A 111,127-nucleotide genomic window follows, 5' to 3' on the forward strand; every position below is an offset into this window, starting at 1 on the left:
GTCCGGCTACCGCGACGCCGGCCGACTGGCCTCCCACGCCGGCCTGGCCCCAGTCGCCCGGGACTCCGGCCGACGAACCGGCAACTACCACCGGCCCAAGCGCTACAACCGGCGCCTGCGGCACATCTTCTACCTGGCCGCCCAGACTGCGATGATGCGGCCCGGTCCCTCCCGGGACTACTACCTCAGGAAGCGATCCGAGGGCTTGCTGCACACCCAAGCCCTGCTCGCCCTCGCCCGCCGACGAGTCGACGTGCTCTGGGCGATGCTGCGCGACAAGAGGCAATTCACCTCCGTCCCACCGGCCACGCAGGCGGCTTGACACGCTCATTGAGATTCTCCTCGCTCTGTGGGGCTGTGGGGCTGTGGCTCTGCAGGGGCCGGGCCGGGGCGTCTACCGGACGGCCGCCGCCCGGTCCGGCGTCGTGCCTCGTGCACCTGCCGTGGGCCTGGCCTGTTCCGTCTGGGCCGCTTCCGGCGGCCCGGCCGCGTCCGTGCGCGCCGCGATCATCAACTGGCCCAGGGCGAGGCCCCCGTCGTTGGGCGGCACGAGGCGGTGCCGCAGCACGGTGAACCCGTCCTCGCTCAGCAGGCGCGCACAGGCCGCGGACAGCAGGGAGTTGGCGAAGACGCCGCCGCTGAGCGCGACCGTCTCCAGCCGGTGCCGCTCCCGGGCCGCACGGCAGACGCGGAGGACGAGTGCCGCGACCGACCGGTGGAAACGCGCGGCCGTCACACCGGAGGGCACCCCGGCCCGTACGTCCGCGACGATCCCCGCGAGTACCGGTGCCGGATCGCAGGCCAGGGTCTCCGCCGCCGTGGTCCGCAGCGCGAACGCCCACTCGCGGCCGCCCTGTCCGCCGTGGTGGGGGACGGCGGCCGCCTCGAGTTCCATGGCGGCCTGGGCCTCGTACCCGGCGTCGTGGCACACACCCGCGAGCGAGGCCGCCGCGTCGAACAGGCGCCCCATGCTGGAGGTCGGCACACATCCCAGTCCGCGCTCCAACTGGACGGCGAGGGCTTTGAGTTCGTCGTCCGGGCAGGCGGCTGTGCACGGCAGGTCGCGCTCCCAGGGCAGGCCCGCCGCGTACAGATGCGCCAGCGCCATCCGGTAGGGGCGCCGCACCGCCGCGTCACCGCCGGGCATCGGCACGGGACTGAGATGAGCCAGCCGTCTGTACCCGTCGTAGTCGGCGAGCAGGAACTCACCGCCCCACACCGTCGCGTCGTCGCCGTAACCGGTGCCGTCGAACGCGACACCGATGACGGGGGACGTGCCGTCCAGCCCGTGTTCCGCCATGACCGAGGCGACGTGCGCGTGGTGGTGCTGCACGCGGCGCAGCGGCCGCCCGCGGGCGTTGCGCTCGGCCCAACCGGCGGACCGGTAGCCGGGGTGCCGGTCCGCGGCCAGCAGGGCCGGACGCACCCCGGTGATCTCCTCCAACTGCCGCTCCGCGCCGTCGAAGGCGGTGAGTGTGGCGAGGTCGTCCATGTCGCCGATGTGTGCGGAGAGCCAGGCGTGGTGTCCCTCGCCGACGCAGAAGGTGTTCTTCAGGTCGCCGCCCACGGCGAGTGCGGCCGTCACGGGTCTCGGCAGGTTGACGGGGAACGGGGCGTACCCCCGGGAGCGGCGCACGGGCAGCTGTTCCCCGGCCGCCACCCTCACAACGGAGTCGTCGCAGGGCACATGGATCGGCCGGTCGTGCATCAGCCAGGCGTCGGCGAGCGGGGCGAGCCGCTCGAGCGCCTCCTCGTCGGAGGTGACGATCGGTTCGCCGCCGAGGTTGCCGCTGGTCATCACCAGCAGCCGTGGCCCGGGAGGGTCACCGGGCAGTCCGAGAAGCAGGTGGTGCAGCGGTGTGTACGGAAGCATGATGCCCAAGTCGGCGCTGCGGGGCGCCACTTCGTCCGCCACGGGCGGCGCGGGGCGATCCGGGCCGTCCGTGCGTCTGCGCAGCAGCACGATGGGACGGCGGCCCCCGCCGAGCAGACCGCGCGCCACGGCGTCCAGGTGCACGAGCCGCCCGGCGTCCTCCAGGTCGCGCGCCATCAGTGCGAACGGCTTGTCACCGCGGGCCTTGCGGCGGCGCAGCAGGCGCACGGCCGCGGAGTCGGACGCGTCGCACGCGAGGTGGTAGCCCCCCAGGCCCTTGACCGCCACGACAGCGCCCTCGGCGAGCAACTTCCGTGCGGCGGCGACCGGTTCACCGCCCCCCGCGCGGGCCGCACCGTTCGTTCCCGGCACATGCAGCCGCAGCCGCGGCCCGCAGTCGTGGCACGAGACGGGCTGCGCGTGGAAGCGGCGGTCGCCGGGGTCCCGGTACTCACGGGCGCACCGCTCGCACATCGGGAAGCGTTCCATCGTGGTGTGGGCGCGGTCGTACGGGAGGCCGGTGACGATCGTGAAGCGGGGTCCGCAGTGCGTGCACGTGATGAAGGGGTGCCGGTAGCGCCGGTCGCCCGGGTCGTTCATCTCGGCGAGACAGTCCGCGCAGGTAGCGGTGTCCGGCGCGACGAGGGTGCGTACGGTGCCTCCGCTGCCGCGGGACTCCGCGATGCTGAATCCGCGTCCGCCGGCCGGGTCCATCGGTTCGTGCGTCACGGACTGGACCACGGCCAGCGGCGGGGCGTCCGAACTGATGCGGCCGCAGAAGGCCGCGAGCGCGTCCGCCCCGCCCTCGACCTCGGCGACGACGCCGTCCCCGGTGTTGGCCACGTGTCCGGAGAGTCCGAGCTCACCGGCGAGCGCGTAGACGAAGGGCCGGAAGCCGACGCCCTGGACCACGCCCCGCACAGTGACCTTGCGGCGCTGCGCCTCGCCGGAGTCCTCCGTACCGGTGCGTGCCGCGGTGGCCGTGCCGTGCTGCGGGTTCACGAGTGGCTGCGGGCCGGCACCCCGGCGGTCGGTGCATGCGGGTGGGTGTGCGTGTGGCCGTCGTGAGCATGCGCATGTGCGTGCGTGTGCCCGAACGCGGTGGCGACGCCGGAGGCGGAGGCGGTACGGGCCATGACCGGCCGGTGCGCCCGCTCGCCGCCGGCGACGGCCAGCGCCCGCTCCAGCATCAGGCCGACCCCTGTCCCCCGCCGCGCCGACGTCAGCACCACCTCGACACCCGGGTTGACCTGGCGGACGTTCGCCCGGAACACGTCCTCGTCGAAGCCCGCCGCCTCCGCGATGTCGTCCTTCGTGACGACCACGAGTTGCGCCAGACCGAACGCCGTGGGGTACTTCAGCGGCTTGTCCTCGCCCTCCGTCACGGAGGCGAGGACGACGCGCAGCGACTCCCCCAGGTCGTAGGAGGCCGGACAGACGAGGTTGCCCACGTTCTCCACGAACAGCAGGCGGGTCTCGTCGGGCAGCCAGCCCTCCAGCTGAGCCCGGAGCATGTCGGCCTCCAGATGGCACAGCCCGTCGGTGAGCACCTGCTTGACCGGGACGCCCGCCCGGGAGAGGCGCTCCGCGTCGTGCTCCGTGGCCAGGTCCGCCGTCAGCGCCGCCACGGGCACGCCGCGCGAGGCGGCGAGGGCGAGTTCCGCCTCGAGCAGTGCCGTCTTGCCGCTGCCGGGGCTGGAGAGGAGGTTGACGACCGTCGTTCCACGGGCGGCCAGTTCCGTGCGTAGTGTCCCGGCGCACTCGTCGTTCTTCACGAGCACCGCCTGCTGCAGATCGACGACTCGGCACATGCGTCTCAGCTCTCCTTGACCTGTACGGGGGCGGGGTGTGCGGCGCCGGCAGCGGTACCGCTGCCGGTGTGGCGGAGGCCGACGACCTGCAGTTCACGTCCCTGCACCAGCTCGGCCCTGCCGCCGTCGCACTGCGGGCAGCACAGCTGGGGCGGCATGCCGGTGGCCCACTCCGCTCCGCAGGGGGCGCACCGGGCTCTGCCCGGTACGTGGTCGATGAGGAGTTCGGCGCCGTCGAGAACGGTCCCGGCGCAGGCGAGCGAGAAGCAGAAGCGCAGGGAGTCGGCCACCACACCGGCGAGTTCGCCGAGGCGCAGCCGTACGGCGGACACCGTCCCGTACCCGTCAGCGGCGGGGCTCTCGGTCACCTGCTCCACCATCGCCACAGCGATGGACATCTCGTGCATCTCATCCCTCCGCGTCGCGGTTCATTACAGGCCCGGCCCAGCGGGGCTCTTCCCTGACACGCCGCCCCCCGTCGGGAAGGTGATCCGTTCGGCTCACGGGTCCGGCGCGGTTACGTTGTGGCGTATCTACCTATATGTCAGATTTTTAAATCGGCATTGACCTGAGAGCTGTACGAGCGGTCGGCGACGGTGCGAAGGGATCGGTCCCCATGGGCGACGAGACGGCAACGGCAGCGACAGCGACAGCACCGGGAGCGGCGCTCGACGAGATCCATATCCTCTGGACCTCGGAGGGTCTGAGCTGCGACGGCGACACGGTCTCGGTGACCGCGGCCTCGCTGCCCAGCCTGGAGGACGTGGTACTCGGCGCCATCCCCGGACTTCCCAAGGTCCACCTGCACAACAAGGTGCTGGCCTACGAGACCGGCGAGGACTTCCTGGCGGCCTTCCGGAAGGGAGCAAGCGGTGAGCTGGGGCCGTTCATCCTCGTCGTCGAGGGGTCCATCCCGAACGAGAACATCAACGGCGACGGCTACTGGACCGCCATGGGCAACGACCCGGACACGGGGGAACCGGTCACTCTCAACACCTGGCTCGACCGGCTGGCCCCGCAGGCCTGGGCCGTCGTCGCGATCGGAACCTGTGCCACGTACGGCGGCATTCACGCGATGGCGGGCAACCCGACCGGCTGCATGGGGCTGGCCGACTATCTCGGCCGGGACTACCGCTCCAAGGCCGGTCTGCCGATCGTCAACGTCCCCGGGTGTCCCGTGCAGCCGGACAACTTCATGGAGACGCTGCTGTGGGTCCTCCACCAGGCGGCCGGGCTGGCACCCACCATCCCGCTCGACGAGAACCTGCGGCCCACCTGGCTGTTCGGCAAGACCGTCCACGAGGGGTGCGACCGGGGCTCGTACTACGAGCAGGGCGACTTCGCCAAGGACTACAACTCCCCCAAGTGCCAGGTGAAGATCGGCTGTTGGGGGCCGGTCGTCAACTGCAACGTCACCAAGCGCGGATGGATGGACGGCGTCGGCGGCTGCCCCAACGTGGGCGGCATCTGCATCGGCTGCACCATGCCCGGGTTTCCCGACAAGTTCATGCCGTTCATGGACGAGCCGCCCGGGGGCTCGCTCTCCTCGTCGCTGATGGGCCTGTACGGGCCGTTCATCCGCAGCCTCCGGTCGATCACCAACCGTTCGGCGAACCGCGAACCCAAGTGGCGGCACGACGAGCCCGCGCTGACCTCCGGCTACCAGCCCCGCTGGACCGGCCGCAACTAATCCGTCAAGCGACCTGCGAGAGGAACGAGAAGTGGCGACCGCCCAGCAGACCACCAAGGCCCCGGGTACCGGTGAGCGCGAACTGACCGAAGTGGCCTTCGACCCCATCACCCGGATCGTCGGCAACCTCGGGATCTACACGAAGATCAACTTTCCGGGCCGTGAGGTGGTCGAGTGCCGCAGCACCTCGTCCATCTTCCGCGGCTACAGCGTCTTCATGAAGGGCAAGGACCCCCGCGACTCGCACTTCATCACCAGCCGGATCTGCGGCATCTGCGGCGACAACCACGCCACATGCTCGGTCTACGCCCAGAACATGGCGTACGGCGTGAAGCCCCCGCCGCTGGCCGACTGGATCATCAATCTCGGCGAGGCGGCCGAGTTCATGTTCGACCACACGATCTTCCAGGACAACATGGTCTTCGTCGACTACTGCGAGCGCATGGTCAAGGAGACGAACCCCGGAGTCCTCGACCGCGCCGAGCGGACCGCCGCGCCCCGTGCCGAGTCCCACGGCCACCGCACCATCGCCGACATCATGCGCTCCTTCAACCCGTTCGAGGGTGAGACGTACAAACAGGCGCTGGTGATGAGCAGGCTGACGCGCGAGATGTGCTGCCTGATGGAGGGCCGCCACGTGCACCCGTCGACGCTCTACCCGGGCGGCGTCGGCACCGTCGCGACGCCGCAGCTCTTCACCGACTACCTGGTGCGGCTGATGCGCTGCATGGACTTCGTCAAGCGCGCGGTCGCCATGAACGACGACGTCTTCGACTTCTTCTACGAGGCGCTGCCGGGATACGAGGAGGTCGGCCGCAGACGCACGATGCTCGGCTGCTGGGGCAGCTTCCAGGACCCCGACGTCGTCGACTACGACTACCGGACGATGAACACCTGGGGCAATTCCATGTTCGTCACCCCCGGCATCGTCGTCGACAACGAACTGGTCACCACGGACCTCGTCGACATCAACCTCGGCATGCGCATCCTGCTCGGCAGCAGCTACTACGAGGACTGGACCTCCGAGGAGACGTACGTCGACCGGGATCCGCTGGGCAACCCCGTCGACCGGCGGCACCCCTGGAACCAGACGACGCTCCCGCAGCCGCAGAAGCGCGACCTCGACGGCGGCAAGTACAGCTGGGTCATGAGCCCGCGCTGGTACGACAAGCGGACGGGGGACCATCTGGCTCTCGACACCGGCGGCGGTCCGATCGCCCGGCTGTGGGCGACCTCGCTGGCAGGAAAGGTCAGCACCCCCTATGTGCGCTCCACCGGCCGCAGCGTCCAGATCGATCTGCCCAAGACGCCGATGACGCCGGAGACGCGGCTGGAGTGGAAGCCGCCGGCCTTCCCCAACACCATCGAGCGCAACCGCGCGCGGATGTACTTCGTCGCGTACGCCGCCGGCATGGCGCTGTACTTCGTCGACCGTGCGCTGGAGGAGGTGCGCGCGGGGCGCACGAAGGTCTTCGAGGACTTCAAGGTCCCGGAGGAGGCCATCGGCGTCGGCTTCCACGAGGCGGTGCGCGGCGTGCTCTCCCACCACCTCGTCATCCGCGACCGCAAGATCGCCAACTATCACCCCTACCCCCCGACCCCCTGGAACGCGAGTCCCCGCGACCACTACGGCACGCCCGGCCCGTACGAAGACGCCGTCCAGGGCATGCCGATCTTCGAGGAGAACACCAAGGAGAACTTCAAGGGCATCGACATCATGCGCACGGTCCGCAGTTTCGACCCCTGTCTGCCCTGCGGGGTGCACATGTACCTCGGCGGCGGGCGGACCGTGCGGGAGAGCCACTCGCCCACCTTCGGCGCTCTCGCGTGAGGCGGCGGGGATGACGTGGAACGAGCGCGAGGCGCGTGAACACGTGACCCGGACCGAGCAGTTGCTCTCCGGGCTGGACGGCATCACCGACACCGCCGTCCGCGAGCAGGCCCTCGATGCACTGCACGCGCTGGCCGCGATGTACGGCGAGTGCCTCGCCCGGGTGATGGGCGGAGCCGACGACGCGACGCGGGCGGCGATCGCGGGCGACGAACTGGTCGGTCACCTGCTGCTGGTCCACGGGCTCCACCCCGAGGCGGCCGGGCAGCGGGTGCGCCGTGCCCTGGAGGACATGCGCGGTGTCACGGTGCTCTCCGCCGACGAGGCCGGGGTGCGCGTGCGCATCGCCCCGCAGGGCTGCGGCGCCCCGTCCCCGGAGGAGCTGGCGCGGACGGTCCGCGAGACGGTCGCCTGGGCGGCGCCCGAGGTCGCCCGGGTGGAGACCGAGGACGCCGCGCCCGAGTCGGCGCTGATCCCCGTGGACTCCCTCTTCCGGGACGCCGCCGCGCAGCCCGCCGGGAACCGGTGAGCGGCGTGGGCCCCGCGGCGCCGTCGCAATCGGTGAGCGGTGCGGCGCCGGGCGTGCCGGGCGGCCGGCTGCGGGCGCTGCTGGAGCGGCCGCGGGCCGGCGGGACCCCGGGAAGTGCCGGAGCGTCCGCAGCCGCCGGCGCGGAGCGGTGCGACCTGTGTGCCGAGCAGGTGCCGGAGAGTCACCGGCACCTGCTGGACGTCCAGGAGAGTTCGGTGCTGTGCGCATGCGGGCCCTGTGCTCTGCTCTTCGGGCAGAGCACGGCGGGCGGCAGGCACTACAAGCTGCTGCCCGACCGCCGGGCCCGGCTGGACGGATTCCGGATCGACGCCATGCTCTGGGCCCGGCTCCGGGTGCCGGTGGGCCTGGCGTTCTTCGTACGCGACGGCGCGAGCGGCGAGGTGGGCGTGGGGTACCCCAGCCCCCTGGGCGTGACACGCTCCGCCGTCGAACCGGAGGTCTGGGAAGAGCTCACACGGGGGTACCCGGAGCTGGCAGAACTCGCGGACGACGTGGAGGCGCTGCTGGTGCACCGCTCGGACGGCGCGGACGAGCACTGGATCGTCCCGCTCGACGACTGCTACCGGCTCGCGGCTGTCGTACGCACCCACTGGCGGGGGCTGTCCGGCGGCCCCGAAGTGCGCGAGCACCTGGACGCGTTCTTCGCGGGACTCGCCGGGCGCTCCGCGAAGTCACGCACGAGCGGAACCGCCGTGCTGCCGAGCACAGCGGACGAACCGAGGAGTCAGCATGGCTGAGATCAAGGTCGGCAGGCCGCATGCCAGGCCCGACAAGACCGCACACGTCACCGGAGTACGCCAGGGCAATCACGAGGGCCTCCACAAGCGCCAGCCGGGACACCTGCCCGACGACACATCCACCGCCCGCAGGTCCACGGGCATCGGCGCGAAGTCGAAGGACCCGATCCTGCCCGGCATGCCGAACCTCTCCCCCGCGTGAAGGCGCACACCGCCCCGAGCGCGACCGAAACCCCGCCCGGCACCGGCGCCGGGCGGCGCACCGACCTGCCCGACCTGGACTTCACCGTCACGGGTGCACGTCCCATGGCCGACGCCGCCGTACCGACCCTGGTCTTCCGGCTCGCCCTCGCACGCAGCGGCGGCGGCAGGGTCCGCTCCGTCTCGCTCAACACGGACGTGCGGATCGCGGTGGCCCGGCGGCGCTACGACAGGGCCGACCGGCTCGTCATGGCCAGGCTCTTCGGCCAGCCCGAACAGTGGGCCACCAGCATGCACCCGCTGACCTGGGCCAGGATCAGCACGGTCGTCCCGCCCTTCGACGAACGCGCGGAGAGCGACCTGCCGGTGCCCTGCAGCCGGGACATGGAGCTAGCCGTCACGTCGTACTTCCACGGGGTGCGCGACGGGGAGATCCCGCTGGAGTTTCTCTTCAGCGGGACCGTCTTCCACGACGGCCCCGACGGGCGGCTGCGCACCGCGCAGATCTCCTGGACCAAGGACGCCGCCTTCCGGCTGCCCGCCGCCCTCTGGCACGAGGTGACCGGCCGATACGACGGCGGCACGAATTGGCTGCCGCTCTCTCCCGGCACCTACGGCGAACTCACGGCCCACCGGGACCGCCACGCACTGACGAGCTGGGACGAGACGGTCTCCGACCTGCTCTCCCGTGCAGGGAACACCGCAGGAGGTACGGCGTGGACGCCGTAGAGAAGATCGCCCGCGCCTGTCTCTACGAGGGGTACCTGCTGTGGCCGTACCGCAGGGGCGCGCTGAAGAACGCACAGCGCTGGACCTTCGGCGGGGTCTACCCGCAGCGCTGCGGCGAGCTGATCGGTGAACCCTCGCGGATGCGCACGGAGGTGCTGCTGCGGGGCAGCCCCGCGGCGAAACTTACGGTGCACGTACGGTTTCTGCAGGTCATCGACCGGCAGGTGTACCGCAACGGGCCCACGGGTCCGGTTCCCGTCGACGAGTTGCGCGTGGCCGGCCACAACCATCTGACGTGGCAGGAAGCGACCGAGCGGCGCTGGGTGTGCCCCCCGTGGTCACCGCGCCGCGGTCCGCGCACCAGCACGGTCGACATCGCGGCGGGCTCGGACCGCGAGGCGCTGCGCTCCGAGTCGGGCAGCGTCGCCGGGACGCTGGTGCGCAGCTGGCAGCGGCTGACGGGAAAGGTCCGGCTGTCTTCCGTGCCCGTCACGGACACGGTGATGCGGGTGACGGTGGACGTCCGGAACACTTCGCCGTGCCCGCTTCCCGCCCCCGGTGCCCGGGGGGCACGGGATGCGATGGCGCCGTACTCCTTCGTCTCCACACACGCAGTGCTGAACACCGACGCGGGCCGGTTCGTCTCGCTGACCGATCCGCCGGCCGGGCTGCGGGAGGCCGCGGCGGCCTGCGAGAACGTCGGTGTGTGGCCGGTGCTCGTCTCGGAGGACCCGCAGGCCGCGCAGAGCAGCCCGCACTACTCGTCCGCAGTGCTCTCCTCGCCCATCACCCTCTACGACTATCCGGCCGTCGCGCCCGAGAGTCCCGGTGACCTCTTCGACGGGGGCGAGATCGACCAGCTGCTCATCCTCAGCGTCCTCAGCCTCACACCCCGCGAGCAGGACGAGGCGCGGGCCACCGATCCGCGCGCACGGGAGATCCTGGACCGCTGCGCATCCCTGGAACCGGAGGAGCTGGCCGCCCTGCACGGGACGATCCGCGCCTTCCGGCCGGCACTGGAGGCACGATGACCACGGCTTCCGGACGGACCGTCCAGGTGGGGGACGTACGGCTGGGCCGCGGAAGCCGCGTGCGGCTGCGGCCGCGGCAGTCGGCGGACGTGCTCGACCTGGCGCTCACTGGACGCACGGCGGAGGTCGACGCCGTCGAGGAGGACCTGGAGGGCCGCGTCCACGTCGTCGTGACGCTCGACGGCGACGACGGACGGGACTTCCGGACCGGCCTGGGCCACCGCTTCTTCTTCACCCCGGAAGAGGTGGAGCCCGTCGGGCCCGGCCCCGCGGGCCCGCGCATCCTCGTCGCCGGCGTCGGCAACATCTTCATGGCCGACGACGCCTTCGGCCCGGAGGTCGTGAGCGCCATGCGCGGGCGGGCCCTCCCGGAGGGCGTGCACGTCGCGGACTTCGGCATCCGCGGGATGGATCTGGCCTACCGGCTGACGGAGGGCTACGACGTCGCCGTGCTCGTCGACGCGGCCCCCAGGGGCAAGGAGCCCGGCACGGTCCACCTGATCGACCCCGGGCCGCCCGGCACCCCGGACACCGCCGAGTGCGCCCTTCCGCAGGCGCACGGCATGAACCCCGTGCAGGTGCTCGCGCTCGCGCGGCAGCTGGCGGACGGGACTCAGGACCTGCCCCGTGTGCTCGTCCTGGGATGTGAACCGTCGGTGCGGATGCGCGGCGACGAACCCGATGTGGTCGTCGGGCTGAGCGATCCGGTGCGGGCCGCGGTGCCGGTGGCCGCGGACATGCTGGAGTCGCTCACCGGCGAGCTGCTGCGCGATCCGCACCGCGACCTGAGCAGACCGGCAGTTGGGAGGTGAGGACATGAGGAAAGGCATCTTCATCCCGGCGGTCGCCGTCCGCGTCGCCGTCGGCACCGCCGTGGTGGCGGTGGCCGCGATGACCGCGATCAGCGCACCGGGAATGGTGCGCTACATCAAGATGAAGTCGATGTAGGGGACGGGCAGGCGTGCGCGTCGGCCCGGGGCGGCTCGTCACCTCTCACGGGAGTGCACGGTGAACAGGCCGCCCTCGGGGTCGACCAGGCGGGCCGAACGCCCGAAGTGATCGTCGCCGGGGCCGGTCGCGACGGCACCGCCGGCGGCGACCGTGGTCTTCGCGGCGTCGTCGACGTCGTCCACGGAGAAGGAGACGTGCCAGCGCGGCCGGATGTGCGGATCGGGCGCGGACTCGACCGCTCCGCCGCGCACCGTGGCCACGGCGCGGCCGTCGACCCGTACCACGACCGCCTCGTACTGGTAGTCGACCTCGCAGCGCCCCCATTCGGACGCCCAGCCGAAGACTTCGGCATAGAAGATCGCGGCGGCGAAGGCGTCCCGGGTGCGCAGCTCCAGCCGGGCCGGCAGGTCGCGGCGGTCGGCGTCCCAGCTGGAGAGCACCGCGCCCTCCCAGAAGCCGAACGTGGCGCCGGCGAGGTCGGCCGCCAGGGCCGTGCGTCCCTCGCCCATGCGGAGCGGGCCGACCGCCACCGTCGCGCTCCGCTCACGCACACGCGCTGCCGTGGCGTTGGCGTCGGGAACGGCGAAGAACGGTGTCCACTGCACGGCCACGCCCATCGTGCGGGCGATGGCGCCCAGGCCCACCACGGGCACGTCGTCGAAGTAGGCGACGCTGAACTCCTCGCCGAGGGTGGCCCGCCGGAAGGACCAGCCCAGCACCTGGCCGTAGAAGCGCTGGGCGTTCTCGAGATCGCCCGTCGCCAGGCTCACCCAGCAGGGCGCTCCGTACACGGGTGACACCTCGGAGGCCATGCCGGCTCTCCTCGCCGCTCCTGCGTAGCCGATCAGCGGCCCAGTGCTTTCTGGAGCTGGCGCTTGTTCATCGAGGAGCGGCCCTCGATGCCGCGCTGCCGGGCCTCGTTGTAGAGCTGGTCCCGGGTGGGGCCGCCCTTGGGGCCCATGCCGCGGCCCGAGCGGGTGCCGCCGCGCGCGGATGCGGACCTGCCCTTGGTGGAGGTCCGGCTGGCGCGCTCCGCCTCACCCGTACGGGCCCGTTCCTTGTTGACCGTCCGGGCTGCGATCTCCTTGGCGCGGCCCTTGGAGGTGCCGCGCTTCTCGGCGCCCTCCTTGATGTGCTCGTACTGCCGTTCACGCTTCGCGTTCGACCCTGCAGGCATGGCGCCTCCTGTCTCACGTTCGGACCAGTGCCCCGGCTACCCGTCGGCAGCGATTGCTAACAAGGACACGCAAAACGGAAGCGGCGGGCGCCTTCCCGCCCCCGGAGGTTGAATGTGCGACGGTCCAGCGGCGGGAGCCGCGGGGCAGGGCAGGGGCCCTCGCGTCAGGGCTTGCGGGCCACCGCGCCGTAGCACGTCGCCTCCGCGTCGGTGACGTGGGAGAGGTCGTGCTCGGGATCGGGCCGCCAGCGGTGGGTGACGGTGATGCCCGGGTCGAGCAGTTCCCAGCCGTCGAAGAACCGGGTGAACTCCTCGCGGGTGCGGGCCTGTACGGGGGTGCCGGCCGCGTCGTAGGCGGCGAGCGCCCGCGCCAGTGGCTCCGGGTCGAAGTCCGGCGTGACGTGGCTGATCGTCAGCGTGCTGCCGGAGGGCAGGGCCTCGCGGAAGTACTCGACGACGTCGTGGGCGGTGCGCTCCCCCGGTACGAAGTGGAGCAGCGCGATCAGGCTCAGGGCGACGGGGCGGCCCAGGTCGAGGGTCTCGCGCACCTCGGGGGACTTCAGCAGGGCCTCGGGGTCGCGGGCGTCGCACTGCACGTAGGCGGTGCGGCCCTCGGGGCTGCTGCGCAGCAGGGCGTGCGCGTGGGTGAGGACGACGGGGTCGTTGTCGGTGTAGACGACGCGCGCGTCAGGGGCGGCCTCCTGCGCGATCTCGTGCAGGTTGGGCGAGGTGGGGATTCCGGTGCCCACGTCCAGGAACTGGCGCATCCCCGTCTGCGCCAGGTGCCGCACCGAACGGTGCATGAACTGCCGGTTGGCGCGGGCGGCGACCAGCAGCGCGGGGAAGACGGCCATGGCTTTGCCGGCGCTCTCGCGGTCGGCGGGGAAGTTCGTCGTGCCGCCGAGGAAGTAGTCGTACATCCTCGCCGAGTGGGCCCGGTCGAGCTCCAGGTCCACCGCGCCCTCGTCAACGGCCACAGATTCCGCCTTTCTCGATTTCCGTGTCACGCACGGCTGCCGGGGCCGCTATCGTGCGCCACTCCGGTGAACTTGCCCAAGGCACATGGGAGTCGGCGACCGGGACCGGTCGCAGCGTGGCGCGAAAGCAGCACCTCCGCACGGGCGCAGTAGCGGGTCATTCACTCTGTGTAGTATTTTGGCCGGACTTCCGCGGACACGTGTGTTTCCGGCTGTTCGCGTCTTCTTGACCAACTCTTTCCGACCGACGTTCTCCCATGGGAGGGCTCCTCCATGACGGCCGAGGACCACCAGCCGCCCGCCCGCGCCGCCCCGGCGGCGACCGCGACGGACGTGGCACACGACGGCCTGGAGCGCCGGAGGCTGATGCTCTCCTTCGACGCGTTCGACACCTCCCACCACCGGCTCTGGCTGCGCTACGCGCACACCCAGGCCGGCAGCCGCGAGGCGGCGCAGCGCATCGTCGAGGACGCGTGCCGTCATCTGCTCGCCCACTGGGAACACGCCCTGCGGCGGCAGTCGCTCACCGGGTACGCCTGGACCGTGCTCAAGGAGCACGTGGCCGCATGGCTGGCCGAGCGCGGGCTGCGGCCGCAGCTCGCCGAGACCGCGGCGTTCCACACGGCGGTGCGCAGGGTGCTGCTGGACGAACTGCGCGACGAATTCGCCGTACTGGAAGGCGAGATGGGACTGTACGCGGCGATCGTGCGGCTCCCGGAGCGGCAGTACGACGTCGTGGTGCTGCGCTACGTCCTCGGCTGTTCGGAGGAGGAAGTGGCCGACTGTCTCGGTTTTGAGACAGCGACAGTGCGCTCCCACATACGCTATGCGAAACGGAGGCTCGCCCGGGAGCTGCGTACGGCACCGGGGCCCGGCACAGGGGAAGGCTGATGCGGGGGACGTACGAACACCGCACCATCGACGCGCTGTTGAGCGGTGCGGAGGTGCTCGCCGACGACTACGACGAGAGCGACGTGGCCACGGTGAGGGAGCGGGTGCTCGCCGGCACGGAGCGCCGGGGTACCGGCGGCTCAACGGGTTCAGCGGCTGCCGCCACCGCCGCGGCGGCTTCGACGGCAGGGGCGGACCGGGCGGCAGTTCGCGCGCGTCATTACCCAACCGAGTGCGAACAGGCAGCGCACGACCTGGACTTGGCGGTGAGCCTCGTCCTCAACGCCCCCGAGGCGGCGGCGAGTCTGACACGTCTGGTCGACGACCAGGAGTCCATCGCGCCGGAGGGCGCGCTTGTCTTCGGGTGCCTGCTGCATCTGGCGCACTACCGCGAAGCGGCCCAGTTCTGGTGGCAGTTCGCGGCCGGCGGCGGTTCCGGGACCGCCGCCTTCTGTCTGTGTCTGCACCACCGGCGGCACGGAGAGTTCCGCGACGCCGAGTACTGGCGGGCGCAGTCGACCGGGCTGACGCGGCGCGCCCGTACGGCCGCGGTGCCGGCGCCCCGCCCGACTCAGCGGCCGGCGGCACGTCCCCTCCTGCCGGACGGGGTGCGGCACGGGCTGCTGAGCGAATGCCACGAGGGCGGGCACCCCCGCCTGCCGAACGCCCTGGAAGCGGTGATTCACCGGCTTCCCGTGCTGGACGACGACGAGGACTTCGGGGAAATCCCCCAGCCCGCCGCGGACTTGGCGGGGCACCTGACCGCTGTCTGAGAGCGGCCGGACGGCGCCCGCATGCGGCGGGACCTTCTTTCGGTATCCCCCACCCGGCACCCGGCAGGCGCCCGCCTGCCCTGCCGGGCGCCTGCCGGGTGAGCTGCTGGTCGCTGCTGGTCGCTGCTGCTCAGCCGTGAGGCGTTCTGCGAGCGGTGTTACAGCCGCCCGCCGGTGAACCGCGTGAACGGGCCGGTCCGGCGCCTGACCGAGTAACGGCCGGCCGCGAACGTCGCGGCGAACGCGGTGAGCGCTCCGGTGCCGAGACCGGCGGCGACGGCCTTGCGGTTCTTCACCACGGTCCATGTCGCGGAAGCGGCGGTCGCGGCGGTGCTGGAGACCGTGACGAGCTTCTGGCGTCCCGCCTCGGCACTCCTGCTCGCGACGTGTCCGGCGCGCCTGGTGGCGTCGCCGAAGTTCCGGCCGCTGCCCTCGACGGCTTCGCCGGCGGACCGGGTGGCCGAACTCGTCTTCTCCGCGGCCTTGGTGATGCCGCGGTCCGCCTTCTCCCCTGCCTCGGCGGGCTTCTTGGTACTGGCTGCAGCCTTTCCTGCGGTGCTTGAGGTCTTGCCGTTCTGAGTCATGGTCAACGGGTTGCCGTGCGTGGGGGCTTGAAACATTCGATGTGGAGGGATTGTGTGCAACCTCTCGGGGAATACGCACTCGCCCCCGTACGCGCTGCGCCGGCGCCCCGGACGGGTCTATCCGTCCTGGCGCGGCAGCAGCGAACCGAGCGGCCCCAGATCGAGGTTGAGGTCCTCCATGGTGAGCCCGTAGCGATCGCACAGCTCCGTCATACGCTCGTGGAGGATCATCAGCGTCATGCCGATCCGCTCCTCCTGGTCCTCGCTCAGGTCGCCCTGGTCGACTCTGTTCAGGGCCGTGCGTTCCATGAGCTGACGCAGCAACTCCACGATCGTCAGGACGAGTTTCATCAGATCGCGCTCGACGGAGTCGGGGTCCGTGCGCAGCCTCTGGGCCAGCCTGCCGTCGCCGCGCGAGCCGCCGCCGTCGTCGTCGGGTCCGGCGGGCAGCAACTCGAAGGCGCGGGCCGCCGAGCGTGCCACGTCGTCCAGGCGGACGCCGTCCGGCAGCCGCTCCGGCAGCCCGCCGGACTCCGGCCACGCCGGCTCGTTTCCGGCGTCGTGCCCCGCGTTCTTCCGCGGTTCCTGCTCACTGGTCATGCCTGGCTGTCCGTCCGTTCCGTCGGTCGGTCCCTGCCCTGCGCCACCGGACCGGCCGGCGCGGCCGCGCTCACCACGGCGCCGGGTCGTCGGCGGTGACCGAGTGGATCACGGCACGCAGGTTGATGCGCACCAGGTCGACGTCCGCGATGGACAGCACGAGGTCACCGGTCAGCACCGCACCGCCGGAGAGCAGCCGGTCCAGGAGGTCGATGAGGGCGACCTGGCGGCCGGCCAGCCCGTTCTCCTCGGCGATCCCCTCCGCGAAGCCGTCGCACGCGGACCGGGTGCCCGCCGCCACGGTGTCGGCGAAGCCATGGCCGGGCAGTTCAGGCTCCATCGTCGGTGGTTCCATCGGGGGTGGTTCCCGCGTGCCGGGACTGCTGCGTGGAGGGCGGGGTCGCGAACGAATACGGCGCCCACGGCCCCGTCAGCACGACGCGGACACCCGGCACGTCCTCGGCGAGGCCGCCGATCGCGGCCCTGAAGTCCTCGCTGCGCGCCTCGGGGACCAGATAGGCGTCGTTGGCGATGTTCTCGCCCGGCTCGGAGGCCAGTTCGCCCTGCTGCGGCCGGTGCGAGACCTTGGCCGTGGCGATGCCGTCCGCGAGCTCCGCCACGCGTTCGCTCACCGCGCCCGCTGCCCGGTAGGTGTCACGGTGTGTGCTGCGCTGCTGCCTGCGCTGCTGGAGGTACGCGCGTCCGGGACTGCCCGACGCCGGCGACGACGCCTCACCGGACGAGGATGCAGAAGCAGCACCGGCCGCCGCCTCGCGGGGGTCGGCGTAGACCTTCACGCCCCACTCGACGTGGCCCTCCAGCCGGGAGAGCAGGGCGTCGAACTCGCCTTCCCGCTCGGCCAGCATCTCCGCGACCCGCCCGTCGTCGAGGTACACCGTCGCCAGGCGCATGGGCAGCACTGTGGTGTGCTCGTACGCCGCGCCGACGACCGCGTGGTGGGAGCGGGCCATTGCCTCCAGCCGCTCCATGTCCTCCAGTTGGGCCTTCAGCCCTGCCTCGTCGTAGAGACCCGCCGGGACGTCCGAGACGAGCGCGCTCAGCCCGGCCGCGTCCACGGTGCGCACCGGGGAACCGGACGGGCCGGAGAGGCCCCCGGCCGCGGATTCGAGCCGGCCGCCGCTGCGGCCGACCGCGAAGACATAGCGGACCCGGGCCCGTTCGTCCTCCTGGCCGTGCTGCGGCACCGAGGGCTCTCCCTCCGGGATCGGCATCCTGATCGTCACCTTCCGCGTTTGCGCGTGCCGTCGCCGTCGTCCTGCCGTGCGGCGGACCGCTTCCGGGCGGGCTCCTCGCCGGCTGCTGCGCTCTCGTCCGTCCCGTCGCCGGCGGGGAGTTCGGCGGCCGAGCGCAGCCGTTCGATCTCCTTGCGGAGCCGGTCGTTCTCCTCCGCCAGGGCACTGCTGTTCCCACTGCCGCCCACGACGGTGCCGGACTGCTGCGAGCGGACAGGCGCGCGGGAGGAGAGCGACGGGTCGTTCTCCCACCAGTCGATCCCCATCTCCTTCGCCTTGTCGACGGAGACCACGAGCAGCCGCAGTTTGATCGTCAGCAGCTCGATGTCGAGCAGATTGATCTGGATGTCGCCGGCGATGACGACGCCCTTGTCGAGCACCCGCTCGAGAATGTCCGCCAGGTTGGCGGAGGAGCCCTGCTGGCCGTATGGGCCCGCCCTGTTGGGGGACGGGCCCATACGGCCGGCCAGTGAATCGGACACGTGGTATCAGCCTTGCCTGCTCAGTCGGAGTGTCACTTCGGACGGTCAGCGGCCGGCGGAGACAGTGCGGCGGCCACGCTCGTCTTCCTCTTCAGCGTCGTCCGCATCGTCCTCGTACTCCTCCTCGGGCTCGTACTCGTCGTCGTACTCGCCCTCGGATTCCGCCTCCGCGTCTTCCTCTTCCTCTTCGTCTTCCTCTTGGTCGTCGTAGTCGCCTTCGGGCTCGTAGTCCTCGTCGTACTCGCCCTCGGGGTCTTCGTCCTCGACGTCCTCGTCCTCGTACTCCTCGCCGGACTCGTCCTCGTCGGAGGGGCGGTCCTCGTCGTCGTACTCGCCCTCGGGGGCCTCGGACCCCTCGGTCCCGGAGCTCCCGGACTCGGAGCTCTCGGACTCCTCCCCGGCGCGCTCTTCCTCCTCGACGGCGTCGTCGTGCTCGACCACGACCTCGCCGTCCCGGATCTCACCGCGCCAGCCGTCCGTGGCCTCGCCCCGCATCATGATGAACTTGCGGTACAGCTTCAGGTCCAGCCGAGCACGGCGGCCCTGCGCCCGCCAGATGTTGCCGGTCTTCTCGAAGAAGCCGCCGGGGAAGTACTCCAGGACCAGCAGCACCCTGGTCAGGTTGTCGGTGATCTTGTGGAAGGTCACCACACCCTTGACACTGCCCTTGGCGCCGTCGGTTGTCCAGGAGATGCGCTCGTCAGGGATCTGCTCGGTGACACTGGCCTTCAGGCTGCGCGTGGACTTGGCGACCTTCACCTTCCAGTTGCTGGAGGTGTCGTCGGCCTTCTCGACGCTGACGACGCCCTTGGCGAACGTGCTGAACTCCTGGAACTGCGTCCACTGGTCGTACGCCTCGCGCACCGGCACGCCCACGTCGATGTCCTCGACGATGGTCACGCTCTTCGACTTCCCGCCGCCGCTCTTCCTGCCCTTGCCGAACAAACCCTTGACCTTGTCCTTGACCATTTCCTTCACGTGCGAGGTGCCCACCGCCATGGCGGCCTGCGCCGGGGACTTGCCCTCGCTCAGCGCCTGGCCGCCCTTCGCGAGGCTGCCCACGAGGGCGCCCGGGCCGCCGCTGCCGGGATCGGCCAGCTTGCCGACGCCCTCGCCCAGCTTGCTGCCCAGGCCCGACACGGCCTTGAAGGCGCGGGCCTGCAGGTACGACTGGAGCTCCTGCTTGAGACGGTCGGTGGCCGGGTCGTTCGCCACTTCTTCCCTGAAGTTTCTCAGTGCGGACTCAGCCATTGCCGCCTCCCCGGTTGGCGGCCTTGCGTGCGCCGCCCGAAGCGGTCTTCGCGGCGGTCTTGCGCGCGCCGCCGGTGGTCTTGCGCGCGCCGGACGAGGCCGGCTTGCGGGCGCCGTCCCCGGATCCGCCGGTGCGGCGGCCGGACGCCGCCTTGCCGTTGGAGGAGGCGGCGCTCCCGCCGGCCTTGGCGGTCTTGGCGGTCTTGGCGGCCCTGCCGCCCGCCGAGGTGGACTTGCGCGCCCTGGGCCGCTCCTCGCGCTCGTCACGTCCGGCACGCTCATCGGCCTCGTCGCGGCCGGCTTCGGCGCGCTCCGCGCCGTCCTCGGCGGCCTCGCCGTCCTCGGCCTCCTCGGCGCGCCTGGCGCGCCGCGTGGGGTCGTTCATGTCGAGCGTGCGCTCGTGGAGGGAGTCGGCGAGACTGCCGGCCCGCTTGGTGACGGCAGAGGTCAGCGCGGACTTCGTGTTGTCGAAGAGGTCCTTGCGGACCTGGTCGCTCAGCTGGCCGACCACGGGCGAGTTCGCCACCATCCTGGCCAGCTGCTGCGGATTGATGTTCAGCTTCTTGCCGGCGAGGGCCATGCCCAGGCCGATGGCCAGTTTGGCCTTCTTGGTGCGCCCCAGGAGGTAACCCCCCACGAGCGCCATCCCTATCTTGCTGTTGTCCGTCATCTTCCGGTCACCTTCCGTCTCCCCGCTCTTCCGGACGGGGGTCTGGGCGCAGTCATGAGCGCTCCTGTTGCTGTCGCTGCCAGGCCTGGCGCCACTCCAGTTCGTCCAGGAGCTGGTCCTCGACCCGGTCGAACTCCTCTTCCGTGATGCGTCCGTCGAGCAGTTCCTGCTCGAGTTCGGCGAGCTGCCGGACCACCGGCTCCGGGTCGTAGTACTGCTGCTCCGCGGTCAGCACGAGCTGGTCCATGACCCACAGCGCACCGCGTACAGGAGCGAGCGGCAGGGCCAGGAGCTCGGTGATGAGGCCCATGAACAGGCCCTCCGATCACGTGTCAGACGAAGCTGTAAGGGGGCAGCGGCCCGTGGAGGTTGAGCGAGTAGGCGTCGCCCTTGCGCTCGGCCTCCTCGTGCACGGCCTGTGCGAAGTCCGCGGCGTCCTCCCGCCGTACCAGGAACGAGGCGTTGAGGAAGTGCGACTGCGTCGGCTCCGCGACGGTGTGGCGCTGTGCGCCGCCCGACAACCGCTGCAGCAGTTCTCCGCCCTCGGCCTCGTGACGGGCCTGGACCTCGTTCGAGACCAGCTCGCCCAGCCGGATCTTCTCGTCCTGGGCCTCGGGGCGGTCCCTGGTGACCTCGCGCAGACGCTGGATCTCCTCGGAGCCGGCGACGATCTCGCGCAGCAGGTCGTCCTCTTCCCGGCCCGCCTTGAGGTTGTACTCGACGCAGCCGTCGAGCTCCGAGAGCCGCTCGGCATAGACGTCCTGGTTCTCTTCCAGCACCGTCTCGACGGCTCCGTCGTCGGGGCCGACCAGGCCGAAGCGCATCGGCAGCGTCGCGCCGTCCGCCATCAGCCTCTCCAGGACGGCCTGGTGAGCGGCAAGGTCGCGGCGCTTGGCACGCAGGTCCCCGGGTGCGTCGCTGACCACGGCGCCCAGGGACCCGGACTTGACCGTACGCAGCGTTCCTGCCGGTTCGCCGACGCCGTTCAGCCCTTCGAGGTTCTGCGGGTGGTCGGCGGCCGTGATCGCGTAGATGTAGGTGGACAACCGGATCAGTCCTCCTTGCGGCGGGTCGTGCGGCGGCTGCCGGCGGAGGCGGACTTCCTCGGTTCGCGCTCGCGCTCTTCGTCGTCGGCGTCGCGTCCCCTCTGGAAGGACTCGCTGAAGGCCTCGACCGCTCCGGTCAGTGCGCCTTTCGACTTGCCTTTCGCACCGCTCTCGGTCGCGTCGCCCACGATGTCGGTGAGCTGGCTCGGCGCCTTGCGCCCGGCCTCGAGGTCCAGCCTGTTGCAGGCCTCGGCGAAGCGCAGATAGGTGTCCACGCTGGCGACGACCACACGGACGTCGATCTTGAGTATCTCGATTCCGACGAGGGAGACCCGCACGAAGGCATCAATGACGAGACCACGGTCCAGGATCAGTTCGAGGATGTCGTAGAGATTCCCACCACCCGCGCCGCTGCTCGGCTGGGAGTTGCTCGTCTGTGGGACAACCGTCACCTTCATCATCCTTTCGGGAGGGCATTGCAGGCGGAGACCGCCTTTGCGTGATCAGTGCTGCGGGCAGCGCGGCTGCTTACTTCCGCTGATCGATTACTTCCGCTGATCGATCTGGCCGCGCGCGTACCGGCGGGTGCGCTCGTAACCGAGCAGATTTCCCTGGCCGTCGAGCTCCACGTGGTAGGTGCCCATCACGCTGGTCGTCTCGGGAACGCGCTCCACCTCGACGACCTCGACGTCGGCCTTCCAGCCCTGGTCGGTGGCCTTGACCGACGAGACGGACGCGGGCTCGCACTGAAGGAGCTCGGCGAGCTGTCCGGCCGCGAGACGCATGGCCTCCGCGATCGGGACCCGCCCGCTCTGCGAACTGCCGCTGCGCCCCTGATTCCGGTCGGCGCCGCTGCTGCGGTCCTGCTTCCGGTCTGCGTTCTCCGGCGCCCGACTTGGCCGTTGCTGGCCCGTCTGTTGCGCTTTGTTGTCTTTGCTCTCTTTGTCACCAGTTGTCGCCATGCTCTCACCCCTTTCCGTGAAGCCGGGCCGCAGTCCTGTGTTCCAGGTCTCACCGCGCAATCAGCGGAGGGTCTGTTGGGTGCCCCGGTCGTGAAGACCTATGCGTCGGGTTTTACGGAACGATCACAACTGCCCTGCGAGAGCGGGATGTTGGTGGCTCAATTCATGCGGAGGCGGTCTCGCGCACGATCAGCCGGTGCGGGACGGTGACCCGGCGCGCGGGCAGGTGACCGAGGCGTCCGTACACGCGGTCCGCGAGGCACTGGTCCTCACGCGAAGCGCCGGTTCCTGGTCTACGCGCTGACGAACGCGGCCTGCTGGATCTTCGTGCTTCGCCGGGTTCCGGAGACACGCGGACGCACGCCGGAGGAGATCGAGCAGGCGCTGCGCCACCTCGCGGGCAGGAAGAGCACCGCGAAGGAGCCGACGAACGCCTGACGGTCCTCACAAAAGCGCCGGGCCGCGTGAGGTGACGCGGCCCGGCGCTTCACTCCTTCACGGCGCCCGTCAGCATTCCCTCGATGAAGCGGCGCTGCAGCGCCACGTACACCACGACGACCGGCAGGGCGATGAGCACCGAGGCGGCCGCGAGCAGCGCCGTGTCCGAGCTGTGCTGCCCCTGGAAGAAGGCCAGCCCGAGCGGGACCGTGCGGTGGGCCTCGTCGCTGACCATCACCAGCGCCATCAGGAACTCGTTCCACGTCCACATGAAGACGATGACGACCATCGTGGACAGCGCCGGACGCCCCATCGGAACGAGTACGCGCCACAGCGTCGTCCAGCTGGACGCCCCGTCGAGGCGGGTGGCCTCGATGACCGAGCGCGGACTGCTGCGGAAGTACGTGCGCATCCAGAACACGCCGAAGGCGAGCGACTGCGCCGTCTGCGGCAGGATCAACGCCCAGTAGGTGTCGGTGAGTTGCCAGTACCGCAGGTCGAAGTACAGCGGTACGACGAGAGCTTCCTGGGGCAGCGTCAGTCCGAGGACGAAGAGGTAGAAGAGCACGCCCGAGCCGGGGAAGCGCATCACGCCGAAGGCGTAGGCGGCGACAGTGGCCAGCACGGCGGTGGCTGTGACCACGGCGACCGCGACGAGTACCGAGTTCGTCAGGTACGAGCCGAAGTGCCCGCGGGTCCAGGCCTCGGCGAAATTGGCCCAGTTGAGGCCGTCCGGCAGCGAGAAGCCCGCCGCTTGCGAGGAGGAGCGCCCGAACGCCGTGGAGAGGATGCCGATCACGGGGGTGAGGCTGATGACGGCGAACAGGGCGAGAATCCCGTAGGTTGCGCTGCGTTCCAGGCGGCCGGTCATCGGTTGCGTCCTTCTGCGAGCCGTGCGACGGAGACCGTCAGCACGAAGATCAGCACGGTCAGCCCGACGCCCATCGCGGCCGCCGACCCGACCTCGTTCGTCTCGAACGCGCGGTGGTACACCTCGTAGGCGGGCACGGAGGTGGCGTTGCCCGGCCCGCCGGCCGTCGTGATGTAGATCAGGTCGAAGTTGCGCAGCCCGGCGACGATGGTCAGGGTCAGCGCTACGGCGATCTCCGCGCGCAGCGCCGGGAGGGTGACGGCGAGGAACTCCCGCACCGGGCCGGCTCCGTCCATGCGTGCGGCCTCGTACAGCTCGCGCGGGATGCGCTGTACGCCGGCGAGGAAGAGCACCACGCACAGCCCCGTCTCCACCCAGGTCCCGATCGTGCCGACCGCGGGCAGCGCCCATGTGTAGTCGCCCAGCCAGGAGCGTGCGAGGGAGCCGAGGCCGACCGCGCGGAGCGAGTCGTTGAGCAGTCCGTCCGGGCCGAGGATGGAGCGCCAGGCGACGCCGACGACGACCATCGCCAGGACCTGCGGCAGGAAGAAGACCGTGCGGAAGAAGGCCGTTCCCCGCACCCGGAAGCGCGAGAGCGCCGAAGCCAGGAGCAGGCCCAGCGCCACGGGCAGGACGGCGTAGAACAGCAGCAGCACGAGGGCGTGCAGGAAGGGCCCGCGCAGCGACGGATCGGTCAGCAGGGCCTGGTAGTTGGCGGCGCCCGCCCAGGTGGCGACGGTCAGTCCGTCCCAGTGCAGCAGCGAGAGCCACACGGTCTGTCCGAGCGGGAAGAGCAGGAAGGCGCCGTACAGCACGAGGGCCGGGAGGACGTAGAGGTAGCCGACCGCGCGCGGCTCGCCGGGGGCTCCGCCCCGGCGGCGGCCCACGGTGCGGCGCAGCGGCCCGGAACCTCCGTCCGCCGCAGCGCTCCCGGGGCCGCGGGAAGCGCCGTCGCGGGGTTCGGCGGCCGGCGCCGCGGGGGCGGAGCTCACTGCTCCGCCTTCGCTTCGGCGCGCTTCTTGTCCTGGAAGGCCTCGTAGGAGCGCTGCATCTTCGACGACAGCTCCTCCGGGGAGACCGAGCCGTCGATGACACCCTGGAGGTCGGCGGAGAGCGAGTCGTAGAAGTCGGGCGTGGTGTAGTCGAGGTACGGCACGAGCCCGTCGGCGGCGTTGAGCTGCTCCCAGCCCTTCACCATCTGCGCCTCGGCGCTGCCTTCGGGGATGTCGCGGGCGGCCTTGCCCGGAAGCGCGGGCAGCACTCCCTCCTCGGTCATCACGTCCGCCGCGTGCGGGCTGGTGATGAAGTCCAGGTAGGCGGCGGCGACTTCGGGGTGGCGGGACTTGGACGTGACGGACCACGCCAGGCCCTGACCGCCGGTGGTGACGGGCGCGGCGTCCTTCTTCACGGGAGGCGGAGGCATGAATCCGAGGCGGTCGCCCATGGTCTTCTTCAGATCCGGCAGTTGCCAGGTGCCGGTGATGAGGAAGGCTCCCTCGCCGCCGGCGAACTTCTTGGCCGCGTCGTCGTATCCGGTGCCGTTGGCCCCCTCGGGGATGAAGCCCCGCTTCTTCCAGTCGGCGAGAGTCCCGGCTGCTTGTTCCGTCGGTTCGTTGTCGAAGCCCTTGCCGCGGCCGAAGACGCTCTCGCGGGTCTCTTCCGCGCCGCCGGCCTGGTTCTGGAGAACGCCGAAGGTGTGGATCGCCGGGTACTTGTCCAAGTTGCCGAACTGGACGGGCAGTTCACCCTCGTCCTTGATGCGGGGCAGTGCGTCCGTCAGCTCGGCCCAGGTCTTCGGGGGCTTCACCCCGGCCTTCTTCAGGACGTCCTTGTTGTAGTAGACGCCGATGTACTCGCCCGTCTGGGAGATGCCGTAGAGCCGTCCGGTGCCAAAGTCCCGGCCGTCGAAGGAGACCCGGTTGAGGTTCAGCAGCGTCGAGGGGTAGCGGGTGTTCCAGGCGTAGATGCCCGCGTAGTTGTCGAGCGGCATGAGCAGCCCCGCCTTCACGAAGGCCACCATGTCGGAGTAGCCCTGGTTGGCCTGGACGACGTCCGGGGGCTTGTTCCCCGAAATGGCCAGCTTCAGCGTCGTCTTGAGGTCGGAGAAGCTGCGCGCGACGCGCTTGATGCGGATGTGCGGGTACTTCTTCTCGAACTCGGCGTTGAGCCGCTCCAGTTCGTCGTTCTGCCCGCCGCGGACCTCCTGGTCCCACACGGTCAGAGTTGCCCTGCCCGCCTTCGACGGGTCGGGCTTGGACGTGGCGGCGGCACCGGGCACGCCCGCTCCGGCCGCCCCGGAGCCGTCGGTCCCCGGCACACAGGCCGCGGCCAGCAGCGCGCCGCCGAGGGCCAGCGCGAGAGCCGCCGTACGCCGCCGGGTGCGTCCCGTGTCACTGAACGGGCCTTGCCGGAACGGGTGTCGGCGGCGCGGCAGCCGGAGCACCGGGCCCGCGCCCCTCAGTCGCTCGGCACGCATGGAGTCTCCTCTCGGCGCCCCTGCCGCGGTGGCCGCGGTCACGGGGGCGGGCCCGCCCCCGTGACGGCGGCACCTGTCAGGTCGCACGGAATCCGATGGTGGGCGTGGCACGGCGCAGTGCCGAGCCCCGGTTCGCCCCGGGCAGGAGGTCGGACAGGAAGGCGTAGCGCCGCATCACGTCCTCGCTCTGTCCTCCGCAGCGGGTCGCGTACTGCCACCACGCGGCGACCTCGGGCCAGCCCGGCGCGGAGAGCGAACCGCCGAAGTGCTGCACGGACAGTGCGGCGGTGAGGTTGGCGAAGGCGAGCCGGTCGGCGAGCGGCCAGCCGGCGAGCGTGCCGGTGATGAAGCCGGCGACGAAGACGTCACCGGCACCGGTCGGGTCCAGCGCTTCGACGGGCAGCGCGGGAAGGTCGGCACTCTCGCCGCTCAGCGAGTCGACGGCGACGGCCCCGCCGGAGCCCTTGGTGACGACGGCGATCGGCACGAGTTCGGCCAGGGCGCGCACCGCTTCCTCGGGGCTTCCGGTGCGCGTGTAGTGCTGCGCCTCGGCCGCGTTGGGCAGGAACGCGTGGCAGTAGGCGAGGTCGGCCAGGGTGTCCGGGTCCCAGGCCCCGGTGTCGTCCCAGCCGACGTCGGCGAAGATCTTGCTGCCCTCGTCGTGGGCCTCGCGCACCCAGCTCTCCAGCCGCCCGGGGGCCAGGTCGGTGAAGCAGGCGCGGGAGCGCGGGCGGGAGGCGGACCGCACGCAGGGGGCGGGGGCCTCGTGCCCGTGGGAGACCATCGTCCGCTCGCCCTCGTAGGCCATGGAGACGGTGACGGGCGAGTGCCAGCCCTGGGCGCGGTGGGACGGTCGCAGGTCGATGCCTTCGCTGTCGGCCAGCGACTCCCAGCAGTAGTCCCCGTAGACGTCGTCCCCGAAAGCGGCAGCGAGGGAGGTGCGAAGGCCGAGGCGGCGCAGGGCGGTTGCCATGTTGGCCACGCCGCCGGGCGACGAACCCATGCCGCGGGCCCAGGACTCGGTGCCGCGTACGGGAGCGTGGTCGAGCCCGGTGAAGATGATGTCGAGGAAGACGGTGCCGGTGAGGAACACGTCCTGCTCCGGGCCGCCGTCGCCGCGCAGGGCCGACAGCGGGTCCAGGGCCGCCGAAGTCGGCGCCGGATGTGCGCTCCCGGTCGTGCTCACTGCTCCTCCCGCCCCCTCCGGCCCAGTCCTGCGGCATGCTCTGCGGCCTGTGAAGACCCGTCCTCCGGTGCACCGGCGGCGTCGCGCTGTGACGGCGTCGCACTGAGCCCCCCGAGGAGCCCGCGAGCCGTGAACGGCCGTGGGCGGCCGGAAGCTTCTCGATTCTTTGAGCGATACCTTGCACGTCAGCAGCCATGAGTGCAAGACCCCGGTCACACTCGCGCAAAGACGCTCAGGCACGCTACATTGCCTGACATGTTGCGCGAGACCCGTCATGAGCGGCTGCTGAAGCTGCTCCGCGAAGAGGGCGTGCTGCCCGTCGGGCAGATCGCGCAGCACCTCTGCGTCAGCGAGGCCACCGCGCGGCGCGACCTGAACGACCTGGCCGACGCGGGCCGGCTGACGAGGGTCTACGGCGGCGCGGTGGCGCGGGGCCCGGTCGAGCGGCCCTTCGCAGAAGAGGAGGTCGACGACCGCGCGGACAAGGACGCCGTCGCCAGGAGCGCCGCCGCCACGGTCGAGGACGGAGAGGTTCTGCTGCTCGACATCGGCACCACGGTGCTTCAGCTGGCGCGCAGGCTCCACGGCCGCAACATCACCGTGGCGACGAGCAACCTCGCCGTCTACGAGGAGCTGAAGGACGACACCGAGGTCACGCTGGTACTCCTCGGCGGCCAGGTGCGCCGCAACTACCGCTCCCTCGTGGGCCACTTGACGGAGTCGAGCCTCAGTCACCTCTACGCCGACCGGCTCTTCCTCGGCACCAGCGGCGTACTGCCCGACGGGCGCGTGCTCGACACCACGGACGTCGAAGTGCCCGTCAAACAGGCCATGCTGGCCTCGGCCCGGCACGTGGTGCTGCTCGCCGCGGCACGGAAGTTCCCCGGGAAGGGCACCGCCCGCGTCTGCGGGCCGCAGGACATCGACGCCCTGATCACCAATCAGACGTCGGACCCGAAAACCCTCGCCGTCTTCCGCGAGGCCGGGGTGAAGGTGCAGACAGCCATGGACGCGGAGGTGGAGGGCCGATGAGGCTGACGGTGCTGGGCGGCGGCGGATTCCGGGTGCCGCTGGTGCACCGGGCGTTGCTGGAGGACCAGGGCGACGACGCCGGACGCATCACCGAACTCGTGCTCCACGACACCGACTCGGACCGCCTGGGCGCGATCACATCGGTCCTCTCCCACCAGGCGGAACAGGCGCGACAGGCCCCGGACCGGGTCGGCAGGGGCCCGGCACCCGCCGTACGCGCCACCACTGACCTCGACGAGGCGCTGCGCGGCGCCGACTTCGTCTTCTCCGCCATCCGCGTCGGCGGCCTCGAGGGACGCGCCCGCGACGAGCGCACCCCCCTCGCCGAAGGGGTCCTGGGCCAGGAGACGGTGGGCGCCGGCGGTGTGCTCTACGGACTGCGCACGCTGCCCGTCGCCGTGCACATCGCAGAACGCGTCGCCGAAGTCGCCCCCGACGCCTGGGTCATCAACTTCACCAACCCCGCCGGCATGGTCACGGAGGCCATGGGCCGCGTCTTCCGCCGACGGGGCCTGGGCGAGCGGGTGATCGGCATCTGCGACTCCCCGGTGGGCCTGTGCCGGCGCGCGGCCCGCGCCCTGGGAGCGGACCCCGACCGCGCCGACTACGACTACGTGGGGCTCAACCATCTGGGCTGGCTGCGCCGCGTCGTCGTCGACGGCAAGGACCGGCTGCCCGGCCTTCTCTCGGACGACGCGCTCCTGGAGTCCTTCGAGGAGGGCAAGCTCTTCGGCGCCGGCTGGCTGCGGGCCCTGGGCGCGCTGCCCAACGAGTACCTGCACTACTACTACTTCAACCGCGAGGCCGTCGCCTCGATCCGGGGGGCGCAGACCACCCGTGGGGAGTTCCTGCGCGAGCAGCAGTCCCGCTTCTACGAGGAGTCACGTCCGGGGCGTGCGGCCGGCCCGTCCGAGGCGTATGCGGCCTGGGCCCGCACGCGCCGGGAGCGCGAGGAGACGTACATGGCCGAGAGCCGCGAGGCGTCCGGCGGCTGGGAACGCGACAGCTGCGACCTCGAAGGCGGCGGCTACGACCGCGTCGCCCTCGCACTCATGCGTGCGGTCTCCCGCAACGAGCGCACCACGCTGATCCTCAACGTGCCCAACCGCACCGCCGTTCCTGGTCTGGACGCGGAGGCGGTGGTGGAGGTGCCGTGCCTGGTCGACGCCGGTGGGGCCCGGCCCCTCTCCGCCGGCCCCGTCGCCGCGGACCAGCTGGGCCTGATGCTTCAGCTCAAGGCGGTGGAGCGCTCGGCGATCGAGGCTGCGGAGAGCGGCTCACGGGCGGCGGCCCTGCGGGCGCTGGCCCTTCATCCGCTGGTGGATTCGGTACGGGTCGCGGAGCGCATCCTCGACACGGCGGGCGGGTTCTGAACCGCCGCACCCAATTCGCCCGTCCTCAGCGGCTGTTGCGGAAGACGAGCAGATAGCGCCAGAAGAGCAGCCTGCGGATGCGGGAGCCGGGCAGCAGGACGGCCGCCTCCGAGTGGATCCGGGACAGCGTCATCCCTGGCTGCTTCACCGGGGGATCCGTGCGTGCCCAGCCTGCCGGGGCGGAGGCAGGACGCAGCCGGTCTGCTGCCCGAGCCGCAAGCCTGGCAACGGCGTTGACGGGAACAGCGGCCAGGCTCCAGAGAAGGTCGAGCCGGCCCTTTTCCCGGTAGCAGCCAAGGATCACCAGGACACCACCCGGTGCGAGCGCCGCCCGCAGCGCCGAGACGGTCTCGAACGGCACATGGTGGATGCTCGCCAGGCACGAGATGAAGTCGTAGTGGTTCCGGGGCAGTTCGAGGTCGGTGACATCCGCCTGCCGGAAGCGCGGACTGCGGGCGCCCTCTTCGCGCGGGCACAGGGCCCGTGCCTGCGCGATCATCTCCCCGGACGGGTCGATCGCGTCGACGTCCATCCCGAGCCGCGTGAGCCGCAGCGCGAACCGTCCGGAACCGCAGCCCACGTCCAGCGCCCTGCCGCCGTGCCGCGGCACATGGCGCGACAGCAGCCGGTGGTAGTGATCGTTGTGGTCGAAGGGCACCCGCACGATCGTGTCACGGAACGGAGCCCGCCAGGCGCGTTCCCCCGGGCGTTCGCCCGCGCTCCACGGCCGCACGGACGGCCTCCGCTCACCGGCCGCCGGTCGCACCCACCGGCGGGACCGGCGGGACCGGCGTCCGGCCGACGGAGGGCGATGCGGCGGGGGCTCCCGGTGAGTCCGGCGGAGCCGCGCGATCACGCGAACGCGGGCGCGGGGCACGGCCGTTGGCGAGCCCCCGGACACCGAGGGTGCCGGGTCAGGCTCGCCCGTCGCGGCACGCACAGTGGACCGCCCGGCCCCCGGCCCCTTTCCTGCTGTCCCGGCGCGGTTCAGGGACGCGGGAAGGCGTTGACGAGGGGCTCCCCTGCTGCGTAGCGGCGGACCTGTTCCACGATCAGCCGCTCGGCGCGCGGACGGAACGTGGCGGAACCGCCCGCGACGTGCGGCGTGATCAGCACCCCGGGCTGCTTCCGCAGCGGATGGTCACCCGGCAGCGGTTCGGGGTCGGTGACGTCGAGCGCGGCGCGCAGCCGTCCGCTCCGGGTCTCGTCGAGCAGCGCACCCGTCTTCAGCGTGCGGCCCCGTCCCACGTTGACCACGAGCGCCCCGTCGGGCATCGCGGCGAGTTCGTCGGGGCCGAACATGCCTGTCGTGGCGGGGGTTTCGGGCAGTACGAGCACCGCGATGTCCACGTCCGGCAGAAGTTGCGGAAGTTCGGTCACCGCGTGCACGTCCTCCTCGGGCCTGGGCCGCCGGGCGATGCGCACGACCTCCGCCTCGCAGGCCAGCAGCCTCCGCTCCAGGGCCTGCCCGATCGATCCGTATCCGATGACGGCGACGCGCGCCCCGGCAAGGGAGCGGGTGAAGTGCGGCTCCCAGCGTCCGGCCTGCTGATCGGCGACCCAGCGCGGAAGGTCGCGCTGCGCGGCGAGGATCAGTCCGAGCGCGTGTTCGGCGGTGCTGGCGTCGTGCAGGCCCCGGCCGTTGTACAGCTTCGCGCCCTCGGGCATGACCGGCAGCAGCTTCTCGACGCCGGCGCTGAGGGACTGCACGGCACGTACGGCGGGGAGCCGCGGCAGCAGCCGCTCCGCGTCGGGCACGGCGTAGGGCATCACCCACAGGCCGGTCGACTCCAGTGCTTCGGCGGGCAGTTCGTCCTCGGGTGTGCGTCCGTCCCATATGTGCACGCGGACGTTCGAGGGCCACGGCCCGTGCCGCTCGTCGAGGCCTTTCCAGGGCAGGAGCACGTGGACTGCGGGGTCGGTGGTCTCGGGCATCGGCGTGTGCCTCTCCTCGTCGCGTACGGCGGATGACGGGCGGACGGCCGGAACGAACCGACGGACGGACCGGCGCCAGAGCGCCAGACCGCCAGACCGGACCGGCAAACCGGCAGACCGGCAGACCGGCAGACCGGACAGTCGCACCCGGCTGACCCACGGGCCGGGCCGGCCGGCCGGGACGTCCCGGAACGCCCGCGGCGTGCGGACCGTGACGGGTCCTGACCGGCCGCAGCCATTGACCCGGCCCGCACACACTCGTAACGTCCTTCCCGCCCAGTGAAACACTTTCCATCCGACGGAAAAAGGGGAGGTCCGGGAATGACGGCAGCGTCTCCCTCCCGCACCGGCAGCGGCGGCTTCTGGTCATCGACCCGCGCCCGGTATCTGATACCGATCGCGTTCGTCACGTACTCGCTCGCCTATCTCGACAGGTCGAACTACGCGATCGCCTCGGCGGGCGGCATGGCCGACGAACTGAACCTGTCGGCCGGGACCGACTCCCTCATCGCGGCCTCGTTCTTCCTCGGCTACTTCTTCTTCCAGATCCCGGGCACGATCTACGCCGAGCAGCGCAGCGTGCGCCTGCTGGTCGCCGGCTCAACGATCGCCTGGGGCGTGCTGGCGACGGCGCAGGGCCTGCTCAGCAGCCCGGGCCAGCTGATTCCGGTGCGCTTCGCGCTCGGCGTCGTCGAGGGCGCCGTGCTGCCCGCGCTGGTGGTGCTGCTGAGCCGCTGGTTCACCAAGCGCGAGCGCGGCCGGGCCAACTCCCTGCTGATCCTCGGCAATCCGATCACCGTGATGTGGCTGTCCGTGCTCTCCGGATGGCTCATCGAGATCTCCGACTGGCGGATGATGTTCATCGTCGAGGGCGTCCCCTCGATCGTCTGGGGCCTGCTGTGCCTGCGGCTCATCAAGGACCGGCCGGCCGAGGCCCGGTGGCTGCCCGGGGCCGAACACGACCGGCTGCGCACGGAGCTCGCGGACGAGCAGCGCGCCGCCGCATCCTCGCCCGGCTCGGCCGTGACAGCCGCAGAGGTCGACGCGGGAACTCCGGCCGCGCCGGAGGCCGAATCCGACCCCGGGGCGCACGCCACCACCGCCGACGCGCCGCGCGCGACCGCCGCGGACTACAAGAAGGTCCTGCGCTCCCGTGCCGTGGTCGTGCTGGCCGCCCAGTACTTCTTCTGGTCGTTCGGCATGTACGGCTTCATCTTCTGGCTGCCGTCCATCGTGAAGCAGGCCTCGGGCGAGGGCATCGGCGCGACCGGACTGATCTCCGCGATCCCCTACGCGTTCGCCGTCGTGGCGATGATGCTCAACTCCCGCCTGTCCGACCGCACCGGACGCCGCCGCATCGCCGTGTGGCCCTGGCTGGGCACGGGGGCGCTGGCGCTGTTCGGCTCCTACCTCGCCGGTCCGAACTTCCCACTCGCGCTGACCCTGCTCGTCGTCGCGGGACTGTGCATGTACGCGCCCTACGGCCCGTACTTCGCCTTCGTCTCGGAGCTGGCCCCGGCCGGTGTCGCGGGCGCGGCCGTCGCAGCCGTCAACTCCTTCGGTGCGCTGGGGTCGTTCGCGGGCACCTACCTCGTGGGCTGGGTGCGTGGCACGCAGCTCGGCGACGCGGGCGCCTTCGGCTTCATGGCGGTGTGCACGATGATCTCCGCGGCGCTGATGTTCGCAGTGCGGGAACCGCGGGCCACCACGGGCGATACCGGTACGGTGAACCGGGAGCCGCACACGAGTGCCGCCACGGCACCGGGCAGTGGCGGACGCGACTGACCTTGCCGCGCACGATCTTCGAGGGAGCACCGACGGTGACCGCACCGCCCGGCGACGACATGCTCAGCCGGGGTCTGCGGCTGATGACGGTACTGGCCGACAACCCGTCGGGGCTGGGTGTCAGCGCGGCGGCACGCACCGCCGGGCTTCCCGTCAGCAGCGCCCACCGGCTGCTGGGGCGTCTGGCCGCCGAACGCTTCGTCGCCTACGACGAGGACACCCGCCGCTACGCCCTCGGGGTGCGCGTCCTGGAGTTCTCCCGCGGCTTCCAGCGCTCCCCCGCCGGCTACTCGGCCGCGGCCGCACCGATGCGCCGCCTCGCCGCCCGGACCGGACTTCCCGCCATCGCGGGGATCCTCGACGGCGGCGAGGTGCTCATCGTGCTCAGCGCACAGGGCACGCAGCACCTCCAGCTGCGCAGCGCCGAGGGCACCCGCAATCCGTGGCACGCCACCTCCATGGGCCTGGCGCTCGCCTCGGTGCTGCCGGAGGAGGAGCTGGCGGCTCTCCTCGCCTCCGACCTGCCCTCCCCCACCGCGCACACCGTCACCGACCCGGAGGCGCTGCGCGAGAAGGTCGCTCGCGCACGGGAGCGGGGCTGGGCGGAGGTCGACGAGGAGAACGAGGTCGGAGTCCGCTCCGTCGCCACGGTCGTACCCGATCTGGACGGAGCAGTGCGCCCCCGGCTGGCCATCTCGCTCGGCGCCACCGTCGTGCTCACCACCTGGGACGAACTGCACGGCCACGTACCGGCGTTGCGTGCCTGCGCGGAGGAGATCGCCTCCCTCATGGGGTGACGGCGCTTCGGGGTGAGAGCTCTTTGGGGTGACGCCTTCGGCCGATCGTCCGGTCCTCCGGGTCGGGCGCCGTGCGCGGGGGTAGGACTGGGTGCGATCGGAAGCCGAACGGCCTGCGACGCAGCCAGGCCCTGGGGGAGGAAACCAACGTGCGGACGGGCATCAAGACGCTGACCTTCGTCGTCGGCACCGGGCGCAGCGGCTCGACGGCGCTGTCGCAGGTGCTGCGGCTGCATCCCGACGTGCTCAGCCTCAACGAGCTCTACTCCTGCATCGACGGACCACCGGCACTGTCGCAGCAGCCGCTCACGGGCCCGGAGTTCTGGCGATGTCTGCGCGAACCGATGGAAGTCTTCGACGCCATGGTCCGCAGCGGGACCCCGCTCCCGGAGTTCATCTACAACCGTCACCCCGAGTGGCGCTACTCGGCCGGAACGACGGGCATCCCCGCGATCAGCATGATGACGCTCCCGCACCTGAGCGACGACCCGGACGCGCTGCTCGACTCCCTCGAACCGGAGGTGTGCTCCTGGCCCGAGCGTCCCGCCCCGCAGCAGTGGCAGGCCCTCTTCGGCGCGCTCGCCTCCCGCGCCGGCGGGCGCGAGGCCGCCGTGGAGCGCTCCGGATACTCGCTGCACCGCGTCGGACTGCTGCACGAACTTTTCCCCGAGGCCCGCTTCGTGCACCTCTTCCGGGACGGCCCCGACTGCGCGCTGTCCATGAGCCGCCACAACGGCTACCGCATGATCTCCCTGTTGCGCGAGATCGTCCGCCGCTCGGGCGTGGAGTCCGCCTCCGACCTGACCGACGACCACATCAAGCAACTCCCCGAGGACCTGGCCCCGTTGCTGGGCCCGCAGTACGACCCGGCGCTCGTCCTCGACCGTGAGATGCCGGTGCCGGACTTCGGCACGCTCTGGTCGGACCTGATCTGCGAAGGCGTGGACCAGCTCGCCGCCGTCCCGCGGGAACAGGTCACGACGCTCTCGTACGAACGCCTCCTCGACGCGCCCCGGGCGGAGCTGGCCCGCCTGGCGGACTTCATCGGTGTCCAGCCCTTCTCGGAGTGGCTGGAGGAGGGCGACGAGATCCTCGACGGCACGGGCCGCCGCGGCTCGGCGCTCGGCCTGCCCGAGAGGGTTCTCACCGCGCTCCGGGAGAACTGCGCCCGTGGAGAGGAGGCGTTGGGCGTGCGTGGCGCGGATGCCGCCGTGCCGCACGGGAGTTGATCCGGCCCTGCTGCCTCGCCGCTCCACCGTCTCGGACACGCTCCGCCTCCGTCCCCGGTCACCGGCCTTCCGGCCGGAGCCGGGGACGGACTGCGTCCGGCACCCGATCGCCCCAACTCCGCCGCGACTGCGAAGAGTTCTTCCCAAAGAACCCTTCGCAAAGACATCTTTGCGTTCTAGGGTTCAGGGCATGGGGAAGACCGACGAAAGCAGCTCTCGGCACACACCGCCGCAGCAGGTGGTGCCGCAGAAGACCCCGCAGGACACGGTCGTCCTGGACGCGAAGGGCCTGCGTGCGCTCGCGCACCCGGTGCGCGTCCAGCTCGTCGGGCTGCTGCGCAAGAACGGCCCGTCCACGGCGACCCGTCTCGCCGAGCAGCTGGGCGTCAACTCCGGGACGGCCAGCTACCACTTGCGCCAACTGGGCGCCTCCGGCTTCGTCGAGGAGGACACCGAACGCGGCAACGCCCGGGAACGGTGGTGGCGTTCGGTACACCGCAAGACGCGGTTCGACGACATGGAACTGGCCGAGCGCGAACCGGAGGCGACGCTCACCTATCTGCACTCCGTGGCCGCCGCCTACACCCTGCGCACCCAGCGGGCGGTGAACGAGTTCCAGACCCTCCCCCGCGAATGGCGCGAGGCCTCCGACATGAGCGACTGGGCACTGCGCCTCACTCCGGAGGAAAGCCGTTCCCTGTACGCGGAGTTGGCCTCGGTCATCGGCCGCTACCGGCGGGACGCGCCCGGGGCCGACGCCCCCGACGGCGCGGAACGCGTCACGCTGATCACGCAGATCCTCCCCGAGCTGGACGGCCCGGGGAGGCGGGAGTGACTCGATCCCCGTCCGGGCGCCGGTCGTTGCGGCCTCTGGCCGGCGTGCTCGCCGCAACCGGACTGTCGCTCACGGGCACCCGCATCTCAGTCATCGCTCTGCCCTGGTTCGTCCTCGTCACCACGGGCAGTGCCTCGCAGACCGGCCTCGTGGCTTTCTGCGAACTGGGACCGTACGTGCTGGTCAAGGCGTTCATCGGACCGCTGGTGGACCGCAGCGGCCCACGGATCGTCTCCTGGTCCACGGACCTCGTGAGTGCGACGGCCGCCGTGACGATCCCCGCTCTCCACGCCGCGGACCTGCTCTCCTTCTGGCTGCTGCTGCTCCTCGTCGCGGTCATCGGCGCCGCACGCGCTCCCGGCGACCTGGCCAAACAGGTCATGGTTCCGGAGGCCGCAGACCTCGGCAGCGTACGGCTGGAGCGGGCCACAGGGCTCAGCGGCGTCATGGAACGCCTCGCGTTCACACTCGGACCCGCCGCGGGGGGAACCCTCGTCGCGCTCCTCGGCCCGATGACCGCACTTGTGGCCAACGCCGCGTGTTTCGCGATGGGTTCGCTCGTCATCGCACTGGTCGTTCCACGCGGCGTCGGCCGTACCGCCGAAGCGCGCGACCCCGACGCGGAGGGCCCGGGCTACTGGAGACGCCTCGGCGAGGGCATGCGCTTCCTGCGCAACGATCCGCTGCTGCTCACCATCACGGCGATGATCGCAGTCACCAACCTGCTGGACACGGCCTTCTCCTCGGTGCTCGTACCGGTCTGGGCGAAGGAATCCGGCAACGGCCCGGCCGCGATCGGGCTCACCGGCACCGCATGGGGGCTCTCGGCCATCGTCGCCAGCTTCACGGCCGCCGCCGTGGCACACCGGCTCAACCGCCGCGTCGTCTTCTTCGCCGGCTTCGTACTCGCCGGCGCCCCGCGGTTCCTGATCCTCGCCCTCGACGTACCGCTGTGGACCGTGGTCGCCGTTTTCATTGTCAGCGGCTTCGGCGCGGGCTTCCTCAACCCCATTCTGGGAGCGGTCATCTACGAACGCATCCCGCGCGAACTGCTGGGCCGCGTGACGGGCCTGGGCACATCGATGGCCTGGCTGGGCATGCCGCTCGGCGGACTCGTGGCGGGAGCGGCCGTGGCCTCGGTGGGTCTCGTCCCGTCGCTGGCAGTGGCTGGAGCGGCGTACTTCCTCACCACGAATCTGACGGGACTGCGCCCGGAATGGCGGCAGATGGACCGCCGACGCGCCGAGGAGCGAGATCTCCCGGATGAACAGATTCCGCAACGAAGTGACACAGCACCGACATAGGCTGCGTGCAACAGATCCGTCACTCCCGGTGAGACACATGACCGACATCGAAGACCTCGACGCCGACGAAGGCACACCGGACCCCGTTCACAGGGTCCTCGGCAAGCAGATCAAGCACCTGCGCGAACAAGCGGGCCTCACCCAGACGGAGTTCGGCAGACAGGCGGGCTACGGCACGGACCTCGTCTCCTCCGTCGAACGCGGCCGCCGCGCCGCCAAGCCGCAGTTCATCGACGCGGCCGAACGCATCCTGGACGCACGGGGGTTGCTGAAGGCCGTCGAGGAGGACATCGACAAGGCGCGGCTGCGATACCCGGCGTTCTTCCGCGAGTTCGCACGACTGGAGACCGAAGCGGTCGAGCTTCACGAGTACGCGACCATGGTCGTGCCGGGCCTGCTTCAGACAGAGGAGTATGCGCGGGCGCTGTACCGCATGCGGCGTCCTCTCCTGGACGAAGAGACCGTCGAGGCCCGCGTGGCAGCGCGACTGGCCCGCCAGCAGATCTTCAGCCGCTGGCCGCCCCCCACACTGAGCTTCGTTCTCGAAGAGGTAGTGCTGCAAAGGCCGTTCGGCAGCGCCGACGTATTGCGAGGACAGCTGCGGCAACTGCTCGCCCTTGGACGGATGCGGCATGTGGAGCTTCAAGTTATGCCCACCAAGCGATCTGACCACCCGGGGGTCGCCGGACCGGTGATCCTTCTGGAAACTCGAGAGGGGCAGAACCTCGCTTACGCCGAAGCGCAGGGACGCAACGTCTGGTTCACGAAGCGTGAAGCAGTACGCACAGTGGAGAGCCGCTATGGGATCATCCGCGCGCAGGCACTCACGCCCGACGAATCCCTGGGGCTCATCGAGACGTTGCTGGGAGAAGGATGAACACCACCCTGAAGTGGCTCAAGAGCAGCTACAGCGACAACGAAGGCGGCGCGTGCGTCGAAGTCGCCCTCTCCTGGCACAAGTCCAGCCACAGCAGTGGTGAAGGCGGGAACTGCGTCGAGGTCTCCAACTGCCCCGGCACCGTGCACGTCCGGGATTCCAAGAAGGTCCACGGCCCACGATTGGCGTTCAAGTCTGAAGTTTGGACGGACTTTCTCACGCACACCATCGGTCGGTGACGGGTTGCCAGCCTGATCTGCGAGGGGGTCCATTTCGAGCCGTAGCGAATCCTGAAGTGGCGGGAAAAGACCAGTAGTTGACGCCCTTGCTTATGGCATTATCACGCCATGAGTCGGACATTCATGACCTCCTCGGCGCCCGATATGAGCAGCTACGCCTTCGATTGGGCGCTGGTGGATGTGGAGACATCCGGCCTCTGGCCGCGCCACCATCGTGTGCTGTCTGTCGCTGTCATCACAGTCAATCGGCAAGGCGAGCAGACCGGCGAGTTCAGCACCCTCGTCAACCCTGGTTGTGATCCCGGCCCCGTTCACATCCACGGACTCACACCTGACCGCCTGCGCGGAGCACCCAGGTTCGAGGAGGTCGCCGATCACATCGGCACCCTGCTCAAGGACCGCGTAATGGTGGCTCACAACGCACAGTTCGACTACGACTTTCTGGCGCACGAGTTCGCCCGCGCCCGAAGCTGGATACCAGTATCGCGACGACTGTGCACCCTGGCACTCAATCGGCAGCTCGGCACTTCTTCTGTCGATCTGGCACTGGGCTCCCTCGCCGGCCACTACGGCATCCCGCAGCACAAGGCCCACGATGCCTTGGACGACGCCCGCGTACTCTCCGGCGTATTGCGGGAGTCGCTGAGGGAAGCCGCTCACCTCGACATTCCGCTCCCCCTGCTGGATTGTCCTCCCAGGCAGGAAACACAGTTCACGCCGCAGCCGCCGAAGACACCGTGCGCGTACCGCAACCCCGGGCGGCTTGTCTCCGGCGGCAGGCTGAAGCAAGGGATGAAGGTTGCGATCACAGGGGAAACCGCTGTCGCGCGTGCGGAGCTGGTGGCGCGCGCGGTCGCTGCCGGACTGAATGTGATGACTTCGGTCAGCCGGCACACAAGCCTACTTGTGACGAACGACAGGACGCTCGGAACAGCAAAGGCCAAGCGAGCCGCCGCTGAAGGAGTTCCTGTCCTCGATGAACGGTCGTTCCTGAAGTTGCTCGGCGATGTACGGCCAGGGGTGCCGCACAGAGCCGGCGGTACGCCGGAGTCGACGGCCCTGGCACGCAGTACTTCCTCAGAACAATCGATCCAGACAAGTTCTGTTGCCACTTCGTCGAGCGAGGCGATTGTCAGGAAGGACACCGGGACCAACACCGACGCCGAGAAGAACCCGAAGCCCCTTCTCGGGCACCGAGTGCTGGTTCTTGGTGGACCTCATCCTCAAGCTGCCAAGGCCCGAAGCAGGATCGTCGAACTGGGCGGCGCGGCGGCCGTCAACCTCTCCGGGAACGTCACCGATCTCATCGTTCTGCAAGGCGGATACATCGATCCGCGACGCATGCGTCGGATTCAGTCCCTCGATCTCCCGACGCACGAAGCTGAAATCCTCGACTCGGCCAGTCCCGACTTCGGAAACGCGGTGCATGGAGACCGGCTGGGCACACTCGTACTTCCGCGGGGCGGTGTCATCGACCTACCGAGCCGCTCTGGCTACGTCAGTTGGACGGTCGCAGCATCCTGGGGCCAGCAGACCGAGTGCGAGATCGACATCGTGGCCTTCAGCGTGGACGAGGACGAACAAGTAACGTGTGACGCTGACTTCGTGTTCTACGGGGCGCCGGAAGGCCCGAACAGTGCCGTGCGGCTGTCCACCGATGCGCCAACCGAACAAGCGATCACCGTGGACCTTGCCTCAGTGACTCCTGCCACCGACAAGGTCGTCATCTGCGCAGCGCTCGATGGAGACCTCACCTTCGGTGACGTGGGCGCCATCGAGATCAGCACGTCACCAGGACCCGCGGCACGACCGGTGGCCCAGGCAACGCTTGACGCGGCGACCACGGAACGCACCCTGCTCCTTGCGGAGATCTATCGTCGTGGCCCCACCTGGCGTCTTCGGGCCGTGGGACAGGGCTACGACTACGGCCTCGACGCCCTGGCACGGGGCTACGGAGTCGACGTTGCCGAGTGACTTGGAAGCTGCCCTTCACGTGGGTGACCTCCTATGAGAGGCAGCACGTCAGGAGCCGCAGGGTCCAGACACCCCAGTCCGGTACAGGGCAGCGGGTCCGGGGGCTCCACTCAGGACACCGGGCCCGCGCTGCTGTCCTTGAACCCGCCACCGCGAGTGCGGCCCCGGCTTCGTCCCGAGATACGGTCGGCCCCCGGAACCGAACTGAGAGGAGACACCGTGGCCGAGGCCGAGTTCCTGGCTGTACTCACCACCACGGACAGCGAGGAGAGCGCTCAGGCGCTCGCCGCGTCCGTGGTCGCGGAGCGGCTCGCTGCCTGTGCTCAGATCGACGGGCCGATCAAGAGCGTGTACCGGTGGCAAGGGAAGACCGAGACCGACGCCGAGTGGCGGGTGCTCCTCAAGACCACCGCCGTCCGGTACGGCGAGCTCGAAGCGCACATCAAGTCCCTGCACTCCTACGACACGCCCGAGATCATCGCCACCCCCATCACCGCCGGCAGCGACGAGTATCTGGCTTGGCTGCGGACCGAGACTCAGACCAGCAACTGACCCTCGCACAAGCCGAGTTCGACGAGTCCCGCCCACAGGCCGCGGGATCCGGCCTCCGGAGGCACCCTCGTACCGGCGGGTGGCGGGTGGCGAGTCACGGCGGCGACGGCGGCGGCGGCGGCGAACCGTCGCGCCACCGCCCGCCTACGCCTTGATGTCCCCGAACTCCGGCGTCTTGTCCACCAGTCCGCTGTCCTGATGGAACCGCCGCGCGACCTCGTACGGTTCCTTCGTCAGCTCCGGTGACTGCGGCATCTCCCGGCGCAGGATCGGCACGAGCGCGTCGAGGGCTTTCGGGTCGGAGTCCTTGAGGTACTTCTCCAGCAGCTGCCGCACCGTGTCCGGGTCGCCCTGCACGTCCTGCTGGGCGCGCTTGATCGCGCGCTGGAATCCCTCGACCTCCTTGCGCTTCTTCTTCAGCAGCTTCTGTGTGGAGAAGACGACACCGTGCAGCGCGCCTGTCACGTCCTTCACGTCGCCCCTCGCCGGGGATATGAGGATGCGGCCTGCGCCGACAGCCTCAACCTGCTGTCCGATGGGCTGGAAGAAGGAAAGGGCGTCCACCCGGCCGGACTTGAGCGCGCCGATGGCGGAGGTGGCCGCACTGCCGAGGTTGACGAGGGTCGCGTCCGTCTTCGCCTTCCTGCCGACCCCGTCGAAGAGGTAGGTCACCAGGGCCTCGGTGCCGCTTCCCGGGCCGGTGATGCCGATCTTCTTGCCGACCAGCGCCTTCGTACGCTCCTCCAGACTCGCACCGTCCCCCGGCCCGTCGAAGGACTTCCCCACGACGATGTCCACGTAGTACTCCGTCACGAGGCTGGAGAGGACGCGCGTCTGACCGGGCTCGGAGGACTTGGCGAGGTTGAAGGCGTCGGTGAGCACCCCCGCGCCGAGGTCGATGGAGCCGGACTTCAGGGCCGCGGCCACCTTCGCGCCGGTGCCGAGCCGGGGGCGGTCGCCGAGCTTGATGCCCTCGTCCTTGAAGTAGCCCTTCTCCTCGGCCACGAAGAGCGGGAAGAAGGCGACGGAGTTGCTGATCTGCCCGATGTTGAGCGTGCCGGCCTTCGTGGTGGATCCGTGCTTTGCGCATCCGGCGGCCAGTGGGGAGAGGAGTACGGGGGCGGCCGCGAAGGACTTCAGCAGCGTCCTGCGCTCAATGTGCTTGCCCATGGTTCACGCTCCAGTCGCATGAGTTCCAGCTCCGTTCGGAGAGGAGGGAGAGGGTGGAGTAGGGGAACGTCGCAATAGGGAAGACGGATGGCGGACGGGGACGGGGACGGCACCTGGTGCACGGGGCGGCGGGGTGATCAGCCCTGGGACTCGACGGGTTTCCACCGGTTGACGCGGCGGTCGATGAGTCCGACGAACACGTTCAACAGCCCCGCGATGACGCTCAGTACGACGAGCGTGGCGAACACGCCGGCGGTGTCGAACTGCGCGGCCGCGTCGTTGATCAGGTAGCCGAGACCCTGGTTGGAGGCCACCAGTTCGCCGATGACGGCGCCGATCAGCGCGTACGGGATGGCGACCTTGAGTCCGGTGAGCACACCCGTCATGGATGCGGGCAGCACGACCTTGACGGCGATGTCCCGCCGGCTGCCGCCCATCAGCCGCACGGCGTCGACGAGCCCGCGGTCCACTTCCCGTACTCCCGCAGCCGTGTTGAGGAACACCAGGAAGAAGACCGTGGCCGCGGCGAGAAGCACCTTCATGTGCATCCCGATGCCGAACCACACGATGAACAGCGGTGCCAGCGCGACCTTCGGGATCGAGTACAGCGCCATCATGAACGGATCCAGCACGCGGTAGGCCAACCGCAGGGAGGCCAGCACGAATCCGGCGACCGCCCCGGCCAGCGCTCCCAGCAGGAAGCCGTAGACGATCTCCTGGATCGTCACCCAGCTGTGTGTCCACAGCGTGCCGTCGCCGGACCACTCGCCGAGACGCTGTGCGATGGCGGTGGGCCTGCTGGTGAAGGTGATGTCGAAGAGGCTTCCGGCGGCTGCCTCCCAGCCGGCGAGCAGCACGACGACGAGAAGGAGTCGCAGGCCCCACACGGTCGCGGTGCGTCCGTTCCGCTGCCACCACGTGCGCTCGACGGGTATTCGCACCGGTCCGGAAGGGCTGCCCGGTCCGCCCTGGCTGCGCGTGGCGCCTTCCGGGGTCGCTTCCCCTGCCGAACCCGCCTGCGCCGCGGCGGACTTGTCCCCGGGTGCGGGTGTCACGGTCCGCTCGGTCATGACGAGCCCTCCTTCAGCGCGGCGGCCATGGCGGTGTGCAGCCGGACGAACTCCGGGTCCACGCGCAGCGTGTCCAGTGAGCGGGGCCGTGTCAGGGTGATCTGCTCGTCGGCGACGACCCGGCCGAGGCCGCCGAGCACGACGATGCGGTCACCCAGCAGCAGCGCCTCCTCGATGTCGTGCGTGACGAACACGACGGTCTGCCCGCTGCCCTGCCACAACTTCAGGAGTTCTTCCTGGAGTTCGGTGCGCAGCTGCGCGTCGAGCGCTCCGAACGGCTCGTCCATCAGCAGCGTGCGCGGTGTTCCGGCGAGCATGCGCGCCAGCGACGCGCGCCGCCGCATGCCGCCGGACAGTTCGCGCGGATAGTGCTTTCCGAAGCCTTCGAGGCCGACGCGCCGCAGCAGTTCGGCGGCCGTCCTGCGGCGCTCCTCGGTGCGTACGCCGCGGATCTCCAGCGGCATCTCGACGTTGCGCTGCACGTCACGCCACGGCATGAGGGTGTCGGACTGGGTGAGGTAGCCGATGTCGACGTTGGGGCCGGTCAGCTTCGTGCCGCGGTACGACACGACGCCCTCGGAGGGTTCGGTGAGCCCGGCGAGGAGGTTGAGCATCGTGGACTTGCCGCAGCCGCTGCGCCCGAGGACGGTGACGAAGCTGCCTTCCTCGACGGCGAGGGCGAAGTCGCGCAGGGCCACGATGGCGCTGTCGTCCTTGGCGAACTGCTTGGTGAGCCTTTCGGCACTGAGTACCGCCGTCATGTCGCAGCCCCCTCGCCCGAGTTCTCGTCCGCTTCGCGCATCCCGTACGCGTCGTAGCTGAACTCGCCGGCCGCCCAGCGCCTGCGCAGCCCGTCCTCCTTGGCGATGCGCTCCCGGACCGCTTCGAGCGCCGATGCGACGTGGGCGGCCTCGACCGCGGTGACGCCGTCGTCGTCGAGTACGAGCACGTCTGCGGGGGCGACCGTCGTACCGCCGATCCGCACGGGCACGTTCACGCTGCCGCGTTCGTTCTTGGTCGCTCCGCGGGCGCGTCGCCAGCGCGTCCACACCCCGTAGTCGAGCCGCGCCAGCTCGGCGCTGTCGCGCACGGACGCGTCGACGAGTACGGCCGCCGCGCCGCGTGCCGCGGCCTGGGTGGCGAGCAAGTCGCCGAAGAGGGCGACGGGTTCGGGCTCGGGCATGGTGAGGACGAGAACCTCGCCGGGACGAAGATGGGTCATCGCCTCGTGCACGGCACGGTTGTCGCCCTGCCCGCAGAGGGCGGTACGGGCGGGCCCGGCGATGCTGCGTCCCGTCTGCAGCGGCGTCCACTCCACGTCGAGCAGGCCGCGCCGTCCGTACGCCTCGTAGACCGTCGCCACGCCTGCCGCGGCGAGTTCCTCGACGGCCGAGGCCGTGACCGCCGCGCTCACAGCGCACCGACCACGTTGGGCAGCAGCCGGTGGAACGCCTCCGCCTGCCGGATGTCCTGGTTGCCGGTGACCTTGCGGGCGTGGTTGCCGCGCTGGTCGGCGCGCTGCGCGTAGTACTCCTGGAGGTAGCGCTGAGCGGCCATGCAGCTCATGGCTTCGGCCTTCCGGTCGAACACGGGCGTGATGTCCACGTAGACGGTCGGTACGAAGCCGCACAGTTCGGGCTGGTGGGGTTCGAAGGCCAGGAACTCCGAGGGCGGCGCCGTGCGGAATCCGCTGGCGACGCCGGCGCCGGAGGTGAGAAGCCGGGCGCGGGCCACCGCCTCGTGGGCGACCGGATGGTCCGGGTTGAACGGGTCCTTCTCCGGGTGGGTGAGCACCACGTGCGGGGCGAAGTCCCGCATCAGTTCCGCGAGTTCGGCGACGGATTCCTGGGAGACGTGGAGCGGGTAGTCGCCGAGGTCGAAGGCACGGAAGCCGGCACCGACGGCGGCGGCGGCGCTGGTCGCCTCCTCGTGGCGTATCCGCTTCACGTTCTCCTCGGTCTGGCCCTCCTCCTTCCACAGCACTCCCGACTCGCCGCGCTCTCCGTAGGTGAGCGCGACGACGAGGGCTTCGCCTCCGGTGGCGGTGTGCGCCGCGACCGTGCCGGCAGAGCGCCACACGAAGTCGGCGCTGTGGGCGCCGACGACGAGCATGCGACGCCCGCCGGTACGCTCCCCGCTCCTGCCGGGCCCGCTCATGCGAGGTTCTCCTTCCGGTGGCGGGAGGGTGCGTCCTCGAGCGGGTCGGCGCCGACGAGCCAGCGGCTGTTGTGGACGGTCATGGTGCGCACGTCGGCCTCGGAGATGCCTTCCTCCAGCAGAAGGTCGGCGCAGACGGCGAGTCCGTCCTCGACGGGCGGGTTGAACGGCTGGCCGAGGTCGCTGGAGATCACGGAGTTCTCGGGACCGGCCTCCCGTACGGCACGGAACCAGGTCTCCCAGGCGACCTTTCCGGTGTAGGGCGTGGTGAAGCAGCGCTCCAACAGGGCGCCCCGGGCGGCCAGTTCGCGCTGCCGGTCGAGGGCGACGCGCTGCGACGTGAACTCGGGGTGCGTGACGACCATCCGCCGGACGCCCTCTTCGGCGGCGGCCTCGACGACGGCGGCTATCTCGTCGGCGTGGAGATGGCCGGTGGCGAGCACCATGTCGTGGCGGGCGATCAGCCGGAAGACCTGCCGTGCGGCGGGAACGACATCGCCGCCGGGGGTGACGACCTCGACGGGGTCGGCGGCCATGCCGTCGGCGCGCAGGTCGTCCTGGAGCCTGGCCCACATCGGAGGCGTGGCGCCCTCCGGCTCACGGGCCTGGCACTGGCGCTGGTTGGCGCTGTCGACGGTGGGAAGCCAGACGAACTTCGCGCCTCCGCGCCCGGCGATCTCCACGGCGACCGGATTGAGGCCGCCGACGGAGGCGTTGAGGGTGATCGCGCCGAGAGCAGTGGCACGGGGCTCGGCGCGGCGGACGACGGCGGCACGCTCGGCGGTCGGCGCGTAGTGCGACTTGAGCACGAAGCCCGCGAGCCCCACGTCCGCGAATCGCCCGGCGAGAGTCACGTCGTCGATGCGGCGGCTCATCACGTCCGGCGCGACGTGGATATGCACGTCGTACGCGCCGCGCACCAGCTCTCTCGCCCGCTCGGACGGCTGGGGGTGCTCCGTCATCCCGCTCCTTCGCAATCCTTTGCAGCCATAATCTCCGCTCAGATTGTTAACAATCTTGGCTACAGGGGTCAAGGGGTGCGTCAAAAGAAGGGGTGCGTCAGAGAAAGCCCTGCGGGCAGGACGGGGTGAGCGGTGGGACGCAGGGCCCCCGCTACAGGAAGCCCTCACGGGGAGCCGGAACGGGACGGGACGGAGGCACCCCGCGGGAACGGAGCCCGGAAGGGAGCCTGAAGCGCAGCAGGCCGGGCCCCGCGACCGGAAAGGGACGACCGGCGGAACACCCACGGGCCCCGCGACAGGCAGCACGGAAGACCCGGAGGAGCGGGCGGCACCGGCAGTCGGGACGGGTGACCGGGACGGGAGACGGGGGCCGGGACAGGGGCCCGGAGGAATATGCACAGCCGGGGGCGGGAGGACTGCACGGAAGGCCCGGAATGGAGGACCCGGAGCGGGCCCCGGAACGGAAAGCCCCGGCGGGACGGGCAGGCACCCCCGGACCGGGCCAGGGGCGACCGGGGCGGCAGGGCGACCCGGGGCCGAGCGGGGTGGCGCGGAAGGCCCGGCGCGGGGACACCGGGGCCGCCGCCCCGCCCGGGGCCGGAATCAGCGCACCGGGCGGGACACTGTTCGGCGCACCGAACGGACCCGGCTCAGCCCGCCGGGCCGGCCCCGCTCACTTCACGGGGCCGCCGCCCGATCGGTCGACCTCCTTCAACGCCTCGATGACGCTGCGCAGATGGGCGCGGGCCGCCGCCTCCGCGGCCTCCGCGTCGTGCGTGCAGACGGCGTCGATGATCGCGAGGTGCTCCGGCAGGGACACCGACGGGCGCCCGGGGTGCATGGCCAGACGGAACTGGTGGCGCACGTTCTGCCCCCGCAGCCGCTCCAGAATCCGCGAGGCGGTCCCCTGGCCGCCGATCTCCCGTACACGGCGGTGGAGTTCCTGGTTGAGGGAGGAGTAGCCGAGCAGGTCGCCCTCGGCGACCGCTTCGCGCATGGAGCTGCCGATCGACCGCAGTTCGCGGATCTCCTCGCCGGTCACGGCCCTTGCCGCCTTGGCCGCACAGAGCCCTTCCAGCACCATCCGGACCTCGGAGATCTCGACGGCCTCGTCCAGGGAGACGGCACGCACGCGCGCTCCGCGGTTCTGTATGCGCTCGACGAGTCCCTCGTTGGCCAGCTCCAGCAGCGCCGAGCGCACGCTGGCCCGGCCGGCGCCGAACTGCGTGGACAGATCGGCCTCGACGAGCCGCTGGTTCGGCACGAACTCGCCGCGGATGATCGCTTCACGGATGGCCTCCACCAGGGGCACTCCGGCCCCGTTCCGCGCCCCGTCCTCTGCCACGTCCGCTCCGGCTCCTCTCCGTTCCGCATTTCCGTCCGCACATGCGCACGTGCGCCAAAGATGCGCACCGATATTGTCAACAATATTGTGCGCGTTTAGTGTACAGGCATGTCCTCCGACGCGACCTCCGAAACCGTCGTCGCCGTCCTCGGTCTGGGCGAGGCGGGCAGTGCGCTCGCGGGCGATCTGGTCCGGGCCGGTGCAACGGTACGGGGCTACGACCCGGCCCCGGTGCCCCTTCCCGAAGGTGTGCGGGAGGCGCGGAGCGAAGCGGACGCCGTGACGGGCGCGCATCTGGTCCTCAGCGTCAACAGCGCCTCGGCCGCGCACGACGCGCTCCGCGCCGGTGCGCGCGCCGCCTCGCCGACGGCCGTCTGGGCCGACCTCAACACCGCCTCGCCCGGGGCGAAACGGGCCCTCGCCGCCATCGCCGCAGCACACGGTCCGATGTTCGCGGATGTCGCGATCATGGCACCGGTTCCGGGACGGGGCCTGCGCGTACCGATGCTGGCCTGCGGGCCGGGCGCCGCACGCACCGCCGAACTCCTGGTGCCGCTGGGGGCGTCGGTCGGCACCGTCGAGGGAGGGCCCGGCGCCGCCGCCGAACGGAAGCTGCTGCGCAGCGTGTTCTTCAAGGGCCTCGCCGCGGCCGTGGTCGAAGCACTCGCGGCGGGCCGCGCGGCGGGCTGCGAGGACTGGCTGCGGGAGAACATCGCCGCCGAACTCGGCCGGGCCGGCGCGGCCACGGTCGACCGGCTGGTCGAGGGCACCCACCGCCACGCCGTGCGCCGTACGTCAGAAATGGCCGCCGCGACGGAGATGCTTCGCGAACTCGGCGTCGAGCCCGCGGTCTCCGCCGCCAGCCGCGACCTGCTGGCACGGCTCGCCGCGGACGAAAGCCGCTCACACGGCGGTAGTTGAGCCCGAAGCGGCCGGCACCTCTCAACGCCTCCGGGCGCCCCGGGCTTCAGCGCGACCCCGCCCGCTGCCTCGCGGCGGCACGTGCTCCGTGCCGTCGGACTGCAAGTCACCGGATTCCCGCCGAAGGCGGCAGGGGAAGGCTCCGACCCGCCGGGCGAAGCCCGGCACCCCGGCCGCCCGCCGCCATCGGTGAGGGCAGCTCTACCCCACGGCCTTCGCCGCCGCCCTGCCCGCCGTGCGTCCCGAGAAGATGCAGCCGCCGAGGAAAGTCCCCTCCAGCGACCGGTATCCGTGCACGCCGCCGCCCCCGAACCCGGCGGCCTCGCCCGCCGCGTACACGCCGGGCAGCGGCTCGCCGCCCTCGCTGAGCACCCGCGCGTCCAGGTCGGTCTCCAGTCCGCCGAGCGTCTTGCGCGTGAGGATGTTGAGCCGCACGGCGATGAGCGGCCCGGCCTTCGGATCGAGGAGCCGGTGCGGCGTCGCGACACGGATCAGCTTGTCGCCCAGGTACTTGCGTGCGCCGTGGATCGCCGTCACCTGGGAGTCCTTGGTGAAGGGGTTGGTGATCTCCCTGTCACGGGCCTCGATCTCGCGCCTCAGCCCGGCCTCATCGATGAGCTTCCGGCCGGTCAGTTCGTTCATCCGCCGTACCAGTGAGCCGAGTTCGCGTTCGATGACGAAGTCGGCTCCCTGGTCCATGAACGCCTGTACGGGGCCGGGCGCACCGGACCCGACCCGGGCCAGCAGCAGCCGCAGGTCACGTCCCGTCAGGTCAGGGTTCTGCTCGGAGCCGGAGAGCGTGAACTCCTTCTCGATGATCTTCTGACTGAGCACGAACCAGGTGTGGTCGTGGCCCGAGTGCATGATGTGGTCGAGCGTGCCGAGCGTGTCGAAGCCCGGGTAGAGCGGCACGGGCAGCCGCTTGCCGGTGGCGTCGAGCCACAGTGACGACGGCCCGGGCAGGATGCGGATGCCGTGCAGGTTCCAGATGGGGCTCCAGTTCTCGATGCCCTCGGTGTAGTGCCACATCCGGTCGCGGTTGATGATGCGGCCGCCCGCTTCCTCGGTGATGCCGAGCATCAGTCCGTCGACGTGCGCGGGAACCCCGGAGAGCATCCGGGCGGGCGGAGTGCCCAGCCGCTCCGGCCAGTTGGCGCGCACCAGTTCGTGGTTGCCGCCGATGCCGCCTGAGGTGACCACGACGGCCTGCGCCCTCAGCTCGAACGTGCCGGTCACCTCGCGGCTGCTCGCCGTGCCCCGCTCGGCGTCGCTCGGCTCCAGCACCTCGCCGGTGACCGTGTCGACCGTGCCGGAGCTGCGGGCCAGGCCCGTGACCCGGTGCCGGAAGCGCAGTTCGACGTTGCCGCGTTCGACGCCGGCCCGCACGCGCCGTTCGAAGGGCTCGACGATGCCGGGGCCCGTCCCCCACGTGATGTGGAAGCGGGGCACCGAATTGCCGTGGCCCGTCGCTCCGTAGCCGCCGCGCTCGGCCCAGCCGACGACCGGGAAGATCTTCAGGCCCTGGCCGCGCAGCCACGACCGCTTCTCACCGGCCGCGAAGTCGACGTACGCCTCCGCCCAGCGCCTCGGCCAGTGGTCCTCCTCGCGGTCGAAGCCCGCGGTACCGAGCCAGTCCTGCCAGGCCAGCTCGTGGCTGTCCCGGATGCGCATGCGGCGCTGTTCCGGGGAGTCGACGAAGAAGAGCCCGCCGAAGGACCAGTGGGCCTGCCCTCCGAGGGACTGCTCCGGTTCCTGGTCCAGCAGGAGCACCTTCCGCCCCGCGTCGGCCAGTTCGGCCGTCGCCGCGAGCCCCGCGAGTCCCGCTCCGATCACGATGACATCGGCGTCGTACGCCATGCGTCCCACCTGTTCCGCGCCCGGCTGTCCACCCTGAAGATCTGGTGACGGGAGGGTATGCCCACCCGGACGTGGGCGGCACCCCGGGGCAGCGGGTTCCGGCGGCGTGTCCGCGGAGCCGGTGAGGGGCGGGGCGACTGGTCGGCTTCACCGGCCCGAACAGCGCACCGAGCCCCAGAGACGACGTCGTCACGGAAATCACGAACCCTGACGCACACCGCTGGCTCACCGGGTGACCCCGGTTCCCGTTCGGCGCACCCTGCCGTAAACAGACGTGCGCGCTGACCGCGATGAATCCCTTCCCCACCCGCCCGGTCGAGTCTCGGCGCCGGAGACCCGGGAACGTGGCAGCCCGATCAGGCTCCACACTTCCTGCAAGGGAGAAGAGATGGCCTCGACCAGATCCGTCGTCAAGTACCTCCTCAGTACCGGGACGGTCGCCCTGATGTGGGCGACCGGCCTCGCCGCACCGGCGTCGGCCACCCAAGCGGTGATCGTCGTGGGGACACAGAGCCCAACGTGCTCGAATCCCCAGTTCTCGACGATTCAGGCAGCAGTCACGGCCGCGACAGCCGGCGACACCATCCGCGTCTGCGCCGGTACCTACAACGAAGCAGTGACCGTGACCAAGTCACTGGTCTTCCGCGGAGCAAAGGCAGGCGTGGACGCTCGCGGCGGCCGCACGAATCCCGCCCAGGAATCCATCGTGCAGCCCGGCGCGTCCACCGGTTTCACGGTCGCATCCGGGGTCAGCGACGTGACCATCGACGGGTTCACGATCCAGAACTAGGCAGCCGACGGAATCGACACGCTCTCGGCCGGGAGCGACTTCACCATCGCCAACAACATCATCACGGGAAACCGGATCGGGATCAATTTCCGTTCCCCGGGCACGGCCTCGACCCCGTCGGTGATTCGGACCAATCGGATCGTGAACAACAACAACAGCATCCCGGACGGTGGCGGATCGGGCGTCTTCTTCGGCGGCGACGAGGGCACCAACAACACGTCGATCATCCGGAACCGCTTCGGCGGTCACGTCAACGCGGACGTCAACACGCAGGGAGTCCTGGGCGGCGGAGACCCTGCGGAAGCGCTGACCATCGCCAGCAACACAAGCGCGGACAGCGCCACATTCCTCGTGCTGGTCAATGCCAACGACCCGAAGGTCATCAGCAACCAGATCACCAAGAACCCCGCACTGGATCCCGGCAGCGCCATGCTCATCGACACGAAAACCGATGACGCACAAGTCCTGAGCAACATCATCACGGGCGGCCAAGGCACGGGCATCCGGGTGGCAGCGCTGTTCGGCCCGGACGCCAGCACCGACCTGAGGGTCTCGAAGAACATCATCCAATCCCGCACCAACGGTGTCCTCATCGAGGAGCTGGACTCCGGCAGGTTCTCCTCCAACGTCATCCAGGAGAGCACCGCCAACGGCATCCAGGTGGACGCGACGGTGGACCCGGTCACCCCCCTGCTGTTCTCCGGCAACGTCGCCCAGGACAGCGGCACATGGGACGCCAGGGATGAAACCACCGACGGCGGCACAGCCGGTACGGCCAACATCTGGCAGGGGAACGTGTGCCCTCAGGACTCCCCGAACGGCATCTGCGTCTGAGGACGGCTGCGGATTGAGCGAGAAGGCATGAGCCCGGTGGCGCGGGCGGACCCGGAGCAGGTCCGCCCGCGCCACCGGTGTCCCGGCACGGCTCCGGGACACCGGGCATCATCCTGTGCAGGAATCCGCGCTACTCAGCATGGGAGTCACGGTGACAGATCCGATGACGGAAGAAGCCCTCTCGGCGGACGAGTTGCTCGACATCGTCGACGAGGACGACCGCGTCGTGGGGCAGGCTCCGCGCGGTGAGGCCATGGCGCGGCGGCTGCGGCACCGGTCCACGTCCGTCCAGGTGCGCGACCCGCTGGGCCGGACCTTCGTGCACCGCCGCACACCGCGGAAGCTGGTCTTCCCCTCCATGTACGACGTGGTGGTCGGCGGCGTCGTCGGAGCGGGCGAGAGCTACGACGACTGTGCTCTGCGGGAGGCCGAGGAAGAACTGGGCGTAAGGGGGCTGCCCGCACCCGAGCCGCGCTTCACCTTCCTGTACGAGTCGCCGGAGCACACCTGGTTCCTGCGGGTCTACGAGCTCGTGTGCGAGCTGCCTGTACGGCCGCAGCCGGAGGAGATCGACTGGTGGGACTTCCTCCCGGAGGAAGAGCTGGAGCGGCGGCTGACACTGCCGCAGTGGCAGGTCGTACCTGACGGACTGGAGTGCCACCGGAGGCTCCGTGCCAGGCGCGGGGCGGGCGACGGCGGCTGAACCGCCCCTGCGCCGCCGGGCGTCACGCGACAGCACAATCCGCTCAAGTACGCCACCCGGGCGCAGTCACTCATGCGTGCATTGAGTACGCATACCGATGCTTCGCCCCTTTTCCTGCGGCAATGTGAGGTCCGCTGAGGCCCACGGGGGGCCACGGATCTCAGTCACCAGGGGGAAGTTGATGAACACAGCCGTTCGTACCGTCGCCGCCGGCGGCTTCGCCGCCCTTCTCATCGCGACCGCCGGGGCCGGTTCGGCCGGGGCCGCGCCCGCTGCCGCGTCGCCTGCCCGCTCCGGGGCCGGGGCAGGTTCCGGCGACACGGCAACGTCCGTGTTCCAGGCCAGGGATGCCAGGAGCAGCGACGTCATCACCTGCAAGATCACGACGCACACGCCGCACTACTCCCACCACGCCCACGCCGACAACAAGCACCGCGTCAACGTCACCGCCGACATCAAGTGCTCGAAGAAGGTCTCGAAGCTCTCCATCCAGGTCGGTCTCTACAAGAACGGGAGGATCTACAAGAAGAGCGCCGTGAAGAGCTCGGCCGGCAAGAACCGCGTGAGCCAGAACGCCGCACGCCGGTGCGTGAAGAAGCAGACGTACACCGGCCTCGCCAACGGCCTGGTGACGTTCCCGCCCAACTACACACCGCGGACCAAGAAGGTCAGCCACCGAAGCTCGGACGAGGTGATCCGTGCGTGCAAGAAGAAGTGACCCCCCGGCGGTGACGCGCACGCGACGGTGACGCCTCCTGCGCGTCTCACCCGCGCAGAGCGCCCGGCACGTCGACCGCCAGCGCCTCGAGGCGGTCTCCGCCCGTCAGATCCCCGATCAGACGGGCGGACCCGCCGACGAAGGTGGAGTCCAGGTCGACGTCGGTCGCCACGCACCATGACCGGTCCCCCGGCCACCACAGGTTGGGCGACTGGGGGAAGAAGAAACCGGCACCCCGCTCCCCCATGTCGGCCGCTGCCCCGACGGGGCCCTCGTAGAGCAGGTAGGCGCGGCTTCCCAGGTCCGCTCGCGGGACGTCGTCGCCGCAGCCGATCCAGCCCCAGCCGTCCCACAGGCCCATGACGCAGTGCTCCGGATCGCTCGTGTGAGAGGCGAGCACGTCGCAGAGGACCGGCAGCAACTCCTCGGGGAACGACCCTTGACGGGGTTCCGCCTCGACCGTGCCGGCGATCTCGGCGAACCGCGTCCCCGCCCCCAGGTCCCGTCCCGACCGCGCCGCGATGTCGCGCCAGGTCAGAAACCCGCCCCCGGCGGCCTCGGCGGGGTGCAACACCCGTGCGTACGCCTCGAACCCGGCCGGCAGCGGCGTCGGGACGGCCGGTGAGAGGTCCCGTGCGCTCTCCTCGACCCAGCGTGCGGGGGCGGTGTCGTCGATGTGCCGGAGGCGGTTCCCCTGCCCCGGTGCTGCTGCCGATGCCCTCACCTGTCCGCTCCCCCTGAGACCTCGCGGGGCCGCCGGCCCCCGTACACGTTCCGCTCCTCCGCCCGCGACGAGCGGAAATCCAGTATGAGCCCTCGGCTGCAGCCGCACCCCGGAGCGAGGGCCCGTAGGCTCGTCGGCATGATCGACCGGCTCAAGGCGACACTCCGGCTGTGGTTCGCACCTCAGCAACTTCAGGCTGAGGGCACCACGCCCGACTACCGCTTCTCGCTCGCCAACGAGCGCACCTTCCTCGCCTGGATCCGCACCGCGCTGGCACTCGTCGCGGGCGGCATCGCCGTGGACCAGTTCCTCACCGAACTGAGCTGGGCCGTACGCACGGCGATCGCGGTGGCGGTGCTGGCATTCGGCGCGCTGTGCGCGTTCCGCGCCGTCAACCACTGGATGCGCTGCGAGCGCGCGATGCGGCGCGATGAGGACCTTCCCGTCTCGCGCTTCCCGGTGCTGCTGGCGACGGCGACGGCGGTCGCCGCGCTTCTGGTGCTCATCGCCCTGCTGGTGGGAGGCGGCCGGTGAATGCGGGCGGGGCGCCGAACACCCGCACCGGCGACCCCGCCGCCCAGCCGGAACGGACACGTTTCGCCTGGCGCCGCACCACGCTCACGTTCGCCGTCGCCGTCGCCCTCGGTGTGCGTGCGGCGGTGCACGGGGGCGACGGCGTCTCGGCCGCCGAAGCGGCCGCAGCCGCCGTCGGCGCCCTGGCATGGCTGGTGTTCCTGGTACTGGCCCACCGCCGCATCCGAGCCATGGAGGCGGACCGGCCCCCAGTCGTGGGGGCGGGGACCGTACGGGCTGCGGCACTGTGCACACTGGCCATGGCGACGGTTGGAGTGGTCTTGCTGTGGTGAACGACGAAAGCGGACGCGCGGAACGGCCCGGGGCGGCCGGGGGAGACGGGACCGCCGACGGCGGGCGGACACCCCTGGTCGTGGTGATGGGGGTCTCCGGCTCGGGCAAGTCAACCGTGGGCGAGTTGCTCGCGGAGCGGCTGGCAGTGCCGTACGCCGAGGCCGACTCCTTCCATCCGCCGGAGAACATACGGAAGATGTCCGCCGGCACACCGCTCGACGACGAGGACCGGCGCCCGTGGCTCGACGCCATCGCCGCCTGGCTCTCCGAACACGCGGAACGCGGCGGCGTCGTGAGCTGCTCAGCGCTGCGGCGCCGGTACCGCGAGCGGCTGCGCGCGAGCGGCGCGCCGATGTTCTTCCTGCATCTGGACGGCCCGGAGGAGCTGATCGCCGAGCGGCTGGAGGGCCGCAAGGGCCACTTCATGCCCCGTTCGCTGCTGCGTTCGCAGTTCGCGACGCTGGAGCCGCTGGAGCCGGACGAGCGGGGGGCGGCGGTCGCCGTCGGGGGGAACCCGCAGGAGGTCACGGACCGGGCACTCGCCGCGCTCGCGCCGTAGCCGCGACGCCGAACGCACTGACAAGCTTTGAGCGTTGTGACACGTGGCCGGGACCGCAGGACGGGCGGAACCGCCGACGGTCCGTCACCGGTCAGACGGCAGTCAGGCGGCAGGCGGCAGGCGGCAGGCGGCAGGCGGCAGGCCAGAACGAGGGAGAGCAGCGCATGACGTCTGCGTCAGCGGCGGAGGCGGGCGAGAGCGCCCCGGCGCCGGGTGAGCCGTACACGGAGGAACTCGCCGGCGGGGTCCACGCCTACATCCAGCCCGACGGCGGCTGGTGCCTCAGCAACGCGGGCTGGATCAGCGACGGCGGCGAGACGCTGCTCGTGGACACCGCGGCCACGGAACGCCGGACCAGGGCCCTGCGCACGGCACTTGTGGCGAGCGGTGCGCCCCTGCCCGCCACCGTCGTCAACACCCACCACCACGGCGACCACACGTACGGCAACGCGCTGTTCACGCCCGGCGCGACCGTCGTCGGCCACGAGACCTGCCGGCGGGAGACGCTGGCCGCCGGGCACCAGCTCCACGAGATCTGGCCCGGCGTCGACTTCGGCGACATCCGCATCACCGCGCCCACCCTCACCTACCGCGACGAACTGACGCTGCACGTCGGCCGAACCGAAGTGCGCCTGCTGCACCCCGGCGTCGCGCACACGGCCGGCGACACCGTGGTCTGGCTGCCGGAGCAGAGCGTGGTCTTCACCGGCGACATCGTCTTCCACCGCGGCACCCCCTTCGTCCCGATGGGCTCGCTCAGCGGTTCGCTGCACGCGCTGGACCGGCTGCGGGCGCTGGGAGCGCACACCGTCGTACCCGGCCACGGCCCGCTCGCCGGGCCGGAGGTGTACGACACCGTGGAGCGCTGTCTGCGGTACGTCGACGAGGTGGCCCGTGCGGCGCACGGGCGCGGGCTCACACCTCTGGAGGCCGCGCGCGAGGCGGGGCCCGGCGAGTTCGCCGAACTGGCCGAGAGCGAGCGGCTGGTGGCGAACGTGCACCGCGCTTACGCCGAGCTGGAGGGGCGTCCTCCGGGAGACCCTCTCGACATCCTCTCCGTGTGGGCGGACATGGAGCAGCTGAACGGCGGCAGGCCGGTCGCGTGCCACGCGTGAGCCGCCGCCCGCCGCCCGCCGCGGCGCCGGGTCAGCCGAGCCGGGTGGCGGTTCGCCGGGTCCGGGTGGCGGTTCGCGGGTGTGTCTCGTCACATGCGGGCCGTCCGGCGGGGTATGTGGCGCCGTACCCCTGGACGCCATACCGACTAGTCGGCATGATCGTGCCAACCGCCGTCCCACGGCCGTCAGTCAGCCGTCCCGTTCCCGTCCCCGGTCTCCGCTAACCCGTCCTCCCGCCTCCCGTCCTCCCGTTCCCCGGCGTCCACTCCCCTGTCACCCACTCCCCGTCCCCGACCCACTCACGCAGAAGGAGCGCTCACGATGAGCAAGGAGAATCCGCCCGGGCTCGATCCGGAGCGGCTCGCCGCACATCTGGACCGGGAGCGGCCGGGCCTGGTACGGGGGCCGCTGGAGGCAGAGGTGATCCAGGGCGGCCGGTCGAACCTCACGTACCGGGTGACGGACGGGGTGAACCGCTGGGTCGTGCGGCGCCCGCCCCTGGGTCATGTGCTGGCCACGGCGCACGACATGACGCGCGAGTACCGCGTGATCAGCGCCCTTCGGGGCACGGACGTGCCGGTGCCCGGCACGGTGCTGCTGTGCGAGGACGAGGACGTGCTCGGTTCGCCCTTCTACGTCATGGAGGAGGTGGAGGGCACCCCGTACCGCACGGCCGGTGAACTGGCCGCGATCGGCCCGGAGCGCACTCGCGAGCTGGCGCTGGCGCTGCCCGACACGCTCGTCGCACTGCACTCCGTGGACCCGGCGGAGGTGGGGCTGGGGGACTTCGGGCGCCCGGAGGGCTTCCTGGAGCGGCAGTTGCGCCGCTGGGGCAAGCAACTGGAGGCCTCCCGCAGCCGGGAACTGCAAGGGATCGACGAACTCCACGCGTCCCTGGGGCAGCAGCTGCCCGACTCCCCCGGACCGGCCGTCGTGCACGGCGACTTCAGGCTCGACAACGTGCTGGCCGGCGCGGACGACAAGATCGCCGCCGTACTCGACTGGGAGATGTCCACCCTCGGCGATCCGCTGACCGACCTGGGCCTGCTGGTGATGTACAGCGAGCCGCTGAACGTCCCTGACGCGCCGGTCAGTTCGACGGCGGAGGCCCCCGGGCACCCCTCGCCGGGCGAGCTGATCGAGCGCTATGCCGCCGGCTCGGGCCGGGACGTCTCACGCATCAACTGGTACACGGCCTTCGCCTGGTTCAAGCTCGCGGTGATCCTGGAGGGCATCCACTACCGCTACACGCTCGGCCAGACGGTCGGGACCGGCTTCGACCGGATAGGCGGCCTCGTCCCGGTCTTCATCGACAACGGACTCACCACGCTGCGGAAGGGATGAGCAGTGGACTTCGCATTCGACGCCCGCACGGAGGAACTGCGCAGGAAGCTGCAGACCTTCATGGACGAGCACGTCTATCCGGCCGAGACCGTCGCCGACGAACAGCGGGCCGCGCAGGACTCACCCTGGGAGACCCCGCCCGTCGTGGAGGAGTTGAAGAGGACGGCGCGCAAGCACGGCCTGTGGAACCTCTTCCTTCCCGACCGCACCTACGGCGCCGGGCTGACGAACCTCCAGTACGCGCCCCTCGCGGAGATCCTCGGACGCAGCCCCCGGCTGGCACCGACGGCCGTCAACTGCGCCGCGCCGGACACCGGGAACATGGAGGTGCTCACCGAGTTCGGCAACGCGGAGCAGCGCAGGACCTGGCTGGAGCCGCTGCTGAGCGGCGAGATCCGCTCCGGCTTCGCCATGACCGAGCCGGACGTCGCCTCGTCCGATGCGACGAACATCGAGACCCGCATCCGGCGGGACGGCGACGACTACGTCATCACGGGCCGCAAGTGGTTCATCTCCGGTGCGATGAACCCCGACTGCAAGATCTTCATCGTCATGGGGAAGACCGACCCGGACGCCCCCGACATACGCCGCCAGCAGTCGATGGTGCTGGTGCCGCGGGACACCCCGGGTCTCGAAGTGCGCCGCGCCATGCAGGTCTACGGGTACGAGGACCACTACCACGGCGGCCATGCGGAGATCGTCTTCGACGGCGTGCGGGTGCCGAGGAGCAACCTCATCGGTGAGGAGGGCGGCGGCTTCGCCATCGCCCAGGCGCGGCTCGGGCCCGGCCGCATCCACCACTGCATGCGGCTGATCGGCATGGCGGAGCGGGCCGTCGAGCTCATGTGCCGGCGGGCGCAGGGGCGTTCGGCCTTCGGGGGGCAGCTAGCCGCGCAGGGGCAGGTGCGGGAGTGGATCGCCGACGCGCGGGTGCAGATCGAGCAGCTGCGGCTGCTGGTGCTGAAGACGGCCTGGCTGATGGACACCGTGGGCAACAAGGGCGCCCACACGGAGATCCAGGCCATCAAGATCGCCACGCCGCGTGCCGTCGTCGGCATTCTCGACCGTGCAGTGCAGCTGCACGGCGCCGGCGGCGTCAGCCAGGACTTCCCCCTCGCGGAGCTGTGGGCGGCCGCCCGAACCCTCCAGCTCGCCGACGGGCCGGACGAGGTGCACCAACGCTCCCTGGCCAAGCGGGAGTTGAAGCGGCACGCCGTCGACGGCGAGTAACCGGCCCGCCGATGTCCCGCTCCCCGGTCGCCGGCCGGGGAGCGGGGAGCGGGACCGGGGAGCGGGGCCGCGGACGGGCAGACCTTCCGCTTCCCGGCCGCCGCGACTCACCGAACCCCCTCGTCACACGGACGTCCGACGCTCCCCGTTGCGGCAGGTTCAGCGGGCCCCGGCACGGCTGCCGCCGCCAACAGAGGCCTGACAGACAGCCGCTGGGGCATTTCTCCTGGATCACCGGGCTGCTCACGCGGAGACGTTCGCCCCGGGACGGCCGTCCACGCGTTGAAAGACCCTTCAGGAACATTCCGACTCGAACGCCTGCGCCACGGCGAGGCTGTCCTCGTAGATGTGGAAGCGGACGACGAGCCCCTCGTCGAACGTGAGGTGCAGGGCGAACCGTGCCCGGTAGGCACGCCCCGTGGGGCGGGCGGTCTGCCGGATCTCACCGAGGACGACCGCGTCGTCGCCGTCGACGAGAATCCGCTCGATCCGCGTCGCCGCGCCGCCGGGAACGTGGTGTGCGGCGAGATCGCGGAAGTGGGCCGCGACTTCGGCGCGGGTGGCCCGGTGACGGATCCACGGCGTGGCGCTCCGTCCGTGCTCCTCCTCCGGCCAGTCCAGCTTCCAGTCGACCCGCTCGGCATACAGCTCGGCGATGCGCCCCGGGGCGCCCTCGGCGATCCGGGCGAGCAGTTCCTGCACGTGTGCGCGGGTGTCGGTCGGGGTTGCGAGCACGGGAAGTCTCCGTCCTGGTGGCCGGCGTCGCGCGGCGCGACGTACCGGATTCTTCCTGCGAGCGCCCACCCGATCGATTACCCGCCGGGTAATGGCCGCTTCCGGTGTTCCTCCCCGGCTTTCGGGCCGCTACGATCACTCGCATGACTGCCGGGTCGGCCGCGGGCCGCACACAGAACGGATTCCCGGCCGGCGTTTGATCACCGCGCGGGCGAGAGGCCCGCCCCCGTTACGAGAAGTGCGCACAGCCACTCGTAGCGGAAGGAGGTGAATTAATGAGCTGGCAGGAATTCCTCGCCCGTCACCAGGCAGGTGACGTCATCGAAGGCGTGGTCACCGCTGAGGTGCCGTTCGGTTCCTTCGTCGAATCGGAAGGTGTCACCGGTCTCGCGTACCAGGAGTCCTGGCCCGTGGGCACCCGCGTTTCGGTCCGCATCCTCGAGATCGATCCCGAGAAGCAGCGGTTCAGCCTGGCCTCGGCCTGAGCCCGGCACTGATCCGGGGGAACGGGACTCCCCCGGATCAGTGTGACCGCATTGTCCCGCCCCGTTCCCGCACCGGAGCGCCCCGGGCACCACTCACACGAAAGGGTCTCTGCGATGCGTGAACCGCCGCCCACCCAGACGGGCAGCAGACGCAAGCCGTGGGCGGAACTGCCGCAGCCGGTGAGGTCCGGCATCGAGGACGTCTTCGGAAGGCGGGCGGCCGTGGCCACGAGCCTGCCGGGCGGCTTCTCCGAAGGGCTCGCCGGCTCGGCGTGACGATGTATCTGCCCCGCCCGGCGACGGAGAAGACGCTGCGTACTGTGGCGGGGCACCGCCCGGGGACCACACTCGTCGTCAACTTCGTCCTTCCCGCAGGCGAGTTGGACGAGCTGGCGGCGGCCGTCACCAGGAGCGCGGCCTCGGCGGTCGCGGAGGCACACGAGCCCGTACTCGCCTGCTACACGGCCGCTGAAGCGGCATCGATGCTTCGCGATGCGGGCTTCGGCGACGTCCGCGTGCTGGACGCCCGGGCCCTCGGCCGGCGGTTCCTGACCTCGAAGGCGCAGGCCCCGCCACGGCTGCCCGGCTCGACCGTCGTCGCGGTCGCCACCGTCTGACACGGCCGGCGATGGCGATGCGCCGCCGCCGGCCGACGAGCCTCCCTCATGTCCCGCCTGTTCAGGGCTGGATGACGACCCGTCCCGTCGTGGTGCCGTCGAAGACGCGCTGGACGGCACCTGCGCATTCCTCCAGCGGCAGGCGTTCGCTGATGAGTGGCTTGACCTGGCCGTCCGCCGCGAGTGCGGTCAGTTCCTCGTGGCAGGCCTGAACGGCAGCCGGATCCTTGGTGTTGTAGAGGCCCCAGTGCAGGCCGAGGACCGAATAGTTCTTGATCAGCGCGTGATTGAGGCCCGGGGTCGGCACGGCGCCGCTCGCGAAGCCGACGACGACGATGCGGCCCTCGAAGGCGATGCACTTGACCGACTTGGCGTAGGCGTCGCCACCGACCGGGTCGTAGACGACGTCTGCGCCGCGGCCGCCCGTGGCTTCCTTCACGGCCGCCACGATGTCGTCCTCGCGCCGGTCCACGACCACGTCGCAGCCCAGCTCACGCGCCGTGTCCGCCTTGGCTTTTCCGCCCACGACGCCGATCACGCGCGCACCGGCCGCCTTGCCGAGCTGCACCGCCGCGCTGCCGACACCGCCGGCCGCCGCGTGCACCAGCAGCGTCTCGCCGCGCTGGAGCCGGGCCCGGCGGTGCAGGCCGAACCAGCCGGTCTGGTAACCGATGTGGAGCGCCGCCGACTCGGCGTCGTCCAGTGCTTCGGGCGCCTTGCGCACGCTTGCCGCGGCGACGAGCGTGGTTTCCGCGAAACCGCCCATGGGCAGCGCCGGCTGGGCTATGACGCGGGAGCCCGTCTCGGGTGCGTCGCCCTCCGGGGTGCCCTCGCCGACCGCGAGGACGTCCCCGCACAGCTCGACGCCGGGAGTGAACGGGAACGGAGGCCTGACCTGGTATTCGCCCCGGCACATGAGCGCGTCGGGAAAGTTGACGCCGGCTGCACGCACCCGCACCAGCACTTCGCCCGCGCCGGGTTCGGGGTCGGGGATGTCCTCCAGCCGCATCACCTCACGCGGCTCGCCGTTGTTGTGGACGCGCCATGCCTTCACCGGTGCTACCTCCGGAACGTAGTTGTGCCTGCTCTTCGCTCGTCTGCTCGCTCGGCCTGCCGCCCGTTGCACGGGGGCGGGCCCGTCTCCGTGTCCGTGACTGTGACTGTGCCCGCGTGTTCCGCGTCCTAAGGCCTCAGCGCCCGCAGCAGCAGGTCGGCGAGATGGTCCGCGACCTCCTGCGGAGTGAGCCGCCCCTCGGGCCGGTACCAGGTGCTCAGGTGGTGGACCGAGCCGAAGTGGTAGTCCACGACGAGGTCCGCCGGCGTCGCCCTGCTGAAGACCCCCTCGCGCTGGCCCTCGGCGACCAGGTCGCGGAAGCGTTCGTGGTAGCGGCGCCGCTCGGCGCGCACCTGCTTCTGCTTCTCGGGGCTGAGCTGGTGCATGGAGCGGAAGAAGATCCGCGCGTCGTCGAGGTTGTCGATGGTGGTCACGACGACGTCGGCGGCGGCTCTGCGCAGACGGTCCTCGACGGGCTGCTCCGCGTCCGCGTAGGTGTCCAGGCGCTCCTGCTGGAGGCGGAGCAGCCGTCCGTATATCTCGTGCAGCAGATCGTCCTTGGAGCCGAAGTAGTGGTAGAGGGCGCCCTTGGTCACCCCTGCCGCCTCGACTATCTCCTGGACGGACGTGCGGTCGTAGCCGCGTTCGGAGAACAGACGCGTCGCGGCGGCCATCAGACGCTGCGGTACGGGGACGGCAGCCGTGCCGGCCGTACTGCTCTTGCGGGCGCCGGTGCGGGGCGCCGTCCTAGGTGTGGCCATGCGCCCTCACCTGCCTTTCCTCGTGCGCCCGCTCACCGCGTCCACCGCGACGGCCGCCGCCGCTGTCTCATCTGCCGCTGTCACCGCGGGAACGCAGTTCCCGCCTGAGGATCTTCCCACTGGTCGTCTTGGGCAGGTCCGCCAGTATCTCGACCTGCCGCGGGTACTTGTACGCCGCCAGCCGTTCCCTGCAGTGGCCGATCAGTTCCTCGGGCCCTGCCGGGTTTCCCGGTCGCAGGCTCACGTACGCCTTCACCGACTCGCCGCGGTACGGGTCGCTCACGCCGACGACCGCCGCCTCCCGCACGGCCGGATGACTGTGGAGAACGTCCTCCACCTCTCGCGGCCACACCTTGAAACCGGAGGCGTTGATCATGTCCTTCTTGCGGTCCACGACGTAGAGCCAGCCGTCGGCGTCCATGAACCCGATGTCCCCGGTGCGCAGTTCGCCGTCGGGAATCGCCGCGGCCGACTCCTGCGGCCTGCGCCAGTAACCGGGCACGACCTGCGGTCCGCGTACGGTGATCTCACCCTGCTCGCCCAGCGGTACGGGCCTGCCCTCGTCGTCGACTATGCGGACCACCGTGTCGGGCCCGGGCACGCCGACGGCGAGCGTGCCGGAGGCCGGGTCGACGGGCGCCTCCCGGCCCGGCGGCACGGACGCGCAGGGCGCGGTGCACTCGGTGAGCCCGTATCCGTTGCGCAGGTACGTTCCGAAGGCCGCACCGAGCCTCGTGACGAGCGCCGGCGGCAGCGGCGCCCCGCCCGAGGAGAGGACTCGGAAGGAGGAGAAGTGCTCCCGCGTGGCCTGCGGCTGGGCCGCCAGCGCCATGTAGGCGGTGGAGGGACCGACGGTGAACGCCGGGCGGTGCTCCAGGAACGCGTCCAGTACGACGCCGGGTTCGAACCGGTGAGTGAGAGCGAGGGTGCCGCGTCCCGCCAGGCAGGCCGACAGCTCGCAGACCATGCCGGTGATGTGGAAAAGCGGTGCGAGGACGAAGATGCAGGCACCGTCGGGCAGTTGGAGGCCCGTGTGCTGGCGCTCGGCGTTGTAGGCGATGTTGGCGTGCGTGTTCATCGCGCCCTTGGGTGCGCCGCTCGTCCCCGACGTGTAGCTGATGAGCGCGATGTCGGAGCCGGCCGGTTCACGTCCCGGCGGGGCCGCGCCGCCCGCGCGCGCGACCGTGAGCAGGTCGTCGGCGTCCTCCGCCGGCGCGGCACGTGCGAAGTCCAGTACGCGCGGGTCGTCACGTGACTGGAGGTCGAGTTCGCAGGCTGTCAGGGCGATGCGCACGGGCGATCCGGCGGCGGTGGCCCGCAGATACGGCTCCCATGCCCTCTCGTCGCACACCAGCGCCGTCACCTCGGCGTCGTGGAGCACGTGCGCGACCTCGCCCGCCTTGTACATGGGGTTGACGGGCACCACCACTGCTCCGGCCTTCCACGCGCCGAGCAGCGCGAGCACGAAGTGCGGACTGTTCTGCAGCATCAGCGCCAGCCGGTCCCCGCGTTCGAAGCCGCGGGCGGCGAGGTGCGCGGCTATGCCGTCGGACAGCGTGTCGGCCTCGCGGTAGGTGAGGCGTCCGTCGAAGTAGGCGAGGGCGGTGCGGCCGGGGACGGTGCGCACTGCGTCGCGGAACGCGTGCAGCATGGTCTCCGGCGGCTGGACCGGGGCACGCTGCACCTCGTTGAGCTGATTCAGCCACGGCTTGTCCTCGTACGTCACGGTCAACGTGCCGCCCCCTGCGAGCGGTCGGACCCGCCGGCTCCCGCCGCTCCCCCGGTGGTCCGTCCCTGCGCCTTCTGGTCGAGGAGCGCCTCCCGTCCGAGGATCCCCTCGAGCTTGCGCTGCATCTTGTTCATGCCGCCCAGCCAGTGGTCGGGGTCGCTCGCCCGGGCCGTGTAGAAGTCCGCCGTCTCCGGGTGCGGCAGCACGAGGAAGCGCCCCGCCCGCATCGCCTCGAAGAGGGAGTCGGCGACGGCCTCCGGCTCGATGGCGGTCTCGGCGAGCACCAGTTCGCCCGCGGCGCCGGTGCCGGCCAGCATGTCGGTGCGTACGCCCTGGGGGCACACGGCGTGCACGTCGATGCCGCGGTGCTTGTAGGTGACCGCCAGCCACTCGGCGAAGGACAGAGCCGCGTGCTTGGTCACGCTGTACGGGGCGGAGCCGAGCATGGTGAGCAGCCCCGCCGCGGAGACGGTCGCCACGAACCGGCCACGGCCCCGCTCCAGCCAGCCGGGCACCAGTTCGCGTGCCGCCCGCACGTGCGCCATCACGTTGACGTCCCAGGCGCTCTCCCAGAGCGCTTCGTCCGCCTCCTGACCGCCGTGCGGTGCGATCCCGGCGTTGGCGCAGAAGGTGTCGACGGTGCCGCCGAGCGCTTCACGGGCGGCCGGCACGATCGTGGAGGCGTCGCCGGGAACGGCGACTGCGCCGATCTCTTCCGCGACCGCCGCCGCCTTGGCCTCATCGAGGTCGTTGACCGCGACCCGGGCGCCCTCGGCGGCGAACCGGCGGGCCAGGGCCGCTCCGATACCGCCGCCCCCGCCGGTGACGACCACTGTGCTGTCGCGCAAAGACTCCATCCCCGCAACTCCCCTTCGCACTCTCGCGTCGGCTCTCCCTGCGGCGGCAGACTAACCAGTCGGTATGCCCGGGGGAAGAGGGAGGTCCGGGCCCGGGCAGGGGGAAACGCGGGGAAGCCGGCGCTGAGAGCCGCGGCCGGCGCCGTCCGGTCACACGCTGACCAGCGTCCTTCGCCGGGGCGTCACGGGCCGGGCCGTCAGGGCTTGAGGCCGACCCCTCCGTAGGTGGTGACGGGAGTCACCGGGAACGGGGTGTGGTCGGGCCGCCACTGGGTGACGGGAACGAGCCCCGGTTCGAGCAGTTCGAGTCCGTCGAAGAAGCGGCCCAACTCCTCGGGGCTGCGCAGGTGGTAGGGAACGGCGCCGCTGTTGTTGTACTTCTCGTGGGCCGCCTGGCGGGCGGCACTGACGTCGGTGCCGTCGCTCAAGGTGAGGTAGCTGCCCGGGGGCAGGGCGTCCAGCAGCCGTCGCACGAGCGACCGGGCGAGCTCGTCGTCGTCGATGTGGCCCATGATTCCCAGCATCATGAGCCCGACGGGCTGTTCGAAGTCCAGCGTTCCCGACGCGGCCTCGAGGATCGTGTCCGGCTCGCGCACGTCGGCGTCGATGTAGGCGGTGGCGCCCTCGGGCGTGGAGGTCAGCAGCGCCTGCGCGTGCACAAGCACCAGGGGGTCGTTGTCGACGTAGACGATGCGCGAACTCGGCGCGACGGACTGGGCGATCTCGTGGGTGTTGTCCACCGTGGGCAGGCCGGTGCCCACGTCGAGGAACTGGCGGACGCCGATCCGTCCGGCGAGATGACGCACCGCGCGGGCGAGGAAGTACCGGGATCCGCGTGCCGCGTCGACGATTCCGGGGAATGTGCGCGCGAACTCGTCGCCGGCCTCGGCGTCCACCGGATAGTTGTCCTTGCCGCCGAGCCAGTAGTTCCAGATCCGCGCGGAATGCGGCACGGATGTGTCGATCTTCGGCGGAAGGTCCGGCTCCGGCTTCTCGTCGGCCATGCTGATCGTCTTCCCGTCTGCCCGGTGGATTCCCTGTTCCACCCTACGGCGGTCGTTCTTCCCCCGTGCGCCGGAAAGGCGAACGGCGCGCGTCCCCGCACGGCCGACTCCGCCTGCTGCGGGCCGAGTTGGCCTGTCCGGAGGGCCGCGCCCCGGTACGGCCCGAGCACGTTCCGTCCGCGCCGTGCACGGCGGAGCCATATGCGGAACCACTCGTTTCCATGTCTTCACGAGTGATGGGCGTCCTGTGAGAAGTCATGAGAACAAGGTGAGAATTCCTCTCGGAGGAGAGTGCCCGGACCTTCGCGGGGTAGCTGCCGGGCCCGGGAAGACGGGGGACAGAAGGCCCGGACAAGCAGAAAAAATGACTTCGCAACGGGGGGATCCGATTGCGCGGCACTTACGTCATAACGCCGACGAGTCGGGTCCAGTCCGTCGGAGGTGGGATGATTGGCCGGTTTCAGAGCCCTCGCAGAGCAGGTCCGCGACCCTGACAGGGCGCCCTCCCAGCGTCGGCAGGCGCTGCGCAAATGCCTTGAGCGCTTCGCCCCGTACGGGCACCGCGCGACGTGGCAACACCTGTGCGCCCGCGCCGGTTTCGGCCCGGACGACCGTGAACCCGACCCGGAGCTGCTCGTCGCCGCCCTCGAAGAGCTCGAGGAGGCGCGGACCGTGTGGCTGGAGTACGAGTCGCAGGTCGCCAGGAGGCGCAGAGCCGAGAAGCGGCACGGCATCAGACAACCGGCGCAGCACGACGAATGGCATCGGCTGACGTGGGGCGGCAGGTCGCTGCTCCCCTGTGACCCCTCCACACCGCCCACGCCCCGACTGGCGGACGTGCTGCGCCGGATGATCGCCGCCATGGACAAGGACGTCGGCAAGGACGTCATCCGCCTTGCCGGACGGGGACGGGGACTGCGCACCGGAATCGGCCCGATGGCCGCTTCCCGCGGCTGACGGCACCGCACGGACCTCCCGCACCCCGCGGACGTTGACACGCGAGATAGCGCCCCAGCATGCTGAGCGAGCGCTTAGCATCGGGCGGCGCGTGAGACGCATGCGGAGGTTGTACGGATGGCGGAGCCCCGGGTCTTCACCTCGACCGACGAACTGGTGGGCGCGGTCGGCCAGGAACTCGGCTTCAGCGACTGGCTGACGATCGACCAGAAGCGGATCGACCTTTTCGCCGACGCGACGGGCGACCACCAGTGGATCCACGTCGACCCGGCCCGCGCGAAGGACGGCCCGTTCGGGACGACCATCGCCCACGGCTATCTGACCCTCTCCCTGCTTCCCGACCTCGTACCGCAGATCATGCGGGTCGAGGGTGTCCGTATGGGCGTCAACTACGGCGTGAACAAGGTCCGTTTCCCCGCGCCGGTGCCGGTCGGATCGCGGGTGCGCGCACGCGCGGAGCTCGTCGACGTCAGTGATGCGGGCGGCGGAGTGCAGGTCGCCGCCAAGGTGACGGTCGAGCGGGAAGGCGGCGACAAGCCGGTGTGCGTGGCGGAGACCCTCAGCCGCTACTACTGGTAGAGCCCCCGCCGCCGGCGGCGTTCCCCCGTCACGGCACCCGGGCGTCGCCCTGCGGGGCGACCATGCGCAGGACGAGGTCGGCGTAGAGCGTGCCGATCTCGTCCGGTGTCCTGCGGCCCGACGGGCTGTACCAGCGGGCCACGTCGATGCACAGCGACATCACCGCGAGCGTAGTGCCGCGGATGTCGGCGATCTCGAACTCGCCCGAGGCGTCCCCGCTCTCCAGCACTCCGCGGAGGATCTCCTCGCTGCGGCGGCGCAGAGCCACGATCTCCTCGTAGTGCTCCGCGCCGAGCGCCGCCAGTTCGTACTGCACGACGCGTCCGGTGGTGTGGTGTTCGGCGTGCCAGCGCACGAAGGCCCGCACGGCGCGGGCCAGCCGCTCGGCGTCGCTGCCGCCGGCCTCCGCGGCCTCGGCGAGCACGCTCACGGAACGCTCGTGCCCGACCTTGCTGATCTGGAAGAGCAGCTCTTCCTTGGTCTTGTAGTGGATGTAGAGCGCGGCGGGGCTCATCCCCGCACGTCCGGCGATGTCGCGGGTCGTGGTGGCGTGGAAACCGCGCTCCGCGAACGCTTCCACCGCGCCCAGCAGCAGCCGCCGGGCGGCGTCCGGGGAGACACCCTCGAAGGATTCGTCGGCAGCCGCGACCCGTTCCGCCTCCGATGCCATTGCCTGTGCCCTTCCCGTCGACCGGTCGAACACCCTACACGGGCGGCTGAGCACATGCTTAGCGACGGGTGTGCGGGCCGGTCGGCGGGGCCCGTGGCGGGCCGTGCGGAAGGTGCCGCTTCGGGGCCGGGTCCGGACCGCGTCGCTGTGGCGCCGGTGCGCGCCCGCCGCCGGGCGCGCTGCGTCCCGCTGCCGGCTGCGGAGGGCGCGGCACGTCGCGCTCCGCCCGTGACAGGCGGCGCCGGAAGCGGCCGGGGCCGGCTCCGCGTCGTGGTCGCTCTACCATTCACCGCATGGCCAGACCGTCCAAGCCGCTGCTGAGCCGCGAGAGGATCGTCGCGTGCGCGCTGGCGCTCGTGGACGCGGAAGGCCTCCAGGCCGTCTCCACCCGGCGGCTCGCAGCCGAACTGGGCGTGAGCGGACCGTCGTTGTACAACCACTTCCGCAACAAGGACGAGATCCTCGACGCCGCCGCCGACATGGTGTGCGCACAGGTCGAGGTGTCGATGTTCACCGACGGCACGGACTGGCGGCAGGCCCTGGTGGAGTGGGCGCGCTCCTACCGCGCGGCTCTCAACGCGCACCCCAACATCGTGCCGTTCCTGGCGCAGGGCCCGGGCAGGCGGCCGAGCCAGCTGCGGATGGCCGACGCGGTCTTCGGCGCGATGACCGCGGCCGGCTGGAGCAATGCCCAGGCCACCCACATCGGCGCCCTCATGCGCTACTTCGTCGCCGGGTCGGCGCTCGGTTCGTTCGCCCGCGGCTTCGTCGGCGACGCCTCGCTGTACGAGGGCGACTACCCGCACCTGGACCAGGCCCATCTGCTGGCCAGGCACCAACAGCAGGTCGACGACGGGGCGTTCGAGACGGGCCTGCGCGCGATCGTGGACGGGCTGGCACCGCGCTTCCCCGGCTGACCGGCCGGTGGGTCCGAGCACTCCGGTACCCGGCGGGCGACGGGCCGGGGGCCGGGGCCCTCAGCCGCGCAGGAAGTACAAAGCGGTCGTCGTCACCGCAGTGGTCAGCAGGATTCCCCGCAGCAGCGGGGCGGGGAGGCGGCGGGCGAGACGGCCGCCTGCGAAGCCGCCGGCCACGGCACCCACCAGCATCGCGCCGAGCAGCAGCGGGGCGCTCAGCGCGTCGGAAGCGACGAGGAACAACACCGTCGCGCTGGCGAAGACGGCCGCGAGCTGCACGATCCGCATCGGATTGCCGGCCGCGGAGTCGAGGCCGGCACCGATTCCCCACAGGGCCAGCATCATCACGCCGACGGCGCCACCGAAGTAGCCCCCGTACACCGCGATGAAGAACTGCCCGACCAGCAGGGCACGGGAGCTGAGGGCGACCGAGCGGCCCAGTGCCTTGCTCAGCGCCTGCGAGAAGCGCCGCCCGAAGGCGAGGACCACCGTGGCGAAGGCGAGCAGCCACGGCGCTGCGGCGTCGAACGACGAGGCGGGCAGCACGAGCAGCAGGCAGGCACCGGCTCCACCGCCGACGACGCTGACCGTCGTCAGCTCTTTCATGGATGTGGGCCCGACGGGGGCGAGTTCGCGGCGGCACACCCAGGCTCCGGCCACGGCTCCGGGTACGAGGGCGATCCGCGACAGCGCGTTCGCCGTCACCGGCGACAGGCCGAAGGCGACGAGAGCGGGCAGCGCCACGAACGTGCCGCCGCCACCGACGGCGTTCAGCGCTCCGGCGGCAATTCCGGCCAGCACAACCAGCAGTATGTCGAACACGTGTCGAGCATGAGGGCGTGACCAGCGCTTTCACAATGCGTGATCGCTGTGATCGCTGCCATCGCCGGCCATGGCCGTGCTCCCGTGTCCCGAGTCGAAACTGCTTCTCGGGCCGGGGCGTTCACCCGGCGCGGAGCCGTGTGCGGCTGCCGGCAGCCGTCTTCGAACCGAACCCGAAGCGCCTCCGGCGGCACACGCAGCGGGTCAGGAAGGGTGGGACCGACCGTCGAAGACCACCAGCGCACGCCCGCCGCGCCCGGCGAGCATCGCGTCGAAGGCCGCGGGAATGCCCTCCAGACCGATCCGGTCGGTCACCAACGCCCCCAGATCCAGGCGCCCTTGACGTACGTGCTCCGCCAGCGCGGGCAGATCCCGGGCCGGGTCGCAGTTACCGTAGACGCAGCCGGTCAGGGTGCGGGCGAAGTGGAAGATCTCCAACGCCGAGAGATGCACCTGCTCTTCCTTGCCTCCGATGCCGACCACGCTCGTACGGCCGCCACGCCGCGTGGAGTTCCAGGCGGTACGGATGGTCTCGGCCCGCCCGACGCACTCGACGGCAACGTCCGCTCCATGGCCCCCGGTGAGCTTCCGGATCTCCTTGGCGGTCCTCTCCGAGGCGAGGAGGAACTCGCTCGCGCCGGCCCTCCGCGCCAACTCCTCCTTCTCCGGGGAGACATCGACGGCCACCACGGCCCCGGCCCCGGCCAGCCGCGCCGACTGGATCGCGGCCAGCCCGACACCGCCAGCGCCGAAGACGGCAACGGACTCCCCGGCGCGCACCCGCGCGCTGTGGTGCACGGCGCCGTACCCCGTCAGCGCCGCGCAGCCCAGCAGCGCGGCCTCGTCCAGCGGCACGCCCTCGGGCAGCGGCAGCACCGAGCGGGACGAGACCACGGTCTCCTCGGCGAAGACCGCGGAGGAGAGCCCGGGGTAGAGCTCCTCGCCGGCCTTGGTGCGTGCGTACGGGACGGTCGTTGCGGCGTTGGCGTTCACGCACAGCCACGGTTCGGCGAGCGTTGCGCAGAAGTGGCAGTCACCGCAGGAGGGCGCCCAGTTGAGGACGACCCGGTCTCCGGGGGCGTGCCCTTCCACTCCTTCGCCGACGGAGACGACCGTGCCCGCGCCCTCGTGACCGAGCACGGCCGGTACGGGCTGTCGCAGCGTGCCGTTGGACAGCGACAGGTCGGAGTGGCACACGCCCGCTGCGGCCAGACGCACCCGGACCTGGCCCGGTCCCGGCTCTGGCAGATCGATGTCGGTGACTTCGAGCGGCGTTCCGACGGCGGAGAGTACGGCGGCGCGGACCATGTCGGGCTCCTGGCGGGTGGGTGTGCGGGCTCGGTTCGGGTGCGTGAATCCCGGGCGGCGCCGGGTGCTTGAAGCATGGACGGGCCGGGGGACGGAGCCGGGTCCGGACGGCAGGGCGCCGGCCGGGGTGCCGAGGCCCCTGCCGGCGCGCACCGGCAGCTCCGGCAGCCGGACTCCCTCAGAACTGGAGGGACTTGGTGTGGAGGTACTCGCCCAGCCCGTGCCGGCCCAGCTCCCTGCCGACACCGGACTGCTTGTAACCCCCGAACGGTGCAAGGGGGTTGAAGCGACCGCCGTTGATGTCGACCTGACCGGTCTCCAGCCGGCGGGCGAAGGCGACAGCCTCGTCCTCGTCCTCCGCCCATACGGCTCCGGCGAGTCCGTAGACGCTGTCGTTGGCGATGCGGACGGCGTCGTCGACATCCTCGTACTTCAGGATCGACAGGACCGGGCCGAAGATCTCCTCCTGCGCGACGGTCATCTCCGGAGTCACGTCGGACAGGATGGTCGGGCGCACGTAGCAACCGCCCTCGTACCCCTCGGGTGCGTCGGGGCCTCCCGCCGCGAGGGTGGCCCCTTCCTCGACGCCCTTCGCGATGAAGCCGGTCACGCGTGCGTGCTGCTTGGCGTTGACGACCGGCCCGATGCGTGTCGTCTCGTCCTTCGGGTCGCCCGGGAGGTACTTCTCGACGGCCTCGGCGGCGAGGCGCACGGCCTCGTCGTAGTGTTCCGCGTCGACGAGCATGCGCGTCCAGGCACTGCACGTCTGGCCGGAGTTGGCCATGACGTTGGCGACGCCCTTCTTGACGGCCTTGGTCAGGTCCGCGCCCGGCAGGATGACGTTGGCGGACTTGCCGCCCAGCTCCAGGGCGACGCGCTTGACCGAGCCGCCCGCCGCGGCGCCGATCCGCCGGCCCACGGCCGTCGAGCCGGTGAAGGACACCAGGTCCACGCCCTCGTGCCCGGCGAGCGCCTGCCCCGCGACGGGGCCGAGGCCCGTGACGAGGTTGAACACGCCCGCGGGCAGGCCCACTTCGTGCACCGCCTCGGCGAACAGCTGCGCCACCAGCGGCGTGTCCTCCGCCGGCTTGAGCACCACGGTGCACCCTGCGGCGAAGGCGGGGGCGGCCTTGGCGACGATCTGGTGCAGCGGATAGTTCCACGGTGTGATCGCACCGACGACGCCCACCGGCTCGTGGAAGACACGGGAGTTGCCGACCTGCTCCTCGAAGGGGTACTCGGCCGCCAGCTTCGCGTAACTGCCGCAGACGGCGACCGGTACGGCGGCGTGGACGGCCTTGGAGAAGGCCAGCGGCGAGCCCAGCTCCGCGGTGACGGTCTCGGCGATCTCCTCGCGCCGGGCCTCCAGGGCGTCGTGCAACGCGCCCAGCAGCGCCGCGCGTTCGGCGGGCGGTGTCGCGGCCCAGCCGGGGAAGGCCGCACGTGCCGCCCGTACCGCGGCGGACACGTCCTCCTCGCCGCCCGCCGGGACCGTGGCGATCGTGCTGCCGTCGGCGGGGTTGACGACCTCGAGCTTCTCCGGGGATATCGCGGGGCGCCACGCGCCGTCGGTGTACATACCGTCGTGTGCCTGCATGGACCCAAACTAGCGCCGCTAGTTTGGGGTGTCAGTACAGCGGCGGGTGCCGTGAGTCACCCGCGGGCAGGCGTGCCCGCGGCCACGCCTGCCCGCGGCTACCGCGTCCCCTCCCCCCGCCCCGCCCGCTCCGGCCTCCGGGACTGCTCCGGCCTCCGGTGCTGCTCCGGCCGCTTCCGTCGGCCCGGCCGGTTGCTCACGACCCCCGGTAGCACCATCGGCAGCGCCGCCTTCGGCGTTCCCCGCGCTCCCCGAACTCCCCGCACCGCCGGCCCCGCAGGCTTCGCCCGCCGTGTCCCGCCGGCCGGCGCGCCAGGGCGCGGCCGTGGCCGACGCCCCCAGCAGCAGCGCACCCAGGAGCACGAACGGCGCCGCCGCTCCTGCCGCTCCCGCGACCAGTCCGGCGGCGGCGGGAGCGGCGACCTGGCCGAGCCGGTTGCCCGTCAGTCGCAGCGCGAGCGCCGTGGACCGTGCCCTGCCGGGCGCCGCCTGCACGACCGTGGTCATGGTCAGCGGCTGGCCGACGCCGAGGCAGAACCCGAGAACGACCATCGCGAGCACCAGCGTCCACAACGGGAGGGGTACGGCCAGCAGGACGCACAACAGGCCCGCGACGGAACAGCTCACCACGAGGAGCGGCTGCCTGCCCAGCCGCGCCGTCATCCTCGTCAGCCAGGCACGTGAGAGCACGGACGCCGCGGCACGCAGACTGAGCAGCAGACCCACCACGCCGGGTGCGATCCCCCGCTCCTCGCCGACGACAGGCAGGTAGGCCGTGAGTACGTCGGTCGTGGAGAGCACCGCGAGGGAGGCGAAGATCCCCGCCGGAACCCCGCGCGAGCGCAGAATGCGCGCCACGGGGACCGGCAGGGGCGGCGGCCCGTCCGTCTCGGCACCGTCCCGCTGACGCCGCTCCGGCGCCCGGCCCTCGAGGCGCCACAGCGTCGCGTACGAGCAGAACGCCAGCGCGCAGGATCCGAACAGGGCGACGGCGCTTGCGTGTTCACCGCTCCCGGGCCCGCCGGCGCCCGCACCGCCCACGAGCCAGCCGGAGAGCACGGGACCGGTCAGCTGGCCCGCCGAGCCGCCGATGGTGAAGTGGCCGAAATTGCGGTCATGCCGGTCGGCGCCGCTCTGCCGCGCCACCAGCGACTGCGCCCCGATCATGAACACCAGGTGCCCGAGGCCCAGCAGTGCGCTCCACGCGGCGAGCAGCACGAGGGAGGGCGCCGTGCCGGCCAGTGCACAGCCCGCGGCGACGAGAGCGACGCCGGCCGGCAGCAGCGGCCCGCACCGCTGCCGGTCGGTGCGCCTGCCCAGCGGTACGGCGACCACCAGCGGCAGCAGCGCGAACGCGGCCGTCACGACGCCGACGGCCCGCGCACCGGCTCCGAGTTCCAGCGCGTGGTAGGAGACGGCGGGCCTGGCCATGCTCACCGCGCCCTGGAGGAAGGCGAAGGAGACGACGAGGCGGAGCAGCCAGCGGTGCGGCGCCCCGCCCCCGTCCTGCGACGACGAGGACGGGGACGGTGTCGCCCCCGGCGCCGGCGGGACTCCCGAGGTCACCCGGCGCCCGGCGCGGCGACCGGGACGGCGGGCGCGGCGGGGCCGCCCGGAGCGGCGGCCGGAGCCACCCGCACCGGGAAGCCGTTGAGGACTGCGGTGCCGGAGAGCGGGTCCAGCAGCGTTCCGTCGAGGAGCTGGTTGACGTTGACGCCGGGGTCGTCGGCGGCGACCCGCATCCGCGTGCCCGGGCGGTCGTGGCCCCAGCCGTGCGGCACGCTGACGACTCCCGTGCGTACGGCGTCGGTCACCTCGACCGGCACTGTCAGTTCTCCCCCGGCGCCGGTCACCCGGGCATCGGCGCCGTCGGCGAGGCCGAGGCGTGCGGCGTCGTCGGGGTGGATCTGGAGGGTGCAGCGGTTCGAGCCCCCGCGCAGCGCCGGCACGTTGTGCATCCAGCTGTTGTTGGAGCGCAGATGGCGCCGTCCGACGAGGACGAGGGCATCCCCCGTGGAGCGCCGCCGCAACGCCTCCCGCAGCCGCGGCACATCCTCGCGGATCGGCCCGGGGCACAGTTCCACGGTGCCGGAACGGGTGCGCAGCACCTCCGCGAGCCGCGGACGCAGGGGCCCCAGGTCGATGCCGTGCGGGTGGGCGAGGAGCTTGTCCAGGCTGAGCCCTTCGGGGTCCGCGCCGAAGCCCTCTCCGTACGGGCCGAGCCGCAGCATCATGTCCAGGCGCCGCTCGACGCCGTCCCGCCCGGTCAGCTGCTGCGAGAGATGTTCCGGGTCCTTGCCGTGCACGGGTGAGTGCGGGTCGGCGACCGCCCTGTTCAGGGAGCGGGCGATGACGTTCTCGTCGACCGTCCGGGCGGGGGCGTCGGGGTTCCCGGCGATGCAGAGCAGCAGCCGCGCCATGATCTCGGCCTCGCCCCGCTCGTCCCCGTCCGGTTCGACGACGGCGCGCGTGTAGCGGACCTGGTTGCGTACGGGCAGCGCGTTGAAGGCGAAGTCGAAGTGCGCGGCGCGGCTGGGCCTGGCGGGAGGCAGCACGACGTCGGCGTGGCGGGTGGTCTCGTTCAGGTACGGGTCGACGCTGACCATGAAGTCCAGCTCCGCCAGGGCCTTCTCCAGCCCTTCGCCGTCGGGTGCGGAGAGCACCGGGTTGCCGGCGAGGGTGATCAGCGCACGTACCCGGCCCTTGCCCGGCGTCGTGATCTCCTCCGCGAGGGCCACGACGGGAAGCTCCGACTTGGCCTCCGGGTGCGAGGAGACCCTGCTGTGCCAGCGGCCCAGGGCGAATCCCTTTCCGGGGGTGCCGGCCCGGCGCGGGGGCCGTGCGGTGGCGGAGAGGGGGAACATGGAGCCGCCGGGCCGGTCGAGGTTGCCGGTCAGCGCGCTGAGTACGTCGACGAGCCAGTTGGTGAGGGTTCCGAACTCGACGGTGGAGGAGCCGACGCGGCCGTACACGGCGGCGCTCGGGGCGGCCGCCAGCTCGCGGGCGAGGGTGCGGATGTCGTCGGCCGGCACGTCGCAGGCGCCCTCGACCGCTTCCGGTGTGAACTCCCGTGCCAGCTCCCGCACTTCGTCGACGCCGCTGAGGTGCGGGCCGAGTTCGCCGGTGTCGGCGAGGTCCTCGTCGAAGAGCACCTGCACCATCGCCATGAGCAGCAGCGCGTCGCTGCCGGGACGGATCGGCACGTGCCGGTCGGCGAGCTTCGCCGTGCGTGTGCGGCGCGGATCGACGACGGTGAGGCGTCCTCCGCGCCTGCGCAGCCGCTTCAGCCTGCCCGGGAAGTCGGGGACGGTGGCGAGGGATCCGTTGGACTCGACGGGGTTGGCGCCCAGGACCAGCAGGTGGTCGGTGCGGTCGACGTCGGGGACGGGTATGGCCTGCGGATCGCCGTACAGCAGCCCGCAGGAGACATGCTTGGGCATCTGGTCGAGAGTGCTGGCGGAGTAGAAGTTCCGGGTGCGCAGCGCTCCCAGGAGCTGCGCGGGGTAGAGGCCGCCCGCCATGGTGTGCACGTTGGGGTTGCCGAGGTAGACGGCGACGGCGTCGGCCTCGCCGCCGGCGAGTACGGGGGCGAGCCCGGCAGCCACGGCGGCGAACGCCTCGTCCCAGCCCGTCTCCTTCAGCTCGCCGTCGCGGTCGCGCACGAGCGGACGCGTCAACCGGTCGGGGTCGGCGTCGAGTTCGCCGAACGACGCGCCTTTCGGACAGACGAATCCGCGGCTGAAGACGTCGTCGCGGTCACCCCGTGCCCTGGTGATGCGTCCGTCCTCGACGGTGACGGTCAGGCCGCACGTCGCCTCACACAGCGGACAGATGCGGAGGCCGGTGCCGGCCTCCGCACGGGTGCCGACTGCGGTGCGGGTGTCTTCGGCGGGCGTCTCGGGCGTACCGGTCGCGGTCATCGCGCTCCCTCGGACCGTGCTGCTGTCACTCGGTGCCACGAACTGTAGGCCCTGCGGGCGCAACTTCGCCCGCGGGAGCGGTGAACGTGACCGGATTTGCGGCCCGGAGCCGGCCCGCGTGCCGCACCAGCAGCCGGCACCGCCGCGTGCCGGCGGCTGACCCGCCCTTGGGCCCGTGCCGGACTCACCGCCGCTCACGCCTCATTGACGCCGGCACTCCGCATTCCTATGGTCAAGTACAGGAATTCAGGGGGAACCATGAGCGGCAGGAGCAACCGATGACCCTCGGCACCGGCGCCACCGGCGGTACGGCAGGCCAGGAGCAGGCACGCAAGACGGCGGAAGGGCTGGGCCACCTTTCCGGCTTCGGCAACGAGCACAGCAGCGAAGCAGTGCCCGGAGCCCTGCCCGTGGGCCGCAACGCACCCCAGCGCGCACCGCTCGGCCTGTACGCGGAGCAGCTGAGCGGCACGGCCTTCACGGAGCCGCGCGCGCGGAACCGCCGCTCCTGGCTCTACCGCATCCGTCCCTCGGCCGCGCACCCCCGCTTCCGGCGCACCGCCAACGGCGGCCTGCGCTCCGCCCCGTTCACCGAGACCCGACCCGACCCGAACCGGATGCGCTGGAACCCGCTGCCGGACCCTCCGCAGGGCACGGACTTCGTCGCCGGGCTGTGGACGCTCGGCGGCAACGGCGACGCGGCGCAGCGCACCGGCATGGCGGTCCACCTCTATGCCGCCGACACCTCGATGACCGACCGCGTCTTCTGCGACTCGGACGGTGAACTGCTGATCGTCCCCGAGCGCGGCGGACTGCTGCTGCACACCGAGTTCGGGCTGCTGCGGGCGGACCCCGGGCACATCGCACTGATCCCGCGCGGGGTGCGCTTCCGCGTCGTGCTGCTGGACGGGACGGCGCGCGGCTACGTCTGCGAGAACTACGGACAGCCCTTCGAGCTGCCGGAGTTGGGCCCGATCGGCGCCAACGGCCTGGCGAATCCACGGGACTTCCTGGCGCCCGTCGCCGCGTACGAGGACGACGCCGATACGGAGCGGCCCGTGGAGGTGGTCAACAAGTTCTGCGGAAACCTGTGGGCCGCCCGGTACGACCACTCGCCGCTGGACGTCGTCGCCTGGCACGGCAACCACGTTCCGTACGTCTACGACCTGCGCCGCTTCAACGTGATGGGCACCATCAGCTACGACCACCCGGACCCGTCGATCTTCACGGTCCTCACCTCGCCGTCCGACACTCCGGGACTGGCCGGCGTGGACTTCGTCGTCTTCGCGCCGCGCTGGCTGGTGGGCGAGGACACCTTCCGCCCGCCCTACTTCCACCGGAACGTCATGAGCGAGTACATGGGCCTGATCGAGGGCGCCTACGACGCGAAGGCGGAAGGCTTCGTCCCGGGCGGCGGCTCACTGCACAACATGATGTCGGCGCACGGACCGGACCGGGAGACCTTCGAACGTGCGAGCTCCGCCGAGCTGAAGCCGCAGAAGATCGACGACGGTCTGGCCTTCATGTTCGAAACGCGCTGGCCGGTGATCCCCACCTCACAGGCGATCGAGGCCGACCACCTGCAGTCCGGCTACGACGACGTGTGGCAGGGTCTCCAGCGCAATTTCCGCCCGTAGGGGGTGCGTCCGTGTCCGTCTTCGCTCCCGACTCGCTGGAGCTCAACCGCAAGCTGCCGCTCTGGTACCAGGTCTCGCAGTCCCTGCGTGCCTCGATACTCGGCCGCACCCCGCAGGCGCCGCTGCGCCTGCCGACCGAGGAACGCCTCGCCCAGCACTACGGGGTGAGCGTGCTGACCATGCGGCAGGCACTGAAGGAGCTGGAGGCGGAGGGGCTGATCTCCCGGCACCGGCGGCGCGGCACCTTCATCGAGCCCGACGCCTGCCGGACGAGGCCGGTGCGGCTGCTGGGCTCGGTCGACACCATCGTCGCCCAGCAGTCGGGCGACCTCACGACGCTGCTGGACCAGGGCGCAGCGCCCGTACCGTCCGAACTGGCCGAGCACTTCCCGGGCGTGGCGGAGACGACGGTCTTCCGGCGGCTGCGCCGTGACCCGGAGAGCGGCGAGGCGACCAACTGGGCGGAGAACCACATCCATCCACGCGTCGCACCACGCATCGACCCCGCCGACCTGGAGCGCGGCTGGCCGATGACGAAGGTCCTGCGGGACAGGGCCGGCGTCCGGATCAGCCGGATCACCGACACCGTGGAGGCACGGCTGGCCGACCCGGCGACCGCGAAGCTGCTGGACGTGCCGCTGCTCAGCCCGATCCTGCACTACACGGGCGTGACGTACGACGAGGACGGGCAGGTCGTCGACGTGGCGCTGATCCACTACCGCGGGGACCGCTTCTCCTTCTCGGTGACCCTCCAGGCGCACTGAGGTGTGTTCATCGACCCCGGTCGCCGGCACGCTGACCGAACCGGTGCCGCGCAGGTGCTTCGCATCCGGCCGGATGCCCGAGCCACATCGGCGACCGGTGAGTACGAGAAGGCCGGATCGCCTGTTCATCGACGCCCGACCAGCGATTCGCGGCCTGGTGGGCCGTCTGTATCGTGCCGCAGATGGTGAGTGATTCCCCGACGGCGCCGGAGCAGGCGCCCGCCCAGACGGCGGTGTCCTCCGCCTCGCCCCGGGAGCGCCAGAAGCATCAGCCCTCCACGACGGTGGATCTGCTGCTGATGGCCGTGGTGGTGATCTTCCTCGCGGCATACGCCTGGCCGATTCTCCAGCCCGGCCTCAGCCCGGGCTGGAGAACTGCCTGCACCTGGACGAGCTGGACGACCTGGTGCGTCTTCGCACTCGACTACCTGATCAGGCTCATACGGGCGGAGAACCGCTGGGCGTACTTCAAATCGAACCTCTTCGTCCTGGCGACGGTGGCGCTTCCGTTCTTCCGGCCGTTGAGGATGTTGCGGCTGCTGACGGTGCTGAACGTGCTGCACAGGCGTGCCGAGGCGAGCCTCCGGGGCCAGGTGACCACATACGCCTGCGGAGCGGCGGGACTGCTGATGCTCTGCGGAGCGCTGGCTGTGCTGGACGCCGAGCGCGGAACCGACGGTGCCAACATCGACAGCTTCACGGACGCCATCTGGTGGGCCTTCGCGACCGTGACCACGGTCGGATACGGGGACGCATATCCGGTGACGCTCACCGGACGGCTGGTCGCCGTCCTGCTGATGATCGCCGGCATTGCCGTACTGGGCGTAGTGTCCGCCTCCCTGGCCTCATGGTTCATCGAGCGTGTCTCCGACGCGAGCGCGGAGCGGGAGGCGGCTTCCCGCAAGGAGGTGCAGGAGCTCACCGCAGTGATCCAGCGGCAGCAGGAGGAGCTTGCAGAGCAGCGGAGACTGCTGCGCGCCTTTGTACCGGACGAGGACGGGAACCGTTTCGGGTCCGGTGTCCCCGGGCCCGCCGCGCCCGACGGATAGGGCACGGGCAGGCAGCCGCATCGCCTCTCCGGCGCGGCTCCGGAGGACCTCTCACTCCAGCTGCGAATGCGGGGGGCCGAGGGCTGACGGCTCCACCGGCGCAAAGAACAGCGATCTCCTTCAGCCACGACACGATTACGCTCACCCTCGGCCCGTCCCCGGTCACCATCCGCGCAACCGCGGCCGGGAGCGCGGGAACCCGCCACGAGCGGCACAGCCGGAGACCTCCGTTTCAGACGATCTCCGCCCCGGACGCCGCCCCGGCCGGCACGGGACCGGCAGCTTCACCCGCACCACCCACCGCCGGCCTTCGGAAGTCGGGAGGCGCGCCGGTCACTCAGCACACCGGCCGTCCGGAAGGACGAAGCAAGGGGGCACCGGCACGCCTGACGGCGGCGCGCACCCCCTCGTAGCATCGAGCGGTGAGCGACGACGGAACCGGCACCAAGGACGCACCTGCACTCGACGCGCCCCTGCTCGACGAGGTGATGCCCTGGTCCGTCGCGCCGCTGCGCACGGGCCGCGGATGGGTGTCCGCGCCCGACGCCGCGTCGCTGCGCCGGCGTTGGAACGCACTGGTGCGCACCGAGGACGAGGCGGAGCGTGCCGCGCTGTTCGTCCCGAGCCGCTCCCGCACACTGCACAGCTCGGTGGCCCCGCTGCCCGGAGTGCCCGCGCACGGCGGGCCGCTGGCGCAGGAGCGGGGCGGCTGCCCGGAACCGGTGCGGTTCCTGCACGGGCCCTTCGACCAGCAGTGGCTCATTCCCGACCACCGGCTCATCGACGCCGCGCGGCCGCAGCTGTGGCGGGTGAGCGACGCCCGTCAGACGCATCTGGTGGAGACCGGCCACGACCACCGGCATCCCGGCCCGCTCGTCACGTTCACCGCGCTGCTGCCCGACGGGCAGGCGGCGGCGGGGCGTTCGGGCCGCATCCGTCCGCTGTACAGACGTCCCGGCGGCGGTGAACCCAACCTCCTCCCGGGTCTGACTGACCACCTCTCCGGGCGGCTGGGTGCGCCGGTCACCGCTGAGGACGTGCTCGCCTGGATCGCCGCCGCGGCGCGCCCCGGCCCGCGGGGGCGTGTGGTGCCGCTGACCACGGACCCGGACCTGTGGCGGCGCGGCGTGGAGCTGGGCCGCCGGGTCGTGTGGCTGCACACGCGGGGCGCACGGTGCGCGGGCGGGGCGAACGAGGGCCGTCCGCGGCTGCCGGGCGGTCATCGCCCGTACGTGCGTGCTCCGTTGCCCGCCGCGGCGCCGCCGGAGGAGGAGCTCGTCCATGACGGGGAGGAGCGCTCGCTGCACATCGGGGAGGGACGCGTGGCGCCGGTGGCGCGGGAGGCGTGGGAGTTCGAAGCGGGAGGGGCGCGGGTGCTGGGGGCCTGGTTCGCGCGCCGGGCGGCGCTGCCGGCGGCCGCGGGGAGGCTCGCTGCCGTGCGTCCCGGCAGCTGGCCGCAGGAGTGGACGTCCGAACTGCTCGAACTCATCACGGTCTTGACGCTGCTGGCGGAACTGCGCGAGGAGCAGGGCGACTTGGGGCGGGCGCTGGATTCCGGCGGGGAGTCCGGACGGGCCGTGCTCGAGCGCGCCGGGCTGCTGCCGGTGCCCCGGTCCGCACGTCTGCCGGCCTCGGTCCTCGACGTGCCCGAGGAGGGTCCGGACGGCCAACTGGCACTGCTTTAGGGGACGTTCGGGCTGCGCACGAACGTGCCGGCGCGACGGCGGCGGGATCACCGGCCACCGCCCCCGGGGCGCAGGGTGGGGGGTCTCCCCGGGCCGACAAGGCCCAGGGATGGGGTCTCCCCGGGCCGACAAGGCCCAGGGATGGGGTCTCCCCGGGCCGACAAGGCCCAGGGGACCTACGGAAGACTCAGCCGCGCCCGCCGAAGAGCGTGCGGCGCAGTTTGCGCAGCGGCGCGAACAGCGACACGCGCGCGCTCCGGGCTGCGGTCCGGTTCCGCGCGGAATCACGCTTGGTGATCTCACGCATGAGCGAAGTCGCTTCTTCCGTCTCACCCTGCGGCACGGCGGGGCCCGCGAGCACAGCCAAATGCCGGTCGAGGCGCGAACTCGTCGCACCTGTACCGCATTTGATGGCGGGCACTCGCGCCCTGCCGCTCACCGTTATCTGTTCCATGACACTCCCCACCCGTACGAGGGCACGAGGCCCGGGCACAGCAACCCTAACGCCCGACTGCTCCACCCGTGTATCCCGGTCACAGGATTCACCTGCCCCACAGGCGCGTTGACGAACATACGGGGCGCCTTGTGATACGCACCTGTTTCCGGACGGACGGGCGGAAACGTGCGTGCGCCGGGGCCCGGCATGCCGGATCATGACTGCCATGCCAGCACAGCCCCGCCGGCCGTCCGCCGCCGACAGGAGTGAGACCCTGACCTCCCCGACCAGGCCCGAGCAGGCGATCGCTCCTTGCCTGACCATCGATGACACGGACTCGCCGTCAGACGTCATCGACGCCCTCTTCCTCGGCCGTTTCACCAACGGGGAGCAGCCCTACTCGCGGGGTCACTCCGTCGACCGCGTCAAGAAGGGCCGCACGCTGCTGCCCCCGGACGCGAAGGTGCTGCGCGAGGCGAAGGACGACGGCCGCAGCACGGTCCTCGCGGAAGGCGAGGGCTGGACGGTTCTGGTCTCGCGCTGGACGCACGGGGCGGACGTCACGGTGACGGCGGTGACCGGCGAACTCGCCCAGAAGCGGCTCGACGAGGCTGTCCAAGACGCGGAGGACGAGCCGGAGCCGCAGTCCGACAAGGTCTCCATGGGCTTCTGGTACCACTCGCCGATGCGTGGCCCGCGCCGGACCACGCGCGCCATCACCGCGGGCACGTGGCAGGAGGTGCGTCCCAACTACACGGCACGTGTGGCCGATGCCATGGACGGGCTGATGAAGATCACCCCGGACGAGGTGTCCGGAAGGCTTCTGCTGCTGCACGGCCCGCCGGGTACGGGCAAGACCTCCGCGCTGCGCACGCTCGCCCGTTCGTGGCGCGACTGGTGTCAGGTGGACTGCGTCCTCGACCCGGAGCACCTGTTCAACAACATCGGTTATCTGATGGACATCGCCATCGGCGCCGACGACAGCGACTCCGACGAACAGCGCTGGCGGCTCCTTCTCCTGGAGGACTGCGACGAGTTGATCCGCGGCGAGGCCAAGCACGCGGCGGGCCAGGCGCTTTCACGGCTGCTCAATCTGACGGACGGTCTGCTGGGTCAGGGCCGCAACGTGCTCGTGGGCGTGACCACGAACGAGGACCTGGAGCGGCTGCATCCCGCGGTCGTGCGGCCGGGGCGCTGTCTGGCCCGCATCGAGGTCGGCGCGCTCACCCGCAAGGAGGCCGTGGGCTGGCTCGGCACGGAGGAGGGCGTAGGCCGCGAAGGCGCCACGCTGGCCGAGCTGTTCGCGCTCCGCAAGGGCGCTTCCCCGGCGTCGGTGCCCATGCGGAACGACGGCGAAGGCTCGGGCCTGTACCTGTAGGCGAGGCTGCCCGGAGGTCCCGCGCGGGCACGGCGTCCCTCTCCCCCCCGGTGGTACGGGCCCCGGCACGACCGGCGCCCGTACCACCGGCCTCCGCACCACCGGCCTCCGTACCAACGGGCGTCCGTACAACGGGCGTCCGTCGACCTGATAAAGAGTCGAGGGAGGCACCCCGGCGCTGCCAGAATCGGGCCATGGTCGACAACGTCGCTGAACTCGCCGAGCGCGCCGCGCGGGGCGAGCGCTTCAAGTACCTCTATTTCTGGGGCCATCGGCCACGGCGGGACGGCTCCGTCGGCAAGGGCTGCCTGAGCCAGTGGTGGCCCTCGCCCTTCGAGGCGGAAGGCGTCGAGTACGCCACCGCGGAGCACTGGATGATGGCCCGCAAGGCCCGCCTGTTCGGGGACGAGGAGGCGGAGCGGCGCGCGGTGGCCGCCGGGGATCCCCGGCAGGCGAAGGCCGCGGGCCGCTCGGTGCGGGGGTTCGACCAGGACGTGTGGGAACGTGAGCGGTTCGCCATCGTGGTCGAGGGCAGTCTGCGGAAGTTCGGGCAGCCCTGCGAGCTGCGTGAATTCCTGCTGGGCACCAACAGCCGTGTACTGGTCGAGGCCAGCCCGCTGGACCGGGTGTGGGGCATCGGACTCGCCGCGGACGACGCGCGGGTGCGTGACCCTTCGCAGTGGCGCGGCCAGAACCTGCTGGGCTTCGCGCTGATGGAGGCCCGTACGAGGCTGCTCACCCGGACGGGCACGCTGACATAACCTCATCGCCCCCTCCGCGGACGGACGATGCGGCGCCGTGCCGCACAACTCCCGTGCGCCGCAACCCTGTTGAACACGCCTGCCGAGGACGCCTGCTGATCAGGCGTGCCGAGTTGGGGACTGCCTCACGTCCCGCCCCTGCCCGGGCACGTGCACGGCTCCCGGCGCCCGGCGCCCGGCGCCCGGCGCCCGGCTCTCACCCGTACACGGCGCGCAGCGCGTCCTCGACCGCCGCACGCGCCGCATCACGGTCCAGGCCCAGCCTGTTCACCCGTTGGGCGTAGGACATCGCAGCCTCGGACGCCTCCCTCTGCGCGGCGTCACCCGCCGCCGCCACGAAGGTGCCGTGCCGCCCTCTGGTCTCGATGACTCCGTCCGACTCCAGCGCCCGGTAGGCCTTGGCGACGGTGTTGGCGGCGAGGCCGAGTTCCCCGGCCAGACCGCGCACGGTCGGCAGCTTGTATCCGGTCGGCAGATCCCCGCCGCGCACCTGCCCGGCGATCTGGGCGCGGAGCTGCTCGTAGGGGGCGTCCGGCCCGGCAGGGTCGATGGTGATCTGCAACGGCACGTGATCTCCGGTGTGTTCGCGGTTTTCTTCCGTCAGGGCGGCGCATCGGATGCGGAGCCGATTCTCTCTCAGCGGCGGAAAAATCAGGAGCGGCGCCACCCCCGGGTGCGTAGCGTGCCGGGGCATGACACCGAAGGTCACCGTGGAACCCTTCCGCCCGCGCGACGCGGATGCAGTGGCCGAGGTGAGACGTGCGGCCGTCCCCTATCTGGTGTGCACGGCCGAATCGGTGGCCTGGGAGGCCGAGTCCGCCCCCGCGGCAGGTCGTACGCGCTGGCTGGTCGCCAGGGAAGCCGGCGGACGAGTGGTGGGCTGCGCCGACACGGGGCTGCTCATCGGCAGCGTCGAGCCCCGGCAGGGGTATCTGCACACGGCCGTGCACCCGGCCGGCCGGGGACTTGGCGCGGGCGCGGCTCTCGTGGCCGAGGCGGAACGTCACCTGTCCGCCGTGGGGGCCGAGCGAGCCTGGACGTGGGTGGCGGACGACGGCCGCTCACCCGGCTTCGCGGAGCGCCGCGGCTACACGCGCGGGCGGCGCGCCTGTTTCCTCGGTCTCGACCTCGCACGTGCCGGGCTCCCCGGACCGCCGGAGCGGCTGCCCGCCGGCGTGGAGCTCCGCACGGCTCTCGACTTCGCCGGTGACCTGCGTCCGCTGTACGAGGCCGACTTGGAGTGCACCGCTGACGAACCCGGCGATGTGCGCCACGGTTTCGTGCCGTACGAGGACTGGCTGCGGCTGAACCGGGACCGCCCGGACATCGACCACCGCCTCACCTCCGTCGTTCTCGTCGGCGGCGAAGTCGCCTCGTACTCAGTGGCGCAGACGGACGGGCGTGAGCGCTACTGGTCGGGTATGACCGGAACACGGCGCGCGTTCCGCGGGCGCGGCCTGGCGCGGCTGGCCAAGCTCGACTCCCTGCGCCGTTCCCGCTCCGCGGGCCGCAGGCGGGCCTTCACCGGGAACGACGCCACGAACGCCCCGATGCTGGCGCTCAACCGGAGCCTGGGCTATGAGCAGGCCGCCGCAGAATGGCGATACTCCAAGCCGCTGTGAGAGGGCAGGGGCTCGGGGATCAGCACACGGCTGCGCGCCGCGCCGCCCGCCGGCGTCCCGGCGGGGCTCACAGCGCCGAGCGGTTGCCGGTGTCGACGGCCCGGGTGGCCGCGGCGCCGCTCCGCGCGTGCTGCTGCACCTGTTCCGCGGTGAGCGCGTATCCGGTGCCGTTGTCGGTCGTCGAGCGGGCGAAGATCACCCCGAGGACCTTCCCGTCCTTGGACAGCAGCGGGCCGCCGGAGTTCCCGGGCCGGACGGTGGACCGTATGGCGTAGATGTCGCGGGTGCTGAGGTTGTCGCCGTAGATGTCCTGGCCCCGCGCCTCCACGCGCTGGGCGACGGCGGCCGCACGCAGATCGAGACTGCCGTTCTCCGGGTACCCGGCCACCACGCCGGGCGTTCCGCGCTCGGCGTTGCCCGCGAAGTCCAGGGCGGGTGCTTCCAGCCCGGGCACTGCGAGGACGGCGACGTCGGCGTTCGGATCGAATTCGACGACCCTCGCCTCGTAGCGCGGTCCGACGCCGCCCACCCGGACCGTCGGCTCCTCGACTCCGGCGACGACGTGGGCGTTGGTCATCACGCGCTGCTGCGTGTAGACGAAGCCGCTGCCTTCCTGCCCGCGGGCGCTTCCGTCGACGTCGGCGACTCCCTCCACCTTGACGGTGCTGCGCTTGGCGGCCTGGGTCGCGGCGGGGGTGACGGAGTCGCCGGACGGCTTGGCGACGGAGGTGCCGGGTTCGTGCTCGAAGGGGTTGAAGACCGGCGGGAAGCCCGCCGTCGTGAGCGCTCCCGTGGCGTCGTTGAACCAGGTGGCTGCCTGGTCGGGCATGCGGTCCTGGACGGTTCCGAGCACGACGGAGTTGCGGATGGCCTGGTTCAGCGTGGGCGAGGGCGACACGGACAGGGCGCTTGCCGCGACCCATCCGACGACGAGTACGGCTATCGCGTTGACGGCCACGCCCCCCGCGCCGTCGGCCCATCGCACAGGGGTCCAGCTGAGCACCTCACGCAGCCGCCACCCCAGCGGCGCGGCCACGGCCTGCCCCAGCGCCGCCGGTACGAGCACGGTCAGCAGCGCCACGACCGTGGCCTCCGTCGTGCCCGTCTGGACCCGCTGCAGTACGAACGGCAGGGCCCACACACCGATGACGGCTCCGCCGACGAAGCCGGCGAGCGAGACGAAGCCCGCGACGAGGCCGCGTTGATAGCCCGAAACGGAGAAAACCAGCACTGCGAGCAGCAACAGCACATCCAGCAGGTTCACCGCACACCCCTTCTCGCCCCACTCGGGTAACTCATCGTGCTCATGTTGCGGCCCTGTCCTCCGATTGTGCCTCGCCTGCCTTCCGCATCTGCCCCCGGTCGCAGAACACACGCGAATCGGAGCAGGGTTGGTTCCGCATCACACACGCCCACGGCGCGGTCGTCCCGTTATGCGCTGTTATGCGCCTGCCAACGCCGGGCGGCTCCGGTTGATTCCGTGCTCGCCTCGGCGGTTGCCGATCTCACAGTCGACGGGGACAGCCCGCCGGCCCGCTCTCGTCAGCCGCCCTCATGGGGTCGAGGCGGCACCGGCGCAGCGGCGCACCGTAGTCGCCGCCTTCCGGGCCGCGGACACAAAGCGCCGGGTGCGGGGCGGCTTCGCGCCCCGCACCCGGCGGTCGTTGCGGCTCAGCGGGAGGCGGCCCAGGTGTGGGCCACGTCGATGACGAGACGGTCGCCCAGTTCGAGCACCCGGAACGGCAGCCGCGCCCTGACGCCGAGCCCGAGCTGCGTCGTTCCCTCGAAGCTGGCGCCGAAGCGGGCGTCGCGGAAGGTCTTGTACCCCTTGAGGTTCACGCCCGGCAGCGGCTTGCCGCCCCGGCCCGGGTAGGTGGCCTCGTAGGTGTCCGGGTCGTAGGCCGGCGCCGTCGCCACGATTTCCAGGACGGCGCCGCCGCCCACGTCGATGCGGCGGCCGGAGCCGTCCTGGTACAGCCTGTCGACGTAGCGCACCCGGTACGCCGGTGAACCGGCGGGCGTTCCCGGACGGACGTCGAGGACCATGCGGTCGTAGCAGTCGTGCCGCCCGGTCCTGACGTCGGTGAGCGGGCGCGTGCCCGTGCCGTGGCCTGCCTTCGGCACGCTCCCCCAGGTGACTCCGCAGCTCGCGGCGGCTGCCGGGGCGTGCGGTGCGGTCGTCGCGGCCCCGGCTCCGGCCCCGGCTCCGGCGGCGGTGGCCGCGGAGGTGGTGGCCAGGAGCCCCGCGCAGGTGAGCACGGTGGTGATGAGCAGTCTGGTCCGGCGCATTCTGGCCCCCTTGTCGTGCATTTGCTGTGGCATGAGGCTAGACCCTCGAAAAGGCGGCAGAGTTGTACGAATCAGATTCAACAGAATCGGATGACGAAAAAGGATGTACGGCGCACATCGACGCGCCCCGGACTCCGCGCCTGAGCCCCCTCTTACCGCCACCTTAACGGCACCATAAGGATGGGCAGTTGGGGCTTCCGGGCATCGAAAGGGCAGCTGAGCGCGGCTAGCGTGCTGAGGCATACAGCACCGGCCCGGCCCGCCCGGCACCACCGGGGCGCGCGGGGCGCGGGCGACACGCACGCCCCCCACACCCAGGAGCCCCAAGATGTCCGCTCGTCGCTCGGTCGCACGCATGGCCGCTCTCGGAGCCGTGCCGCTCGCGCTCTCCATGGCGGGGGCGGCACCCGCCGCAGCTCACGGATCGATGACGGACCCGGTGAGCCGCGTGTCCGCCTGTTTCGCGGAAGGGCCGGAGAATCCCCGGTCCGCCGCGTGCAAGGCGATGGTGAAGACCGGCGGCACCCAGCCGCTCTACGACTGGAACGAGGTCAACATCCCGGACGCGGCCGGCAGGCACAAGCAGATCATCCCGGACGGGAAGCTGTGCAGCGCGGGACGTGCCAAGTACAAGGGCCTGGACCTGCCGCGAAAGGACTGGCCGGCGTCGGAGATGGCCGCCGGTGAGCACGCCTTCTCCTACAAGTCGACGGCTCCGCACAAGGGCAGCTTCGAGCTCTACATCACCCGGCCCGGCTACGACCCGTCCGAGCCGCTGAAGTGGTCGGACCTGGAGTCCGAGCCGTTCGCGAAGGTCAAGGACCCCCGGCTCGTGGGCGGGGAGTACAAGTTCAAGGGCGAGGTGCCCAAGAGGTCGGGCCGCCATCTGATCTACAGCGTCTGGCAGCGCTCCGACAGCCCCGAGGCGTTCTACGCCTGTTCCGACGTCACCTTCGCCGGCGGGAAGGGCGCGGCCGGCCCCGAGCGGAAGGCCGCTTCGGCGGACGGCCCCGCCGCTCCGGACGACTCGCAGATCGAGGCGGGCGCCGCCAGGTCGACCGTGGAGCACGGCGGCCGCGGCAACCCGTCGGCCGGCGAGCACAGCGCTCACGGCAGCGACGTGAGCACCAGGGCCGGGCGCTCCTCGCACAACGCCCCCGGTACGAGGAGCGCCGGACAGGCTGACCGGCTCGCCGAGACCGGCGACGACGGCACGACGACGGACATCGCGCTCGCCGGCGCGGGCGTCCTCGTCATCGGTGCGGCGCTGATGTGCCTCAGTGCCCGCCGCCGTGACCTCGGCCGCCGCGGCAGCAGCTGACACATGCTCGTAGGATGCGGATACGAGCAGGACAGGGACGGAACCTGCGTGCCCTGCGGGGAAGGTGAGGCAGGGTGGAGCATGTGGAACCGCCGCCGGCGACGCGGGAAGTCACTTCGGAGGCCGAGCTGCGAGCACTGCTGGGCGAGCCCGCCCCGCATGCGGCGCGGAAGGTCCGGAGCACGCTGCACGCGCTGGACCGGGAGTGGCTTGCACACTCGCCGCTGTGTCTGATCGCCACGTCGGGCACCGACGGCTCGTGCGACGTGTCGCCGAAGGGCGATCCGCCCGGTTTCGTCAAGGTGCTCGACGAGCGCACCCTCGCCATCCCCGACCGCCCGGGCAACAGGCGTGCCGACGGGTTCCGCAACATCCTCCGGAACCCGCACGTCGGACTCATCCACCTGCTGCCCGGACGCGGCGACACGCTGCGCATCAACGGCAGGGCACGGATCGTTCGCGAGGCGCCGTTCCTGGAGGAGATGACGGTCCGGCGGAACACGCCGGTGCTCGCGCTGGTGGTGGAGATCGAGGAGGTCTACTTCCACTGCTCCAAGGCGTTCCTGCGCTCCGCCGCCTGGGACCCCGCCACCTGGGAGCCCGGGGCGCTCCCGGCGCGGGCGAGGATCTCCAAGACCCTGGAGCGCCAGGAGGACCCGCTGGAGGTGCTCGAGGAGCACTACGGTCAGGCGTACGCGGAGAAGCTCTACCAGTGGTGACGTGACGGACGGCGGGGCCCGCCCGGAAGCGGGCCCCGCCGTCCGTCACGCGCCGGCTCTCCGGTCAGGAGGTGCAGGTCGTGGGTTCGGCGTTGGCGGGGTCGAGGGCGTTTGCCGTCTCGTGGAAGGCCAGCCTGTCGAAGAGGCCCACGGCCAGGTGTTCGGAGATGTCGGCCGGGCACAGGTCCTGAAGCGTGACGTTGTTGACGTCCGGGCCCTCCAGGAACTGCGACTTGTAGGGCGTCACGATCTGGTCGTACTTCGTCGCGATCACCGTGTACTTCACGCCCGGCAGGGTGTCGCCGCCTTCGTTGAGGCGGTTGATGAAGTCCGAGCCCTTCTTCTGCTGCATGAGCGACGGCGCGAGCCCGTCGACGGCGTCACCGAGGCCGGGGATCAGGTCGACGAGTCCGGTGAGCCCGCTCAGCGTGGTGCCGTGGTTGCTGGGAGCGATCCCGACGAGGGCGTTCACCTTCTCCGCTCCGTCGAGGAACTTCATATAATAGCGGGGCATCATGCCGCCCTGCGAGTGGCCGACGATGTCGACCTTGCCGGTTCCCGTCGCGTCGAGGACCTTGTCGACGAAGGTGTCGAGCTGGGCGGCGGAATCCTCGATCGGGCCCAGGCCGTGCAGCAGCGGAATGCCGTTGTACTGGCCGTAGTCGAGGGAGAAGACGCAGTAGCCGCGCTTCTTCAGGTAGGGCGCGAGACCGAGCCAGTTGTCGATCTTGTTGCCGCCGGTGCCGTGCACGAGCACGACGGGGCGGGGGTGTTTCTCCGACGGCTTGCACTCGTAGTCGTTCCAGCCGCCCTTCGCCTCGCCGGCCGCGAGTCCGCCGGCAGCGGGCTTGTCGGCGAGCCGGGCCTGCCCGCCGGCGTCCGCGTCTGCGGCGGTGTCCTTCTCTGCGGACGTCTTGGCATCCGGAGTGGACGTGCCCGACGCGGAGGCCTCCGAAGCAGAGGCACCTGAGGCCGTGAGGGGGAGGGCCGTCATGACGATCGCGGTCGCCGCAGCGACTGCCGGGGCATAGGGGTGCTTCCAGGACAGTTTCACTGCCGTCTCCTCGTGGAGTGAGGGGGCGTTTTCCTGTGGCGCCTCGTGGGGGGTGGTGCAGATGGTGCGTGGGGGGTCGCGCGTGGGGGGTGGTGGCTGTGTGGTGGCGATGGGGGGTGAGGCAGACCACATTTGACGAAGTCACGTCAATTAACGCAGCGGTAACTTGGGAGGGCCATAAGCGTGCCTGTGAAGATTCAGTGACCGTCGCGCTCTTGTGTAGGCTGCCGCCGCAGCACGAAGACACGAGCGGAGGAAGTCCCCTGGTTCAGAAGATCACCTCCCGCAACGCCCGCTTCCAGCAGTGGCAGTCGCTGCTGACCAACCGGAACAAGCGCCTGCGCGCACGGGAGTTCCTCGTCCAGGGAGTCCGCCCCGTCACGGTCGCCGTCGAACGCGGCTGGCCGGTACGGGCGTTGATCCACTCGGCCCGCCGGCCGCTCTCGCGCTGGGCGGAGGACCTGCTGCGCACCGTCCGCGCGGAACAGGTCGCGATGGCCCCCGAACTCCTCGCCGAACTCGGCGGGAAGGACGAGAGCGCACCCGAGGTCGTCGCGGTGCTCGAGATGCCGGAGGACGACCTGTCCCGCATCGGCGTGGACGAGGACTTCCTCGGCGTGCTCTTCGACCGCCCCTCCGGCCCCGGCAACATCGGCACGGTGATCCGCTCCGCCGACGCCTTCGGGGCGGCAGGCGTGATCGTGACCGGTCACGCCGCCGACGTCTACGACCCCAAGTCGGTGCGGGCCAGCACCGGTTCGCTCTTCGCACTGCCCGCGGTGCGGGTGCCCTCGCAGCGTGAGGTCGTCGCGTGGCTGGAGCGGCACAGGGCGCTCGGAGGGCACGTCACGGTCGTGGGAACCGACGAGGACGGCACGACGGATCTCTTCGACGCCGATCTGACCGGCCCCGTACTGCTCCTCGTCGGGAACGAGACCGCCGGGCTCAGTGCGGCCTGGCGCCAGTTGTGCGATCTCACGGTGCGCATCCCGATGAGCGGATCGGCCAGTTCACTCAACGCCGCCGGCGCCGCGACCGCCGTGCTGTACGAGGTCTCGCGGCAGCGCATCGCCGCCCGGCGCCGCTGACCTGGCCCGGACACGGCCCACCACGGGACCACCCGCCCGGCCGGCCCCCTCTCGCCGGTTGCTGCGGAATGCCCGGCGGGTTCAGCCGGTTTGCTCCGTCATGAGCCGACCTCCGGGACCGCGCGTCCTGTCCGAAGAAGACCTCTCAGCCCTGCTGGGCGCTCAGCACTTCAGCATCCTGGCCACCAACAGGCGCAGCGGCCACCCGCACCTGACCACCATGGTGCACAGCTGGGACCCGGAGTCCCGCGTCGTGCGTTTCTTCACCACCGCCGACCGCGTCAAGGTGAAGCACCTGCGGCGCGATCCGCGTGCGGCCGTCCATGTTCCCGGTGAAGACGTGTGGTCCTTCGCCGTCGGCGAGGGCGAGGCGGAGGTCTCGGAGATCACGACGACGCCCGGCGACGCCGTCGGCAGGGAAGTGCTCTCGATACTCCCGGAGCCGATGAGACCGGCGGATGAACGCGCGTTCCTGGAACAGCTGGTGGAGGAGCGCCGGGTGGTGATCCGGCTGAAGGTGAACCGCTTGTACGGGACGGCTCTCGACGTCGACGGATGATCATCGCCCGCCACGACCCGGGCCGGACAGGCCCTAAGCCGCGTCGAACAGCCCCGCCGGGTGCGCCGCGGCCGCGCCGAACCGCAGGCGGGCCCGGTCCGCCGCCGCCTCGGCGCGCCTGGCCTTCTCCTCACGGGCGTCCAGGGACAGCTGCAGGGAGGCGAGTTCGGCCGGCATCAGCTCCTCCGCGCGCAGGGCCACCGCGCGCACGCGGGCCCGCTGCAGCCCGAGCCCGTCGTGCATGGCGTAGGCGGCAGCGGTCAACGCCGGGGTGTGCGCGGAGGGTTCGGCGAGCGTGCGGGTGCGCGTGGTGACGGAGCGGTCGGCGTAGCGGACGGTGAGGGTCAGCGCGCGGGCCACCTGCCCGCCGGTGCGCATACGGAAGCCCAGGTCGTCGGCGAGGGTGAGCAGCGCGCGGCGGCGCTCGCCCGGGTCGGTCTCGTCCCGGGCGAAGCGGAGTTCGGAGCTCTCCGAACGCGCCGGTTCATCGGGAACCACCGGTGTCGGGTCGATGCCGCGGGCCCGCTCCCGCAGGAGGCGTCCGGTCCTCGCGCCGAGGAGGCGCTGCAGGGTGGCGGGCGGGGCGCCGGCGACGCGGCCGACGGTGTCCAGGCCGTACGAGCACAGGGTGCGAGCGGTCGCCGGGCCGACGCCGTGCAGGGCCGCGACGGGCTTGCCTGCCAGGAAAGCGGCGGTCTCCTCCGGCCGCACGACCCGGACCGCACCCGCGGGCCCGGAGTGCGCGGCCATCCTCGCGAGCAGCGGGTTGACGGCGACGCCGACGGTGCAGTCGGTGCCGTACAGGGCCAGCGACCGGAGACGGATGAGCCGGGCCAGCCCGGGCGCGTCCCGGTCGAAGTAGCGCAGCGCGCCCCGTACGTCGGCGAGCGCGGCATCCGGCGGCAGCGCCTGCACGACGGGGGTGAAGCCGGCGAGAAGGCCGAGGAGCACGGGGAACTCCGGGCGGCCCTCGTCCGTCTGCCGGTCTCCGGTCCCGAAGTGGACGTACAGCACGCGCAGTTGTGCGCCGTCCACGACCTGTCCGCGGTGGCCGCCGCCTCCGCCCGGTTCGCCGGGGCCGCCCTGCTCGCCGTATCCGCTGCGGCCGCTGTGTCTGCCGGGTCCGCCCGGTCCGCTGTGCTCCTCGCCGTGCTCGCTCATCCCGCGCTCCCCGGGCTGGAGTGCCAGAGCTTGCGCAGGGCGTTCGGAGAGCCGGCGGCATCACCGGGCGGACGAAGATCCGCCCAAGGGTGCATCTCGTAGCCCTTGGCCACCTCGACGGTGCGGCCGCCGGAGCCGCTGCCCCCGCTCCGGGCCTCGCCCTGGCCCTGCCCCTGGCCGCTCTCCTGCGTCTGCCCGGTTTCCTGCTCCGGTCCGGGCCTGCCCGGCGGCTCCGCCAGCCGGGCCGTGACCGCGTCCAGGCCGCCGGTGCGGCGCAGTTCGGCCAGCTCGGCCAGATCCCATGCCGCCGAACCGACCACGCTGAGGCTGCGCGGACCGCGCCGCTGCACCACTCCCCGCACCAGCAGCAGCCAGGAGTGGAAGACGGTGTGCGCGCAGGCGGCATGACTGTCGTCGAAGAAGGCGAGGTCGACCAGGCCGGTGCCGTCGTCGAGGGTGCTGAAGATGACGCGCCGCCCGGAGCGGATCGGCGGGGTCTGGGTCGCCGCCTTGGCCCCCGCGACCAGAACCGTCTCGCCGTGCCGCGCGTCGCGCAGCGCACGCGCGGAGTACGCGCCCAACTCCCGCAGGAAGGCGGTGTGATCGTCCATGAGGTGCCGGGAGGTGTCCATGCCGAGTACGCCGAGTTCCGCTCCCAGCCGCTCGTCCGCGTCGAGGTCGGGAAGCCCGGCCGGCTCGGGGGCGGCGGCGCCTTTCGCCAGATGGTCCAGTGCCATCTGCCCCTCGCGGGCACCGGACCGGCCGCGCTGCTGACGGTGGAGTTCGGCGATCTGCAGCAGCAGATCGCGGCGGTTGCCGCCGGGGGCGAAGGCGTCCAGGGCCCCCACCCGCGCGAGTCCTTCGGCCACGGGGCGCGGCGGCCGCGCCCGGCGCCAGAGGTCCGCCAGCGAGTCGTAGGGCTGCCCGGCGGCGATGCGCTCCGCGTCCGCCTCACTGATGCCCTGCACATCGGAGAGGGCGAGGCGGAGCCCCCACCGGAGCCGTTCCGGCGGAGGGCCGGGAAGCTCCGGGAGATCCGCCGGGAGATCCGGAAGATGCGGGACCTCCGGAAGGCCAGGGAGGTCCGGAAGGTCAGAGTGCCCGTGGGAGGGTTCCGGGGCGTTCGCGGCACCGTCCCCAACACCCTTGGAATCAGACACCAGTTCGATGCTATAGCCGACCGAGGACCGGTTCACATCCAGCGGCAGCACCGGCACCCCGCGCCTGCGCGCGTCCGCCAGCAGCAGCCTCTTGGGGTACATCCCCGGATCGTGCTCCAGCACTCCCGCGTAAAAGGCCGCCGGATGGTGGGCTTTCAGCCACGCCGACTGATACGTCGGCACGGCGAAGGCGACGGCGTGCGCCTTGCAGAAGCCGTAGGAGCCGAACGCCTCCACGATCTCCCAGGTGCGTCCGACGGCCTCGGCCCCGTACCCGCGCCGGGACGCCTCCTGCGTGAACCAGGCCCGCACCCTCCCCTGCCGCTCGCCGTCCGAGAGCGCACGCCGCGCCTCGTCGGCCATGGCACGGCCGCATCCGGTCATGACGGACAGGATCTCGATGATCTGCTCGTGGAAGACCACGACGCCGAACGTCTCGCGCAGCACCGGCTCCAGGTCCGGGTGCGGATACACGGCGGGCCGCCGTCCGTGCCGCGCCTCGATGAACGGCCGCACCATGTCGGCGACGACCGGCCCCGGACGGAACAGCGAGATGTCGACGACGAGATGGTGGAAGTTCTCCGGCTGCAGCCGCCCCACCAGGTCGCGCTGGCCCGGCGATTCGATCTGGAAGCAGCCGAGCGTCTCGGCGGAGCGGATCAGCTCGTACGTCTGCGGGTCGCCCTCGGGCACCTCGTCCAGCGCGACATGGCCGCCGCCGGTCCGCTCGATCTCCGCGACCGCGTGCGCCATCGCGGACTGCATCCGCACCCCCAGCACATCCAGCTTGAGCAGCCCCAGCTCCTCCACGTCGTCCTTGTCGAACTGCGACATCGCGATGGGTGCGCTCCCCGACCCGGGAGGGCTGAGGGGCACCTCGCCGCTGGTGGGCACGACGGGCGTACGGGCACGCAGCGAGGAGTCCGAGAGCAGCACCCCGCACGGATGCATGGCGATGCCACGGGGCAGCGCGTCCAGCGACTCGACCAGGTCCCAGAAGCGGGGCCCGTACTTCTCGGCGTCCACACCGCGCAGTTCGGGGAGTTCGTCGAGGGCGGCACGCGCGTCGCGTGCCCGGATGTGCGGGAACGACTTCGCGAGCCGGTCGGTCTCGGCGGGGTCGATGCTCAGGGCCGCGCCCACGTCGCGGATGGCGTGCCGCACCCGGTAGGTCTCCGGCATGGCGACGGCGGCGACGCGCTCCTCGCCGAAGCGGTCGAAGACGGCGCGGTAGACCTCCAGCCTGCGTGCCGACTCCACGTCGATGTCGATGTCCGGCAGGGTGGCGCGGCGCGGCGAGAGGAACCGCTCCATGAGCAGGCCGTGTTCGAGGGGATCGGCCTGTGCGATGCCCAGCAGATGGTTGACCAGCGATCCGGCGCCCGAGCCGCGCGCCGCGACCCGCACGCCCATCGCCCGTGCGTCCTCCACGACTTGCGCGACGGTGAGGAAGTAGGAGGAGAAGCCGAGCCCTTCGATGATCCGCAGCTCGTGTTCGAGTCTCTCCCAGCGCTCCCGCTGCTCCTCGTAACGCCGTGCGACCATCCCGGCCGCACACCGCGAACGCAGCACGCGCTCCGCGCTCCTGCCCCCGCCCGCGCCGACCAGCCACGGTTCGGGGAAGTGCACACGCCCGATGCCGATGTCGTACTCCGGGTCGACGCGGCAGCTCCCGGCGGTCTCCTCGGTCAGCGTCAGCAGCCGGTTCGCCGTGTCGCTCCGGTAGCCCGCGGCATGAGCGATGCGCTCCGCGGCCGCCGCCATGGCCTCCGGGCCCTTGAGCCACCGCTCGCCGCCGTCCAGTCCCTTCCGTGGGTCGACGGGGACGAGGCGGCGCGCCGCGTCCAGCACGTCGGCGACCGGACCCTGGCCGGGGTCGGCATAGCGCACCCCGTTGGCCAGTACGGGCTTGATCCCCTCCGCGGCCGCGAGACCCAGCATCCGCGCGGACTCCCGCGTCGGTACGTGCGCACCGGCCTCCAGGCGCAGCGCCTGCGTACCGAAGATCTCCCGCCAGCCGTCCAGTTGCCGTGCCGCGCGGTCGGGGCGTCCGGCGGCGAGCGACCGGCCGACGTCGGAGTCGGGGCCGAGCAGCACGGTCAGCACGTCCTGGTGCAGACCCGCTCCGGACGCCGGCGCCCCTCCCACCGCGGCCAGGTCCTCCCACTCCAGGCGGGGGCGCTCGCCGCCGGAGGCGTGGGCCGCCGTGACCAGACGGCACAGCCGCTCCCATCCCGCTGCGCCCTGCCCGGCGAGGAAGACGACGCGCTGGGCCGATTCGTCGATGAAGGCCCCGCCTCTGACGGGGGTACGGCGCCGGCGCACCGCGCTCCTGCTCTCCGGGCGCTCCGCCACGGCCAGATCCACCCCGTACACCGGGCGCACTCCGGCGCCGGCGCTCGCGCGGGCGAAGCGGACCGCTCCGGCGAGGGTGTCCCGGTCGGTGAGCGCGACCGCGTCCATGCCGCGCTCGGCGGCGCGTTCGGCCAGGGTCTCGGGGTGCGAGGCCCCGTATCTCATGGAGAATCCGGAGGCGACGTGCAGATGCACGAATCCCGGCATCGCACACACCTCCTGCCGCATCCGCACCTCTGCCCGTCCTCGGGTACACACCCACCATAGACCAGTCTGTCGAACTTGCGTTCGAACAGGGTGTGTGACGTCTCTCCGCAGCTCAGCGACGGTACGCGGCAGTCCGCACCGGGCCCGTGGACACCGGCCGGGCAGGGTGTGCGAACCGCCCCTCCGGGCGCGCCACGCCGAGGTTCCGCGCTGGGGTTCCGCGCTGGGAGAACCACCCCTCGCCCGCCCGGTTGCCCGGCCATGCTGAGCCGCATGACCCGACAAGCCGGACGCGTAGCGGTGCTCTCGGACATCCACGGCGTCCTCCCCGCCCTGGAAGCGGTGCTCGCCGAGCCGGGCGTGCGGACGGCCGATCACGTCGTCCTCACCGGAGACCACCTCGCCGGTCCTCAGCCGCTCGAGACCCTGGAGCTGCTGCGCGGACTGGGCGACCGCGCGGTGTGGGTGCGGGGCAACGCCGACCGGGAGCCGGCCGAACTCCGCGACGCAGCCGTACGCGGCGCGGGCGAGGGCGAGGGCGGGGAGAGCGGGAACAGCGGGGACGAGGAGCGGCGCGAGCGGGCGGAGCAGCACGGCGCGCCCTTCGCCATCGACCTGTGGGCCGCGGGCCTGCTGAGCGAAACGGATGCCCGGTTCCTTGCAGGGCTGCCGCGAACCGCACGGCTGGAGGTCGACGGGCTCGGCCCTGTGCTCTTCTGCCATGCCACACCTCGCGACGACGCCGAAGTGGTGCTGGCCGACTCCGGCTCCGAACGCTGGGCCGAGGTGCTGTCAGGCGTGGACACCGATGTGCGGACCGTGGTGTGCGGCCACACCCACATGCCGTTCGTCCGGATCGTTCAGGGCCTGCTGGTGGTCAACCCGGGGAGCGTGGGAATGCCGTACGGACGCCCCGGCGCACACTGGGCCCTGCTCGGTCCCGGCGACTCCGTGACGCTGCGGCGGACCACGTACGACTACGCGGCCGCCTGCGCCCGCATCGCCGCCGAGTCCGCGTACGAGGGAGCCGCGGCGTGGGCGGACGAGTACGTGCACGCGCGCAACAGCGCCGAGGACGCCCTCGCCGCGTTCGGACCGCTCGACGGCCGTGCACGGTGATCTCCCGCCACGTGTGACCGATGTCAAAGAAGTGGCCGATCGTAGCGGGGGCAGGGCAGGGTAGAAGAGCCAGCGCCCGGCCCGTGCCGCCCCGCGGACAGGCAGGGCCCGGACCCACTCGCACAGGACATGCACAGAAGGAGCCCCATGAGGATCGGGATCGTCGGAGCGACCGGCCAGGTCGGCAGCGTGATGCGGGAGATTCTGGCCGAGCGGAAACTCCCCGTCGAACAGCTGCGTCTGTTCGCCTCCGCCCGTTCCGCCGGGCGCACGCTCCCCTGGCAGGACGGCGAGATCACCGTGGAGGACGCGGCCGCGGCCGACTACTCCGGACTGGACATCGTGCTCTTCTCCGCCGGGGGTTCGACGTCGAAGGCCATCGCCGAGAAGGTCGCCTCCCAGGGGCCGGTCGTCATCGACAACTCCTCGGCCTGGCGGCTCGACCCCGAAGTCCCGCTCGTCGTCTCCGAGGTGAACCCGGACGCGGCGAGGCAGCGCCCGAAGGGCATCATCGCCAACCCGAACTGCACCACGATGGCCGCCATGCCCGTGCTGCGCCCGCTGCACGACGAGGCCGGGCTGACGGGCCTGGTCGTCGCCACCTACCAGGCGGTCTCCGGCAGCGGACTGGCCGGCGTCGCCGAGTTGAACGAGCAGGCCGGCAAGGCTGTCGAGTCCGATGCCACCAGGCTGACCTTCGGCGGGGACGCCGTGGACTTCCCCGAGCCGGACAAGTACGAGCGCCCGATCGCGTTCAACGTGCTTCCGATGGCCGGTTCCATCGTCGACGACGGCCTCGACGAGACGGACGAGGAGCAGAAGCTCCGCAACGAGAGCCGCAAGATCCTCGACATCCCCGGCCTGAAGGTGTCGGGCACCTGCGTGCGCGTGCCTGTCTTCACCGGTCACTCCCTCCAGGTCAACGCCCGGTTCGAGCGGGCGATCACGCCGGAGCGCGCGCGTGAACTGCTGGCGTCGGCACCGGGTGTGGAGCTCTCCGACATCCCCACGCCGCTCCAGGCCGCGGGCAAGGACGCGAGCTACGTCGGGCGCATCCGCACCGACGAGACCGCGGAGAACGGCCTTGCGCTCTTCCTCTCCAACGACAACCTCCGCAAGGGGGCGGCGCTGAACGCCGTGCAGATCGCGGAGCTGGTAGCCGCCGAGTGAGGCGATGAGCGCGGCGCCCCGGCGAAGGACTTCCGGGGCGTGCGGACATCACACGACGGAACCCCCGGGCACCGCCCGGGGGTTCCGCATGTGTGCGACTGTGCCCGTTTCCGGGCCGGCGCTCAGTGCGAGGTCACACCGCGCGCCTCAGGTGCGTCAGGGAAGCTGGGCACCCGTGGCCTCGAGGGCCGTAGTCACCGGCTGGAAGAAGGTCTCGCCGCCCGAGGAGCAGTCACCGCTGCCGCCGGAGGTCATGCCGAGAGCCTTGTCGCCGGCGAAGAGGGAGCCGCCGCTGTCGCCGGGCTCGGCGCAGACGTCGGTCTGGATCAGCCCGTTGACGGTGCCCTCGGGGTACGTGACGGAGGCGTCCACGGCCGTGACCGTGCCCTCATGCACCTGCGTGGTGCTGCCGCTGCGGGTGACCTGCTGACCGACCTCGGCCTCGGCCGGCCCGCTGATCTCCTGGGTGCCGCCGTCGTAGAGGTTGACGGAGCTGGGGTGGTCGACCTCGGCGGTGTACGTGGCGATGCCGTAGTCGGCACCCGGGAACTCACCGTCGCCGCTCTTGGCGATCTCCTGGCCGCCCGCGGTGTCGGACCAGCTGGCGATGGCGGTGGTGCAGTGGCCCGCGGTGAGGAAGGCCGGCTGGCCGTCGAGGGTCACGTTGAAGCCGAGCGAGCAGCGTCCGCCGTCGCCGTGGATGGCGTCGCCACCGGCGATCCTGGTGGTGTACTTGCCCGAGGTGCGCTTCAGTTCGACCTTGCTGCCCTCGGCCTTGGCTTCCTTCTTCAGCTGCGCGAGGTCGGCGCCCTTGACCGTCCTGTCGGCGGTGATGACGACCTTGTTGGTCTTGACGTCCACCATCCGCGCGGTGCCGGCGATCTCCTTCGCGGTGAAGTCGTCCTTGACCGACTTCAGCTGGGACATCGTGTGCTGGACGATTCTCGCCTCGGCACCCGCCGCCTCGACCTGCTTCTTGGCGTCCTGGTCCGTGACGTTGACGACCAGCTTCTTGGCCTTCGCGTCGTAGTACGAACCCGCGTCACCCTTGACGTCCGACGTGAGCTTCGTGGCGAGCTTCGAAGCCGACGCGCTGGTCAGGGTCTTGAGACTCGGCGCGGAGTCTTCCGAGGCGTTCGCTGTCGACAGGGTCACCGATCCGGCGACGAGGGCTGCTACGCCCGCGCCCGCGATGACCATCTGCCGCTTCGATATCTTCTTCAACTCTGAACCTCCAGTGGGGGGTTGAGGCCGCCCTTCGTGTTCCCGGGAGACGGCCCCGGAGGAAGTACGGACGCGCCCTTCGCCGAACGGAGGAAGTCACGTCCATGCCAACCCGTACGCATGAGTATTACGAGGATTGCTCTTTCCGCACAAGGCCGAGTAAGCGCCATCCGGTGAAAAGCCGGACCGTTGCAGGTCGGCCGTACACAGCGCAACTCGTCGCGTCGGCGCCGTAATCGAGTTGCAAGGGGCGACAAGGGAGCATCATGCCCTCAACTGGCACAACAAGCGCACTTGTCCCGTTCTGTCCATCGATTCCTGTTTGATGCGCCGGATTTCGCCGAGGGCTCCGCAGTGAAAGCAGAAAATGATTCGGAAAACTCCGCGAGTTGAGTTTCCCGGTGCCTCCCGGCGGGTTCCCGTGAATTCCGGCCGCCGGCACTCCGGGCCCGATCGACGAGCGGACCGCGTGCCCCGCTCGCGAAATCGGCGCCCGCCCACGTCAACAGGCCGCAACCGCCCGCAACATGACCGGCCACCCCCGGAGGGAGAGACCGAACGCCCCTTCCACGCCTCCCTGTTGACCCGTCGCACAGTGTTTCGTGTGTGTCGGAGGGCGGCATCACACTGGCGACAGTCCACCATGGGGTGCGGCAACGACCCGTACCGTCTGCTCCCGTCCGCACAGCGGCGGGAGATGCACAACTTGCACACCGTCACCACACGTGCGCCACAGGTTCCTTGACCCGGCGCCATAGGTTCTGCACCAGTACCGTCACGAAACCCGTACCGGGCAGGTAACCGCTTGGCGCAACATCCGCATCATGGACGACCATAGAGATGCGGACTCCCGGGGGGAGCTGCTCGATGTGACCGCGGACGGACCGCGCAGAGGAGAGGAGGCGTCCATGGGATCGGTGCGCAAGGCGAGTGCCTGGCTGGGCCTCGTCGACGACAGCGAAATGCGTTACTACGACGACGACTACGCCGAGGGACCGGAGCCCGGTGACGCCGCCCGCGAGTCCTGGGTCACCGACCCGCGGATCCGGGTGACTGCGGAAGCCGCACAGGACCAGGGCACCCGGATCGCAACCGTGACGCCCGACGGGTTCCGTGACGCGCGCGGGATCGGCGAGCTGTTCCGGGACGGCGTTCCCGTCATCATCAACCTGACCATGATGGAGTCCGCGGACGCCAAGCGCGTCGTGGACTTCGCCGCCGGCCTCACCTTCGGGCTGCGCGGGTCCATCGAGCGTGTGGCGACGCGCGTGTTCCTGCTGACGCCCGACGACTACAGGATCGTCGGCGGCGAGAACCGCCGCGCCGCAGAGGGCGGCTTCTTCAACCAGAGTTGATCCGGTTCGACCGGAGTTGATCCGGGACGCTCGCCGAGTCACCGCTCTCCCCCGGCAGTTGGCGCCGAGGGTGGCAGTGCCGTGCCCCTCCGCGCGCCCCGCGTCCGGTAGCGAACGCCTCAGGGCCGTGTGATCCCGCTCGGCAGGAGATCGCTGCCGTCGCCCTGCCCCTTGCCCTGCCCCTTCTTCCGGTCGCGTCCGTTCCCGTTCCCGGAGCCGTTGCCGCGCGGGGTCCCGTTCCCGCCCGGGGCGCCGTTGCCCCTCCCCGAGCCCGCCGAGAGCGCATGGGGAACCGCTCCGCTGCGTTCCTGGCTCCCGTCGGCCTGGCGGGGCAGCCGCCCGCGCACGGACGCGGGCGCGGGACGCCCGCCGTTGCCCTCGACCGCGTGAGGCTCCTCGTCCCGCCCGTCCTCCTCGCCCCGCCGGCGGTTCTCCGGGGCGGTCTCCGGGGCGGAGGTCTCCTCGCCGCGGGCCGGGGCCCCGTCCGCCGCGGTCTTCCCGTCCGCCCCGCCGGAGGCTCCGCCGTCCATGGCGCGCGGAAGCCTCAGTGCCGCCAGGGCGCCGAGGAGCAGCAGTACCGCACTGGCGACCAGCGTGACGTGCATCCCGTGTACGAACGCCTCGCGCGCTGCCGAGCGGAGCGCTTCACCGGCGGAGCCGCCGACCTGGGCCGCGACGCCGTACGCCTCCCCGAGCGAGTGGCTGGCGTCGCCCCTCGCGGCGGCGGGGACGCCGGGCACGTCCCGCACTTCGGGCGCGTATGCCGCGTTCATCACGCTGCCGAGCACCGCGATGCCCATGCCGGCCCCCAGCTGGTACGCCGTCTCACCCACCGCGGCGGCGCCTCCGGAGCGGGAGGCCGGCGCCTCGTTGAGCATCGACTCGTAACAGCCGAAGAGCGTGGTCTCCAGACCGAATCCCAGCAGCACGAACCCACCGACGAGCAGCACCGGCCGGTCCTCCTGGCCGAGGCCCATCAGGCAGAGCACCGCGACGGTGGTGACCAGGAATCCCAGTCCGACCATGCGCCGCGGGCCGAGCAGCCCCAGCAGCCGGGAGCCCGCCAGTCCGGCGGCGATGGCCGCCAGGGACAGGGGCAGCAGCCGCAGACCGGTCTGCAGCGGCGAGAGTCCGAGCACCAGTTGCAGGTACTGCGCGGCGATCAGGGCCAGCCCGACGAGGGCGAGCACCGTGAGCACGATGCAGCCCACCGCCGTGCCGAAGGCGCGGCGCGCGACCGTACGGACGTCGATGAGCGGGTACGTGCGCCGGCGCTGCCTGCGCACGAAGACCCCGAGCAGCGCCAGCCCCGCCGCCAGCGGCACGAGGGTGCCCGCCGAGAAGGGATGGCCGCCGCCGGCGTGCTTGACGCCGAGGATGAGACCGAAGAGGCCGCCGGCGGCCACGACGGCGCCGAGCACGTCCCAGGGACCCCGGCGGTCGCCGGTGGACTCGGGCAGCAGCCAGCGCCCCACGACGAGGCCGGCGGCCATCAGCGGAATGTTGACGAGGAAGACCGAGCCCCACCAGAAGTGCTCGAGCAGCAGCCCTCCGACGAGCGGGCCGACCGCGGCTCCGACCGCGGCGACGGCACTCCAGATGCCGATGGCCAGCGCCCGCTCACGGCGCTCGGGGAAGACGTGGCGAAGGATCGACAGCGTCGCCGGCATGATCATCGCACCGCCGACGCCCAGCAGAGCGCGTGCCCCGATGAGCATGCCCGGTGTCTGTGCGTACGCGGCCAGAGCGGATGCCGCGGCGAAGAAGGCGTAGCCGAAGAGCAGCACCCGGCGACGTCCGGTCCTGTCGCCGAGCGTGCCGAACATGATCAACAGGGAGGCGCAGACCAGCGGATACGCGTCCACGATCCACAGCAGTTCGACGGAGCCGGGCCGAAGCTGTTCGGAGACGGCAGGCACGGCCACGTGCAGCACAGTGGCGTCGACGGCGACCAGCAGCAGGCTGGCGCAGAGGACGACGAGTACCGTCCACCGGTTCACGCGGGGCGCGTCGCCGGAGACGTGCCGGGCTGTCCCGTGCGCCGAAACGTCAGCCGTCTCGTGCGCGGGAACATCCGCCGCCTCACCGGCCGGTCCGCCCGTGGTCGTCCGGGACATCTGCGCACCTCCTCTCACGCTCACCCTCCGCTCGGTGGGGGATCACCGGGCCCGCTGCCGACGGTTGCCCCGAGGAGGACGGAACACTCGGGGCGGCCCGGTCGAGAGGGCGAGTGGCAAGTCAGGGTACGCGAGTCCGCCGGGCGGCCGCGTGGCGCATCTCACCTACGGTCCGACCTGCACCGCACCCCCACGCAAGCCCTCGTGCCCTGCCCTTCCGGGCCCGCAGAGCGTCAACTCGGCGGCGCCGAAAGGGAATCCGGCCGGAAAAGCAGAACCGAATTCCGTACCGACCTGCGGTGAACAGAAATTCCGGGGCGTGTTGGCCGTCCGTACTCGGGACGGCATCCGGAATGCGGTGCCTAAACCCCGGATAAGCTGCGGGAATTCACCTGCACAAACGCCTCGGTGAGACACACTCCACATCACATCGTCATCACGAACCCTCGTCATGTGTGCGGCCACCTCTCACACCCGTTGTAACGTCGACTGGGTGCGTACCGACCGACTACTCGCCCGGCTGGAACAAGAGCCCGAGCGACCGAGCAACCGCGAAGTGCCGCGGATGAGCCGAACACGCAAGCTGTTGTTCGGCTCTACTTCGGTGCTCTATGCGGTGATTGTCGTCGCCGTGCTGATCCGGGCAGATCTGGTACGGCTCGACTGGCAAGTGATGCTCTTCCGGCCGTACAAGCAGTGGCCGCAAGTGCACGAGTTCCTGGACTACTTCGTCGTCCTGGGCCAGCGCGGCCCGACCGCCGTGCTCGTCGCGGCGTGGCTGGGCTGGCGCTCCTGGCGACAGCGCACGCTGCGTCCGCTGCTGGTCCTGGGTGCGGCGCTGCTGGCCCTCAACGTCACTGTCGGAGCCGTGAAAATCGGCCTGGGCAGACTCGGGCCGCACTATGCGACGACCGTCGGATCCGCCGAACTCTTCGCCGACGGCGATATATTTCCCTCGGGTCACACCGCCAACGCCGTTGTGACCTGGGGCATTCTGGCGTATCTCGCCACAACTCCCCGGGCCCGCCGGGTACTGTCCGTCGTAGCTGCGAACTTCGCACTCGGAGTCGGCGCGACCACCGTCTACCTCGGTACGCACTGGGTGAGCGACGTCCTGCTCGGCTGGGCCGCCGGGCTGCTGATCCTGCTCGGACTGCCGTGGGCCGAGCCCCTGATCGCGTTGTCCGAGGACCGCATCCAGGCCTGGAGGGACCGCGGGCGCAGCACGCTTCCCGGGCGCCGGCTGGTGCCTTCGCCGCTCTCGCCCGTCACCCGGCAGGCCTTGGTGCCCTCGGGCAGGGCGGTACCGGCCGAGGAGCTGGCGACGCAGGACGAGGCACACGGGGAGACGGCGGTCATCGGCGGCCGTGCGCCCGCTTCGACCTCGTCGGGCACCGGGATCGGAGCGGCCCGGCTCTACCACGTGCCCGGCCGTCAGCACTCGCTGCGGGCCGAACGGGCACCGGTCGGTCCGCAGCCTCCCGTGCGCCCCTACTCGGACCGCTCACAGCCGCGCGCAGCGCGTCTGCGGCCACGAGGCCAGTAGCCGCACGGCATTCGGCCCCGGCGTCCCTCCACGGGATGCCGGGGCCGGATGCCGTGCCGGGGGCGGCCGGTATCAGCCCTTCCAGCAGCGCACCACGTTGCCCGTGCTCTTCTCGACGGCGAAGTTCAGCCGCCCGCTCAGGAACTCCATGGTGATGATCGCGTCCGGCGGCAGGGAGCGCACGGTGGTCCAGCCGCGTGCGTACGCCTGCTCCTCGGCCGCCTCCGCCGTGAGTCCCACGTAGCTCTCGGGGTCGTCCTGCGGGTTTTCCTGGGCTGCGGGTTCCGGTGACATGCCGCCACCGTACCGCCGGAAGTCCGGGCAGTATCGTCAGCTCGTCACACTCTTGTCACAAAGACCCTTGTGCGCTTCACCCTTCACCATGTCACTCGTACGTGGGAAGTCGGCGAACTCTCATTTCACGCCCCGCTGCGCACGGAATCGGTCGCGGAAATTCCACGGCGGACGCACCGTCAGGAATTGCGGTATTCCGCGAATTCACTTCGCTGCCCGGATCCGGTAACGCTGAGGAAGCACTCGGAACTGTGCGTCGCGACTGCATGCACAATTCCGGCGAAACAAGCTCCCGGTCGCGCTCGGCGCTACGGGCCCACTCCCCGGAGGAAGAAGAGCAAGCGTCAGGAAGGACGAGGAACCAAGTCAAGCAGTCGCACAGTCCTCAACTTCCGCCCAGGGCACCGTCCAACCTGTCTCTCAATGCCCTGACCTGCGAGAACAACCGTTCTGGAGCGCGTACTTCAAAGTCGAAACCGAGCATCAGGATGTGCGGAAGGATCACTTCCAGCGACGGACCGCCGGTGTGCAGCAGGCAGCTGTGCTCGTCGACCGCCTCCAGAGTGCCTGTCGAGACCGTCACCGCCCCGGCCGCACGCTCGACCGGCACCCGCAGCAGCACCGTCACCTGCTCCGCGTACGCCCTGACCGCCACCCCCTCGGAGACCCATGCCGCCAGGTCCTCGGCCGGCGGCGTGCGGGGAACGAAGCGCGGCCCGTGCGGGGGCGTGAGCGTGATGCGGTCGACGCGGAAGGTGCGCCAGTCCTCCCGCTCCGTGTCCCAGCCGACCAGATACCAGCGCCGGTAGGAGCTGACCATCCGGTGCGGTTCGACGACGCGTCGGCCGACGGTGCCGTCGTGCGTCTCGTACGAGAAGCGCAGCTGCTGGTGATCGCGGCAGGCATGGGCGAGTTCGGTGATCACCGACGCCTCGGCCGCGGAACCCTGGTGGGCCCGCGTCATCGGGACGGTGTAGGCGCTGAGCGCGTTCACCCTGCGACGCAGCCGGTGCGGCAGCACCTGTTCGAGTTTGGCCAGCGCACGGCCGGAGGACTCCTCGATGCCCTGCACTCCCCCTGCCGCGGCGCCCCGCAGACCGACGGCCACGGCGACGGCTTCCTCGTCGTCCAGCAGAAGTGGGGGGAGTTGGGCGCCGGCGCCCAACTGGTAGCCGCCCGCGGTGCCCCTGCTCGAATGCACGGGATAACCCAGGCCCCGCAGCCGGTCCACGTCACGCCGGACAGTCCGCGGAGTGACACCGAGCCGCTCCGCGAGTTCGGCGCCCGACCATTCACGCGGGGACTGCAGAAGGGAGAGCAGGCGCAGAAGCCGTGCCGAGGTCTCGACCATGCAAATGAGTCTGCCACCTGCTGCGGACATGTTCTGTCCGCAGCAGGTGGCAGAAAGAGAGAGCTCTCCGGCCCGTGATCCGGGCCGTGCTCACGGGTCGTGGTTCCGGCTGCTTACCGGATCGCTACCAGCGATACCAGCGGGCCTTCGTCCCCCCGGCGTTGGTGCTCCGCAGCAGGAAGCCGAGCAACCAGATCACCAGGACCGCCACAGCGATCCACCACAGAGCCTTCAGTGCGAAACCGGCGCCGAAAAGGATCAACGCCAGAAGCAGCACGAGCAGAATGGGAACCATTCGTTCAACACCTCCTGGGCTGTGGGTGCCCCGCTCACGGTTTTTACACCACCCCGTCGCAACCAAGTCGCAGAGAGAGGTCGTTGCCGAGGGTGTAGTACGGCCTCACGGAGCGGATCGCGCCGTGAGGCCCGGTCACACGCTGCGGCGGGTAAGTGAAGATCTTCCCCTTGTCCGGCACGTCGTCCAGAATCCGGGCGAGCCGAACGGGCTCCTCACCGGACGACGGGCGCACCCACAGGTCCCACACCCGGTGCCCGGACACGACGGCGTCCAGAGGCAGCTGGGCGGTGAAGGGCGGATCGGGCTCCGAACTGTCCGGGCAACTGCCGCCCTTCTCCTGGCCGCCCGGGTCCGTTCCGTCCAGGAGGACCGGAACGCTCACGGGTTCCCGGACCTCGCCCTCACCGCCGCGGGGATGCGCCTCCAGGCGCGCCGTGACGGAGAGCCGGGCGCCGTAGAGCCTCCCCCGCAGCACCAGGCAGCCGTCCGAGACGCACAGCGGGCCCGCCTCCGCATGCGGCCAGCGCAGCCATGAACGGACCGTGAGGTTCCCGTACTTGGTGGCATACGGGATGCGAACGCCCAGCCAGGTGCGCCCCTGGCGCGGCACACGGCCGATCAGCGACCGCAGATCGTGAACACCGGGCAGCAGCCTGCGCGGTTCGCGGCCGTCCAGCGCGAGGTAGGCGTCCCAGCGCCCTTCGGGAAGGCTCATGATGCTGGGCAGCACCGCCCGCAGCGTTCCCTCCCCCTCCGCGGGCCCCAGAGGCAACCGGACGGTGTCGGCGGGTCCGTCGCCGCCCCGCAGCCGGAGCAGCATCGCGGCGTCACCGGCCGGTGAGCCGGCGCCCGCGGTGCCGCCGCCGGGCAGCCTTACGTCGAAGGTGAGCCCTCCGGCGCTGTCCGCCGTGCAGTCGGCGCGCGGGCGCACGGACGCGGGAGGGGCGCCGGACGCCGGTGGGCGCACGGTCTCGTCGTCACGGGGAGCGCCGCCCGCGGCTCTCGCGTCCTTGCCGGCTCCGCGTGTCCGGCCCGGCCGCTGTGCCTTCGCGGCCCGCCCCGTCCGTCCCCGGCGTGCTCTTCGTCCCGCCCTGGTGGCCGTTCCGGCGGGGGCCGGTGGTGCGCCCGTGGCCGGGTCCGCCCCCGGGGCTTCCGCGGCAGCCTCCCCGCCCGCGGGCGGGGACGGGACGGCGGTTGCCATTGCTGCGGGCGTTCCGGCGGCGTAGGTGGTCATGCGCGTCCTCCTTGCAGTGCGAGTCCCGCGCCCTTGAGCGCGTCCTTGGCCGCGTAGGCGCCGCCGAGCAGCACCCCGCGCGCCCTGTGCAGGGCGCCGCCGCGGCGGTTGACGAGGGCGGTCATCAAGTCTTCGTAGCGCGCGCCCACTCGGGCCGGATCGAAGCGGGACGACGAGGCGAGCGCTGCCTGGCCCATCCGCTGCCGCAGCGCGTCGTCGTTCATGAGGCGCAGCAGGGCGCCGGAGATGGACGGCACGTCGCCCACGGGCGCGAGGAACCCGTCGACGCCGTCGCGGAGGATCTCGCCGGGCCCGTGGGGGCAGTCGGTGGCCACGACCGGCAGTCCGCAGCGCATGGCTTCGACGATGGTCATCCCGAAGGACTCCAGACTCGAAGTGACGGCCCCGATCGCACCCTTGGCCCACTCGGCCTCGATGGGATGCGCCGGGCCCATCAGGAACACGTGGTTGTACAGGCCGAGTTCATCGATCAGCGCGCGCAGCCGGTCACGCTCCCGCCCGTTGCCGTAGATCCGCAGCTCCCAGTCGGGGCGTTCGGACACGGCCCGTCCGAAGGCGCGTATCAGCACGTCGTAACGCTTGGCGGGGGCGAGCCGCCCCGCGGCGACGACTCGTTTGCCCGTCCCGTCGGACGGTTCGACATCGGGTGCGGGAACGCTGTTGGGCAGAGCCTCGATCCGTACGCCCGGCAGCCGCATGATGCGGCGGTAGTCGCGGGCGTCGGCCTCGGTGACTGTGGTGACCGCGTCCAGCCGCGGATAGGTGGCGCGCAGCATCAGCTTCAGCCGCGCCGGGTGCGTGG

General features: G+C 71.2%; 113 protein-coding genes (1 of these 113 cut by a window edge). 55 read left to right on the plus strand and 58 right to left on the minus strand.

From position 1 onward, the window contains the following. On the plus strand, positions 1–322 hold a 322-nt coding region (locus H180DRAFT_RS23385; RefSeq protein WP_139151432.1), incomplete at its 5' end, for a transposase. Positions 323–394: 72 nt separating this feature from the next. On the opposite strand, the gene hypF is transcribed toward H180DRAFT_RS23385, so the two are convergent. From hypF to H180DRAFT_RS23400, 3 genes are all read right to left on the minus strand, one after another. Further along, the gene (gene hypF, locus H180DRAFT_RS23390) at positions 395–2,794 is read right to left on the minus strand and encodes a carbamoyltransferase HypF (protein WP_254666166.1); all 2,400 of its coding nucleotides are present in this window, start codon (positions 2,792–2,794) and stop codon (positions 395–397) included. 77 nt (positions 2,795–2,871) lie between these two features. Beyond that, on the minus strand, positions 2,872–3,684 hold the full coding sequence (gene hypB / locus H180DRAFT_RS23395) for a hydrogenase nickel incorporation protein HypB (protein WP_055488111.1): 813 nt from the start codon (positions 3,682–3,684) through the stop codon (positions 2,872–2,874). Positions 3,685–3,689: 5 nt separating this feature from the next. Next, on the minus strand, positions 3,690–4,091 hold the full coding sequence (locus tag H180DRAFT_RS23400; protein ID WP_055488112.1) for a hydrogenase maturation nickel metallochaperone HypA/HybF: 402 nt from the start codon (positions 4,089–4,091) through the stop codon (positions 3,690–3,692). A gap of 209 nt (positions 4,092–4,300) precedes the next feature. Here H180DRAFT_RS23400 and H180DRAFT_RS23405 point away from each other — a divergent pair, with 209 nt between their 5' ends. Genes H180DRAFT_RS23405 through H180DRAFT_RS30835 form a run of 9 tightly spaced genes read left to right on the plus strand, consistent with a single transcriptional unit; the run spans position 4,301 to position 11,401 of the window. Further along, positions 4,301–5,374 (plus strand): NADH-quinone oxidoreductase subunit B family protein, encoded by a 1,074-nt coding sequence (locus H180DRAFT_RS23405; RefSeq protein ID WP_055488113.1) that lies wholly within the window; start codon positions 4,301–4,303, stop codon positions 5,372–5,374. A 31-nt stretch (positions 5,375–5,405) separates the two neighbouring features. Further along, positions 5,406–7,205, plus strand: coding sequence for a nickel-dependent hydrogenase large subunit (locus H180DRAFT_RS23410; RefSeq protein ID WP_055488114.1), 1,800 nt, complete (start codon positions 5,406–5,408; stop codon positions 7,203–7,205). 10 nt (positions 7,206–7,215) lie between these two features. Continuing rightward, a complete protein-coding gene (locus tag H180DRAFT_RS23415; protein ID WP_055488115.1) occupies positions 7,216–7,734 on the plus strand; it encodes a hypothetical protein in 519 nt (172 codons plus the stop codon). 32 nt (positions 7,735–7,766) lie between these two features. Beyond that, complete coding sequence (locus H180DRAFT_RS23420; protein ID WP_175437816.1) at positions 7,767–8,492, plus strand: DUF5947 family protein; 726 nt, start codon at positions 7,767–7,769, stop codon at positions 8,490–8,492. Further along, on the plus strand, positions 8,485–8,694 hold the full coding sequence (locus tag H180DRAFT_RS23425; RefSeq protein ID WP_055488116.1) for a hypothetical protein: 210 nt from the start codon (positions 8,485–8,487) through the stop codon (positions 8,692–8,694). Before H180DRAFT_RS23420 ends, H180DRAFT_RS23425 begins: the two co-directional genes overlap by 8 nt. Continuing rightward, positions 8,691–9,422: a DUF6084 family protein gene (locus tag H180DRAFT_RS23430; protein WP_199822510.1), complete on the plus strand. Its 732-nt coding sequence runs from the start codon at positions 8,691–8,693 to the stop codon at positions 9,420–9,422. The genes H180DRAFT_RS23425 and H180DRAFT_RS23430 overlap by 4 nt, the downstream gene beginning before the upstream one ends. Further along, on the plus strand, positions 9,410–10,453 hold the full coding sequence (locus H180DRAFT_RS23435) for a hypothetical protein (protein WP_055488117.1): 1,044 nt from the start codon (positions 9,410–9,412) through the stop codon (positions 10,451–10,453). The genes H180DRAFT_RS23430 and H180DRAFT_RS23435 overlap by 13 nt, the downstream gene beginning before the upstream one ends. Further along, positions 10,450–11,265 (plus strand): hydrogenase maturation protease, encoded by an 816-nt coding sequence (locus H180DRAFT_RS30610; protein ID WP_199822511.1) that lies wholly within the window; start codon positions 10,450–10,452, stop codon positions 11,263–11,265. Before H180DRAFT_RS23435 ends, H180DRAFT_RS30610 begins: the two co-directional genes overlap by 4 nt. Before the next feature lie 4 nt (positions 11,266–11,269). Continuing rightward, on the plus strand, positions 11,270–11,401 hold the full coding sequence (locus H180DRAFT_RS30835) for a hypothetical protein (protein ID WP_302622456.1): 132 nt from the start codon (positions 11,270–11,272) through the stop codon (positions 11,399–11,401). A 38-nt stretch (positions 11,402–11,439) separates the two neighbouring features. On the opposite strand, the gene H180DRAFT_RS23445 is transcribed toward H180DRAFT_RS30835, so the two are convergent. The 3 genes from H180DRAFT_RS23445 to H180DRAFT_RS23455 all read right to left on the minus strand — a co-directional run bounded on the left by H180DRAFT_RS23445 (position 11,440) and on the right by H180DRAFT_RS23455 (position 13,558). After that, positions 11,440–12,216, minus strand: coding sequence for a VOC family protein (locus H180DRAFT_RS23445; protein ID WP_055488118.1), 777 nt, complete (start codon positions 12,214–12,216; stop codon positions 11,440–11,442). A 32-nt stretch (positions 12,217–12,248) separates the two neighbouring features. Further along, positions 12,249–12,581 carry a hypothetical protein gene (locus H180DRAFT_RS23450; protein ID WP_055488119.1) on the minus strand — a complete coding sequence of 111 codons (333 nt, stop codon included), beginning with the start codon at positions 12,579–12,581 and terminating at the stop codon, positions 12,249–12,251. A 164-nt stretch (positions 12,582–12,745) separates the two neighbouring features. Beyond that, positions 12,746–13,558 carry an SAM-dependent methyltransferase gene (locus H180DRAFT_RS23455; protein WP_055488120.1) on the minus strand — a complete coding sequence of 271 codons (813 nt, stop codon included), beginning with the start codon at positions 13,556–13,558 and terminating at the stop codon, positions 12,746–12,748. A gap of 273 nt (positions 13,559–13,831) precedes the next feature. Between H180DRAFT_RS23455 and H180DRAFT_RS23460 the strand changes: the two genes are divergently transcribed. Both H180DRAFT_RS23460 and H180DRAFT_RS23465 read left to right on the plus strand, forming a co-directional pair. Next, positions 13,832–14,449: a sigma-70 family RNA polymerase sigma factor gene (locus tag H180DRAFT_RS23460; RefSeq protein ID WP_074466954.1), complete on the plus strand. Its 618-nt coding sequence runs from the start codon at positions 13,832–13,834 to the stop codon at positions 14,447–14,449. Then, on the plus strand, positions 14,449–15,222 hold the full coding sequence (locus H180DRAFT_RS23465) for a hypothetical protein (RefSeq protein ID WP_074466955.1): 774 nt from the start codon (positions 14,449–14,451) through the stop codon (positions 15,220–15,222). Before H180DRAFT_RS23460 ends, H180DRAFT_RS23465 begins: the two co-directional genes overlap by 1 nt. A 158-nt stretch (positions 15,223–15,380) precedes the next feature. Here H180DRAFT_RS23465 and H180DRAFT_RS23470 read toward each other — a convergent pair whose 3' ends face one another. The 15 genes from H180DRAFT_RS23470 to H180DRAFT_RS23545 all read right to left on the minus strand — a co-directional run bounded on the left by H180DRAFT_RS23470 (position 15,381) and on the right by H180DRAFT_RS23545 (position 27,041). Continuing rightward, complete coding sequence (locus H180DRAFT_RS23470; RefSeq protein WP_055488121.1) at positions 15,381–15,806, minus strand: hypothetical protein; 426 nt, start codon at positions 15,804–15,806, stop codon at positions 15,381–15,383. A gap of 117 nt (positions 15,807–15,923) precedes the next feature. Further along, on the minus strand, positions 15,924–16,406 hold the full coding sequence (locus H180DRAFT_RS23475; RefSeq protein ID WP_079100350.1) for a gas vesicle protein K: 483 nt from the start codon (positions 16,404–16,406) through the stop codon (positions 15,924–15,926). A gap of 70 nt (positions 16,407–16,476) precedes the next feature. Beyond that, on the minus strand, positions 16,477–16,746 hold the full coding sequence (locus H180DRAFT_RS23480) for a gas vesicle protein (protein ID WP_079100351.1): 270 nt from the start codon (positions 16,744–16,746) through the stop codon (positions 16,477–16,479). Beyond that, positions 16,736–17,638 (minus strand): GvpL/GvpF family gas vesicle protein, encoded by a 903-nt coding sequence (locus H180DRAFT_RS23485; RefSeq protein WP_079100369.1) that lies wholly within the window; start codon positions 17,636–17,638, stop codon positions 16,736–16,738. Before H180DRAFT_RS23485 ends, H180DRAFT_RS23480 begins: the two co-directional genes overlap by 11 nt. A gap of 8 nt (positions 17,639–17,646) precedes the next feature. Then, positions 17,647–18,117: a gas vesicle protein gene (locus H180DRAFT_RS23490; protein ID WP_074466963.1), complete on the minus strand. Its 471-nt coding sequence runs from the start codon at positions 18,115–18,117 to the stop codon at positions 17,647–17,649. Positions 18,118–18,186: 69 nt separating this feature from the next. Then, entirely contained in the window at positions 18,187–19,392 is a 1,206-nt protein-coding gene (locus H180DRAFT_RS23495; RefSeq protein WP_055488123.1) for an SRPBCC family protein, read from the minus strand. Further along, a complete protein-coding gene (locus H180DRAFT_RS23500; RefSeq protein WP_055488124.1) occupies positions 19,385–20,062 on the minus strand; it encodes a hypothetical protein in 678 nt (225 codons plus the stop codon). The genes H180DRAFT_RS23495 and H180DRAFT_RS23500 overlap by 8 nt, the downstream gene beginning before the upstream one ends. 52 nt (positions 20,063–20,114) lie before the next feature. Further along, positions 20,115–20,372, minus strand: coding sequence for a gas vesicle protein GvpG (locus H180DRAFT_RS23505; RefSeq protein WP_055488125.1), 258 nt, complete (start codon positions 20,370–20,372; stop codon positions 20,115–20,117). A gap of 22 nt (positions 20,373–20,394) precedes the next feature. Next, positions 20,395–21,108: a GvpL/GvpF family gas vesicle protein gene (locus H180DRAFT_RS23510; RefSeq protein WP_055488126.1), complete on the minus strand. Its 714-nt coding sequence runs from the start codon at positions 21,106–21,108 to the stop codon at positions 20,395–20,397. A gap of 5 nt (positions 21,109–21,113) precedes the next feature. Further along, on the minus strand, positions 21,114–21,566 hold the full coding sequence (locus H180DRAFT_RS23515) for a gas vesicle structural protein GvpA (RefSeq protein WP_055488127.1): 453 nt from the start codon (positions 21,564–21,566) through the stop codon (positions 21,114–21,116). A gap of 87 nt (positions 21,567–21,653) precedes the next feature. Then, on the minus strand, positions 21,654–22,070 hold the full coding sequence (locus H180DRAFT_RS30840; RefSeq protein ID WP_074466957.1) for a gas vesicle protein GvpO: 417 nt from the start codon (positions 22,068–22,070) through the stop codon (positions 21,654–21,656). A 487-nt stretch (positions 22,071–22,557) separates the two neighbouring features. Next, positions 22,558–23,379 (minus strand): carbohydrate ABC transporter permease, encoded by an 822-nt coding sequence (locus H180DRAFT_RS23530; protein WP_055488130.1) that lies wholly within the window; start codon positions 23,377–23,379, stop codon positions 22,558–22,560. After that, a complete protein-coding gene (locus H180DRAFT_RS23535) occupies positions 23,376–24,278 on the minus strand; it encodes a carbohydrate ABC transporter permease (protein ID WP_055488225.1) in 903 nt (300 codons plus the stop codon). Before H180DRAFT_RS23535 ends, H180DRAFT_RS23530 begins: the two co-directional genes overlap by 4 nt. Before the next feature lie 89 nt (positions 24,279–24,367). Beyond that, positions 24,368–25,855, minus strand: coding sequence for an extracellular solute-binding protein (locus H180DRAFT_RS23540; RefSeq protein ID WP_079100352.1), 1,488 nt, complete (start codon positions 25,853–25,855; stop codon positions 24,368–24,370). A 76-nt stretch (positions 25,856–25,931) separates the two neighbouring features. After that, positions 25,932–27,041, minus strand: a complete 1,110-nt coding sequence (locus H180DRAFT_RS23545; RefSeq protein WP_055488131.1) for a carbohydrate kinase family protein — start codon at positions 27,039–27,041, stop codon at positions 25,932–25,934. Positions 27,042–27,296: 255 nt separating this feature from the next. Here H180DRAFT_RS23545 and H180DRAFT_RS23550 point away from each other — a divergent pair, with 255 nt between their 5' ends. Then, positions 27,297–28,073: a DeoR/GlpR family DNA-binding transcription regulator gene (locus tag H180DRAFT_RS23550; RefSeq protein ID WP_055488132.1), complete on the plus strand. Its 777-nt coding sequence runs from the start codon at positions 27,297–27,299 to the stop codon at positions 28,071–28,073. Next, the gene (locus tag H180DRAFT_RS23555) at positions 28,070–29,446 is read left to right on the plus strand and encodes a 6-phospho-beta-glucosidase (RefSeq protein ID WP_175437817.1); all 1,377 of its coding nucleotides are present in this window, start codon (positions 28,070–28,072) and stop codon (positions 29,444–29,446) included. Before H180DRAFT_RS23550 ends, H180DRAFT_RS23555 begins: the two co-directional genes overlap by 4 nt. Before the next feature lie 25 nt (positions 29,447–29,471). Here H180DRAFT_RS23555 and H180DRAFT_RS23560 read toward each other — a convergent pair whose 3' ends face one another. Both H180DRAFT_RS23560 and H180DRAFT_RS23565 read right to left on the minus strand, forming a co-directional pair. Next, a complete protein-coding gene (locus H180DRAFT_RS23560) occupies positions 29,472–30,104 on the minus strand; it encodes a class I SAM-dependent methyltransferase (protein WP_055488228.1) in 633 nt (210 codons plus the stop codon). 329 nt (positions 30,105–30,433) lie between these two features. Beyond that, positions 30,434–31,381 carry a 2-hydroxyacid dehydrogenase gene (locus tag H180DRAFT_RS23565; RefSeq protein WP_055488133.1) on the minus strand — a complete coding sequence of 316 codons (948 nt, stop codon included), beginning with the start codon at positions 31,379–31,381 and terminating at the stop codon, positions 30,434–30,436. Positions 31,382–31,702: 321 nt separating this feature from the next. On the opposite strand from H180DRAFT_RS23565, the gene H180DRAFT_RS23570 reads away from it, so the two are divergent. From H180DRAFT_RS23570 to cutA, 9 genes are all read left to right on the plus strand, one after another. Continuing rightward, a complete protein-coding gene (locus H180DRAFT_RS23570) occupies positions 31,703–33,166 on the plus strand; it encodes an MFS transporter (RefSeq protein ID WP_079100353.1) in 1,464 nt (487 codons plus the stop codon). Positions 33,167–33,201: 35 nt separating this feature from the next. Beyond that, positions 33,202–33,963 carry an IclR family transcriptional regulator gene (locus tag H180DRAFT_RS23575; RefSeq protein ID WP_254666159.1) on the plus strand — a complete coding sequence of 254 codons (762 nt, stop codon included), beginning with the start codon at positions 33,202–33,204 and terminating at the stop codon, positions 33,961–33,963. A gap of 149 nt (positions 33,964–34,112) precedes the next feature. After that, complete coding sequence (locus H180DRAFT_RS23580; protein ID WP_254666160.1) at positions 34,113–35,192, plus strand: sulfotransferase family protein; 1,080 nt, start codon at positions 34,113–34,115, stop codon at positions 35,190–35,192. A gap of 190 nt (positions 35,193–35,382) precedes the next feature. Beyond that, positions 35,383–36,027: an ArsR/SmtB family transcription factor gene (locus H180DRAFT_RS23585; protein WP_079100354.1), complete on the plus strand. Its 645-nt coding sequence runs from the start codon at positions 35,383–35,385 to the stop codon at positions 36,025–36,027. Further along, a complete protein-coding gene (locus H180DRAFT_RS23590) occupies positions 36,024–37,331 on the plus strand; it encodes an MFS transporter (protein ID WP_055488134.1) in 1,308 nt (435 codons plus the stop codon). The genes H180DRAFT_RS23585 and H180DRAFT_RS23590 overlap by 4 nt, the downstream gene beginning before the upstream one ends. Before the next feature lie 37 nt (positions 37,332–37,368). Further along, positions 37,369–38,208 carry a helix-turn-helix domain-containing protein gene (locus H180DRAFT_RS23595; RefSeq protein ID WP_055488135.1) on the plus strand — a complete coding sequence of 280 codons (840 nt, stop codon included), beginning with the start codon at positions 37,369–37,371 and terminating at the stop codon, positions 38,206–38,208. Then, complete coding sequence (locus H180DRAFT_RS23600; RefSeq protein ID WP_055488136.1) at positions 38,205–38,447, plus strand: DUF397 domain-containing protein; 243 nt, start codon at positions 38,205–38,207, stop codon at positions 38,445–38,447. Before H180DRAFT_RS23595 ends, H180DRAFT_RS23600 begins: the two co-directional genes overlap by 4 nt. Before the next feature lie 108 nt (positions 38,448–38,555). Then, positions 38,556–40,421, plus strand: coding sequence for a TerD family protein (locus H180DRAFT_RS23605; protein ID WP_055488137.1), 1,866 nt, complete (start codon positions 38,556–38,558; stop codon positions 40,419–40,421). Between the two features lie 219 nt (positions 40,422–40,640). Then, positions 40,641–40,973, plus strand: a complete 333-nt coding sequence (gene cutA, locus H180DRAFT_RS30620) for a divalent-cation tolerance protein CutA (RefSeq protein WP_055488138.1) — start codon at positions 40,641–40,643, stop codon at positions 40,971–40,973. Positions 40,974–41,117: 144 nt separating this feature from the next. Here cutA and H180DRAFT_RS23615 read toward each other — a convergent pair whose 3' ends face one another. From H180DRAFT_RS23615 to H180DRAFT_RS23645, 7 genes are all read right to left on the minus strand, one after another. After that, positions 41,118–42,143, minus strand: coding sequence for an ABC transporter substrate-binding protein (locus H180DRAFT_RS23615; protein WP_055488139.1), 1,026 nt, complete (start codon positions 42,141–42,143; stop codon positions 41,118–41,120). 137 nt (positions 42,144–42,280) lie between these two features. After that, entirely contained in the window at positions 42,281–43,213 is a 933-nt protein-coding gene (locus H180DRAFT_RS23620; RefSeq protein WP_079100356.1) for an ABC transporter permease, read from the minus strand. Further along, on the minus strand, positions 43,210–43,974 hold the full coding sequence (locus H180DRAFT_RS23625) for an ABC transporter ATP-binding protein (RefSeq protein WP_055488140.1): 765 nt from the start codon (positions 43,972–43,974) through the stop codon (positions 43,210–43,212). The genes H180DRAFT_RS23620 and H180DRAFT_RS23625 overlap by 4 nt, the downstream gene beginning before the upstream one ends. Beyond that, positions 43,971–44,627, minus strand: a complete 657-nt coding sequence (locus H180DRAFT_RS23630; protein ID WP_055488141.1) for a 4-carboxy-4-hydroxy-2-oxoadipate aldolase/oxaloacetate decarboxylase — start codon at positions 44,625–44,627, stop codon at positions 43,971–43,973. The genes H180DRAFT_RS23625 and H180DRAFT_RS23630 overlap by 4 nt, the downstream gene beginning before the upstream one ends. Next, on the minus strand, positions 44,624–45,370 hold the full coding sequence (locus H180DRAFT_RS23635) for a PIG-L deacetylase family protein (RefSeq protein WP_055488142.1): 747 nt from the start codon (positions 45,368–45,370) through the stop codon (positions 44,624–44,626). The genes H180DRAFT_RS23630 and H180DRAFT_RS23635 overlap by 4 nt, the downstream gene beginning before the upstream one ends. Further along, complete coding sequence (locus tag H180DRAFT_RS23640; RefSeq protein ID WP_055488143.1) at positions 45,367–46,332, minus strand: DUF6282 family protein; 966 nt, start codon at positions 46,330–46,332, stop codon at positions 45,367–45,369. Before H180DRAFT_RS23640 ends, H180DRAFT_RS23635 begins: the two co-directional genes overlap by 4 nt. Positions 46,333–47,005: 673 nt before the next feature. Then, positions 47,006–47,677, minus strand: coding sequence for a GntR family transcriptional regulator (locus H180DRAFT_RS23645; RefSeq protein WP_199822512.1), 672 nt, complete (start codon positions 47,675–47,677; stop codon positions 47,006–47,008). A 108-nt stretch (positions 47,678–47,785) separates the two neighbouring features. Here H180DRAFT_RS23645 and H180DRAFT_RS23650 point away from each other — a divergent pair, with 108 nt between their 5' ends. Continuing rightward, positions 47,786–48,598: an NAD(P)-dependent oxidoreductase gene (locus H180DRAFT_RS23650; RefSeq protein ID WP_055488144.1), complete on the plus strand. Its 813-nt coding sequence runs from the start codon at positions 47,786–47,788 to the stop codon at positions 48,596–48,598. 201 nt (positions 48,599–48,799) lie between these two features. On the opposite strand, the gene H180DRAFT_RS23655 is transcribed toward H180DRAFT_RS23650, so the two are convergent. Further along, positions 48,800–50,455, minus strand: coding sequence for an FAD-binding dehydrogenase (locus tag H180DRAFT_RS23655; protein WP_055488145.1), 1,656 nt, complete (start codon positions 50,453–50,455; stop codon positions 48,800–48,802). Between the two features lie 388 nt (positions 50,456–50,843). On the opposite strand from H180DRAFT_RS23655, the gene H180DRAFT_RS23660 reads away from it, so the two are divergent. The 4 genes from H180DRAFT_RS23660 to H180DRAFT_RS30135 all read left to right on the plus strand — a co-directional run bounded on the left by H180DRAFT_RS23660 (position 50,844) and on the right by H180DRAFT_RS30135 (position 53,500). Beyond that, a complete protein-coding gene (locus tag H180DRAFT_RS23660; RefSeq protein WP_055488146.1) occupies positions 50,844–51,245 on the plus strand; it encodes a hypothetical protein in 402 nt (133 codons plus the stop codon). Between the two features lie 141 nt (positions 51,246–51,386). Further along, positions 51,387–52,079 carry a right-handed parallel beta-helix repeat-containing protein gene (locus H180DRAFT_RS23665; RefSeq protein ID WP_055488147.1) on the plus strand — a complete coding sequence of 231 codons (693 nt, stop codon included), beginning with the start codon at positions 51,387–51,389 and terminating at the stop codon, positions 52,077–52,079. A 163-nt stretch (positions 52,080–52,242) separates the two neighbouring features. Continuing rightward, positions 52,243–52,782: an NUDIX domain-containing protein gene (locus H180DRAFT_RS23670; RefSeq protein ID WP_055488234.1), complete on the plus strand. Its 540-nt coding sequence runs from the start codon at positions 52,243–52,245 to the stop codon at positions 52,780–52,782. Positions 52,783–52,963: 181 nt separating this feature from the next. Beyond that, the gene (locus H180DRAFT_RS30135) at positions 52,964–53,500 is read left to right on the plus strand and encodes a hypothetical protein (RefSeq protein ID WP_055488148.1); all 537 of its coding nucleotides are present in this window, start codon (positions 52,964–52,966) and stop codon (positions 53,498–53,500) included. Positions 53,501–53,546: 46 nt separating this feature from the next. Here H180DRAFT_RS30135 and H180DRAFT_RS23680 read toward each other — a convergent pair whose 3' ends face one another. Beyond that, positions 53,547–54,224: a hypothetical protein gene (locus tag H180DRAFT_RS23680; RefSeq protein ID WP_055488149.1), complete on the minus strand. Its 678-nt coding sequence runs from the start codon at positions 54,222–54,224 to the stop codon at positions 53,547–53,549. 138 nt (positions 54,225–54,362) lie between these two features. Here H180DRAFT_RS23680 and H180DRAFT_RS23685 point away from each other — a divergent pair, with 138 nt between their 5' ends. From H180DRAFT_RS23685 to H180DRAFT_RS23710, 6 genes are all read left to right on the plus strand, one after another. Next, positions 54,363–54,758: a YidH family protein gene (locus H180DRAFT_RS23685; protein WP_055488150.1), complete on the plus strand. Its 396-nt coding sequence runs from the start codon at positions 54,363–54,365 to the stop codon at positions 54,756–54,758. Continuing rightward, positions 54,755–55,090, plus strand: coding sequence for a DUF202 domain-containing protein (locus H180DRAFT_RS23690; RefSeq protein WP_055488151.1), 336 nt, complete (start codon positions 54,755–54,757; stop codon positions 55,088–55,090). Before H180DRAFT_RS23685 ends, H180DRAFT_RS23690 begins: the two co-directional genes overlap by 4 nt. A gap of 86 nt (positions 55,091–55,176) precedes the next feature. Continuing rightward, a complete protein-coding gene (locus H180DRAFT_RS23695; protein WP_055488235.1) occupies positions 55,177–55,650 on the plus strand; it encodes a gluconokinase in 474 nt (157 codons plus the stop codon). A gap of 164 nt (positions 55,651–55,814) precedes the next feature. Further along, the gene (locus tag H180DRAFT_RS23700; RefSeq protein WP_055488152.1) at positions 55,815–56,765 is read left to right on the plus strand and encodes an MBL fold metallo-hydrolase; all 951 of its coding nucleotides are present in this window, start codon (positions 55,815–55,817) and stop codon (positions 56,763–56,765) included. 321 nt (positions 56,766–57,086) lie between these two features. Continuing rightward, complete coding sequence (locus H180DRAFT_RS23705; protein WP_055488153.1) at positions 57,087–58,109, plus strand: phosphotransferase family protein; 1,023 nt, start codon at positions 57,087–57,089, stop codon at positions 58,107–58,109. A 3-nt stretch (positions 58,110–58,112) separates the two neighbouring features. After that, on the plus strand, positions 58,113–59,339 hold the full coding sequence (locus tag H180DRAFT_RS23710) for an acyl-CoA dehydrogenase family protein (RefSeq protein WP_055488154.1): 1,227 nt from the start codon (positions 58,113–58,115) through the stop codon (positions 59,337–59,339). Positions 59,340–59,633: 294 nt separating this feature from the next. On the opposite strand, the gene H180DRAFT_RS23715 is transcribed toward H180DRAFT_RS23710, so the two are convergent. Beyond that, positions 59,634–60,074 (minus strand): nuclear transport factor 2 family protein, encoded by a 441-nt coding sequence (locus H180DRAFT_RS23715; RefSeq protein WP_055488155.1) that lies wholly within the window; start codon positions 60,072–60,074, stop codon positions 59,634–59,636. 275 nt (positions 60,075–60,349) lie between these two features. Here H180DRAFT_RS23715 and H180DRAFT_RS23720 point away from each other — a divergent pair, with 275 nt between their 5' ends. The 3 genes from H180DRAFT_RS23720 (at position 60,350) to H180DRAFT_RS23725 (ending at position 61,176) form a co-directional block, all read left to right on the plus strand. Further along, positions 60,350–60,559, plus strand: coding sequence for a hypothetical protein (locus H180DRAFT_RS23720; RefSeq protein WP_055488156.1), 210 nt, complete (start codon positions 60,350–60,352; stop codon positions 60,557–60,559). Between the two features lie 114 nt (positions 60,560–60,673). Beyond that, the gene (locus H180DRAFT_RS29960) at positions 60,674–60,835 is read left to right on the plus strand and encodes a hypothetical protein (RefSeq protein WP_159033600.1); all 162 of its coding nucleotides are present in this window, start codon (positions 60,674–60,676) and stop codon (positions 60,833–60,835) included. Further along, positions 60,832–61,176: a hypothetical protein gene (locus H180DRAFT_RS23725; protein ID WP_139151433.1), complete on the plus strand. Its 345-nt coding sequence runs from the start codon at positions 60,832–60,834 to the stop codon at positions 61,174–61,176. Before H180DRAFT_RS29960 ends, H180DRAFT_RS23725 begins: the two co-directional genes overlap by 4 nt. 61 nt (positions 61,177–61,237) lie before the next feature. Here H180DRAFT_RS23725 and H180DRAFT_RS23730 read toward each other — a convergent pair whose 3' ends face one another. The 5 genes from H180DRAFT_RS23730 to H180DRAFT_RS23750 form a co-directional block, all read right to left on the minus strand. Continuing rightward, positions 61,238–62,230 (minus strand): NADPH:quinone oxidoreductase family protein, encoded by a 993-nt coding sequence (locus H180DRAFT_RS23730; RefSeq protein ID WP_055488158.1) that lies wholly within the window; start codon positions 62,228–62,230, stop codon positions 61,238–61,240. A gap of 128 nt (positions 62,231–62,358) precedes the next feature. Beyond that, positions 62,359–62,904, minus strand: coding sequence for a TetR/AcrR family transcriptional regulator (locus H180DRAFT_RS23735; protein WP_055488159.1), 546 nt, complete (start codon positions 62,902–62,904; stop codon positions 62,359–62,361). Positions 62,905–63,058: 154 nt separating this feature from the next. Beyond that, entirely contained in the window at positions 63,059–64,723 is a 1,665-nt protein-coding gene (locus H180DRAFT_RS23740; RefSeq protein ID WP_055488160.1) for an AMP-binding protein, read from the minus strand. After that, positions 64,720–65,577, minus strand: a complete 858-nt coding sequence (locus tag H180DRAFT_RS23745) for an SDR family NAD(P)-dependent oxidoreductase (RefSeq protein WP_079100359.1) — start codon at positions 65,575–65,577, stop codon at positions 64,720–64,722. The genes H180DRAFT_RS23740 and H180DRAFT_RS23745 overlap by 4 nt, the downstream gene beginning before the upstream one ends. Positions 65,578–65,774: 197 nt before the next feature. Then, positions 65,775–66,581, minus strand: coding sequence for an SAM-dependent methyltransferase (locus H180DRAFT_RS23750; protein ID WP_055488236.1), 807 nt, complete (start codon positions 66,579–66,581; stop codon positions 65,775–65,777). Between the two features lie 450 nt (positions 66,582–67,031). On the opposite strand from H180DRAFT_RS23750, the gene H180DRAFT_RS23755 reads away from it, so the two are divergent. Both H180DRAFT_RS23755 and H180DRAFT_RS23760 read left to right on the plus strand, forming a co-directional pair. Further along, on the plus strand, positions 67,032–67,538 hold the full coding sequence (locus tag H180DRAFT_RS23755) for a hypothetical protein (RefSeq protein ID WP_254666161.1): 507 nt from the start codon (positions 67,032–67,034) through the stop codon (positions 67,536–67,538). Positions 67,539–67,655: 117 nt separating this feature from the next. Beyond that, positions 67,656–68,117, plus strand: coding sequence for a MaoC family dehydratase (locus tag H180DRAFT_RS23760; RefSeq protein WP_055488161.1), 462 nt, complete (start codon positions 67,656–67,658; stop codon positions 68,115–68,117). A gap of 28 nt (positions 68,118–68,145) precedes the next feature. Here H180DRAFT_RS23760 and H180DRAFT_RS23765 read toward each other — a convergent pair whose 3' ends face one another. After that, on the minus strand, positions 68,146–68,787 hold the full coding sequence (locus H180DRAFT_RS23765; RefSeq protein ID WP_055488162.1) for a TetR/AcrR family transcriptional regulator: 642 nt from the start codon (positions 68,785–68,787) through the stop codon (positions 68,146–68,148). 293 nt (positions 68,788–69,080) lie between these two features. On the opposite strand from H180DRAFT_RS23765, the gene H180DRAFT_RS23770 reads away from it, so the two are divergent. Then, a complete protein-coding gene (locus H180DRAFT_RS23770; protein WP_055488163.1) occupies positions 69,081–69,704 on the plus strand; it encodes a TetR/AcrR family transcriptional regulator in 624 nt (207 codons plus the stop codon). 60 nt (positions 69,705–69,764) lie between these two features. Here the strand turns inward: H180DRAFT_RS23770 and H180DRAFT_RS23775 are convergent, their stop codons facing one another. The 5 genes from H180DRAFT_RS23775 to H180DRAFT_RS23795 all read right to left on the minus strand — a co-directional run bounded on the left by H180DRAFT_RS23775 (position 69,765) and on the right by H180DRAFT_RS23795 (position 77,351). Then, positions 69,765–70,526: a sulfite exporter TauE/SafE family protein gene (locus H180DRAFT_RS23775; RefSeq protein ID WP_055488164.1), complete on the minus strand. Its 762-nt coding sequence runs from the start codon at positions 70,524–70,526 to the stop codon at positions 69,765–69,767. A gap of 204 nt (positions 70,527–70,730) precedes the next feature. After that, a complete protein-coding gene (locus tag H180DRAFT_RS23780; protein ID WP_055488165.1) occupies positions 70,731–71,834 on the minus strand; it encodes a Zn-dependent alcohol dehydrogenase in 1,104 nt (367 codons plus the stop codon). A gap of 178 nt (positions 71,835–72,012) precedes the next feature. Then, entirely contained in the window at positions 72,013–73,431 is a 1,419-nt protein-coding gene (locus tag H180DRAFT_RS23785; RefSeq protein WP_055488166.1) for an aldehyde dehydrogenase family protein, read from the minus strand. Positions 73,432–73,449: 18 nt separating this feature from the next. Further along, positions 73,450–74,910: an MFS transporter gene (locus H180DRAFT_RS23790; protein WP_254666167.1), complete on the minus strand. Its 1,461-nt coding sequence runs from the start codon at positions 74,908–74,910 to the stop codon at positions 73,450–73,452. Between the two features lie 83 nt (positions 74,911–74,993). Then, positions 74,994–77,351 carry a molybdopterin oxidoreductase family protein gene (locus H180DRAFT_RS23795; RefSeq protein WP_079100360.1) on the minus strand — a complete coding sequence of 786 codons (2,358 nt, stop codon included), beginning with the start codon at positions 77,349–77,351 and terminating at the stop codon, positions 74,994–74,996. Positions 77,352–77,629: 278 nt separating this feature from the next. Between H180DRAFT_RS23795 and hmgA the strand changes: the two genes are divergently transcribed. The 4 genes from hmgA to H180DRAFT_RS23815 all read left to right on the plus strand — a co-directional run bounded on the left by hmgA (position 77,630) and on the right by H180DRAFT_RS23815 (position 82,486). Then, on the plus strand, positions 77,630–78,988 hold the full coding sequence (hmgA, locus tag H180DRAFT_RS23800) for a homogentisate 1,2-dioxygenase (RefSeq protein WP_055488167.1): 1,359 nt from the start codon (positions 77,630–77,632) through the stop codon (positions 78,986–78,988). A gap of 11 nt (positions 78,989–78,999) precedes the next feature. Next, on the plus strand, positions 79,000–79,752 hold the full coding sequence (locus H180DRAFT_RS23805) for a GntR family transcriptional regulator (RefSeq protein WP_079100361.1): 753 nt from the start codon (positions 79,000–79,002) through the stop codon (positions 79,750–79,752). 182 nt (positions 79,753–79,934) lie between these two features. Continuing rightward, positions 79,935–80,801 (plus strand): ion channel, encoded by an 867-nt coding sequence (locus tag H180DRAFT_RS23810; RefSeq protein WP_079100362.1) that lies wholly within the window; start codon positions 79,935–79,937, stop codon positions 80,799–80,801. A gap of 488 nt (positions 80,802–81,289) precedes the next feature. Then, entirely contained in the window at positions 81,290–82,486 is a 1,197-nt protein-coding gene (locus H180DRAFT_RS23815; RefSeq protein ID WP_159033601.1) for a type ISP restriction/modification enzyme, read from the plus strand. A 187-nt stretch (positions 82,487–82,673) separates the two neighbouring features. On the opposite strand, the gene H180DRAFT_RS23820 is transcribed toward H180DRAFT_RS23815, so the two are convergent. After that, positions 82,674–82,940, minus strand: a complete 267-nt coding sequence (locus tag H180DRAFT_RS23820; RefSeq protein ID WP_055488170.1) for a hypothetical protein — start codon at positions 82,938–82,940, stop codon at positions 82,674–82,676. Between the two features lie 208 nt (positions 82,941–83,148). On the opposite strand from H180DRAFT_RS23820, the gene H180DRAFT_RS23825 reads away from it, so the two are divergent. Next, positions 83,149–84,300 carry a DUF5925 domain-containing protein gene (locus H180DRAFT_RS23825; RefSeq protein WP_175437818.1) on the plus strand — a complete coding sequence of 384 codons (1,152 nt, stop codon included), beginning with the start codon at positions 83,149–83,151 and terminating at the stop codon, positions 84,298–84,300. 194 nt (positions 84,301–84,494) lie between these two features. Continuing rightward, positions 84,495–85,061, plus strand: coding sequence for an NADAR family protein (locus H180DRAFT_RS23830; RefSeq protein WP_055488172.1), 567 nt, complete (start codon positions 84,495–84,497; stop codon positions 85,059–85,061). Between the two features lie 196 nt (positions 85,062–85,257). Here the strand turns inward: H180DRAFT_RS23830 and H180DRAFT_RS23835 are convergent, their stop codons facing one another. Beyond that, positions 85,258–85,629: a GntR family transcriptional regulator gene (locus tag H180DRAFT_RS23835; protein WP_055488173.1), complete on the minus strand. Its 372-nt coding sequence runs from the start codon at positions 85,627–85,629 to the stop codon at positions 85,258–85,260. Positions 85,630–85,753: 124 nt separating this feature from the next. Between H180DRAFT_RS23835 and H180DRAFT_RS23840 the strand changes: the two genes are divergently transcribed. Next, entirely contained in the window at positions 85,754–86,683 is a 930-nt protein-coding gene (locus tag H180DRAFT_RS23840) for a GNAT family N-acetyltransferase (RefSeq protein WP_055488174.1), read from the plus strand. A 67-nt stretch (positions 86,684–86,750) separates the two neighbouring features. Here the strand turns inward: H180DRAFT_RS23840 and H180DRAFT_RS23845 are convergent, their stop codons facing one another. Both H180DRAFT_RS23845 and H180DRAFT_RS23850 read right to left on the minus strand, forming a co-directional pair. Then, entirely contained in the window at positions 86,751–87,947 is a 1,197-nt protein-coding gene (locus H180DRAFT_RS23845) for a MarP family serine protease (RefSeq protein WP_055488175.1), read from the minus strand. Positions 87,948–88,354: 407 nt separating this feature from the next. Next, positions 88,355–88,972, minus strand: a complete 618-nt coding sequence (locus tag H180DRAFT_RS23850; RefSeq protein WP_254666162.1) for an AMIN-like domain-containing (lipo)protein — start codon at positions 88,970–88,972, stop codon at positions 88,355–88,357. 328 nt (positions 88,973–89,300) lie between these two features. Here H180DRAFT_RS23850 and H180DRAFT_RS23855 point away from each other — a divergent pair, with 328 nt between their 5' ends. Continuing rightward, on the plus strand, positions 89,301–90,293 hold the full coding sequence (locus tag H180DRAFT_RS23855; RefSeq protein ID WP_055488176.1) for a lytic polysaccharide monooxygenase auxiliary activity family 9 protein: 993 nt from the start codon (positions 89,301–89,303) through the stop codon (positions 90,291–90,293). Positions 90,294–90,367: 74 nt separating this feature from the next. Then, positions 90,368–91,012, plus strand: a complete 645-nt coding sequence (locus H180DRAFT_RS23860) for a pyridoxamine 5'-phosphate oxidase family protein (protein ID WP_254666163.1) — start codon at positions 90,368–90,370, stop codon at positions 91,010–91,012. Positions 91,013–91,076: 64 nt separating this feature from the next. On the opposite strand, the gene H180DRAFT_RS23865 is transcribed toward H180DRAFT_RS23860, so the two are convergent. After that, the gene (locus tag H180DRAFT_RS23865; RefSeq protein ID WP_254666164.1) at positions 91,077–92,066 is read right to left on the minus strand and encodes an esterase/lipase family protein; all 990 of its coding nucleotides are present in this window, start codon (positions 92,064–92,066) and stop codon (positions 91,077–91,079) included. Positions 92,067–92,329: 263 nt separating this feature from the next. On the opposite strand from H180DRAFT_RS23865, the gene H180DRAFT_RS23870 reads away from it, so the two are divergent. Further along, positions 92,330–93,154: an RNA methyltransferase gene (locus H180DRAFT_RS23870; protein ID WP_055488239.1), complete on the plus strand. Its 825-nt coding sequence runs from the start codon at positions 92,330–92,332 to the stop codon at positions 93,152–93,154. A gap of 100 nt (positions 93,155–93,254) precedes the next feature. Continuing rightward, positions 93,255–93,713, plus strand: a complete 459-nt coding sequence (locus tag H180DRAFT_RS23875; RefSeq protein ID WP_055488178.1) for a pyridoxamine 5'-phosphate oxidase family protein — start codon at positions 93,255–93,257, stop codon at positions 93,711–93,713. A gap of 33 nt (positions 93,714–93,746) precedes the next feature. On the opposite strand, the gene H180DRAFT_RS23880 is transcribed toward H180DRAFT_RS23875, so the two are convergent. Beyond that, positions 93,747–94,874, minus strand: a complete 1,128-nt coding sequence (locus tag H180DRAFT_RS23880; protein WP_079100363.1) for a DNA polymerase Y family protein — start codon at positions 94,872–94,874, stop codon at positions 93,747–93,749. Beyond that, positions 94,871–98,596 (minus strand): DNA polymerase III subunit alpha, encoded by a 3,726-nt coding sequence (locus H180DRAFT_RS23885; RefSeq protein ID WP_055488179.1) that lies wholly within the window; start codon positions 98,594–98,596, stop codon positions 94,871–94,873. Before H180DRAFT_RS23885 ends, H180DRAFT_RS23880 begins: the two co-directional genes overlap by 4 nt. A 273-nt stretch (positions 98,597–98,869) precedes the next feature. Between H180DRAFT_RS23885 and H180DRAFT_RS23890 the strand changes: the two genes are divergently transcribed. Both H180DRAFT_RS23890 and H180DRAFT_RS23895 read left to right on the plus strand, forming a co-directional pair. After that, complete coding sequence (locus tag H180DRAFT_RS23890) at positions 98,870–99,715, plus strand: metallophosphoesterase family protein (protein WP_055488180.1); 846 nt, start codon at positions 98,870–98,872, stop codon at positions 99,713–99,715. Between the two features lie 147 nt (positions 99,716–99,862). Continuing rightward, the gene (locus H180DRAFT_RS23895; protein WP_055488181.1) at positions 99,863–100,885 is read left to right on the plus strand and encodes an aspartate-semialdehyde dehydrogenase; all 1,023 of its coding nucleotides are present in this window, start codon (positions 99,863–99,865) and stop codon (positions 100,883–100,885) included. A gap of 156 nt (positions 100,886–101,041) precedes the next feature. On the opposite strand, the gene H180DRAFT_RS23900 is transcribed toward H180DRAFT_RS23895, so the two are convergent. Beyond that, complete coding sequence (locus tag H180DRAFT_RS23900; RefSeq protein WP_055488241.1) at positions 101,042–102,085, minus strand: S1 family peptidase; 1,044 nt, start codon at positions 102,083–102,085, stop codon at positions 101,042–101,044. A gap of 932 nt (positions 102,086–103,017) precedes the next feature. Between H180DRAFT_RS23900 and H180DRAFT_RS23905 the strand changes: the two genes are divergently transcribed. After that, entirely contained in the window at positions 103,018–103,464 is a 447-nt protein-coding gene (locus H180DRAFT_RS23905; RefSeq protein WP_055488182.1) for a cell division protein SepF, read from the plus strand. Positions 103,465–103,583: 119 nt separating this feature from the next. Here H180DRAFT_RS23905 and H180DRAFT_RS23910 read toward each other — a convergent pair whose 3' ends face one another. Next, a complete protein-coding gene (locus H180DRAFT_RS23910) occupies positions 103,584–105,581 on the minus strand; it encodes an MFS transporter (protein WP_107097752.1) in 1,998 nt (665 codons plus the stop codon). 493 nt (positions 105,582–106,074) lie between these two features. Between H180DRAFT_RS23910 and H180DRAFT_RS23915 the strand changes: the two genes are divergently transcribed. Further along, entirely contained in the window at positions 106,075–107,127 is a 1,053-nt protein-coding gene (locus H180DRAFT_RS23915; RefSeq protein ID WP_055488183.1) for a phosphatase PAP2 family protein, read from the plus strand. Between the two features lie 72 nt (positions 107,128–107,199). On the opposite strand, the gene H180DRAFT_RS23920 is transcribed toward H180DRAFT_RS23915, so the two are convergent. The 5 genes from H180DRAFT_RS23920 to H180DRAFT_RS23940 form a co-directional block, all read right to left on the minus strand. Then, positions 107,200–107,421 carry a hypothetical protein gene (locus H180DRAFT_RS23920; RefSeq protein WP_055488184.1) on the minus strand — a complete coding sequence of 74 codons (222 nt, stop codon included), beginning with the start codon at positions 107,419–107,421 and terminating at the stop codon, positions 107,200–107,202. A gap of 385 nt (positions 107,422–107,806) precedes the next feature. Next, complete coding sequence (locus H180DRAFT_RS23925; RefSeq protein WP_055488185.1) at positions 107,807–108,772, minus strand: helix-turn-helix transcriptional regulator; 966 nt, start codon at positions 108,770–108,772, stop codon at positions 107,807–107,809. A 124-nt stretch (positions 108,773–108,896) separates the two neighbouring features. After that, complete coding sequence (locus tag H180DRAFT_RS23930; protein WP_055488186.1) at positions 108,897–109,067, minus strand: hypothetical protein; 171 nt, start codon at positions 109,065–109,067, stop codon at positions 108,897–108,899. 43 nt (positions 109,068–109,110) lie between these two features. Next, positions 109,111–110,304, minus strand: a complete 1,194-nt coding sequence (locus H180DRAFT_RS23935; protein ID WP_368073145.1) for a hypothetical protein — start codon at positions 110,302–110,304, stop codon at positions 109,111–109,113. Continuing rightward, positions 110,301–111,127 carry the 3' portion of a glycosyltransferase family 4 protein gene (locus tag H180DRAFT_RS23940; protein WP_055488187.1) on the minus strand. It continues 424 nt past the right edge of the window, so the window shows 827 of its 1,251 coding nt (coding positions 425–1,251); the start codon falls outside the window, past its right edge; the stop codon is at positions 110,301–110,303. The genes H180DRAFT_RS23935 and H180DRAFT_RS23940 overlap by 4 nt, the downstream gene beginning before the upstream one ends.

Origin of the sequence: Streptomyces sp. WMMB 322 (assembly GCF_900090145.1) — a bacterium.
GTDB lineage: Bacteria > Actinomycetota > Actinomycetes > Streptomycetales > Streptomycetaceae > Streptomyces.

Coding starts and splice junctions, on each gene's coding strand:
- H180DRAFT_RS30135 (WP_055488148.1), top strand. CDS start 52,964: ATGAACACAGCCGTTCGTACCGTCGCCGCCGGCGGCTTCGCCGCCCTT.
- H180DRAFT_RS23875 (WP_055488178.1), top strand. CDS start 93,255: ATGAGCCGACCTCCGGGACCGCGCGTCCTGTCCGAAGAAGACCTCTCA.
- H180DRAFT_RS23880 (WP_079100363.1), bottom strand. CDS start 94,874: ATGAGCGAGCACGGCGAGGAGCACAGCGGACCGGGCGGACCCGGCAGA.
- H180DRAFT_RS23550 (WP_055488132.1), top strand. CDS start 27,297: ATGTTGCGCGAGACCCGTCATGAGCGGCTGCTGAAGCTGCTCCGCGAA.
- H180DRAFT_RS23785 (WP_055488166.1), bottom strand. CDS start 73,431: ATGCAGGCACACGACGGTATGTACACCGACGGCGCGTGGCGCCCCGCG.
- H180DRAFT_RS23925 (WP_055488185.1), bottom strand. CDS start 108,772: ATGGTCGAGACCTCGGCACGGCTTCTGCGCCTGCTCTCCCTTCTGCAG.
- H180DRAFT_RS23635 (WP_055488142.1), bottom strand. CDS start 45,370: ATGAGCGGGCCCGGCAGGAGCGGGGAGCGTACCGGCGGGCGTCGCATG.
- H180DRAFT_RS23465 (WP_074466955.1), top strand. CDS start 14,449: ATGCGGGGGACGTACGAACACCGCACCATCGACGCGCTGTTGAGCGGT.
- H180DRAFT_RS23445 (WP_055488118.1), bottom strand. CDS start 12,216: ATGGCCTCCGAGGTGTCACCCGTGTACGGAGCGCCCTGCTGGGTGAGC.
- H180DRAFT_RS23855 (WP_055488176.1), top strand. CDS start 89,301: ATGTCCGCTCGTCGCTCGGTCGCACGCATGGCCGCTCTCGGAGCCGTG.
- H180DRAFT_RS23555 (WP_175437817.1), top strand. CDS start 28,070: ATGAGGCTGACGGTGCTGGGCGGCGGCGGATTCCGGGTGCCGCTGGTG.
- H180DRAFT_RS23830 (WP_055488172.1), top strand. CDS start 84,495: ATGGTCGACAACGTCGCTGAACTCGCCGAGCGCGCCGCGCGGGGCGAG.
- H180DRAFT_RS23850 (WP_254666162.1), bottom strand. CDS start 88,972: ATGCGCCGGACCAGACTGCTCATCACCACCGTGCTCACCTGCGCGGGG.
- H180DRAFT_RS23660 (WP_055488146.1), top strand. CDS start 50,844: ATGGCCTCGACCAGATCCGTCGTCAAGTACCTCCTCAGTACCGGGACG.
- H180DRAFT_RS23840 (WP_055488174.1), top strand. CDS start 85,754: ATGACACCGAAGGTCACCGTGGAACCCTTCCGCCCGCGCGACGCGGAT.
- H180DRAFT_RS23505 (WP_055488125.1), bottom strand. CDS start 20,372: ATGGGCCTCATCACCGAGCTCCTGGCCCTGCCGCTCGCTCCTGTACGC.
- H180DRAFT_RS23405 (WP_055488113.1), top strand. CDS start 4,301: ATGGGCGACGAGACGGCAACGGCAGCGACAGCGACAGCACCGGGAGCG.
- H180DRAFT_RS23480 (WP_079100351.1), bottom strand. CDS start 16,746: ATGGAGCCTGAACTGCCCGGCCATGGCTTCGCCGACACCGTGGCGGCG.
- H180DRAFT_RS23935 (WP_368073145.1), bottom strand. CDS start 110,304: ATGACCACCTACGCCGCCGGAACGCCCGCAGCAATGGCAACCGCCGTC.
- H180DRAFT_RS23565 (WP_055488133.1), bottom strand. CDS start 31,381: ATGCCCGAGACCACCGACCCCGCAGTCCACGTGCTCCTGCCCTGGAAA.
- H180DRAFT_RS23895 (WP_055488181.1), top strand. CDS start 99,863: ATGAGGATCGGGATCGTCGGAGCGACCGGCCAGGTCGGCAGCGTGATG.
- H180DRAFT_RS23625 (WP_055488140.1), bottom strand. CDS start 43,974: ATGACGGCGGTACTCAGTGCCGAAAGGCTCACCAAGCAGTTCGCCAAG.
- H180DRAFT_RS23750 (WP_055488236.1), bottom strand. CDS start 66,581: ATGGCCGACGAGAAGCCGGAGCCGGACCTTCCGCCGAAGATCGACACA.
- H180DRAFT_RS23685 (WP_055488150.1), top strand. CDS start 54,363: ATGATCGACCGGCTCAAGGCGACACTCCGGCTGTGGTTCGCACCTCAG.
- H180DRAFT_RS23615 (WP_055488139.1), bottom strand. CDS start 42,143: ATGGGCAAGCACATTGAGCGCAGGACGCTGCTGAAGTCCTTCGCGGCC.
- H180DRAFT_RS23485 (WP_079100369.1), bottom strand. CDS start 17,638: ATGCCGATCCCGGAGGGAGAGCCCTCGGTGCCGCAGCACGGCCAGGAG.
- H180DRAFT_RS23425 (WP_055488116.1), top strand. CDS start 8,485: ATGGCTGAGATCAAGGTCGGCAGGCCGCATGCCAGGCCCGACAAGACC.
- H180DRAFT_RS23515 (WP_055488127.1), bottom strand. CDS start 21,566: ATGAAGGTGACGGTTGTCCCACAGACGAGCAACTCCCAGCCGAGCAGC.
- H180DRAFT_RS23810 (WP_079100362.1), top strand. CDS start 79,935: ATGGTGAGTGATTCCCCGACGGCGCCGGAGCAGGCGCCCGCCCAGACG.
- H180DRAFT_RS30610 (WP_199822511.1), top strand. CDS start 10,450: ATGACCACGGCTTCCGGACGGACCGTCCAGGTGGGGGACGTACGGCTG.
- H180DRAFT_RS23450 (WP_055488119.1), bottom strand. CDS start 12,581: ATGCCTGCAGGGTCGAACGCGAAGCGTGAACGGCAGTACGAGCACATC.
- H180DRAFT_RS23780 (WP_055488165.1), bottom strand. CDS start 71,834: ATGGTCCGCGCCGCCGTACTCTCCGCCGTCGGAACGCCGCTCGAAGTC.
- H180DRAFT_RS23905 (WP_055488182.1), top strand. CDS start 103,018: ATGGGATCGGTGCGCAAGGCGAGTGCCTGGCTGGGCCTCGTCGACGAC.
- H180DRAFT_RS29960 (WP_159033600.1), top strand. CDS start 60,674: ATGCGTGAACCGCCGCCCACCCAGACGGGCAGCAGACGCAAGCCGTGG.
- H180DRAFT_RS23415 (WP_055488115.1), top strand. CDS start 7,216: ATGACGTGGAACGAGCGCGAGGCGCGTGAACACGTGACCCGGACCGAG.
- H180DRAFT_RS23400 (WP_055488112.1), bottom strand. CDS start 4,091: ATGCACGAGATGTCCATCGCTGTGGCGATGGTGGAGCAGGTGACCGAG.
- H180DRAFT_RS23910 (WP_107097752.1), bottom strand. CDS start 105,581: ATGTCCCGGACGACCACGGGCGGACCGGCCGGTGAGGCGGCGGATGTT.
- H180DRAFT_RS23595 (WP_055488135.1), top strand. CDS start 37,369: ATGACCGACATCGAAGACCTCGACGCCGACGAAGGCACACCGGACCCC.
- H180DRAFT_RS23900 (WP_055488241.1), bottom strand. CDS start 102,085: ATGGTCATCGCGGGCGCGGGCGTAGCAGCCCTCGTCGCCGGATCGGTG.
- H180DRAFT_RS23815 (WP_159033601.1), top strand. CDS start 81,290: ATGCCCTGGTCCGTCGCGCCGCTGCGCACGGGCCGCGGATGGGTGTCC.
- H180DRAFT_RS23695 (WP_055488235.1), top strand. CDS start 55,177: ATGGGGGTCTCCGGCTCGGGCAAGTCAACCGTGGGCGAGTTGCTCGCG.
- H180DRAFT_RS23650 (WP_055488144.1), top strand. CDS start 47,786: ATGTCCTCCGACGCGACCTCCGAAACCGTCGTCGCCGTCCTCGGTCTG.
- H180DRAFT_RS23600 (WP_055488136.1), top strand. CDS start 38,205: ATGAACACCACCCTGAAGTGGCTCAAGAGCAGCTACAGCGACAACGAA.
- H180DRAFT_RS23735 (WP_055488159.1), bottom strand. CDS start 62,904: ATGGCCGCCGCGACGCGTCTGTTCTCCGAACGCGGCTACGACCGCACG.
- H180DRAFT_RS23570 (WP_079100353.1), top strand. CDS start 31,703: ATGACGGCAGCGTCTCCCTCCCGCACCGGCAGCGGCGGCTTCTGGTCA.
- H180DRAFT_RS23795 (WP_079100360.1), bottom strand. CDS start 77,351: ATGACCGCGACCGGTACGCCCGAGACGCCCGCCGAAGACACCCGCACC.
- H180DRAFT_RS23530 (WP_055488130.1), bottom strand. CDS start 23,379: ATGACCGGCCGCCTGGAACGCAGCGCAACCTACGGGATTCTCGCCCTG.
- H180DRAFT_RS23760 (WP_055488161.1), top strand. CDS start 67,656: ATGGCGGAGCCCCGGGTCTTCACCTCGACCGACGAACTGGTGGGCGCG.
- H180DRAFT_RS23930 (WP_055488186.1), bottom strand. CDS start 109,067: ATGGTTCCCATTCTGCTCGTGCTGCTTCTGGCGTTGATCCTTTTCGGC.
- H180DRAFT_RS23585 (WP_079100354.1), top strand. CDS start 35,383: ATGGGGAAGACCGACGAAAGCAGCTCTCGGCACACACCGCCGCAGCAG.
- H180DRAFT_RS23920 (WP_055488184.1), bottom strand. CDS start 107,421: ATGTCACCGGAACCCGCAGCCCAGGAAAACCCGCAGGACGACCCCGAG.
- H180DRAFT_RS23745 (WP_079100359.1), bottom strand. CDS start 65,577: ATGGAGTCTTTGCGCGACAGCACAGTGGTCGTCACCGGCGGGGGCGGC.
- H180DRAFT_RS23670 (WP_055488234.1), top strand. CDS start 52,243: ATGACGGAAGAAGCCCTCTCGGCGGACGAGTTGCTCGACATCGTCGAC.
- H180DRAFT_RS23705 (WP_055488153.1), top strand. CDS start 57,087: ATGAGCAAGGAGAATCCGCCCGGGCTCGATCCGGAGCGGCTCGCCGCA.
- H180DRAFT_RS23655 (WP_055488145.1), bottom strand. CDS start 50,455: ATGGCGTACGACGCCGATGTCATCGTGATCGGAGCGGGACTCGCGGGG.
- H180DRAFT_RS23470 (WP_055488121.1), bottom strand. CDS start 15,806: ATGACTCAGAACGGCAAGACCTCAAGCACCGCAGGAAAGGCTGCAGCC.
- H180DRAFT_RS23475 (WP_079100350.1), bottom strand. CDS start 16,406: ATGACCAGTGAGCAGGAACCGCGGAAGAACGCGGGGCACGACGCCGGA.
- H180DRAFT_RS23885 (WP_055488179.1), bottom strand. CDS start 98,596: ATGCCGGGATTCGTGCATCTGCACGTCGCCTCCGGATTCTCCATGAGA.
- H180DRAFT_RS30835 (WP_302622456.1), top strand. CDS start 11,270: ATGAGGAAAGGCATCTTCATCCCGGCGGTCGCCGTCCGCGTCGCCGTC.
- H180DRAFT_RS23640 (WP_055488143.1), bottom strand. CDS start 46,332: ATGACGGAGCACCCCCAGCCGTCCGAGCGGGCGAGAGAGCTGGTGCGC.
- H180DRAFT_RS23765 (WP_055488162.1), bottom strand. CDS start 68,787: ATGGCATCGGAGGCGGAACGGGTCGCGGCTGCCGACGAATCCTTCGAG.
- H180DRAFT_RS23620 (WP_079100356.1), bottom strand. CDS start 43,213: ATGACCGAGCGGACCGTGACACCCGCACCCGGGGACAAGTCCGCCGCG.
- H180DRAFT_RS23490 (WP_074466963.1), bottom strand. CDS start 18,117: ATGGGCCCGTCCCCCAACAGGGCGGGCCCATACGGCCAGCAGGGCTCC.
- H180DRAFT_RS23770 (WP_055488163.1), top strand. CDS start 69,081: ATGGCCAGACCGTCCAAGCCGCTGCTGAGCCGCGAGAGGATCGTCGCG.
- H180DRAFT_RS23700 (WP_055488152.1), top strand. CDS start 55,815: ATGACGTCTGCGTCAGCGGCGGAGGCGGGCGAGAGCGCCCCGGCGCCG.
- H180DRAFT_RS23820 (WP_055488170.1), bottom strand. CDS start 82,940: ATGGAACAGATAACGGTGAGCGGCAGGGCGCGAGTGCCCGCCATCAAA.
- H180DRAFT_RS23605 (WP_055488137.1), top strand. CDS start 38,556: ATGAGTCGGACATTCATGACCTCCTCGGCGCCCGATATGAGCAGCTAC.
- H180DRAFT_RS30840 (WP_074466957.1), bottom strand. CDS start 22,070: ATGGCGACAACTGGTGACAAAGAGAGCAAAGACAACAAAGCGCAACAG.
- H180DRAFT_RS23825 (WP_175437818.1), top strand. CDS start 83,149: ATGCCAGCACAGCCCCGCCGGCCGTCCGCCGCCGACAGGAGTGAGACC.
- hypB (WP_055488111.1), bottom strand. CDS start 3,684: ATGTGCCGAGTCGTCGATCTGCAGCAGGCGGTGCTCGTGAAGAACGAC.
- H180DRAFT_RS23460 (WP_074466954.1), top strand. CDS start 13,832: ATGACGGCCGAGGACCACCAGCCGCCCGCCCGCGCCGCCCCGGCGGCG.
- H180DRAFT_RS23495 (WP_055488123.1), bottom strand. CDS start 19,392: ATGGCTGAGTCCGCACTGAGAAACTTCAGGGAAGAAGTGGCGAACGAC.
- H180DRAFT_RS23540 (WP_079100352.1), bottom strand. CDS start 25,855: ATGCGTGCCGAGCGACTGAGGGGCGCGGGCCCGGTGCTCCGGCTGCCG.
- H180DRAFT_RS23500 (WP_055488124.1), bottom strand. CDS start 20,062: ATGACGGACAACAGCAAGATAGGGATGGCGCTCGTGGGGGGTTACCTC.
- H180DRAFT_RS23720 (WP_055488156.1), top strand. CDS start 60,350: ATGAGCTGGCAGGAATTCCTCGCCCGTCACCAGGCAGGTGACGTCATC.
- H180DRAFT_RS23890 (WP_055488180.1), top strand. CDS start 98,870: ATGACCCGACAAGCCGGACGCGTAGCGGTGCTCTCGGACATCCACGGC.
- hmgA (WP_055488167.1), top strand. CDS start 77,630: ATGACCCTCGGCACCGGCGCCACCGGCGGTACGGCAGGCCAGGAGCAG.